This window comes from Pseudolactococcus piscium (assembly GCF_002441695.1).
Lineage (GTDB): Bacteria > Bacillota > Bacilli > Lactobacillales > Streptococcaceae > Pseudolactococcus > Pseudolactococcus piscium.
This window is the reverse complement of sequence record NZ_JXJW01000002.1, coordinates 1-115,343: the sequence shown is the minus strand read 5'-3', so window position 1 is coordinate 115,343 and position 115,343 is coordinate 1. Positions and strand designations below refer to the sequence as shown.

The 115,343-nt window shown below is 38.3% G+C and carries 108 protein-coding genes and 2 pseudogenes (1 of these 110 running past the window's edge); 17 read left to right on the top strand and 93 right to left on the bottom strand.

Going from position 1 to position 115,343, the window contains the following annotated elements; all coding sequences use genetic code 11:
• The 5 genes from RU86_RS01500 to RU86_RS01480 form a co-directional block, all read right to left on the bottom strand.
• Positions 1-907 carry the 5' portion of a type I-E CRISPR-associated protein Cse1/CasA gene (locus RU86_RS01500; RefSeq protein ID WP_179296169.1) on the bottom strand. It extends 785 nt beyond the left edge of the window, so the window shows 907 of its 1,692 coding nt (coding positions 1-907); its start codon is at positions 905-907; its stop codon lies off the left edge, out of view.
• Positions 900-3,617 carry a CRISPR-associated helicase/endonuclease Cas3 gene (locus RU86_RS01495; RefSeq protein ID WP_096813704.1) on the bottom strand — a complete coding sequence of 906 codons (2,718 nt, stop codon included), beginning with the start codon at positions 3,615-3,617 and terminating at the stop codon, positions 900-902. The genes RU86_RS01500 and RU86_RS01495 overlap by 8 nt, the downstream gene beginning before the upstream one ends.
• Before the next feature lie 306 nt (positions 3,618-3,923).
• Positions 3,924-6,260 (bottom strand): endonuclease MutS2, encoded by a 2,337-nt coding sequence (locus RU86_RS01490; RefSeq protein WP_096813703.1) that lies wholly within the window; start codon positions 6,258-6,260, stop codon positions 3,924-3,926.
• A gap of 6 nt (positions 6,261-6,266) precedes the next feature.
• Entirely contained in the window at positions 6,267-6,827 is a 561-nt protein-coding gene (locus tag RU86_RS01485) for a CvpA family protein (protein WP_096813770.1), read from the bottom strand.
• A gap of 376 nt (positions 6,828-7,203) precedes the next feature.
• Entirely contained in the window at positions 7,204-7,665 is a 462-nt protein-coding gene (locus RU86_RS01480; protein WP_096813702.1) for a DUF2798 domain-containing protein, read from the bottom strand.
• A gap of 424 nt (positions 7,666-8,089) precedes the next feature.
• Between RU86_RS01480 and RU86_RS01475 the strand changes: the two genes are divergently transcribed.
• On the top strand, positions 8,090-8,689 hold the full coding sequence (locus RU86_RS01475; RefSeq protein ID WP_096813701.1) for a pentapeptide repeat-containing protein: 600 nt from the start codon (positions 8,090-8,092) through the stop codon (positions 8,687-8,689).
• A gap of 71 nt (positions 8,690-8,760) precedes the next feature.
• On the opposite strand, the gene RU86_RS01470 is transcribed toward RU86_RS01475, so the two are convergent.
• From RU86_RS01470 to gdhA, 13 genes are all read right to left on the bottom strand, one after another.
• Positions 8,761-10,230, bottom strand: a complete 1,470-nt coding sequence (locus RU86_RS01470; protein WP_096813700.1) for a glycoside hydrolase family 32 protein — start codon at positions 10,228-10,230, stop codon at positions 8,761-8,763.
• A gap of 31 nt (positions 10,231-10,261) precedes the next feature.
• Positions 10,262-11,119 carry a carbohydrate ABC transporter permease gene (locus RU86_RS01465; RefSeq protein WP_096813699.1) on the bottom strand — a complete coding sequence of 286 codons (858 nt, stop codon included), beginning with the start codon at positions 11,117-11,119 and terminating at the stop codon, positions 10,262-10,264.
• 1 nt (position 11,120) lies between these two features.
• Positions 11,121-11,996, bottom strand: a complete 876-nt coding sequence (locus RU86_RS01460) for a carbohydrate ABC transporter permease (RefSeq protein ID WP_096813698.1) — start codon at positions 11,994-11,996, stop codon at positions 11,121-11,123.
• Positions 11,997-12,105: 109 nt separating this feature from the next.
• A complete protein-coding gene (locus RU86_RS01455; RefSeq protein WP_096813697.1) occupies positions 12,106-13,431 on the bottom strand; it encodes an ABC transporter substrate-binding protein in 1,326 nt (441 codons plus the stop codon).
• A gap of 177 nt (positions 13,432-13,608) precedes the next feature.
• Positions 13,609-14,583, bottom strand: coding sequence for a LacI family DNA-binding transcriptional regulator (locus RU86_RS01450; RefSeq protein ID WP_096813696.1), 975 nt, complete (start codon positions 14,581-14,583; stop codon positions 13,609-13,611).
• A 138-nt stretch (positions 14,584-14,721) separates the two neighbouring features.
• Positions 14,722-15,564 carry a DUF4097 family beta strand repeat-containing protein gene (locus RU86_RS01445; protein WP_096813695.1) on the bottom strand — a complete coding sequence of 281 codons (843 nt, stop codon included), beginning with the start codon at positions 15,562-15,564 and terminating at the stop codon, positions 14,722-14,724.
• On the bottom strand, positions 15,554-16,150 hold the full coding sequence (locus tag RU86_RS01440; protein WP_096813694.1) for a DUF1700 domain-containing protein: 597 nt from the start codon (positions 16,148-16,150) through the stop codon (positions 15,554-15,556). Before RU86_RS01440 ends, RU86_RS01445 begins: the two co-directional genes overlap by 11 nt.
• A complete protein-coding gene (locus RU86_RS01435) occupies positions 16,147-16,458 on the bottom strand; it encodes a PadR family transcriptional regulator (protein ID WP_096813693.1) in 312 nt (103 codons plus the stop codon). The genes RU86_RS01440 and RU86_RS01435 overlap by 4 nt, the downstream gene beginning before the upstream one ends.
• A gap of 176 nt (positions 16,459-16,634) precedes the next feature.
• Positions 16,635-17,267 (bottom strand): SdpI family protein, encoded by a 633-nt coding sequence (locus RU86_RS01430; RefSeq protein WP_096813692.1) that lies wholly within the window; start codon positions 17,265-17,267, stop codon positions 16,635-16,637.
• Complete coding sequence (locus tag RU86_RS01425; RefSeq protein ID WP_096813691.1) at positions 17,257-17,532, bottom strand: autorepressor SdpR family transcription factor; 276 nt, start codon at positions 17,530-17,532, stop codon at positions 17,257-17,259. Before RU86_RS01425 ends, RU86_RS01430 begins: the two co-directional genes overlap by 11 nt.
• Before the next feature lie 104 nt (positions 17,533-17,636).
• On the bottom strand, positions 17,637-18,803 hold the full coding sequence (locus RU86_RS01420; protein ID WP_096813690.1) for an MFS transporter: 1,167 nt from the start codon (positions 18,801-18,803) through the stop codon (positions 17,637-17,639).
• A gap of 102 nt (positions 18,804-18,905) precedes the next feature.
• Positions 18,906-19,904 carry a catabolite control protein A gene (gene ccpA, locus RU86_RS01415; protein ID WP_096813689.1) on the bottom strand — a complete coding sequence of 333 codons (999 nt, stop codon included), beginning with the start codon at positions 19,902-19,904 and terminating at the stop codon, positions 18,906-18,908.
• Between the two features lie 351 nt (positions 19,905-20,255).
• Complete coding sequence (gdhA, locus tag RU86_RS01410; protein WP_096813688.1) at positions 20,256-21,605, bottom strand: NADP-specific glutamate dehydrogenase; 1,350 nt, start codon at positions 21,603-21,605, stop codon at positions 20,256-20,258.
• Between the two features lie 178 nt (positions 21,606-21,783).
• Here gdhA and RU86_RS01405 point away from each other — a divergent pair, with 178 nt between their 5' ends.
• The 3 genes and pseudogenes from RU86_RS01405 (at position 21,784) to RU86_RS01395 (ending at position 25,229) form a co-directional block, all read left to right on the top strand.
• A complete protein-coding gene (locus tag RU86_RS01405; RefSeq protein ID WP_096813687.1) occupies positions 21,784-22,872 on the top strand; it encodes a M24 family metallopeptidase in 1,089 nt (362 codons plus the stop codon).
• A 228-nt stretch (positions 22,873-23,100) separates the two neighbouring features.
• Positions 23,101-24,489: pseudogene (locus RU86_RS01400) on the top strand (amino acid ABC transporter substrate-binding protein/permease); the annotation flags it as partial.
• Positions 24,489-25,229: an amino acid ABC transporter ATP-binding protein gene (locus RU86_RS01395; RefSeq protein WP_096813686.1), complete on the top strand. Its 741-nt coding sequence runs from the start codon at positions 24,489-24,491 to the stop codon at positions 25,227-25,229. The pseudogene RU86_RS01400 and the gene RU86_RS01395, both read left to right, overlap by 1 nt.
• Before the next feature lie 52 nt (positions 25,230-25,281).
• Here the strand turns inward: RU86_RS01395 and nagB are convergent, their stop codons facing one another.
• Positions 25,282-25,986 (bottom strand): glucosamine-6-phosphate deaminase, encoded by a 705-nt coding sequence (gene nagB / locus RU86_RS01390; protein ID WP_096813685.1) that lies wholly within the window; start codon positions 25,984-25,986, stop codon positions 25,282-25,284.
• A 113-nt stretch (positions 25,987-26,099) separates the two neighbouring features.
• Between nagB and queA the strand changes: the two genes are divergently transcribed.
• Entirely contained in the window at positions 26,100-27,131 is a 1,032-nt protein-coding gene (gene queA, locus RU86_RS01385; RefSeq protein ID WP_096813684.1) for a tRNA preQ1(34) S-adenosylmethionine ribosyltransferase-isomerase QueA, read from the top strand.
• Positions 27,132-27,230: 99 nt separating this feature from the next.
• Here queA and RU86_RS01380 read toward each other — a convergent pair whose 3' ends face one another.
• The 6 genes from RU86_RS01380 to RU86_RS01355 all read right to left on the bottom strand — a co-directional run bounded on the left by RU86_RS01380 (position 27,231) and on the right by RU86_RS01355 (position 34,162).
• A complete protein-coding gene (locus RU86_RS01380; protein WP_096813683.1) occupies positions 27,231-28,148 on the bottom strand; it encodes a DMT family transporter in 918 nt (305 codons plus the stop codon).
• A 4-nt stretch (positions 28,149-28,152) separates the two neighbouring features.
• The gene (locus RU86_RS01375) at positions 28,153-29,136 is read right to left on the bottom strand and encodes an aromatic acid exporter family protein (protein WP_096813682.1); all 984 of its coding nucleotides are present in this window, start codon (positions 29,134-29,136) and stop codon (positions 28,153-28,155) included.
• Positions 29,137-29,306: 170 nt separating this feature from the next.
• Entirely contained in the window at positions 29,307-30,734 is a 1,428-nt protein-coding gene (gene purF / locus RU86_RS01370; RefSeq protein ID WP_096813681.1) for an amidophosphoribosyltransferase, read from the bottom strand.
• Positions 30,735-31,215: 481 nt separating this feature from the next.
• Positions 31,216-32,238 carry a YdcF family protein gene (locus tag RU86_RS01365; protein WP_143468076.1) on the bottom strand — a complete coding sequence of 341 codons (1,023 nt, stop codon included), beginning with the start codon at positions 32,236-32,238 and terminating at the stop codon, positions 31,216-31,218.
• A 22-nt stretch (positions 32,239-32,260) separates the two neighbouring features.
• Positions 32,261-33,394, bottom strand: coding sequence for a flavodoxin-dependent (E)-4-hydroxy-3-methylbut-2-enyl-diphosphate synthase (gene ispG / locus RU86_RS01360; RefSeq protein WP_179296168.1), 1,134 nt, complete (start codon positions 33,392-33,394; stop codon positions 32,261-32,263).
• Between the two features lie 141 nt (positions 33,395-33,535).
• Positions 33,536-34,162 carry a DUF4230 domain-containing protein gene (locus RU86_RS01355; protein ID WP_096813678.1) on the bottom strand — a complete coding sequence of 209 codons (627 nt, stop codon included), beginning with the start codon at positions 34,160-34,162 and terminating at the stop codon, positions 33,536-33,538.
• A 1,132-nt stretch (positions 34,163-35,294) separates the two neighbouring features.
• On the opposite strand from RU86_RS01355, the pseudogene RU86_RS01340 reads away from it, so the two are divergent.
• Positions 35,295-36,406: pseudogene (locus tag RU86_RS01340) on the top strand (IS3 family transposase).
• 237 nt (positions 36,407-36,643) lie between these two features.
• On the opposite strand, the gene RU86_RS01335 reads toward RU86_RS01340, so the two are convergent.
• Entirely contained in the window at positions 36,644-36,976 is a 333-nt protein-coding gene (locus RU86_RS01335) for a hypothetical protein (RefSeq protein WP_096813676.1), read from the bottom strand.
• Positions 36,977-37,115: 139 nt separating this feature from the next.
• Here RU86_RS01335 and RU86_RS01330 point away from each other — a divergent pair, with 139 nt between their 5' ends.
• Positions 37,116-37,499 carry a hypothetical protein gene (locus RU86_RS01330; RefSeq protein WP_096813675.1) on the top strand — a complete coding sequence of 128 codons (384 nt, stop codon included), beginning with the start codon at positions 37,116-37,118 and terminating at the stop codon, positions 37,497-37,499.
• Positions 37,500-37,542: 43 nt separating this feature from the next.
• Here the strand turns inward: RU86_RS01330 and RU86_RS01325 are convergent, their stop codons facing one another.
• The 9 genes from RU86_RS01325 to RU86_RS01290 form a co-directional block, all read right to left on the bottom strand.
• Positions 37,543-37,734 (bottom strand): hypothetical protein, encoded by a 192-nt coding sequence (locus RU86_RS01325; protein ID WP_096813674.1) that lies wholly within the window; start codon positions 37,732-37,734, stop codon positions 37,543-37,545.
• Between the two features lie 182 nt (positions 37,735-37,916).
• A complete protein-coding gene (locus tag RU86_RS11985) occupies positions 37,917-38,081 on the bottom strand; it encodes a hypothetical protein (protein WP_179296167.1) in 165 nt (54 codons plus the stop codon).
• A 174-nt stretch (positions 38,082-38,255) separates the two neighbouring features.
• Complete coding sequence (locus RU86_RS01320) at positions 38,256-38,540, bottom strand: hypothetical protein (RefSeq protein ID WP_096813673.1); 285 nt, start codon at positions 38,538-38,540, stop codon at positions 38,256-38,258.
• 63 nt (positions 38,541-38,603) lie between these two features.
• Positions 38,604-38,828 carry a hypothetical protein gene (locus RU86_RS01315; RefSeq protein WP_096813672.1) on the bottom strand — a complete coding sequence of 75 codons (225 nt, stop codon included), beginning with the start codon at positions 38,826-38,828 and terminating at the stop codon, positions 38,604-38,606.
• Complete coding sequence (locus RU86_RS01310) at positions 38,825-39,160, bottom strand: hypothetical protein (protein ID WP_096813671.1); 336 nt, start codon at positions 39,158-39,160, stop codon at positions 38,825-38,827. Before RU86_RS01310 ends, RU86_RS01315 begins: the two co-directional genes overlap by 4 nt.
• Before the next feature lie 26 nt (positions 39,161-39,186).
• Positions 39,187-39,462 (bottom strand): hypothetical protein, encoded by a 276-nt coding sequence (locus RU86_RS01305; protein ID WP_096813670.1) that lies wholly within the window; start codon positions 39,460-39,462, stop codon positions 39,187-39,189.
• A gap of 711 nt (positions 39,463-40,173) precedes the next feature.
• A complete protein-coding gene (locus tag RU86_RS01300; protein ID WP_096813669.1) occupies positions 40,174-41,454 on the bottom strand; it encodes a KAP family P-loop NTPase fold protein in 1,281 nt (426 codons plus the stop codon).
• Between the two features lie 103 nt (positions 41,455-41,557).
• Complete coding sequence (locus RU86_RS01295) at positions 41,558-42,472, bottom strand: tyrosine-type recombinase/integrase (RefSeq protein ID WP_096813668.1); 915 nt, start codon at positions 42,470-42,472, stop codon at positions 41,558-41,560.
• A gap of 98 nt (positions 42,473-42,570) precedes the next feature.
• Complete coding sequence (locus RU86_RS01290; protein ID WP_096813667.1) at positions 42,571-44,013, bottom strand: NCS2 family permease; 1,443 nt, start codon at positions 44,011-44,013, stop codon at positions 42,571-42,573.
• 322 nt (positions 44,014-44,335) lie between these two features.
• Here RU86_RS01290 and RU86_RS01285 point away from each other — a divergent pair, with 322 nt between their 5' ends.
• Positions 44,336-45,148 carry a Cof-type HAD-IIB family hydrolase gene (locus RU86_RS01285; RefSeq protein WP_096813666.1) on the top strand — a complete coding sequence of 271 codons (813 nt, stop codon included), beginning with the start codon at positions 44,336-44,338 and terminating at the stop codon, positions 45,146-45,148.
• Positions 45,149-45,380: 232 nt separating this feature from the next.
• On the opposite strand, the gene RU86_RS01280 is transcribed toward RU86_RS01285, so the two are convergent.
• Positions 45,381-47,729, bottom strand: coding sequence for a YhgE/Pip domain-containing protein (locus RU86_RS01280; RefSeq protein WP_096813665.1), 2,349 nt, complete (start codon positions 47,727-47,729; stop codon positions 45,381-45,383).
• Positions 47,730-47,886: 157 nt separating this feature from the next.
• Between RU86_RS01280 and RU86_RS01275 the strand changes: the two genes are divergently transcribed.
• Positions 47,887-48,435 carry a TetR/AcrR family transcriptional regulator gene (locus tag RU86_RS01275; protein WP_245810452.1) on the top strand — a complete coding sequence of 183 codons (549 nt, stop codon included), beginning with the start codon at positions 47,887-47,889 and terminating at the stop codon, positions 48,433-48,435.
• A 64-nt stretch (positions 48,436-48,499) separates the two neighbouring features.
• Here RU86_RS01275 and RU86_RS01270 read toward each other — a convergent pair whose 3' ends face one another.
• From RU86_RS01270 to RU86_RS01260, 3 genes are all read right to left on the bottom strand, one after another.
• Complete coding sequence (locus tag RU86_RS01270; RefSeq protein ID WP_096813664.1) at positions 48,500-49,096, bottom strand: 3'-5' exonuclease; 597 nt, start codon at positions 49,094-49,096, stop codon at positions 48,500-48,502.
• 198 nt (positions 49,097-49,294) lie between these two features.
• Positions 49,295-50,455, bottom strand: a complete 1,161-nt coding sequence (nagA, locus tag RU86_RS01265) for an N-acetylglucosamine-6-phosphate deacetylase (protein ID WP_096813663.1) — start codon at positions 50,453-50,455, stop codon at positions 49,295-49,297.
• Positions 50,452-51,219, bottom strand: a complete 768-nt coding sequence (locus RU86_RS01260) for a DeoR/GlpR family DNA-binding transcription regulator (RefSeq protein WP_096813662.1) — start codon at positions 51,217-51,219, stop codon at positions 50,452-50,454. Before RU86_RS01260 ends, nagA begins: the two co-directional genes overlap by 4 nt.
• Positions 51,220-51,591: 372 nt before the next feature.
• On the opposite strand from RU86_RS01260, the gene RU86_RS01255 reads away from it, so the two are divergent.
• The 3 genes from RU86_RS01255 to RU86_RS01245 all read left to right on the top strand — a co-directional run bounded on the left by RU86_RS01255 (position 51,592) and on the right by RU86_RS01245 (position 54,610).
• Positions 51,592-52,437, top strand: coding sequence for an AraC family transcriptional regulator (locus RU86_RS01255; protein ID WP_096813661.1), 846 nt, complete (start codon positions 51,592-51,594; stop codon positions 52,435-52,437).
• A 171-nt stretch (positions 52,438-52,608) separates the two neighbouring features.
• Positions 52,609-53,784 carry an MFS transporter gene (locus RU86_RS01250; RefSeq protein ID WP_096813660.1) on the top strand — a complete coding sequence of 392 codons (1,176 nt, stop codon included), beginning with the start codon at positions 52,609-52,611 and terminating at the stop codon, positions 53,782-53,784.
• Positions 53,785-53,821: 37 nt separating this feature from the next.
• Positions 53,822-54,610: an alpha/beta hydrolase gene (locus RU86_RS01245; protein ID WP_096813659.1), complete on the top strand. Its 789-nt coding sequence runs from the start codon at positions 53,822-53,824 to the stop codon at positions 54,608-54,610.
• A 170-nt stretch (positions 54,611-54,780) separates the two neighbouring features.
• Here the strand turns inward: RU86_RS01245 and RU86_RS01240 are convergent, their stop codons facing one another.
• The 5 genes from RU86_RS01240 to wecB are packed head-to-tail and all read right to left on the bottom strand — an operon-like array spanning position 54,781 to position 59,415.
• Positions 54,781-55,890: a glycosyl hydrolase family 8 gene (locus RU86_RS01240; RefSeq protein ID WP_179296165.1), complete on the bottom strand. Its 1,110-nt coding sequence runs from the start codon at positions 55,888-55,890 to the stop codon at positions 54,781-54,783.
• Between the two features lie 19 nt (positions 55,891-55,909).
• Entirely contained in the window at positions 55,910-57,220 is a 1,311-nt protein-coding gene (locus RU86_RS01235) for a glycosyltransferase family 2 protein (protein ID WP_096813657.1), read from the bottom strand.
• Positions 57,213-57,359 (bottom strand): hypothetical protein, encoded by a 147-nt coding sequence (locus RU86_RS11980; protein WP_179296164.1) that lies wholly within the window; start codon positions 57,357-57,359, stop codon positions 57,213-57,215. The genes RU86_RS01235 and RU86_RS11980 overlap by 8 nt, the downstream gene beginning before the upstream one ends.
• Before the next feature lie 12 nt (positions 57,360-57,371).
• On the bottom strand, positions 57,372-58,253 hold the full coding sequence (locus tag RU86_RS01230; protein WP_096813656.1) for a hypothetical protein: 882 nt from the start codon (positions 58,251-58,253) through the stop codon (positions 57,372-57,374).
• Positions 58,231-59,415, bottom strand: coding sequence for a non-hydrolyzing UDP-N-acetylglucosamine 2-epimerase (wecB, locus tag RU86_RS01225; RefSeq protein WP_096813655.1), 1,185 nt, complete (start codon positions 59,413-59,415; stop codon positions 58,231-58,233). Before wecB ends, RU86_RS01230 begins: the two co-directional genes overlap by 23 nt.
• A gap of 389 nt (positions 59,416-59,804) precedes the next feature.
• Here wecB and RU86_RS01220 point away from each other — a divergent pair, with 389 nt between their 5' ends.
• A complete protein-coding gene (locus RU86_RS01220; protein WP_096813654.1) occupies positions 59,805-60,890 on the top strand; it encodes a helix-turn-helix domain-containing protein in 1,086 nt (361 codons plus the stop codon).
• Positions 60,891-60,981: 91 nt separating this feature from the next.
• On the opposite strand, the gene phoU is transcribed toward RU86_RS01220, so the two are convergent.
• The 21 genes from phoU to RU86_RS01115 all read right to left on the bottom strand — a co-directional run bounded on the left by phoU (position 60,982) and on the right by RU86_RS01115 (position 81,058).
• Positions 60,982-61,635: a phosphate signaling complex protein PhoU gene (gene phoU, locus RU86_RS01215; RefSeq protein WP_047915833.1), complete on the bottom strand. Its 654-nt coding sequence runs from the start codon at positions 61,633-61,635 to the stop codon at positions 60,982-60,984.
• A 54-nt stretch (positions 61,636-61,689) separates the two neighbouring features.
• Positions 61,690-62,448: a phosphate ABC transporter ATP-binding protein PstB gene (pstB, locus tag RU86_RS01210; RefSeq protein ID WP_047915834.1), complete on the bottom strand. Its 759-nt coding sequence runs from the start codon at positions 62,446-62,448 to the stop codon at positions 61,690-61,692.
• A 111-nt stretch (positions 62,449-62,559) separates the two neighbouring features.
• Entirely contained in the window at positions 62,560-63,363 is an 804-nt protein-coding gene (gene pstB, locus RU86_RS01205) for a phosphate ABC transporter ATP-binding protein PstB (protein WP_047915835.1), read from the bottom strand.
• A 119-nt stretch (positions 63,364-63,482) separates the two neighbouring features.
• Positions 63,483-64,370, bottom strand: a complete 888-nt coding sequence (pstA, locus tag RU86_RS01200) for a phosphate ABC transporter permease PstA (RefSeq protein ID WP_096813653.1) — start codon at positions 64,368-64,370, stop codon at positions 63,483-63,485.
• On the bottom strand, positions 64,370-65,293 hold the full coding sequence (gene pstC, locus RU86_RS01195; protein ID WP_096813652.1) for a phosphate ABC transporter permease subunit PstC: 924 nt from the start codon (positions 65,291-65,293) through the stop codon (positions 64,370-64,372). Before pstC ends, pstA begins: the two co-directional genes overlap by 1 nt.
• Before the next feature lie 149 nt (positions 65,294-65,442).
• Positions 65,443-66,303, bottom strand: a complete 861-nt coding sequence (locus RU86_RS01190; RefSeq protein WP_096813767.1) for a phosphate ABC transporter substrate-binding protein PstS family protein — start codon at positions 66,301-66,303, stop codon at positions 65,443-65,445.
• 236 nt (positions 66,304-66,539) lie between these two features.
• On the bottom strand, positions 66,540-67,412 hold the full coding sequence (locus tag RU86_RS01185) for a phosphate ABC transporter substrate-binding protein (RefSeq protein WP_096813651.1): 873 nt from the start codon (positions 67,410-67,412) through the stop codon (positions 66,540-66,542).
• Between the two features lie 232 nt (positions 67,413-67,644).
• Positions 67,645-68,664, bottom strand: a complete 1,020-nt coding sequence (locus RU86_RS01180) for an NAD(P)/FAD-dependent oxidoreductase (protein ID WP_096813650.1) — start codon at positions 68,662-68,664, stop codon at positions 67,645-67,647.
• 30 nt (positions 68,665-68,694) lie between these two features.
• Positions 68,695-69,732, bottom strand: coding sequence for an ABC transporter substrate-binding protein (locus tag RU86_RS01175; RefSeq protein ID WP_096813649.1), 1,038 nt, complete (start codon positions 69,730-69,732; stop codon positions 68,695-68,697).
• A gap of 72 nt (positions 69,733-69,804) precedes the next feature.
• Positions 69,805-70,566, bottom strand: coding sequence for an ABC transporter ATP-binding protein (locus RU86_RS01170; RefSeq protein ID WP_096813648.1), 762 nt, complete (start codon positions 70,564-70,566; stop codon positions 69,805-69,807).
• 2 nt (positions 70,567-70,568) lie between these two features.
• Complete coding sequence (locus RU86_RS01165) at positions 70,569-71,636, bottom strand: FecCD family ABC transporter permease (RefSeq protein WP_096813647.1); 1,068 nt, start codon at positions 71,634-71,636, stop codon at positions 70,569-70,571.
• A 183-nt stretch (positions 71,637-71,819) separates the two neighbouring features.
• A complete protein-coding gene (gene smpB, locus RU86_RS01160) occupies positions 71,820-72,290 on the bottom strand; it encodes an SsrA-binding protein SmpB (protein WP_047915843.1) in 471 nt (156 codons plus the stop codon).
• A gap of 101 nt (positions 72,291-72,391) precedes the next feature.
• Positions 72,392-74,689 carry a ribonuclease R gene (gene rnr, locus RU86_RS01155; protein WP_096813646.1) on the bottom strand — a complete coding sequence of 766 codons (2,298 nt, stop codon included), beginning with the start codon at positions 74,687-74,689 and terminating at the stop codon, positions 72,392-72,394.
• Positions 74,690-74,904: 215 nt separating this feature from the next.
• Positions 74,905-75,153, bottom strand: a complete 249-nt coding sequence (secG, locus tag RU86_RS01150; protein WP_079506756.1) for a preprotein translocase subunit SecG — start codon at positions 75,151-75,153, stop codon at positions 74,905-74,907.
• A 215-nt stretch (positions 75,154-75,368) separates the two neighbouring features.
• A complete protein-coding gene (gene trxB / locus RU86_RS01145) occupies positions 75,369-76,292 on the bottom strand; it encodes a thioredoxin-disulfide reductase (protein ID WP_096813645.1) in 924 nt (307 codons plus the stop codon).
• 161 nt (positions 76,293-76,453) lie between these two features.
• Positions 76,454-76,678, bottom strand: coding sequence for a DUF4059 family protein (locus RU86_RS01140; protein ID WP_096813644.1), 225 nt, complete (start codon positions 76,676-76,678; stop codon positions 76,454-76,456).
• Positions 76,678-77,439, bottom strand: coding sequence for an amino acid ABC transporter ATP-binding protein (locus RU86_RS01135; RefSeq protein ID WP_096813643.1), 762 nt, complete (start codon positions 77,437-77,439; stop codon positions 76,678-76,680). Before RU86_RS01135 ends, RU86_RS01140 begins: the two co-directional genes overlap by 1 nt.
• Positions 77,436-78,329, bottom strand: a complete 894-nt coding sequence (locus tag RU86_RS01130) for an amino acid ABC transporter permease (protein ID WP_096813642.1) — start codon at positions 78,327-78,329, stop codon at positions 77,436-77,438. Before RU86_RS01130 ends, RU86_RS01135 begins: the two co-directional genes overlap by 4 nt.
• A 95-nt stretch (positions 78,330-78,424) precedes the next feature.
• A complete protein-coding gene (locus RU86_RS01125) occupies positions 78,425-79,282 on the bottom strand; it encodes a transporter substrate-binding domain-containing protein (protein ID WP_096813641.1) in 858 nt (285 codons plus the stop codon).
• A 133-nt stretch (positions 79,283-79,415) separates the two neighbouring features.
• Positions 79,416-80,510, bottom strand: a complete 1,095-nt coding sequence (locus RU86_RS01120) for a DUF871 domain-containing protein (RefSeq protein ID WP_096813640.1) — start codon at positions 80,508-80,510, stop codon at positions 79,416-79,418.
• A gap of 305 nt (positions 80,511-80,815) precedes the next feature.
• The gene (locus RU86_RS01115; RefSeq protein ID WP_096813639.1) at positions 80,816-81,058 is read right to left on the bottom strand and encodes a hypothetical protein; all 243 of its coding nucleotides are present in this window, start codon (positions 81,056-81,058) and stop codon (positions 80,816-80,818) included.
• Between the two features lie 216 nt (positions 81,059-81,274).
• Here RU86_RS01115 and RU86_RS01110 point away from each other — a divergent pair, with 216 nt between their 5' ends.
• Positions 81,275-83,860 carry a YfhO family protein gene (locus RU86_RS01110; protein WP_096813766.1) on the top strand — a complete coding sequence of 862 codons (2,586 nt, stop codon included), beginning with the start codon at positions 81,275-81,277 and terminating at the stop codon, positions 83,858-83,860.
• Positions 83,861-83,874: 14 nt separating this feature from the next.
• Here the strand turns inward: RU86_RS01110 and RU86_RS01105 are convergent, their stop codons facing one another.
• The 7 genes from RU86_RS01105 to liaF form a co-directional block, all read right to left on the bottom strand.
• The gene (locus RU86_RS01105; RefSeq protein ID WP_096813638.1) at positions 83,875-84,483 is read right to left on the bottom strand and encodes a TVP38/TMEM64 family protein; all 609 of its coding nucleotides are present in this window, start codon (positions 84,481-84,483) and stop codon (positions 83,875-83,877) included.
• Between the two features lie 110 nt (positions 84,484-84,593).
• Positions 84,594-84,986: a CvfD/Ygs/GSP13 family RNA-binding post-transcriptional regulator gene (locus RU86_RS01100; RefSeq protein ID WP_096813637.1), complete on the bottom strand. Its 393-nt coding sequence runs from the start codon at positions 84,984-84,986 to the stop codon at positions 84,594-84,596.
• Positions 84,976-85,584 (bottom strand): peptidylprolyl isomerase, encoded by a 609-nt coding sequence (locus RU86_RS01095; protein WP_096813636.1) that lies wholly within the window; start codon positions 85,582-85,584, stop codon positions 84,976-84,978. The genes RU86_RS01100 and RU86_RS01095 overlap by 11 nt, the downstream gene beginning before the upstream one ends.
• Before the next feature lie 73 nt (positions 85,585-85,657).
• A complete protein-coding gene (locus RU86_RS01090) occupies positions 85,658-86,458 on the bottom strand; it encodes a Cof-type HAD-IIB family hydrolase (RefSeq protein WP_096813635.1) in 801 nt (266 codons plus the stop codon).
• Positions 86,459-86,476: 18 nt separating this feature from the next.
• A complete protein-coding gene (locus RU86_RS01085) occupies positions 86,477-87,106 on the bottom strand; it encodes a response regulator transcription factor (protein ID WP_047915856.1) in 630 nt (209 codons plus the stop codon).
• 83 nt (positions 87,107-87,189) lie between these two features.
• Positions 87,190-88,134, bottom strand: a complete 945-nt coding sequence (locus RU86_RS01080) for a sensor histidine kinase (protein WP_096813634.1) — start codon at positions 88,132-88,134, stop codon at positions 87,190-87,192.
• Between the two features lie 9 nt (positions 88,135-88,143).
• Complete coding sequence (gene liaF / locus RU86_RS01075) at positions 88,144-88,818, bottom strand: cell wall-active antibiotics response protein LiaF (RefSeq protein WP_079506776.1); 675 nt, start codon at positions 88,816-88,818, stop codon at positions 88,144-88,146.
• A 361-nt stretch (positions 88,819-89,179) separates the two neighbouring features.
• Between liaF and RU86_RS01070 the strand changes: the two genes are divergently transcribed.
• Complete coding sequence (locus tag RU86_RS01070; protein ID WP_096813633.1) at positions 89,180-89,893, top strand: LytR/AlgR family response regulator transcription factor; 714 nt, start codon at positions 89,180-89,182, stop codon at positions 89,891-89,893.
• A complete protein-coding gene (locus RU86_RS01065; RefSeq protein WP_096813632.1) occupies positions 89,893-90,750 on the top strand; it encodes a GHKL domain-containing protein in 858 nt (285 codons plus the stop codon). The genes RU86_RS01070 and RU86_RS01065 overlap by 1 nt, the downstream gene beginning before the upstream one ends.
• Here RU86_RS01065 and RU86_RS01060 read toward each other — a convergent pair.
• The 9 genes from RU86_RS01060 to gltB all read right to left on the bottom strand — a co-directional run bounded on the left by RU86_RS01060 (position 90,730) and on the right by gltB (position 102,384).
• Positions 90,730-91,413 (bottom strand): hypothetical protein, encoded by a 684-nt coding sequence (locus tag RU86_RS01060; RefSeq protein ID WP_096813631.1) that lies wholly within the window; start codon positions 91,411-91,413, stop codon positions 90,730-90,732. The two genes, RU86_RS01065 and RU86_RS01060, sit on opposite strands and share 21 nt — an antisense overlap.
• A gap of 17 nt (positions 91,414-91,430) precedes the next feature.
• Positions 91,431-92,219 (bottom strand): DUF2705 family protein, encoded by a 789-nt coding sequence (locus RU86_RS01055; RefSeq protein ID WP_096813630.1) that lies wholly within the window; start codon positions 92,217-92,219, stop codon positions 91,431-91,433.
• 1 nt (position 92,220) lies between these two features.
• Positions 92,221-92,928 carry an ABC transporter ATP-binding protein gene (locus tag RU86_RS01050; RefSeq protein ID WP_096813629.1) on the bottom strand — a complete coding sequence of 236 codons (708 nt, stop codon included), beginning with the start codon at positions 92,926-92,928 and terminating at the stop codon, positions 92,221-92,223.
• A 254-nt stretch (positions 92,929-93,182) separates the two neighbouring features.
• Positions 93,183-93,446: a hypothetical protein gene (locus RU86_RS01045; protein ID WP_096813628.1), complete on the bottom strand. Its 264-nt coding sequence runs from the start codon at positions 93,444-93,446 to the stop codon at positions 93,183-93,185.
• A 192-nt stretch (positions 93,447-93,638) separates the two neighbouring features.
• Positions 93,639-94,946, bottom strand: coding sequence for a hypothetical protein (locus RU86_RS01040; RefSeq protein ID WP_245810451.1), 1,308 nt, complete (start codon positions 94,944-94,946; stop codon positions 93,639-93,641).
• Positions 94,947-94,959: 13 nt separating this feature from the next.
• The gene (locus RU86_RS01035) at positions 94,960-95,499 is read right to left on the bottom strand and encodes a hypothetical protein (RefSeq protein ID WP_245810450.1); all 540 of its coding nucleotides are present in this window, start codon (positions 95,497-95,499) and stop codon (positions 94,960-94,962) included.
• A 479-nt stretch (positions 95,500-95,978) separates the two neighbouring features.
• Positions 95,979-96,308 carry a metal-sulfur cluster assembly factor gene (locus RU86_RS01030; RefSeq protein ID WP_047915858.1) on the bottom strand — a complete coding sequence of 110 codons (330 nt, stop codon included), beginning with the start codon at positions 96,306-96,308 and terminating at the stop codon, positions 95,979-95,981.
• Between the two features lie 132 nt (positions 96,309-96,440).
• Positions 96,441-97,880: a glutamate synthase subunit beta gene (locus RU86_RS01025; RefSeq protein ID WP_047915859.1), complete on the bottom strand. Its 1,440-nt coding sequence runs from the start codon at positions 97,878-97,880 to the stop codon at positions 96,441-96,443.
• 1 nt (position 97,881) lies between these two features.
• A complete protein-coding gene (gene gltB, locus RU86_RS01020; RefSeq protein ID WP_096813626.1) occupies positions 97,882-102,384 on the bottom strand; it encodes a glutamate synthase large subunit in 4,503 nt (1,500 codons plus the stop codon).
• Positions 102,385-102,804: 420 nt separating this feature from the next.
• On the opposite strand from gltB, the gene RU86_RS01015 reads away from it, so the two are divergent.
• The gene (locus RU86_RS01015) at positions 102,805-103,161 is read left to right on the top strand and encodes an iron-sulfur cluster biosynthesis family protein (RefSeq protein WP_079506782.1); all 357 of its coding nucleotides are present in this window, start codon (positions 102,805-102,807) and stop codon (positions 103,159-103,161) included.
• A gap of 105 nt (positions 103,162-103,266) precedes the next feature.
• On the opposite strand, the gene leuS is transcribed toward RU86_RS01015, so the two are convergent.
• The 12 genes from leuS to RU86_RS00955 form a co-directional block, all read right to left on the bottom strand.
• Positions 103,267-105,762 (bottom strand): leucine--tRNA ligase, encoded by a 2,496-nt coding sequence (gene leuS / locus RU86_RS01010; protein WP_096813625.1) that lies wholly within the window; start codon positions 105,760-105,762, stop codon positions 103,267-103,269.
• A 175-nt stretch (positions 105,763-105,937) separates the two neighbouring features.
• Complete coding sequence (locus RU86_RS01005) at positions 105,938-106,702, bottom strand: helix-turn-helix domain-containing protein (RefSeq protein WP_096813624.1); 765 nt, start codon at positions 106,700-106,702, stop codon at positions 105,938-105,940.
• Positions 106,703-106,730: 28 nt separating this feature from the next.
• Positions 106,731-107,714, bottom strand: a complete 984-nt coding sequence (locus RU86_RS01000) for a ribose-phosphate diphosphokinase (RefSeq protein ID WP_079506788.1) — start codon at positions 107,712-107,714, stop codon at positions 106,731-106,733.
• 138 nt (positions 107,715-107,852) lie between these two features.
• Positions 107,853-109,139: a signal recognition particle-docking protein FtsY gene (gene ftsY / locus RU86_RS00995; RefSeq protein WP_096813623.1), complete on the bottom strand. Its 1,287-nt coding sequence runs from the start codon at positions 109,137-109,139 to the stop codon at positions 107,853-107,855.
• On the bottom strand, positions 109,140-109,946 hold the full coding sequence (locus tag RU86_RS00990) for a Cof-type HAD-IIB family hydrolase (protein ID WP_096813622.1): 807 nt from the start codon (positions 109,944-109,946) through the stop codon (positions 109,140-109,142).
• 346 nt (positions 109,947-110,292) lie between these two features.
• Complete coding sequence (locus RU86_RS00985; RefSeq protein WP_096813621.1) at positions 110,293-110,748, bottom strand: hypothetical protein; 456 nt, start codon at positions 110,746-110,748, stop codon at positions 110,293-110,295.
• Positions 110,749-110,811: 63 nt separating this feature from the next.
• On the bottom strand, positions 110,812-111,096 hold the full coding sequence (locus RU86_RS00980; protein WP_245810449.1) for a hypothetical protein: 285 nt from the start codon (positions 111,094-111,096) through the stop codon (positions 110,812-110,814).
• Positions 111,097-111,513: 417 nt separating this feature from the next.
• Entirely contained in the window at positions 111,514-111,876 is a 363-nt protein-coding gene (locus RU86_RS00975) for an ATP synthase subunit B family protein (protein ID WP_096813619.1), read from the bottom strand.
• Positions 111,877-111,889: 13 nt separating this feature from the next.
• The gene (locus RU86_RS00970) at positions 111,890-112,465 is read right to left on the bottom strand and encodes a hypothetical protein (RefSeq protein WP_096813618.1); all 576 of its coding nucleotides are present in this window, start codon (positions 112,463-112,465) and stop codon (positions 111,890-111,892) included.
• A 120-nt stretch (positions 112,466-112,585) separates the two neighbouring features.
• Positions 112,586-112,774, bottom strand: a complete 189-nt coding sequence (locus tag RU86_RS00965) for a hypothetical protein (RefSeq protein ID WP_096813617.1) — start codon at positions 112,772-112,774, stop codon at positions 112,586-112,588.
• A 224-nt stretch (positions 112,775-112,998) separates the two neighbouring features.
• The gene (locus RU86_RS00960; RefSeq protein ID WP_096813616.1) at positions 112,999-114,624 is read right to left on the bottom strand and encodes a DNA primase family protein; all 1,626 of its coding nucleotides are present in this window, start codon (positions 114,622-114,624) and stop codon (positions 112,999-113,001) included.
• A gap of 10 nt (positions 114,625-114,634) precedes the next feature.
• On the bottom strand, positions 114,635-115,343 hold a 709-nt coding region (locus RU86_RS00955), incomplete at its 5' end, for a bifunctional DNA primase/polymerase (RefSeq protein WP_143468072.1).

Genomic DNA, 115,343 nt, shown 5'->3' with positions numbered 1-115,343 from the left:
CAGGCATCGTTATTGCACGACTCCAGTTAGTGTAGAGAAATGCCAGATTATTCACTTGGTTTAATTTCCTAAATTTATCTAGCTGAATTTCATTATTATCTTCTTCCCAAATCGGGGTCTGCATTTGAATGTATTCTTGTTTTGGATGTACTAAGGCCAAGTTTAATAAGATAGTATCAAATAAATTGTCACCTGACGGATAAACTCCGCCCAGATCATAAAGCCAGCCTTTGTTTAATTTTTGTTCCTCATTTTGATTTGCAAATTTAACCTTATCTCCTGTACCAGTTACCCCTTGGTAAAGTACAAGCCATCTAGCAATCTCTGATTGCTTTAACTTGTTTTTTATAGCATTATGCTGTGGAGAAAAAAGAATGACTTTATTCTCACTTTCAGAAAGCACTCGATTGATTGTTTTCCCAGCAACCTGATTAGGTTTGGCTTTATTTATTTGGTTTGAAGGTGAACTTAACGTTTCTTTGCTCACTTGGTAAAATGGAAATTCTCCTCCAAACAAATAGAAACGATCATGCCATTTATCTAAATAATCTCCAATAATATATGGAAATTCTTTATGCTGCCAAAGCTGTTGCCAAGTTTTTAATAATGCTTTTTTATAGGCTCGTCCATCATCATCCTGATTTATTGGTTGGATTTGCTTATATTTTTCATCAAGATCCACATAATCATACTGATTACCGTCTGCATCAAATCTTGAAAAAACTGTATGCAAAACTGCAAGCAATAAACGTAAAATCGCAAAATCCTGAGTTGGTGTTTCACCTGCTAGACATTTATATTCATGCGCATGTTCAAATAGCTCTTTGAGCGATACTTCCTTTATAGTCCCTTTATCATCCGTCATGACGACAAGCCAAGGCTCATCTAATAGATTAAATTCAGCCATTTGCCACCTCCTTTTCATACATTAAACCAAGCGCTTCATCATAAGTCAATAGATAACCATTAAGCACAAACTGTTTATTATTATCAAAGACAATACCTAGTGTTCCTTTTAACCACATTTGTTCTTGCCAATCAAAAAGATATTTTCTGTTATAGGTTTCTAAGTCCCTTATGGTATCATCTATCGACCACCTAGCCGTTAATGCCATCGGTAACCGTAGTGTATGAGTCGCCATTCTTTTCGCATCTTTAGACACGTCAAGTAATGCCTCATCACCAATCAAAGTAATGCCATCTTCACTTTTTGTAACAACGACAACTTCTATACTATCTGCCGAATCACGAACTTGTGCGTTACCTTTTTCTTCGCTATCATCTGGATTAGGATTGTTCAACCAACCGATTATATTGTCTTCATAAGGTTCGTTGGGTTCTTCTAGTCTAAATGTTTTTGCTCTACTTTCTTTTTTTAATAAGAATGAAGTTTGAGCCTCCTTAGCTTTTTGGTAGGCTTCCCCTAACGCTAGTTCATCCTCAGCGTAGACCTTTTGAACAAGGTTTGAGATATCGGATGGTATACTGATTTGCTTAGGCAGATAATACTGCGTTCTCATGAGCAGATAGTCTCCATAAACTACTTTTGACCCACTTTCAAACTCAAAATCATCACTTGTACCTAGCACATATACAGCTGGTTTTTCTAGTTTTTTCGGTCGAAGAATATCATGACGGTGCAGCCGACCAATCCTTTGAAGCAATAAATCCATAGGTGCTAAGTCGGTAACTAAGATATCGAAATCAATATCTAAAGACTGCTCGATAACTTGTGTCCCGATCACAATTTTTTTATCTGGCCTAGTCGCACCCCTACCTATATCAGCCATAAGTTGCTTTTCTTTTTTAATACGATGAGTAGCTATAAAACTGGAATGCAGTAATTCAACATTTTCTTCCCCGAATTTTTCACTCACTGTTTGATAGATTACTTGTGCTCGCTTAACAGTATTTATGATAATGCCAGCAACACCACCATCTGATAAAGATGACTCTAGTAAGTCTATTAATGCGTCATCATTAAGTTTGTTAATCGATACTTGCTTATTCTTTTCCTTTTTAAATACTGTAACCTGTTTCACCTCACTCCCATCACTATAAGTGATAAGTGGATAAGTCTCTTTCGTCGCTAAATCATCTGGTTTAACTGTATCACGCCATTTTTTTCCACTACCCAACATATAGTTTTTAACTAATGCTTCCCTGCGCGTACCAGGGAGTGTCGCAGATAAAATAATAACTGGTACACCATAGGCTCCCATCCACTTAATGGCTTGGTATAAAAATTGTCCCATATAGGCATCGTAAGCATGAACTTCATCAATTACGATAACTTTTTTACTCAATCCCAGATGACGTAAGGCTAGATGTTTTTGTTTCAAAGCACTTAACAAAAATTGATCTACTGTGCCAACGATAAAATCATCTAAGATGCCTGTTTTCCTACCTTGAAACCATTCATTTGTGACAACACTTCCGTCAATACCCTCGTCAATTTCTATCCCATGTGCTTTTGATATGTTATCAAATTCATCATTCAAGGTCGCTTTACCGTGTAGCAACTTCAACGACTGATTTTGATGGCTATCTTCTGTGATACTTGCTAACCACGTATTTACTCTAGAAAAAATACCATTTGAAGTTGCTTGGGTCGGTAACCCAAAGAACATACCAGAACGGCCTGTCTTGAAAGCCAGTTGTTCAACAGCAACTAAAGCTGCCTCTGTCTTACCAACTCCCATTGGCGCTTCAACGATTATAATACCTGGTTGACTACTATTTTCTATGGCAGTTGACAATTTTTCTTGAACATCTCTAGGAGCAAATGAAAATCTCTTCTGATATAATTCAGTCACATCAAGGGTGGGTTCAGGTTGCCATAACCGTGTTTTAAACCATGCTTTAAACCCGTTTTCAAGTCTAGCCTCTTGATTGATCGTACTCCCGTCATCGTCAAGGTCAATCAATGGGAAATATGCCTCATTACTAGCAATCCAGTCTGCCATAATCAGTAAACCTTCTAAAATAACACAAATACTTTGAGAAAACTCTGGTATAGCTTGCGTATCTTCAAATCCAAATTTTGCTAAACCTGTATCAAAAATTTCTTTTTGACATAACTCCCATTTTTGATGGATCGGATGGGTTTCTTTTTCTTCTTGAAAATAATTTGCTGGATAACTTTTAAGCTGAGTTCTCACAATTTGTCCATTATCAACTGGCTTACCGTGGTGCCCACCCACAATGGATGAAAAACTTTGATTAACGCCATAAGACTCAAGTAAAGCTTGACCCGCAAGCGCATGCAAAGAGCGATTAGCATTGGTTAGATTTAGTGATAAAATACCACTAAAATTAGCTTTTTCCAACTTCTCTAATAATCTAGCATCCAGATCATCTGATTGATGAAAACTTTTTTTTGTCTGAAAAGATGCTGTTAATTTTCCAATGTCATGATAGAATCCTAGGAGTTGCGTAAGGTTTTTAGCAAGTTCCTCATTACCAACTTCATCAATAATTAAGTCTTTTTGACCTTGACTCAGCCAATGCTCCCATAATAACCCAATAACATTAGCCGTATCCTCAAGATGCTGACTAAGTGGCAGCCAAAATAATCTGCCATTGTTCTCTGTTTTTTTAGCCCAGAAACTGTTCATAAATATCACTCCATTTTTGTATCACTATAATTATAGATACCTTGACCCCAGTAACTTGTTTTTTTACGATGGTCACTCAATAGAATTTGTCCCAATATCCAAACCAATCGTATACTCTTTACCCATCATCCAGCTCCTTCATGTATAGTTATTTTCAGAATAATTATAACACGTATTATCTAAAAATGCTTGAGTTTACTGTCATTTTTCACAATCATCTGATAACCTGATATTATCTAAGAAAGACATACAAAAAAACACCGAAATCTAGTTCGGTGTTGTCTATATTACTGTATACGTTTTGGCCTACTTCAAGGTCACGATCGTCGCTCCGCTACCGCCTGCATTTTGTGGGGCATAGGTGTAGGACTTGACGTGTCTCGACCGTTGGAGGTACTCTCGGACCATCTCACGTATGACGCCTGTACCGATACCATGAACGACGGTAATTTGGTGCAGATTAGCGAGTAAGGCTTGGTCTAGATAGTCGTCTAATTGCTTTTGGGCTTCTTCAAATCGTGTCCCACGTAAATCTAACTGAGCTTGGATATGAGCAGTCACTGTTTTTTTAACGGCTTTGGTCTTGACTTTTTTAGTGATTTCTTCACTCTCTATGGGGTCAAACTCGTCTTCTGATAGTTTTGTGGTGATCAAGCCCATCTGAACTTCCCAGCGCCCATCTTTAGCCAGTCTGATGAGATTACCACGCTGATTATAGGATAGGACGAGGACTTCTACGCCTGGTTTAAGGCCACGTTTTGCCTTGGCTTTTTTTAGGACTTTGTTCTTAGATAAATCAACAAGCTCAGGAGCTAGCTCACCTAGTTGATGTTTTGCTTCTATGATTTCGTGTGGTTTCAACAAGGACTTGTCTTGTAGGGTCTTGAGAATCGTATCTGCTTCATCGATCGCAACTTTGACGATATCTTGTGCTTCTTGTCGTGCTTCGTTTAAGGCTTTTTCACGGTCACGCTTAAAGGTCTCAACAGACTTGCTCAAGTCTTGGTGCAAGAGCTTATTCTCTTTTTCAAGTATCCTGATGTTAGCGACTGATGTTGTTAAATATTGATTTTTTTGCTCTAATGAGGCAATCATGACATTCACATCATGTTCATCTTCTGTCAGAAAGCCTGCAGCTTCAGCTAATATAGAGCTGTCCAAGCCTAACCGTCTTGAAATTTCCAAGGCGTTTGAGCGTCCTGGTACCCCTTGTACCAAACGATAAGTCGGCTTGAAATTATCCAAATCAAAGGCCATAGAGGCATTCTCGACACCTTCTGTCTCAACACCATACGCTTTTAGCTCAGGATAGTGTGTGGTCGCAAGTGTTTTAGCATGCCTCGCTTTTAGAAAATCGAGGATTGAAATCGCAAGGGCTGCCCCTTCTTTAGGGTCAGTACCCGCACCCAACTCATCAAACAAGACAAGACTTTTGTGGTCAACTTGTCCTAATATCTTAACGATATTGGTCATATGACTAGAAAAGGTTGATAGGCTTTGGGCGATGGATTGTTCATCACCTATGTCAGCAAAAATCTCTGTAAAGATGCCGACCTGACTACCGTGATCAGCTAAGATAGGTAGACCAGATTGTGCCATCAGCTGCGCCACACCAAGTGTTTTTAAGGTAATCGTCTTACCACCAGTATTTGGCCCAGTGATAACGATCGTTTCCAGTGTCTGATCAAAGAAAAAATCATTTGCGACAACTGTTTTTGGATCGATTAAAGGATGTCTGGCATCATAGAGCTTGATTGCTTTATGATCAGAAATAGTCGGTATCGTGGCTTTGTTAGCCAGTTGATAACGATATTTTGCGTTGATGAGGTCGATCTGTCCGATCAACCAGGTATTTTGTCGAATATCTGGTGTATGTGGCTTTATGGCCTCCGCAAGTTCTCGTAGTATCCGAGCTACTTCATTTTTTTCTTCTATCCTTTTTTGGGCGATGTCGTTGTTTAGTGTCACCACTCGATTTGGCTCGATATAGAAGGTCTGACCTGAGGCACTCATATCGTGGACAACACCAGGTATTTTATTCTTACTATCACTTCTGACAGCAAGCACTGGCCGTCCTTGACGGATGGTAATGATATTTTCGGTCAAATGATCTTGAGATTTGGACAAGATTTCAGCTAATATTTTTTTGACATCACTGTCACTTTTTTTGATTGTCTGACGTAGACTAAACAAATGACTTGAGGCGGTATCCGCAAGTGCACCCGCCGAATCGATGATTTGCAGGAGGCCTAGCAAATACCCCACATCGACAAATTTGTCGAGTGTTTGTGACAAAACAGGAAAGCTAACATTTACTGAGTGTTCAAAAAAACGCCGCGTTTCATTTACCAAACGCAGAACTTTTTTTATTTTTGCAAATTCTTGACTTGCCAAGCTCGCATCTAATTCGATACGACGCAAGATTTCCGTCAAGTCTGCTGTATTAGCTAGTGGTACCGGACCATTTTCTTGGACGATATTACCAAATTCTACTAATTCGGCAAACCATTTTTGGATACGATCTCGATCGGTAATAGGGGCCAAGTCTTGCATTTCTGCTTGACCCTGAGAAGTAGAGAGTGATTGACTAACTTGTGCTTTAATCTGATCAAACTCTAGGGTAACTAAAATTTTATTGTTCATAGGATTCTATAGGTTAATTTTTGTAATGTCTGTGATAAAGGTATGCTGCAACCAGCTAGAAAAGATAGGTGTCTGCTCTAGCATGAAGCGTGCAATGCCACTAGCGTATAGCTGGTTTTGAACCAAAGCAAGCGGGACAGTTGACAGCACCATCAGAGCTAGTGATAAGCCAAAAAAGACAGCACAGACTGATAAGATACCGGCAATCACGTTACCGATAGCGCCAAATATGATCATACTTTCAAAGGCACCTAAAAAGATACCAATAAGCCGTAAGCCAGCATAGACGGCAGCGTAAATGATCAAAAAGGCTACGAGTGCGTAGAAAACGTGATCAATTTCGAAAAGTAATTTAGCTGGATAAAAGGATAATTTACTATCGACTGTTGCAGATGCAAAAGGGACCCAAAGTGTTATTTTTTCAGCAAGCGTTTTATAATTTGCAAGTGCAATAAAAATAGCGATGAGCGAGCCAAATGTATAAAAAAGTTGCAATGCAAGACCACGTGACTGACCGACAAAGTATGCCCAAACTAAAAGGGCTAAAATGATAAGTGTAATAATCATAGACATATTATATCATAAATCCCATAGGAAAACGATGGACTAGTGATGGGATACCGATTCCAGCACCTACAGACAAGGCAACTGATCCTACTTAAATTTAAACATGTCCTTAGTTAAAACGTAACTTATTTTCCGTCAAGCAAAGTGCTGTAGGTTTATGATACACGGCTTTTTGGTACGCCATTGTTAGATCATCACTATGCTTTAGCCTTGGTCAAATACAATAATGGATAGCATCTATTTTGATCATCTACTTCTGTTTTCATCCCATGTTTAGCGTAATGCCTGAGAGGTTTAGCTAGCAGAGTCATGATATACAATCAATATGACATAAAAAAAACATTACCTTATCTTAGATAATGTTTTAGACAAGTCATTATACTTGTACTGACTTGCTTTGTTTTTGGATTACGCTTAAGACTTGTCTAGAAACGGGTCCCACTATGATTAATTGTAGAGGTAAAGCCAAAATGATGTTAGTTCCCCAAGCATGTAAGTAATCTAAAAAAGTTATACTGGAAACATTACCATTCATCAGCAAACCAAAAACAGACATGAATGTGACCATACCAATAACCATAAGTGTTGATATTGTAAGGATCAATTGAAATTTACTTGCTTTATTAATTGGTAATTTAAAAGCTAATTTTTTAGCAACAACACCAACGATAAAGACATCTAAAATAAATGCGACTATAAAACCTGGTATAAATCCTTTAGCGAGTGCAATTATATCCAAACTATTATGTACCCATAAATTATAAATACTCATGCCAATAACCATAAGTGAACACATCATCACTGTAAAAATGATTCCCTCTTTTTTGTTCGTAGGCAAAATAATGCCCTCCTTTTCTATGAAACAAAATCAGTATAGCATAATTAAATTTTTTTCGTAAGCGTTTTTTTCCTACAAATTGTGACTATCAGCTTACCTACTATCTTTTCAAGACTACATATTAAGCAAGACAATTTGGTCAAGTAATATGCTTACTTCGACACATCAGGATTGCTTAAAAATACTAAATCTTGACACTGATCAATACAAAGTTTTATAATATTACAGGAGGTACTTTTTTGAAATTCAGGCATGTGAGAGCTTAACTTAGGCTATGTATTAGCCATTTTTCAGCCTGATACTCGCTGTCTAAACAACATGACTTCCCAAATCAGGTTCAAAGGGAGTATACGCACTTTTGATACCTTTAGACATTAAAGCGCAACAACATAGGAAAGATAAATGATATAGACGAGGACGAGGAATGGCATTAAATAATTTACAGCAACAAAGGTTTAACGATATTCAGGATAATGAAATCTATCAAACTGAATTAGTGAATGAAGTTATCAACGTCACAGAAAATCTGTATTTCAGTCAGTCAAAGTTTAATAAAATAAGTTTTGAGCATGCAGAATTGGGCGAACTAGAATTTACAAAGTGTGTATTTATAGGTTGTGATTGGTCTAACCTTGACTTATCCAAAGCAAGGTTCTATGACTGTGACTTTACACAGTGTAAGTTTTTTGGAACAAATTTTATTGGCGCTTACTTTAAAACAACGCAATTTAATCATACTAATATGAACTACGCAAATTTTTCTGATAGTACTTTAAAACAAGTCACTTTTGAAAATTGCGAATTAACAGAGAGCCTCTTTCAAACCTGTACATTCTCTAAACTTGAGTTTAGGCATACAAATATTAATTTAGCCAACTTTTGGGGGACTAATCTTAAAGGTATAGATTTTTCAAATAGTGAATTTGATGCCATCGAGGTTACTTTAGACCAGCTCAATGGCATTAAGATAAATAATTTACAAGCAGGTTTTTTTGCGAGGTTACTAGGTATCAAAATCATTTGATTACACTGCTCTAAAGAACCAACAAACAAAAAAATACTTGACCTAGAAGCTGGTCAAGTATTTTTTGATGATCAAGAAATGACTGAATAAGCCAACTCTCCTGTTAGTTCTCCCACAGATGATAGTCCGATTATCTGACTTTTGTCTGTTTCGTAAAATGTGGCTGTTAAAGCCTGACCACTATCTGTAAAGACCTCTATAGAGGAGGTGTCTCTGACGATTTCGATGGTCAGTTTTTTTGACTTATCTAGCGTTAACGGGACTTGCCGGCTATTTAGGGGCACTGCTTCCTGTCCAACTAACGCTAGACCAAATCCTTCTCTATCTAGGGTGATACTTTGCTTATCTAGGTCAACTATAAGACGAATTGCCGATGATGCCGACAAGGCAAGATCAATGGCAACTTGACTTGTTTTAGATAAATCTAAGTCAAACTTTAGATAGCAACTATCTATAAAAATCTGGTCTAAAATCACGGTTTCTAGATGATTTTCAGAAATCTCTATTTTTTGTGTGACAGGCTTTAACTGACCTAAAACGGGCACTTGTCGCAGGGTTAAGTTTTCTATGCTTAAGCGTCTTGCTAGGGACATGGCCCCAGCCCATAAGTGTTTTTGATCATCTGTCGGCAGGGTGCGTTGCCACATCTGCATCCAAGCTATCACGATGCGCTCGCTATTCGGTCCCAGACAGGTTTGTGGTGCATAGAAATCCATACCACCATCTATCTCATGATAGTTATCTATCTTAAATGTCCCCGTTTTCCAGTCAACTTGTCCGATAAAAGCAACAGTAGAGTTAATATTCTCATAAGCATAGTCAGCAACTGGCATTCCGATTGGGGACATGATCAAGACGTCTTTGCCATCCAAGTGGAAGAGGTCGGGACATTCCCACATGGTCCCATGTTTTGGCTCACCGGTCAGCAGGACTGAGAAAAATGTCCAGGTCAGTAAATCGTCTGATTTAAACAGTAAAATCTGTCCAAGGTCATCGGATGTTTTAGAGGCGACGACACAGTAGTAACTGCCGTCACGCGCAAAGACTTTTGGATCCCGAAAATCAGCAATATCAGCATCGATGCCTAGCAGCTGCTCATCTCCTATAATCGGATTAGCCGCATTTTTTTCAAAGTGAATGCCATCCTCAGATACAGCCAAACACTGCACCTCACGTCTGATACCATCATGCTCGACGTGACCTGTATAGATCAGATAAAGTTTGCCATCTCGCTCGATAGCACTACCTGAATAACAGCCATCGGCATCATAGTCTTGATCAGGTGCTAATGCAACAGGCAGATGTTCCCAATGAATTAAGTCAACCGACTTCGCATGCCCCCAGTGCATCGGTCCCCACTTACTATCATAGGGATAGTGTTGATAAAACAGATGATAGGCACCTTGGAAATAGATAAAGCCATTTGGATCATTTATCCAACCAATAGGCGCCATTAAGTGAAAGTGATGCCGATAGTCTTGTACAACTTCTGTGACATGTTCAGCAATAAACTGATTCGCCAACGCAACTTTATTTGTCATGTCTCCCCTTTTTTAGGTTTTAAGTAATGCCTTATTTGATGCCTGTGCCTGACCCACCAAGGCCTTCTAAGATGTATTTTTGCGCCACAACATAGATGATAATGAGTGGGATCGTTGACATGGTCAAGACAGCCATCACCTGATTAATATAAACTGGTTGTGTTGAATTGATGGTCGTAATCGCCACTTGCATCGAAAATTTACTTTTGTCTGTCAAGACCATCAACGGCCAGATGTAGTCATTCCAACTGCCTATAAATGACAGTACGCCGACTGTCGCGATCGCAGGTTTAGACATGGGTAACATGATGCTAAAGAATATTTTGACAATACTTGCCCCATCAATTCTTGCAGATTCGATAATTTCTTCAGGTATGGCGATAAAGAAATTCCTAAACAGGTAAATATTAAAGACACTTGCGATTCCTGGTAGGATAACTGCCAGTCTTGTATTCACTAGCCCTAGTCCATTCATGATTGTAAATTGCGGGATTAGGACTGTTTCTACAGGCACGATTAGTAGGCCTAGCATCAAGCCAAAGATAAGTTTTTTTCCTGAAAAATTAATCTTTGCAAAGGCAAAACCTGCCAAAGCATTAATCAAGATAGAACAGAAGGAAAAGCTTAACCCATAGAAGATACTATTCAGGAGATAGGTCCCCACACTAAAGCGTTTGATGACTTCTGCATAGGTTTTAAACCAGTTGGCTGGATTCATACTTGGCAGAAAAGCGCGAAAACTGCTTAGGTCTTTAAAGACATTCGCTTCCGGTTTCATGGATGAAACAACCATCCATAACATCGGGAAAATAAAGAGGGCTGCCAGAAGTAAGAGTAAAATATACTCAAGTATTGTGATTGCTTTTAGTTTTTTAAGTATTTTTTTCATCTTAGTCCTCCTTCATCAGCTTGCGTTGACCGATTGAAATCATGCCGATCATCGTTGTGAAAATGAGGGCGATGGCACTTGAATAGCCGACCATTCTATCTGTAAATCCTGATTGGTAGATATAGTAGACCATGGTCATGGTCGAATTCATCGGTCCCCCTTGTGTCATGACCATCGGTTGAACGATCAGTTTAAAGGCTGAAATAAGGGTTGTTAAGAGGACAAACAAGGCTGTCGGTTTCAACAAGGGCATGGTAATATAGATAAATTGTTGAAACTTACTAAAGCCATCTATTTCAGCTGCCTCATAGACATCTTGCGGGATATTTTGCATCCCACCAAGTAGGAGCAACATCTGATAGCCAGCACCCTGCCATGCTGAAACGAAGACAATCGTGTACATGGCTTGCTTTGGACTGGTTAAAAAGGGTTGTGCGTTGATCCCGACTTTGGTCAAGATGGTATTAATCAAGCCATCATTTGGATTGAGTAGATAGAGCCAAAGAATCGAAATCACGACCAAGGACATGACAACTGGCGCAAAGAAGGCAACTTTAAACAAGAGATTCCCTTTTCTGGCTTTATTGACGATTAGAGCTAGGCCGAGCGCTGCACCAAGTTGAACTGGAATGATCCAGACCACAAATTTTAAAGTATTAAAGATCGATTTGATAAAAAACGGATCTTTAACAAGTTGGATGAAGTTTGCTAAGCCGACAAACTGTCGCTGATCGGGTGTTAGCAAATAGTAGTCAGTAAATGAATAGTAGACAACCATGAATACGGGAATGACCAGAAAAACACCTAGTAATACCAAGGCTGGTGACATAAAGCCGTACCCGATCAAATTATCTTTTAATGTCGGTTTTTTGTTCATAAAATTACTCCTAAACCAGTTTCCCCTTTGATCTGAGTCAGCAACAGACCAGTTATTTTCTGTCATGTAATGCAAACAAGGCGGCTATTCAAGTCATACTTTGCCCTATTTATTTTTTAGCTTTATCGATTGCTGCTTGCATTTCTGCTGCTCTGGTATCTGCAACTTTTTGCACATCTGGATTTTCTTTAAAGTAGCCTGCGTCAGCTGCCGCTTGTTGGAAGGCACGTGATACTTGTGGATAAGCGACAACGACAGGGCGTGATTTACCTGAAAGTTGATTTTGTTCCATCAAGAACTTCATCCCTTCTGGGATATCATTTTTAATCAATTCGGCTGTTGATTTACGAATTGGTAACACTTGATTGCCTAAGCTCATAATCTTGCTTGATTCTGTATTGGTTGCATAGACGATAAAGGCTGCAGCGGCATCTTTTTTCTTAGTTGCACTTGACATGGCAAGTTCCCAACTACCTGTTGGTGAGACAAGTTTTTTCGTTGTATCTGACACTGGGTAAGGTAGGATACCATAGTCGATATCTTTATAGTTAGCTGCAAGATCTGCCATCGTCCATGAGCCACTTAAGAGCATGGCATACTTGCCTGTTTCAAATCCTTTTTTTACAGGCGTATTTGTCGTATAGCCTTTTTTAACTAAGTCCTGAATAAATTGTAGGCCTTCAACACTTTTTTTATCATTAAAGTAGCCTTCTGCTTTTTTACCATCTTCACTGACAACATCTCCACCGTTAGACCAGATAAATGGGGTGTAAGCATAAGTCAGCATCTCATCAGCATTTGCTAGTTGGATATCGATAGCTGGGCTATTGAACTTCTCTTTAATTTTGGCAGATACAGCTTGAAACTCTTGCCATGTCCAAGGTTTTTGGAGGGTTGGTATCGTCGTCGGGTCAATCCCTGCTTCTTTGAACATCTTCTTATTGTAGTAAACCCCAACGCCCGACTCTGAAAAGCCAAAGGCATAGAATTTACCATTATAGGTGCCTTGTTTCTTGATGGAGTCTAGGACATCATCCATTTTTGCATCCTTCAAGTAATCATCTAAAGGTGCGATGACTTTAGATGACGCATAGGCTGCCGTATTAGGCCCATCTAAGGAGACAATATCAGGTAAGGTATTTGTCGTAATGGCTGCGTTTACTTTATCTTCATAACCGCCACCTGAGCCACTACGGGGAATATATTCAACTTTGACTTTATAGCCTTTGCCATTATCAGTATTAAATTTTTCACTGATTTTTTCCCATGCTTTGCCTTCAGGTGTTTCATCTGAAGTATTGACCCATACAGTGACGTCTTTGTCACTCCCTTTACTCGCCTTGCTAGTTGATTTCCCACACCCTGTCAGTGCAGTTCCAGCAATCACTGCAACTGTAAGCAGACCAACTGCTTTGATGACTGTACTTTTTTTCATTTGACATCCTCCGTTTTTGGAAACGTTTCCGTTTTAGTGTAATGTTGTAACTGATCCATCCCCAACCCATGACTCGTTATTTTGGAAACGTTTCAATTTCTAAGATTAGTTTAACATTGAAAGCGTTTTCTTTCAAGTGCTAAATGTACGTTTTTGACAGAAAATAAAAAAGACGCCTTAAACGTCTTTGGTAGTGCCTGCTGACACAAAGGTAACGGGTAAGATGACACGATTTTTAGTCTGCTCGCCTGCGACTTTTTTTAGGATTAAATCAACTGCAGCTGCTGCCATCTCTTGTTTAGGTTGAACGATCGTAGAGACCATATAATCTCTTGAGCTCTCCATTTTGTTGCCATCAAACCCAATCAACTGATAGTCACGCAAGACTGCTTTGTCAAGCGTTCTCAGTGCTGTCATCACTTCTATTGCCATTGTGTCATTGACACAAAAAATCCCATCAAATGCCTTAATTTGGTTAAAAAATGCCTTGATTGGTGTGGCAAAATCTGCTATTGGTTCCGGAATTTTCAAGCTATCAAACGCGATATGATGTGCCTTGCAGTAGGCTTCAAATCCATCTGCCCGTAAAGTCGTTTCATTAGGATATTGGTTAATCCCACCAATATAAACTAGGTTTTGGCAGCCTCTTTTATTCAATTCTTCAGCCGCTAGTTTACCGCCACCAAAATTATCCGCAGTCACATAAGTCACTGCTTCCGAAAAATGTCTATCGATGCTGACAAAAGGTAAGTTGGTGGATACAAATTTATCAATATCTGAATAAGTGATGCCGATAATGCCATCGACTTTGCTTTGCTTGACCATCTGGATATAGTCATACTCTTTTTGAGGATCACCATCTGCATTACACAGATAGAGTTTATAGCCATGTTTACTGAGACTCTCCTCGACATGATAGGCAAATTCTGAAAAGAAGGGATGCCAAATCGTTGGTAAAATCAAGGCAATCGTTTGACTACGCTTGGTCTTAAGCGCTCTAGCTGATGCATCAGGCTCAAAATTTAGTTCTTTGATAGCGGCTTCCACTTTTTTGCGTGTAGATGCCTTGACCGGCACATCATTTATCATTCTTGACACTGTTCCGACGCCGACACCCGCAAGCGCCGCAACATCTTTCATCGTCACACCCATCTTATCTCCTTTCGACAAACGACCACATCGTCTTATAGCTAATCAATCTTTTAATTTAACCATACCATAGCATGCCCTATTTTTCAAGACATAGAACACGCTAAAAAACATGACTGAAGGTGAGTCATGTTTTTGTACTTAATCTATCTCAATATCACCATTATGGTTCAAGATGCGTAATGCTGCAGCTGCCTTACTGGTTTCTTGACTTGCTTGGCTACGCTTAATTTCTTTATCACCATTCTGTGTTGCTGCGTAAAAGGTTGGAAATGCTGTCTTATCAAGTTCGATATCCCCATTTTGATTACTGATATCACCACCATCAGAAATGTGACTCTTCTTGAGCTCAATATTACCATTTTGATTATTAGCACTTAGACTGTCAAAACTACTATATTTGATGGTAATATCGCCATTTTCACTACTTAGTTTAGCATACTTCGTCGCGATATTTTCAAATTTAATAGCACCATTATCACTTGACATAACTAGCCTGTCTATCTGTTTCAAATTTGTGACTTTCAAGTCACCGCTCTTGTTTTTTGCCTCTACACTTGCTAACTGACTACCCTCAGGAATTTCTATGTTGATCTTTTGGGTGAAGTTATTAACGCCAAAGACCACGCTACCTTCTTGATCACGATTTTCTTCAATGGATAATGTTCCATCCGTAAAGGTAACAGATACTAATTTATCTAATACTTTTGATGCATATTTCGTTGCCGTTACCCTAAATTTTGACCCTTTTGTGATGATAACATCACAATTTTCAACCCTAATATTTAGGTTTTTAATGGTTGTGCGATCAGCTGGTAGCTGAGATGAATAATCATACTGACTGATTTTTCCTAGCCGTTTATATTTAAAGCCATCTTGCCAAACTAGACCACCTGGTTTTTCTACCTGCCAAATGCCATAAGCAGCTGTCCCACCTACTATCAATAAGATAGCACCGATTATCATCATTCTTTTATGATTCATGTCTCACTCCTTTTTTACCCACAGTCTGTTTACCAACCCACTTAATCATCAGCATTAAGATCGTTTTTAACCACCTAACCATTAGGATAGCAAGGGGCAAACCTAGCATAACTAAACCGATAAGGGCAAGACCAGATGCCACATAAAATAAGCCACCTAAGACCGACTGGCTGATGATGATCACACCACCTATGATACTTACGATAGCAGCCACAAGAAAACTTAAGAGCACAGCAAATATCGAAAATACAAGTGCTGCAAAAGTAATTATCAGTGAGAAGATAATAGCCAAAGCCGCAATCAAAACGGGAATTAAGATAGGTGATGCAAATAAGGCAAGAATGACAACTCTAGCCAAGGTAAAAGGGGACTGCGCTTTTTTTTCTGGGAGCTGTGGTGCGTCACCCATGTAGTAATCGGCAACTAATCGTCTGGCAAGCTGCTTGGGTGTGCCAAACTCAGAAACTGCTTGACCATCAGTCAGCTTACCCTCATAGATATACTGTTCATAATAAAACAGGGCATCTTCACGCTCTTCCTGCGGTAGATTAGTTAAATAACTTGCTAGATCCTGGATATAACTCATGACATACCTCCTAAAATATCATTGACTCCAACTGAAAATGTTTGCCAATCTTGTTTAATCTCACTTAAACGCCTTTGACCTAGTGGCGTAATTTGATAATACCGTCTCATTCTGCCTTCAAATGCCTCATCATAGGTCACTAATTCACCACTTTTTTGCAAACGTCTTAAGACTGGATACATGGTTGATTCTGAGACATTAATATATTTTTGTATTTCTTTAGTCAACAGGTAGCCATACATATCCTGATTTTCAAGAATGGCAAGCACACTACCATCCAGTAAAACAGTTGGCATTTGGATTGTCATACGATTTACCTCTCAATACTATTTTGTATATAATATAATACTATATGAAAAATAGTATGATGTCAAGGATAAACTCAGTCATGCCCTTAATTGCTTATTAAACTAAAAAGAACCTACCAGCACACAACAAAAAAAGCACAACCTGATTGGTTGTGCTTTAGACTATCACTTGCTACTTATTTTCTAGCCAATTTCATCGAGTAAATCAAAGGGATGAGCACAACTGTGACCATCATAAAAATAAAAACGGGGAAGATAATGATAGGATACCACAGACTAATCACCCCACCTATGATAAATAAGAGACCAGACAAAACAAGCATGATCCCACCCAGACGATTTGTCTTCTGCCAATTATCTGGATTGTTTAAGGTACTTGGCAATCTAAAGCCGATAGCTCTATTGATCGTTGTTTTAGGAATATAGTTACCCAGTACCATAAATAAGATACCGATGATACACATGACAAACAGACTAATCGATAGATGATAACCAAGTGCTTCACTAAAGGATAACGATTGAATCACAATCGCCATGATCGGCAACACCCACATCAATAGCTTTTCAATTTTGGGATTAGATGACTTACCCAAGTTAAGGACAAATGCAATATGTAAGACCACATTCAGTGCAAGCATCAGCCCTGGCATGAGTAAGATTGCGAGTAGTTTACCCATATAAGCATTTGCTTGACCGTTTAACCCCCAGTGAATCGGTAATTGTTCTGGTAACTGGCGATAGAGGACTAAGCCAATCACAATCGGTAGTAGACCTAACAAGATAGGCCACGTCATTTCTTTAATTTTCATCTTTTTCACCTAAAAATCCTTTCAACCAAAACATGGTTTCTTCAAATACACTGAGATTCAGTTCATAGTATATAAAATTCTTATACTTACTCTCCCGAATCAAGTCCGCTTCTTTAAGTAGCTTTAAATGACTTGAAACAGTCGCATGACTTAGCGCAAAGTTATCACTAATTTCTCCAGCTGATAGTCGACCCGCTTTCAAAATCGTTAGGATTTCCCGTCTAACCGGGTTAGCGATTGCTTTTAATGTTTGTTGTACACTCATCAGGTCCTCTTTTCTATTTAGTTTTATCCCTAAATAGATTATAGCACTATTTAGATAAAAGTCAAAATAGAAAGTGACATAAATAAAAAACAATCAAGTTGTGACTAGATTGTTTGATACTTTTTAAAAATATAGCCTGCGATCATGAATAAGACGAGCGTCAAGCCACAAATCAGATAAGGAAAGATACCAAATCCTAGACTTTTAAATAAACCACTAAAAATCAGGGGAAAAATGAGGGTTCCTAACATACAAGAGCCGACATTATAAGAAATCACTTGTTTGGCAATTGGTTCTGAGTAAATGCGATTTGGCACCATCATCATCAAGGGATACAGTGAAGACATGGCAAGCCCTAACATGAAGGCAGTCAAAACAGTATAAACACCAGGTGGTAGTAATAGCGTCAAAGACATGGCGACAAGAAGTAACAAGTGGCCAAATAAAATCGCTCTGTCACTAAAAAAACGCGTTAAGGCACCTGTTAAAAATCTGCCAAACATCAAGCCCAGCCAGAATAGCGTTGTGAAAAAAGCAGCCTCTGCACTGCTCACCTGAAATGCTTCGACATAGTAGGTTGCTAGAAAGACCCCGACTACCCCTTCTATCGCATAAAAGAAATAAAATAGGGGATTGATCAGGTAGCTGAGCTTAAATTTTTGACTAACTGGGCGGCTAGTATCATTATGATGATCTAGTGTCTGATCGTTTGGCTCAGAGAAATGCCTGCGGTAGATAAAAACCAAGCCCAATATCAAGATCTCAAGTATGGCAATCGTTATGATAGCTAAGCGCCAACTCGCAAAATTAGCTAAGAAAAAAGTCAAGATGGCTGCACTCATACTGACGCCTACCCCATAAAACCCATGCAAGAGACTCATGAGAGAGCTTGGCAGATGCTTAGCCGCAAAATGATTAACGGTGACGTCGATAGCACCTTGTCCAATCCCCATAAATGGTGTTGAAATAAATAGGACCCAAGGATTTGACGTCATCATCATTAAACCTAGCCCAATGATGACCAATATCATGCTGGTAAAAATAACTTGCGACGTCGTAAAATAGCGCGCAATTTTTGTATAGAGTAAACTCGATAACACTGAAAATAGTAGGATAATGGTTGTCAAATAACTGATTTGACTAGCACCCATCCCATAGGTCTCACGCATACTTGGCCAAGCACTACCCAGTATAGAATCCGGTAAACCGAGTGAAATGTAAATGATAAAATTTATGATAACAAGTGCCGACAGGATAGGTTTTCTAGTCATCTTAACCTCGCAAAGGGAGATAGGTAATGAAATGCACCTATCATGATAAAAATAAAAACTGCCCGCTTTCGCTCGCAATTTATATAGGATGTATTCGCTACCTTATTTTGTAGAACCGCGTTTGACGATACCGTGAGGTAGAATCACGCGTTTCTCATCTACTTCTTCTTTATGCATCATCTTAGTCAATAGACGCATCGATACAGCACCTAAATCATATAAAGGCTGTTCAATAGATGATAAAGTTGGTCGCGTAAATTCAGTGATGACTGAGTTATTGGCTGTAATAATTTCAAAGTCTTCCGGTACATTAACACCGTTATTGACTAAACCGTTTAATAAGCCAACAGCAACTTCATCATCTGTTACGACAGCAGCAGTTGCGCCTGATGCTTTAACACGTTCAGCTAGTTTCATGCCATCATTGAAACTATAATTTGTTTCAAAGACAAGCCCTTCAGAGAAGGGTTGACCGCTTTCTGACAAGGCAGCTTGATAGCCAATCAGACGTTCTTTACCATTAATTGCATTGACCATAGGTCCTGCAACAAGGGCAATTTTTTGATTATTTTTTGCAAGTTCAAGCGTCACATCTTTAGTCGCTTGCTTATAGTCGATATTAACTGAAGGAATTTGACTTTCGTGATCTACTGCACCAGCTAAGACAATCGGTGTTCTTGTACGCGAAAATTCAGCACGTATCTTGTCAGATAAATCATGTGCTAGGAAGACAAGGCCATCGACCTGCTTAGCAAGAAGCGTGTTCACAACATTAATCTCTTTATCATCATCTCCATCTGAATTTGCGATGACAATATTATACTTATACATCGTTGCGATGTCATCAATGCCTCGGGCCAGACTTGCAAAATAACTATTTGAGATATCAGGTATGACAACACCAACTGTTGTTGTTTTTTTAGATGCAAGCCCACGCGCCACAGCGTTCGGGCGATAATCTAGGCGTTCAATGACGTCTAATACCTTACGACGTGTTGCTTCCTTAACGTTTTGGTTGCCATTCACAACGCGGCTGACTGTCGCCATCGACACTGCTGCTTCACGCGCGACGTCATATATTGTAATTGTTTCATTATCCATTTTTATTCTACTCCTCATTTACACCTTTTTCATGAAAATAATATTTTCATTTCATTTATATATTTTATCATTTTATGAAAAGGTTTTCAAGATATATTGCCTAAAATTTACATAAAAAATGACAGTCGGTCAAAAAATGCCCATTAAGTAAGGCTAAACAGCTGATATAGCTTGCCCTTAACTTGTTTGACTTCTGGGATTTTTCAATTAAAAGACGACTAGCTAATCCTTTAGCAACATTATTTTTGCCATCAAAAAAAGTCAATTGCTTGACTTTTTTGATCGTTTTAAACCGATAACAATGCCTGACAACGCCTACCGTATATTAGAGGAGTTGACTGTAACGGTTACTTAAACTAAACCTTGTGCTAACATCGCCTCGGCTACTTTTTTAAAGCCTGCGATATTGGCACCGGCTAGTAAATTATTTTCCAAGCCGAATTCTGCTGCCGTATCACGACAGTTTTCATAAATCATCTGCATAATTTTGTCTAACTCTTGATCCACATAATCAAAAGTCCAGGACAGTCTTGCTGAGTTTTGGCTCATCTCTAATGCTGAAACAGCAACCCCACCAGCATTTGCTGCCTTACCTGGACAATACGTTACCTGCTCAGCATGTAAGATATCCACCGCTGCAAGGGTCGTCGGCATATTCGCCCCTTCAGCAACGATTTTAACACCATTTTCGATCAGGCGTTTAGCCCCTTCGGTATCAATTTCATTTTGTGTCGCACATGGTAGTGCAATATCTGCCTTGACTTGATGTTGCCAAACTGACTCTCCTGCAACATAAGTTGCTGACGGTCTTGCTTTGACGTATTCAGTTAGGCGTTCACGTTTCACTTCTTTTATGTCTTTTAATAAGTCAAGATCGATCCCTTCTGGATCATAAATATAACCAGACGAGTCCGATGCAGTGACCACAAGGCCACCTAGGGCATGTACTTTTTCGATCGCATAAATCGCCACATTACCACTACCTGAAACCAGTACTGTCTTGCCCTTAAAACTATCGTCATTGTTTGCTAAGAGGTGCTTAACAAAGTAGACGAGGCCATAACCTGTTGCTTCTGTCCGAGCTAATGACCCACCAAAGGTAAGACCTTTGCCTGTTAGGACGCCTTGGTCATTGCCGCGTAAGCGTTTATACTGACCATAAAGGTAGCCAATTTCACGACCACCTACTCCGATATCACCTGCTGGTACATCTAAGTTTGGCCCAATATGACGATGTAATTCAGTCATAAAGCTCTGACAGAAGCGCATAATTTCACTATCAGACTTCCCTTTAGGATCAAAATCTGACCCACCTTTACCACCACCGATAGGTAGACCAGTCAAGGCATTTTTGAAAATTTGTTCAAATCCTAAAAACTTAAGGATAGACAGATTCACTGATGGATGGAAGCGTAAGCCACCTTTATAAGGCCCGATAGCTGAGTTAAACTGCACACGGAAGCCTCTGTTAATCCGCCATTCGCCTTGGTCATCCTGCCATGGCACACGAAACTGGAGCACACGCTCAGGTTCAGTTATCATATCTAAAATATGTTTTTCTGAAATTTCAGGATGCTTATCTAAAAAAGGCGTTAGATTTGCAAAAAACTCATCAATTGCTTGTAAAAATTCAACTTGACCTGGGTCTTTTTCATGAATTTTTGCTTGTAACTCAGTAATAAGGCTATGAGATTGTGACATGACAGTTCCTCTTTTTCTAAAGTATAAAGTAGCAGATAGGTCAATATTCAGTTAACAAATGCCTGACTGAATAAGATGACTATTTAATTATAGCACACTTGTCAAACATCTTATACATTTTTATCATTTATAATCGTTAGACATAGCAATTTTAGTCATAAAGTGGCAAAATAGAGGTATGACTAAACTACAAAAAATTACTGATTATCTCAATCAACAAGAATGGGATATGACCTTCATTACGAATCCAACTACTGTTAACTATCTAACAGGTTTTGCCATGGATCCACACGAACGTATCTTAGGCTTGATGGTATTCCCTGATCGGGAGCCAATCATGCTGACGCCCGAGCTTGAAGTCGAAAAAGCTAAAACTCATGTGAGCTTTGATGTCATCGGATATGCTGATAGCGAAAATCCGTGGGAAAAAATCGCGACTAAATTAAAGGGCTACCGGGTTAAGACAATCGCTGTTGAATTTGACCATCTTATTCTCAGTAAAAGTGATGGCCTCAAATCAGTCTTTAATGAAGTAACCTTTAAAAATTTAACACCATTGATCAATCAAATGCGCCTATTTAAGACAGCTGATGAGATTCAAAAGATGGTTGTTGCTGGTGATTACGCTGATAAATGCTTTGATATCGGCTTCAAGTTTGCGGCATCAGAAAAAGGTCTGACTGAGATGGATGTTGTGGCCAAAATCGAATTTGAAATGAAACGACAAGGTATTTCGGAGATGAGCTTTGATACCATGGTCTTGACAGGTGCCAGAGCAGCCAATCCTCATGGTGTCCCCGAAGCTGTTGCTATCCAAGAAAATAAATTATTACTTTTTGATTTAGGTGTCATGTCAAATGGCTATGCTTCAGATGCCTCTCGGACAATCGCAATCGGTCAACCTACTGACTTTGATCGTAAGATCTATGAGATTACACGTCAAGCACAGCAAGCAGCCTTAGACTTTGTCAAACCTGGTGTGACTGCCTTTGAAGTTGACAAGGTGGCACGTGATATCATTACAAAAGCGGGATACGGTGACTACTTTACGCATCGTACAGGACACGGTATCGGCATGGATGTCCATGAATACCCCTCTATCGGTGGCAGTGAAGATATTACGATAGAAACTGGCATGTGTTTCTCTGTTGAACCCGGTATTTATATCCCCAATCAAGTGGGTGTGCGCATAGAGGATTGTCTCTACGTGACCGCTACTGGGGCTGAAAGTTTGACCCATACGTCTAAGGATTTATTGGTATTTTAATGACTTGCCTTGTCACCACTGATAAAGTAGAGAAATAAAATCAGTATGGTAAAATTACTGAACAACCAGAAGATGTCAGAAATGATGACATCTTTTTTCATTGTCTTTATTTTGCGTCAATTTTATGCTAAAATAAGAAAGAATATACTTGAAAGGGAACAACTTATGAAAAAGAAATTATTGATGCTACTCACCTTGTTCATCACCTTATTGTCGATAACGAGTGTGAAAGCTGATGATAAACCAGTAAAAGATACCTATAAAATCGCCTCTGATTCGCTATTTGCACCATTTGAATTTCAAAACTCAGATAAACAGTATGTCGGCATAGATGTTGATTTACTCAAAGCAATCGCTAAAACCGAGAACTTTAAGATAACGATGGACTTCGTTGGCTTCCAAACTGCTGTTGACCAAACACAAGCAGGACATGCCGATGGCATGATCGCTGGGATGTCGATTACGGCTGAACGTAAAAATGTCTTTGACTTTTCAGATCCATACTTCACAGCCAATGCTAGTCTTGCTGTCAAAAAGACAACAACTGACATCAAATCTTACAAAGATTTAAAAGGAAAAACAGTTGGTGTCAAAAATGGAACGGCATCTCAAGCATTTATCGATAAAAATAAAGATAAATATGGCTATAAGGTCAAAGTCTTCGATGCTGCTGATACCATGTATCAAAGCTTAAACACAGGTTCAATCAATGCATTTATGGATGATGAACCTGTGGTCAAATATGCCATTATTCAAGGTCAAGAATTTGCAACACCCATCACACCTGAAAAAATAGGGGAGTATGGGTTTGCCGTTAAAAAAGGCGAGAATCCTGAGCTTATCTCGATGTTCAATGCTGGCTTAAAGAAAATTAAAGCCAATGGCCAGTATGATAAAATTGTTGCAAAATACATGGGAAATGACGCATCTGACGATAAAAAAGTAGATGAGTCAACGATGATTGGGATCATCAAAAACAACTGGCAACAACTGGCATCTGGACTTGGCTATACACTTGCGCTAACTTTGGTCTCATTTGTTCTTGCCTTGATCGTTGGGATTATCTTTGGGCTATTCAGTGTGTCACCTAGCAAATTCTTACGCGGCTTCACTAAAGTTTATGTTGACCTCGTACGTGGTGTGCCTTTGATGGTACTTGCCATCTTTATCTTCTATGGTATCCCTAACCTGTTTGAATCTATCACTGGTCAACCTAGTCCACTTAATGACTTTGCGGCTGGTATCATCGCACTGACCTTAAATGCATCAGCTTACATCGCTGAAATCGTACGTGGTGGTGTTAATTCTGTTGCGACTGGACAGATGGAAGCCTCACGTTCACTTGGTGTGCCTTATGTCAAAACAATGCAACGTGTCATCCTACCTCAAGCAGTTAAAATTACGATTCCAAGTTTGGTCAATCAATTTATCATTTCATTGAAAGACACGACAATCATTTCAGCTATCGGCTTAATTGAGCTCCTACAAACTGGTAAAATTATTGTTGCTCGAAACTTCCAATCATTTAAAGTCTATGGCTTGATTGCAATCATCTATCTCATTGTTATTCTCGCTTTGACAATCTTTGCGCGTCGACTTGAAAGGAATATGAAATAATGGCAAAACTAAAAATTGATATTACTGATTTACATAAATCTTTTGGCACTAACGAAGTCTTAAAAGGTATCTCAACTAAGTTTAACGAAGGCGACGTTGTGTGTATTATTGGCCCTTCTGGGTCTGGTAAGTCAACTTTTCTTAGAACGCTTAACGGCTTAGAAGAGATTACCTCTGGTAGTGTTATCGTTGACGGCTATGATTTATCTAATAAAAAGACCAACCTTAACCAAGTACGTCAAGAGGTTGGCATGGTTTTCCAACAGTTCAATCTATTTCCAAATATGACGGTGATTGATAACATCACTTATGCCCCACTTGAACTTAAAAAAATGACTAAATCTGAAGCCCATACCAAAGCGCTTGATTTGCTGGAAAAAGTGGGCTTGTCTGATAAGGCTGATGCCATGCCTGAAAGCTTGTCTGGTGGTCAAAAACAACGTGTTGCCATTGCTCGCGCACTGGCTATGGACCCTGATCTCATGTTGTTTGATGAACCAACATCAGCACTTGACCCAGAAATGGTAGGCGATGTCTTAGAAGTCATGCAAGATTTAGCTAAAGATGGTATGACCATGTTGATCGTTACCCACGAGATGGGATTTGCTCGTAAAGTGGCCAACCGCGTCATCTTTACAGATGGTGGCCAGATTTTAGAAGATAGTACACCTGATCAATTATTTGATAATCCGCAACATCCACGTTTGAAAGATTTCCTAAACAAAGTCTTGAACGTTTAAGCGATGCAACACTAAAAAAGTCCTTGATGATCGTTATCATCAAGGACTTTTTTTAGTTCAATAGACTAGCAGCAGCTTCATCAATGATGACAATCACATCATCATGTTGTTGTAAGACTGAAGCAGGTAGGCTTTCGGTAACTTCCCCTTCAATCATGCCTTTTACTGCTTCGGCTTTTTCATGACCCCAAGCCATCAAAATCAAAGTTTTAGATTTTAGAATACTTGCAATTCCCATAGACACAGCTTGTTTTGGTACATCTGCTTCATTAGCAAAATAACGTGAATTAGCTTTGATTGTACTTTGCGTTAAGTCTACAACGTGCGTTGTCACATCAAATGATGTACCTGGTTCGTTAAAGCCGATATGACCATTTTGACCAATACCCAGGATTTGCAAGTCGATGGGATGGGCATCGATAATTTCGTCGTATGCTTTCACTTCTTTATCTAAATCAGCAGCCTTACCATTTGGTAAGAAGTTTGCTTTAAAAGGTTTTTCATTAAAGAGATGTTGACTCATGAAATAGCGATAAGATTGTTCATCTGATCCGTCAAGGCCAACATACTCATCTAAGTTGATAGATGTTTTATCTGTAAAATCAAGATCACTATTAATAATTTGATTATAAAATTCAACTGGTGTTGAGCCTGTAGCTAAGCCAAATGTTTTAGCACCTGCTGCCATTTTTTCTGATACTATATCCAGGCCGATTTTAGCACCTTCAAGTTGATTTTTAACTGTTATGACTTTCATTATTTTCTCCTCTAAATAAATGAATGAATATGCTTTATTGGTATAGACCAATTGTATTCCTTTTCTGTCCATTTGTCAAGCATTAACCTCCCAAAAATGTTATAATTTTAACTATGAATATTGAAGACTTTAATTTTGATTTACCAGAAACACTCATCGCTCAGACACCACTTGAACATCGTTCTGAAAGCCGTTTATTAGTTATTGATAAGACAAAACAGACGATGGCAGATAAACATTTTTTTGATATTATCGACGAATTAAACAGTGGCGATACACTCGTCCTAAATAATACACGTGTCTTACCTGCCCGCCTCCATGGTCAAAAAGCTGATACAGGTGGCCATATCGAGCTATTGCTCTTAAAGAACACTGTCGATGATACTTGGGAAGTCCTTGCAAAACCTGCTAAAAAGCTTAAAAATGGAACTATGATCACCTTTGGTGATGGCCGCTTAACAGCTACAGTAGTCGATGACTCCTTAGATCATGGTGGCCGGATCGTCACCTTTACTTATGATGGTATCTTTTTAGAAGTACTTGAGAGCCTAGGTGAGATGCCACTTCCCCCTTATATCCATGAAAAATTAGCCGATCAAGGTCGCTATCAGACTGTCTACGCCAAAGAAAACGGCTCTGCTGCTGCACCAACTGCTGGCTTACATTTCACAGACGACTTACTTGCGCAAATCAAAGCCAAGGGGGTTAATATCGCTTGGGTTACCTTGCATGTCGGCCTGGGAACTTTCCGTCCTGTCAGCGTCGATAACATAGAAGAACACGATATGCACAGTGAATTTTATATTCTACCCCAAGAAACAGCTGAAATCATTAATGAGACAAAAGCTGCTGGAAAACGTGTTATCGCAGTTGGTACAACATCTATTCGGACACTGGAGTCTGTCGCAAAGAAATTCGATGGACAAGTTCAGGCAGATAGTGACTGGACAAATATCTTCATCAAACCAGGCTATCAGTTCCAAGTGGTTGATGCCTTCTCTACTAACTTCCATCTACCGAAATCAACTCTGGTCATGCTAGTTTCTGCCTTTGCTGGCCGCGAGTTTGTCTTATCAGCCTACCAGCACGCAATAGATGAGCATTATCGCTTCTTCAGTTTTGGGGATGCCATGTTTGTCAAATAAGCAAAAAGAAAAAGCAACAGACGATCATCAATCGTCTGTTGCTTTTTGAGTTACCAGTTAGGGATCGTCTCATAGTGGTATCTTGCTAGTCTAGCATGACTAGTCAAATCGACCTACCAAATTTCGCTTACCGATTTTTTGCTTTATTTTGTCGATCGGTAATTGGGCAAAGATGATGGCCATAAATACCAGGAGACAGCCCAGTAGTTCTCGGATAGTTAATCGGTCTCCTAAAATCAGAAATCCTGCCAGTAGCGAGAAGACAGCTTCCAGACTCATAATCATAGAGGCAAGAACTGGTTGTACGTGTTTTTGCGCGATGATTTGCATGGTATAGCCGATACCAGCTGAGATGACACCAGCGTATAGAATAGAGACTTTAGCTGACATGATGCCTGAGAAATCTAGCGGTTCAAAGAAAGGCAGGAAAATCAGTGCGATCAGACCCGCTACAAAAAACTGCGTAATGGCAAAATAAATAGGATCTACCTTGGGTAGGAAATAATCGATAATCAGGATTTGACAGGCAAAGCCAATCGCGCAAAAAAAGACATAGACATCACCAGATTGGATGCTGAATCTACCATCTGTCAAACAAAGCAGATACATACCAACTAGCGCTAACAGCACACTAAACCAGACGTGCTTGGCAACTTGTTGCTTAAATAGCAAGCCAATCAAGGGAATGATGATGATGTAAAGCGTTGTGATAAAGCCTGCCTTACCAACAGTTGTCTGCTGGATACCGATCTGCTGTAAGAAACTAGCGACAAATAACAGGGCACCACAAAGGCTACCAGCTAATAAAGAGAGGCGTCGTTTTGCAGTCGGCATCTTTTTCTCACTGAAAAAATAGGCACACGGTAAGATAGCGATGGCACCCAAAAAGTAACGACTTGCGCTAAAGGTGAGCGGGCCTACATCACGCGCACCTGATTTCTGAGCAACAAAGGCAATCCCCCAAATGAAGGCTGTTAGCCCTAATAATAAGCTCGACTCAAGTTGTTTTTTTGTCATTATCTTAAGCTCTACTTTCTATTACATAATCATGCTTGATTTGGATAAAGGTTTGAATTAACTGGAGTATTTGGAATAGCCTAGCACGGACTTCAAATTCTTCCCTTGTTTTTGGTAGCTCACTGGCACGATAGTGCCTTAATATCTCTTCAGTTTGTGCCATCAGTGCCTTACCATTATTATCACGCGCATAGGTGTCACTAATGGCCTTAAAAAGCTGTTCTAGTGATTGAAACTGTTGGTCTTGACCGGTCATATCGATCTGAATCAAAATTTCAGTTATTTCCCGAAAGAGTTCAACCTGTGTCGCTCTCATGGTCAAATAATCATAACTACCACTGGTATTCCCACTCAGTTTATTATCCATATGTCTTCTAGCGATCACCAAACTATCCAGGATATAGCCTTCTAAATCTTCGACCTTATGTAAAAAATGTGTCTGCTCTATTTTTTTATCCATGATAAAACTTAAGCGCTTAAAGAGATCCCGAAAATGGTGCTCAACGCGTTTTTCTCGTGCAGTCAATTCATCCTGAAAATTAGGCATCTTCCAGTTGACGATAAAAGCAAGCGATATGGCGATAAAGTTCAGTAAAAATTCATTTAACAAAAGGGATGTCGTAATCTGAGGTGCAACTAATAGGTGCGTCACCAAAACAGCGTTTGGTGCGATTGCCTCAGACATACCCCAGGCAGCGGAACACGGAATAAAAACTAACAAAAAGAGACTAAAGATAAGGACGTGATGACCGAGTAGATTAAACAGTATCGTTGACAGCAGCATGGCAAACAAAAAATTTAAGAGGCGATTTTTACCGCTCTTAAACGTTGATTTCTTTGTATTCGTGACACTCAAAATGGCGATAACACCTGCTGCCGTCGCGTATTCTAAACCAAGCAGATCTGCTATAAAAATCGCTAAGCTGGCTGCAATAACTGTTTTAACCGTCCTAGCACCTATCTTAAATCCTTTAGGAAAAATTATCATAGTTTATTATAACATACTGAGCTTACTTGCTCAGTCAAAGCGGACCCGTTTGACTTACAGCTGATAGGATAGCCAATCAAGCTTTTTATCTGCTGACGCCTGACAATAAAAAAGACAAGCCTTTCCTCGTTTATGAGGCGCTTGTCTATTATCTTTAGTTACGCACTTGCTTAATAGAAGGACACTTTTTCTTTTAAGCCAAGATTATAGTCATGTTCATAATCATAGAGCGGGGTCGGGAAAATCCCATCAAAGTAAGAGGTACAGATTTGATCTCCCAAGCCAATACCAGCTTTAAGACCGTCTATTGATAAGAAATGTAGGGTATCTGACCCTATAATCTCATTGATCTCTGCTACAGAATGATTGGCAGCGATTAACTCCTGACGTGTTTGAATATCAATCCCGTAGAAACAAGGATAGGCAAGCGGTGGACTGGCAATCACAACATGGACTTCTGCTGCCCCCGCTGCTTTAAGTAAGGCAACGATTCGCTTCGATGTCGTTCCCCTAACGATCGAATCATCCACCATAACTACGCGTTTGCCTTCAACAACACTACGAACACCTGATAGTTTCATCCGAACCCCTTGCTCACGAAGTTCTTGGGTTGGCTGAATAAAAGTGCGCTGGATATATTGGTTTTTGACCAAGCCCATCTCATAAGGCAAGCCTGATTCTTCTGCAAAACCTGACGCTGCTGATAGTGACGAGTTAGGTACCCCCACGACGATATCCGCTTCGATATGTGGATTCTCTTTGGCTAACAGTCTACCCATATTTTTTCGGGCAGTGTGAACATTCACCCCATAGATATTACTATCCGGACGGGCAAAATAAATAAATTCCATGCTACAAATTTTAAGATCAACTTCATTTGTGTAGGTATCGATATGAACACCGGCATCATCGATTGTCACAACTTGACCTGGCAAGACGTCTTGCACAAATGTCGCACCTACGACGTCCAAACCACACGTTTCACTGGCAATGACATAAGCCCCATTGGCCAACTTGCCGATAGCCAGTGGTCTAAAGCCATTTGGATCAAGTGCAGCAATAATTCGATCCTCAGTGATCAGTAGGTAGGCAAAGCCACCCTTAACTGTGTTAAGCGCTGACTTGACATTATCCATTAGATTCGGTGACAAGCCACGACGAATTAAATGCATCAAGATTTCAGTATCTGAGTTACTGTGAAAAATAGCCCCTTTTGACTCCAAATCCCGCTTTAAAGTGCGTGTATTTGTCAGATTACCATTATGGCAAAGTCCCAGCTGAGCATCATGGAAATTAAAGAGAAAGGGTTGTACATTATCGATAGAGGCAGATCCTGCTGTCGCATAGCGAACATGACCAATGGCCGCATTTCCTGCTAATCGGTCAAAGTTTTTCTCATCTTTGAACACATCTGACAGCAATCCCAAGTCTCGGTGTCCCTTAAGGTGACCGTTATTATTTGCGATAATCCCTGCACCCTCTTGCCCTCTATGCTGTAAGGCATGTAAACCAAAATAAGTCAATTTTGCTGCATCAGGGTGGCCCCATACACCAAATAAGCCACATTCTTCATTAAGTGATTTTACTTCGTAAGTCATTTTACACCATTCTTTTAATTTTCTGGCACTTCAGGGTACTTTTTTTGACTGGGTCAATCAAAGCTTTAGAAATATCTCATGTATCTTATTCTACACTTATCATTTGGTGAAAAATAGTAAATTCCACTACTTTTAGTAATAACAAGTAGCTATCGTTCGGTTTTTGTGACACTTTAATCCTTTTTCCAAGCTACTTATTCGTTTAGGCGCACGACTTTTCTTATTTGATCAGGGTATGACTGCACTGCGCTTCATTAATCGACACCCTTAGATAACTGATAATCGTCCCAAAACGTCGGTTTTTGCTACTGATTAAATCAAAAAAAGAGCCCTTAGACTCTTATATCAGGATAATAAGCAACAGGCGGTATAGGTTTTTTCCCTTTGCTATGAATTAGTAACTTGCAGGATAGCTGTCAGTGCACTTCTATAAAAAAAAGTATGGGTCTATATTTCCCATACGATTTATTATAGCGTTTTATTACACAGCAAAGAGAAGCAGGAAAATAAGAGGTAAGATGAGCATCAAGACAATCAGAATGGCATATGTCTTTTTCTTTGCATTAACGATGGCGATGAATTCCCTGATAAAGGCAGGAATTCGATAATAAAGGGCAGTCTTACCACCATACCCTTGTGCATCTAAGCCTAACGATTTAGCAAAAATAGCTGCACGTAAGACATGATAATCAGAGGTAAAGAAAGAAAAGGGGTTTTCCTGGATGAGTGCCGATGAGAAGACGAGATTTTCATAAGTCGTACGACTTTTATCTTCTAACAGCGTCCGATGCTCTGGAAAATGCAATTCTGATACCGCATAGGCTCGCATGGCGCTTGCTTCTGATTGTTTCTCATCAGCCCCTTGTCCTCCAGAAAAAATGATGATTGTTTCTGCTTGCGCTAACCTGACTGCTTTTTCAATTCGAGCAGCCAATAGTTTACCAACCTGATCACCATTTACCAAGCCAGCACCTAATACGACAAAATACTGTTTGTTCTTGCTTTGTAATGGGGCTTGCTTCGCATAAATTAGACTAGACACTAGAAATACCACAAAATTCCAAATCATGAAGGGTAAAAACAAGCCATAAAAGACGCTAAAATATTTGAGCCAATCATATTCCTCTGGGAGTACAACTAATGCATTCGTTAGTCTACCGATTAGGAAAAACGCAATTACTGATAAGGGCAGGAGTAAATTCCCTAGACTATGATTTTCCAAACGCCATACTTTGATACTTTCAACAATCAGTAAAATAAATAAGACGATCCCGCCAACAAACAATAGGATAAGCCCGAGGATAGCTTCGGTGATTAATACTTTATCCCATCTCAATAATAAAAACAGGAGATTAATCGTGATGAATGACATGACTAGTAACAAAATAAAACGTGAGCCCGTTTTTAAAGTACGTAACTCCGTTTTAAGTTGCCTAACATATAAAAATCCAGTAATTAGTGTGATCGTCGTACTGATCCCCAATATACTCAATAAAATTGACACGCGCTAACTACCCACTTCTTTCCTAAACTTCAGCAGTCTCAGAATCCTCATCTAAATGTAACTTACCTGTTTCCTGGAACAGTTTGTACATGGCATCTATCTCTGCTTTAAACTCGGTTAGCATGACAGCTTCATCAACTGTTTTGATAATCTTGCCTTTTTTAAAGAGCATACCTTTACCTGCACCACCTGCAAGACCGATATCTGCCTCACGCGCTTCACCAGGACCATTTACACCACAACCCAGAATGGCAACCGTTATCGGTGCTTTAATATTATCGATATAAGCTTCTAACTCTTCTGCTATCGGGATTAAATCAATTTCAATACGACCACAGGTTGGACATGAGACAAGCGTCGCTGCATTATCGATCAAACCAAATGATTTCAAAACTTCACGGCCGACTTTGATTTCTTCACGCGGATCTGCAGATAATGAAATACGCATGGTATCACCGATACCTAATGAGAGTAATGCCCCCATGCCTGCTGCTGATTTTACGGAGCCAGAGAACAAGGGACCTGCTTCTGTAATCCCAAGATGAAGCGGATAGTCAAAGCGTTCTGCGGCTAATCTATAGGCTTCTAGTGCCAATTCAACATTTGATGCCTTCATAGAGATGATAATATCGTGAAAATCTAGTTCTTCTAATATTTCCACATGTTCAATCGCTGATTCCAACATACCTTGAGCTGTTGGATAGCCATATTTTTGCAAGAATTTTTTTTCTAAAGATCCCGCATTAACCCCAATACGAATCGGAATGTTACGTGCTTTACAAGCTTCTACAACCTTTGCCACACGGTCTTTACGACCAATGTTACCAGGATTAATCCGAATCTTATCAACACCAGATTCGATCGCTTGAAGGGCCAGACGGTAATCAAAATGAATATCTGCCACTAAAGGGATATTAATCTGAGCTTTAATCTCTTTAATCGCTAGGGCAGCTTCCATATCTGGTACAGCAACACGTACCAGTTGGCAACCACTTTCCTCTAGCTGATGAATCTGTTCGACAGTTGCTGCCACGTCCTGTGTTTTCGTCGTACACATGGACTGTAAGATGACCTTGTTACGGCCACCAATGACAACTGCGTTCTCGCCACTGCCTACCATGACAGCGCGCGTTTTTCTTCTATGTGTTAAAGTCAAAACTCGACCTACTTTCTTTATTTGACAACTACTAGTCGTACCTCTTAAATTATATCAAAAAAACACCTGTTAAAGTTTACAAGTGCCTTACTATTTGATGAGAAAAACTAGAAAATTCACTTAAACTCATGCTAATATGTCTTACTCTGCAAAGGAAAATGTTAACCTAATATTTTTATCAATTGCGCTAAATAGTGCTTGATAGTAGGCCTTTGCCGCATTATTCATTTGATCCTTATACTGCTTCAAATAGTCTTTTTGCTTAGCATTAGACAATTTTTTTGTGACCAGTTCCCCTGTATCAATATCAGAAGTAGAGTAGCTCAACAACTCACCACTCGCATCATATAGCTGATAAGGCGCTGTTTTATCTAAAGCGATACCAATCACGTCATACTTTGGTACTGTAATCTTGTAGCTGTTCTCACTTAATTTAGCCACGTCAACTGCTTTTTTGATCCCTAACTTTGCCTCAAAATTCAGGATGATGACTGCTTTTTTCTCAGTAAGTGGAATGCCGATTTTAGTCCAAGGAATCGTTGTGTTGTTTGCTTTCGTCTCGATCGATTGCACACCAACATTTAAAAAGACGGTCTCATTGGCTTGCTTAATATATTTAACTAGAGAATATGATTGCTTATTCTCTTTCTGCTTATAAGCACCGGCATTAATCACTGAGAACACAAGGAAGCCAACCGCCACTAAAATTAACCAGCCTAAGGCAACCTTTAGCGTTAACATTTTTTTAAACCCCTTTAATAAAAACATCTGTTCAATCCCCTTTGACTACCTTAAAAATAATAACGCCTGCTGCTATCAGTGCAAGTAAAGGATTAAGAAATCCTAGTCCTATTGTTAATATAATTGCTAAAATCAGAATGCCCTTGTTCATCCTCGTCCTTTCTTGTCCTTAGAAATAGTGTCATGATACACTGAGATATCGATGAATAGACTTCATATCTGTTATCCTTAAAAAAACTAACAGCTCTATTATATCATGATTAACTTGATTTCAAAATCAAGTCGTTTTCAGCACCTTTTCTGGAGCAGTATGATAGTCAGCTAATGACTGCTACAAAATAAAAAAAAGCGACTTTACTTAACCTAAGTTAAACAAAATAGCGCTTTTAATATCTGTTATTGAATGGTTGCTAAGATAACAAAGTTTAAAATGAATAACACATCGATGACCCAGATAACTGGACTCACTTCTTTTGCTTTACCTTTAGCTACTTTGATGATTGTGTAGAAGATAAACCCTGCGGCGATACCGTAAGATTAGAACTTAAAAAATTATATTTTTGTTTTGATTATACCGCTATTATAGCATATATAAAAGCAAAAATCTATCAAAATAGGTGTTGGAAAGCCGTAAGTTTGCTTAAATTTGAAACAAAAAAACATCTCAATTCACATCAAGATGTTTTTTTAAAGGAGTTTGTAATTATGAAAAAAGTATGTTACTAATTTTGGGGTAAGTACAGTATACAAATAATGGCTTAATGTAAGCTTAAATTTCATTTACTCTTTATATCAGACAAATAACTAGAATTATCAATTAAATACTGTCTTGTCATAGGCTGCAAGCCATAAGAAAGTCCTGTAGTCAATCCACCTAATCTATTTGAATATATTACACCGAGTTTAGTTAATTTTGTTAAGGATGCATCTCCCCAGACATTGAAATTGTACGTATCATTATCAAAAATTAAGTAAACTATCCTTTTCTCAGAATCTGTTAAAGTCATCATTATATTATTAAAACCCTTTTTTACTCTTTTATTTTCTAAATATATTTTTAACCTCTCAAGTATTTTCTCTAAAAAATTTATAAGTACAATTGATGCTATCCTAAAATCTTAGAGTCGATATTGTATAATTTATACAGAAGGAAGAAACTATGCAAAAACGATACTCAAAAGATTTTAAAGAAACAATTGTTGACTTATATCAAACAGGTCAATCGGTAGCTCATCTAGCTAAAGAATATGGTATATCTCCTGCAACCATCTATAAATGGATTGACCTCTATTCAAAGCCTAATGACAACTCAATATCAAAATCTGACTATCTTGAACTAAAAAGACAGCTAACACAGGTTAAAGAGGAACGAGATATCTTAAAAAAAGTATTGACCATATTCGCAGAGAAAATGAATTGAGTGCTGTGGATATGACGCAAACAATACAAATTTTAGCACTCAATATCAGATTAAGTTGTCAATTACTTGGTGTTCCAGAGTCAAGTTATTATAAACGAATCAATCATCTCCCGTCCAAAACCCAATTAAGACGTCAAGAGTTATCCTTGAAGATTGGTCAGCTATTCAAATAGAATCGAGCTATCTATGGTGCACCTAAAGTTCATCAACTGTTACTTAAGCAGGGAGAAAAAATTGGCATAAAACTTGTTCAAAAATTGATGAAGGAGCTCTCTTTGAAGTCCCTCGTCACTAAAAACTTCAAACCAGCACACACTTCAGTTAACACCATTGACCGTCAAAATATGGTGTTAACTGAACCTATAGCGAAGAACAAGGTCTGGTCAACTGACATTACTTATATCTCAACTAGCAAAGGCTGGTGCTACCTCTCAACCATTATGGACCGCTATACTAAACAAATTATTGCTTGGGATTTAGATAAACATATGACTGTTAAGTTATTCCAACGTACCTTGAAGAAAGCTATTGTGTCTCAAGGAGAGACGAGCTCAATTATCTTGCATTCTGATCAGGGAAGTCAATATACAAGCAATGAATATCAAACGTTAGTTGAGGATCATGGCATGGCTCACTCATTTAGCAGAAAAGGCTATCCTTATCATAATGCTACCCTTGAATCGTGGCATGGACATTTAAAGAGAGAATGGACTTACCAATTTAAGTACAGAAATTTTGAAGAAGCCTATCAAAGCATTTTTTGGTATATTGAAGCTTTTTACAATTCAAAACGCATTCATCAAAGTTTAGGATATTTAACTCCTAATCAGTTTGAAAAGATGACTGCTTAATTTAAGAGAATTTATACTATTTCTACTCTAAGAACTTGACATAATGTCAGAGTCTTTAAATTTACTTTCATTGTCTTCATATAATTTCTCTATCAAGTACGAATAATTGTACACATACTCTTCAAAAGAAAGTTCTTTTCTTCTAAACTGCCATTATATCTTGCTCTCTCTGAATCACTCTCATCAGCTTTTAAAAGGTATCTTTCCATGTTCTATTCTCTTTTAGATATTTCAAAATTAAATACTAATCTTATATTTAAATACAATATATCTTGTATTATTCTTTATCCAATCAACTTTATTTATTTTATCTGTTTCTTTACAATTTATTAGCTCTTGTTCACAATCTTCACTTTGAAAATATACATTAATATCATTAAAATTCATCATGGATTTAGTAAAATTATAATAAACTACCTTATGTTTTCCACCAAATCCTTTATGTACCTTTTTATATACTCGTCTAACTATTTCACAGTTTTGAATTTCTAGAAAAAACATGCACTCATCATTTTCAAGTTCTTTAATAATATCTTCATAATATAAAATTCTATATTTTTCTATTGTCATTGCATCACCGCTTTCTAATTTAATTATAATACAATAAAAAAGCTAAAGCAATTAACCTTTAGTAATAACATATAATCAGTCTGTTTGATCTTAATTATATGCTATAATATACTTAAATAAAATAGATAGAAGAATAACAATGACTGATAATGACTATAATGTTGCTATTACCGAATTAACCACATTGCTAAAAAAATCTAATCTTGTTACCCTAAAAGAATACAATGAACTAGATAATAAAGAAAATTTAATTCTGTTTAAAGAAATAGAAAAAAATACTTTTAGATTCCTCTTAGAAGAAAACAAAATAAATTCTAATTTAAACGCACTTTTTAAAAAAAATGATGAAAAAGGCAGAATTTTATATAGTGGTTTTGATGTATTTCGTGAAATTTTTAAAATACCAAAAGAGGATATAATAAATCATATCCTTATAAAAACAACTAATTATAAAGGTATTCATAACTATCGCTATGACTATGATATTACTATTGCCATATCTGATTACAAACTAATTTTTTAATTAAATAAAACTCCTTACCATTTTTTTAGGGTAAAGAGTTTTATTATGCCACCAACTTCATTTCCAACAATTCTTTTTCATCGTATAATACATTTACTAACATATAAGCAAACTGTTTGACTTGATTTTCTTTAAAACTTTGCAATGCAATTCCTTTGTCAACATGACTAAACGCTTTGCTAAATAAGTAACTTAGCATGCTGTCATACATGTCAGCTAAAACTTTAAATATCATCACAACTTGTTTGAGCGCTATATACTCGTTCTTCTATTCCATCTTTTGCAACCATTCCAGCTATTTGTACTGTGTCTTTTTCTAATTCTGTCTTGTTCATTCTTTAGTTTTCCTTCAACTAAAGAACCCCACTTATATTTTTTAATCTCCCATTTAAAAACATTTACAACATATGTTACTATTTATTTTATTGCTTCGTTCATATCATCGTCTAGTTTAGTCATTTTCTTATCTAATTCACTCATGTTGCTTTCTAGCAAATCAGCTTGAATATTTGAAATTTGTAGACCCATTTTCAAAGTCTTTAAAAATTCTTCGTTTAGTAGTTCTTTTTCTGTTTTAGTCATATTTATATTATCCTTTTTTCTATTATATTAGTTAAACAACTTATCAACTATTAATTAAGCTGCTTTTTTATCCAATTTTTCTTTATCAACATTTAGAACTTTAACTTTGCTATCAGCTGTTTTTGTCATGTGTTGTTTAAGTGTAATCATTTCCATTTTCTTATATTCCTTTTTCTATTTAAACAATTTGTCTAATTCATTATTTGTTTTCGTATGTGTATGCAAGTAAATGATATTATTTTGCTTGCAATCATCTACAAGTTTAATCGCTTCATTGTCTTCAACTGTTGCTTTATATTCTTTTTCCATTTTGGAATACTCAGTCACATCAGCTTCAGCAAATCCGATTTGTTGATCAAGCACAGTCATAAACTTGAAATAGGTTCTATTTTCCATCTGTAAATAAGGCGAAAAGTTCGATGGTTGTTCTTGTAACCCTGTTTCATAACGCCAGAACATTTCTTTTTTGCCTTTAATTTTCCTTTTAAATTCTCGTCTTATATAGGTGCTATTACGATATTTCTAAAACTCAAGCATGAATTGTGATCTTAGTTCATCACTTGCTAATTCAGCATCACTAATATCATTTTTTAGTTTAGAAATATCTAATTCTATTTCAATCCAAATTGATTCAGATCTAAGATTATTTCTATAGTTGTCTCGTAGCTCATTTTTGAATTCACTTGTCGCTAACATGAATTTTGTAACATTATGTTTAGCCTTCAAAACATCCACAAAACTTTTCATTTTCTTAACTTCGATGTCATCCAGCAATCTTTTCTTATTACCATTTCATCACTATCTGCTTGATCATCATTAGCTGCATCGCAATAATAATCTGGTGCATCAACTTCTTTTACTTTTAATTGCTTTAAGCAAAAACTAAACACATTTTTCAAACTTGATGCAACATCATCTTTATAGTAGCTTCTGAAAGTTGAATCAATATTTTTCATTTCATCCACTTCATTTAAGTTTTTGATGTTGCTAGTGATCCCAGCTGCTTTAAGCCAATTTAAGCGTGTAAATGACATGACTTTCACATCATCATCTAAACCAACAATATATTTTTTTAACATTTTCAAGGCAATGATGTTATGAATTTTTATGTTATTAGCGTTAGCTTTGTAGTAACCTTTTCAATCATATCAGCTTGACTTATTTCTTGTGATCGCTTGCTACCAATTTGAAAGTGTGCTTTGTTGCTTCTATTACCTTTAACATATTCAACTGATTGATATTGCTTAAGCAATTCTGTAATTATTCCATTTTTAGTATTGCTCTGTAACTTACCTAATTTCTGAAGTTGTACTATCCATTTTTCTTTAATGATGTCTTTAAACTCATCATCATAAAATAATTCTTCTAATGTAATTTGCATATTTCGTTTTTCCTTATTTGTTTATTTTTATTTTTATTTTTTAAAAATTGTCGAGTGTTTTTTAAATATAATTAACTTTTTAATTAATACCTAATCTAATATACCATTTCATAATAATTTGTCAACTCACTCAAATATATATTGTGGTTTGGAAATTATAAGGCACAATATATAGTGTTAATTATTTTAAATTAAATTGTATATCTATCTACTTATATTGCCAAAAAGTTTTCAAAATGGCCAATTTTTTGGGGGTAAATTTACAAATTAATTTAAATATTTATTCTCCTAATAATAAACCCAGAGCGACATGCCCAATGGCCCTCAAAAATAGCTTTTTTGTAAATTAATTTTAATTGTTGTGATTGAAAATAGGTGTACATCAGTATTGTATATAGATAACTATAAGTATAATTTACTTGTATATATATATAAAATTATAGGTGTACATTGGTTTGGTATAAGAATAAATATATACTAAACTGATATAAAGATATAATTCAAGATCCAAAAACCCACAAAATAATACTTGATATTATATATTCGCTATAGAGTTTTCGATAGAAAAGCTCGTTATAGCACCAATCACCGTAAGGTGTGCGGTAGGCATTTGAACTGTTTAATAGATAGTATGATTGATAGTTGAATTTGAATATAAAAAAACCAAAAATATCAGTTACGATAATTTGGTCTTCTTGCTATTTAACTATATTATATACTTAACATCGTAAGTAATTTCATTGAGTTTTTTAAATATTCAGATGCCCTATCTCTTCCATAAAGACCATCATAAGAAAAGTTAGGAAACATACTATAAAAATTGTTGATTTTTTCCATAATTTCATCTTTTTCTTTTCGATAATATATCTCATTAATTGTTTGAAAAGAATCATCACAAAATAGTAAAAAATCATCTCTACCTTGTCCATCCATAAATTTTTTATAGCCATTTCCGTTGTCGATTTTAAGACATATAGCATATACTACAATTACAAAATCAATAAAGATATAATCTTGATTATTCTGATAATTCTTTTTAGTTCCTATAACATTAATTAACGCATATAATCTTTCAATATCACGCATACTAAGATTAAAATAGTCAATAGAATACTTAGTAAAATCATGTAATAATAAATTGGAATCATCACTATATTTTCTATCGATATATTTATCTTTATCAATATTTGGTAATGAAAATTCAAAATCAAAAAACCTATTTAAGTATTTATAGCCATTAAATCCTTGTCCGTATAATGATTTAATAGTATGCTCAAGTTCATTCTTGTTAGTACCAAATAAAAATACGACATCATCATGAGTGAAAAAGTGCTTAACAACCTCTAATAATTCAACTGCATAGGATGGCTTACATCTATCTAGTTCATCAACTATAATTAGTATTCTTTTTTCTGTAATACTTGACAATAATTGTAATAAACTATTTACTGCTTCTTTTTGAGAACCTACTGAAGTTATTTCAAGTGTATCATCTACTTTTTTATCATTTAAATCTATAAAACCACCCGAAATTATTTTTATTCCTCTTCTTAATCCATCACCAGTAAATTTCTTGAATTTATTATTTATCTCATCTTTAACATCATTTATTTTATCTTCATAGTCCTTTTCAGATGCTATCTTCATCAATAATTCACTAATCAGTGATTCCATTGGATTGTTGTATAAATCATGTTCCCATGAATTAAAATAAAATAAAAAATATTCTTTCTTAAAAGTATCTACCATATTTTGATATGAAGTTCCTCTATAATCAATATATTCTTTTGTACTAGAGATATACTCTAACTGCCTTAAAAAAACTGACTTCCCAGTCCCCCAAGCACCATCTATGTTTAATATCATTTGCCCTTCAATACCATTAATGAAATTAATGAGTGCATACAAGTTTTCATTTCGGTTTAGTAAATCTTTCTTAAATAGGTCTGATATTTGACCATCATCAGCTGTGTTTGTATCTTGTCTCTTCATTTTTTCACCTCATATAATTATGTCTATTTAAATAATTATACCATTTTTGAACCTAGTAATTTACTACATTTAAAACTGCAAAATACCTGATAAAACTTGAATTTTACAAGTGAGATAATGGTGAAATAGTTTTCTGAATTTGCTCATTAACGACTTGCTCATTTGTTATCTGTTTAAGGTATATCTCAGTTGTCTTAATTGATTCATGCCCAATATTTTTTGAAACTTGATAAATAGGAGTACCTAGACTTAGGCTTTTGATAACATAATAATGTCTAAAAGTATGCGGTGATGCCCTCACACTATCCCTAACACCTGCTTTAATTGCTGTGTATTTTATCATTTTTTGAAAAGATGATACTGCATCTATCTTATTCTTATACTGATTAATGAAATAATAATCAGACTCCTTGCTATTTTTTGCTAGGATTTCTTTTCTTTTTCGTTCATATTTCAGCATCAGTTTTCTTAATTGGGGTGATATAGGCACTATACGCCATTTGTTGCCCTTACCATGAACCTTTATACAATTATCTTGAACATCATCAAACAACAAGCTTGTAAGCTCCCCTATCCTTATCCCTGTATCAACTAACATTGAGATGACAAGTTTATTTTTAATTGCTGTGTATGATGCACCTTTCCAATAGCCTATCATTTTCAAAACCTCGTTGTCATTAAAGACTGTAAAAACTGCTTTTTCATTTTTTAATAGTTTAATACTTCGAGATGGATTTACTTTTATATAACCTTCGTCAAGCGCATAATCAAAAAATGGTTTTAATGTTTTCAATTTAGTGTTAACGGTCGATGATTTTCTACCCCTGTCGATTTCAAAAATAATGTAAGATTGAATATGTACCTTTTTTATTTTTTCAAGATCATTGATTCCAAATTCACTATATAAATAATTAATTAACACATTTAGAATTATTGATTTTGCTTTGATTGTTTGAGCGCTGTAATTTCTTATTTTGCATTCTAGTAAGTACTCTTTTAGATATTCATTTATTTCCATGAAAAAAACACACCTTTGTTTTAAATTTAATCAAAACAAAAATATGCTTTTTTAAGTATCGCATGTATCGCTGTAAGTTTATGCGCTTTTAGTATCTGTTATTGAATGGTTGCTAATATAACAAAGTTTAAAATGAATAACACATCGATGACCCAGATAACTGGACTCACTTCTTTTGCTTTACCTTTAGCTACTTTGATGATTGTGTAGAAGATAAACCCTGCGGCGATACCGTAAGAAATACTGTAGGCAAAGCCCATGAAGATTGAGGCGAAGAAAGCAGGGATTGCTTCTTCTAGGTCAGACCAATTCACTTCTTTAAATGAGCCTAGCATCATCACACCAACGACGATTAAAACTGGCGCTGTTGCTGCACTAGGGACAACTGAGATAAATGGGAGTAAGAAAGATGAGAAAAGGAAACAAATCGCTGTAACGACTGATGTCAAACCAGTACGACCGCCAGCTCCGATACCTGCTGCAGACTCCACATAAGTTGTTGTATTTGATGTCCCAAAGATTGCACCGATAGAAGTTGCGACTGCATCCGCAAACAAGGCTTTATCCATCTTAGATGAGAAACCTGACCCATTTTCAAGAGATTTTTCATCTTCTTTAGAGAAAATGCCTGTCCGACGACCTGTTCCGATGAAAGTACCGATCGTATCAAAGGTATCTGATAATGAAAAGGCTAAAATCGTCATCAAGACCTGTGGAATTTTAGAAGAGTCAGAGAATAAAGTCCCCATCCCTTTGTGACCAAAGGCTGCACCAAAGGTATCACCAAGATGACCGATTGCAGAGCCTAAAGAGTTAGCCTTAAAGTCGATTGAGCCAAGGTCAACTACACCAAAAATAATGGCTAAGATTGTTGTTGTGATGATCGAGATTAAAATCGCACCTTTGAAGTTTTTAACAACTAATACAGCTGTCAACACAATACCAACAATAGCGATTAGGACTGCTGGGCTGTTAAAGTTAACTAAGGCAGGAATCGCTGCGGCACTGGCATCTATCGTCGCCTTACCTTTATCAGCACCTTCACCAACGACTTTATAAGTCCCTGGATCGATTGTAAAATGAAGTAGGCCTGCTGATTTGATACCGATATAGGCGATAAAGACACCGATACCACCACCGATAGCATGTTGCAAGCTTTCTGGAATTGATTTGATGATTAATTTACGTATTTTTGTGACCGTAATAATGATATTAATGATACCACAGATGAAGACCATGGCAAGGGCCTGTTGCCATGAATAACCTAGGCCAAAGACAACTGTGAAGGTAAAGAAGGCATTTAAGCCCATACCTGGTGCTTGTGCATAGGGTACATTAGCAAAAAGTCCCATGATGAGCGTACCGATGATTGATGCGATGATTGTTGCTAGAAAAACTGCTTGATAGTTCATCCCTGTTTGCGATAAAATCGCAGGGTTGACAAACAAGATATAGCTCATTGCAAAAAATGTTGTTAAACCAGCCACAATCTCGCGACTGACTGTTGTACCGTTTTCCTTAAGTTTGAAAAACTTATCCATAATGATTCCTCTTCTATAAATACAATAATTGATTACTTAACTATTCTAAAGTATCTCCCCCTGACTTGCAACGTATTCCCCTTTTTTTACATCACTTTCGATTTAAACGTTCGGTTTTTTCTCTATAATTCTGAGAGTTCGCTAGGTTACTTGCTGAAGATACGGCATAAACATGTTATAATAATTAGGACTCCCTCTTATCGGAGGTGAACAAACTAAGTAAGTTATCACTTAAACTAGCCATAACTGGCTAGTAAACAAACACCTATCGGTGTAGAAAGGCTTGAATCATCCACTACTTTGATTCATTTAGCATGCAACTATGACAGACAAAAAAATAATTGCCATTGACCTTGATGGGACAACCTTGTATTCTGATGGCGTAACCGTTTCAGACTACACGAAACACATTTTTAAATCAGTCCAGGATCAAGGACATCACATCATCATCGCGACAGGCCGGCCTTATCGGATGGCGCTACAAATTTATCAAGAGCTTGCGTTAGACACGCCGATGATTAACTTTAATGGGGCCATGATTTCCATCCCTGGCCAACATTGGCCGCATGCCCTATCTAAGCATGTCGATAAGGCAATGGTCTTCGAGTTAATCAAAGAAGAAGAAAGATTCGAACTGGACTTTTTAGCTGCCGAATTCAGACGTAAATTTTTTATTAATGCCTTTGATAAAGCAAATCCGCAAATTTTTGGTATCGACAGTTTCGAGGCCTATCATCAAATGCGGATGGACAAACTAGATGATGATCCTAATGCCATCCTACTCCAAACGCGGATCACTGATAAACTGCTACTTGCTAGCCAAATCAATGACCATTTTGACAATCAAGTCAACATCAGTGCTTGGGGTGGCCAAAATGGCATATTAGAAATTGTACCAAAAGGCATCAGTAAAGCATCCGCACTTGCCCACTACCTTGATGTGACGGGTCAAGATGTATCAAATCTGATTGCATTTGGTGACGAGCATAACGATGTCGAAATGCTTGAATTTGCTGGTACTGGCTATGCCATGCAAAATGCCAGTGATGTGTTACTTGCCCATGCTGATCACCAAATTGCTTATACAAATGATGAAGATGGTGTCGCAAAAACACTAGAAAGGTTATTCCTATAAGCATGCTACCTAGCATGTAAAGGTTAACCGATGAAACGCAAGTCTTAGTGATGTGAACCCTTAAATATAAACTTTTGAAATCAAGTATTGACTGCTTGATTTTTTTTGTTAGGCGTTAAAGTCAACTCATCCTTACCCTCTCGACTTACAGGTAGTCATCGCAAGTGATAAGTTGGACACATAAAAAAGACCTTCCTATTTGGAAAGTCTCTCTTGATATGTCATCGTATGATTAAGCCTTTGCTTTTCTATAGCCGACAAACGATAGTAAGATGAAGCAAACGACTGTTATAGCAAGTAAAATACCAGTTTCTTGACCAATCTGTCCTGTCAAAGAAATCACTTGTCTAAAGCCTTTTACAGCATAAGTCATTGGCATCCAAGGATTTAATTTTTGGAAGAAATTGCTGGTCAAGGCGAGTGGGTAAGTCCCTGCACTAGCGCCGAGTTGTAACAGGAGTAAAATCAGCATCAGGAAGGCGCCTGGTTTGCCTAACCAGGTGTTGAAGAAGGTGACGATGAACATGAAGCACACCGCAACTAATACAGTAAAGCCAAACATAGCCAATTCATGATTGGCAGACAAGCCAAGCAGATGAACTGCTAGATAGACTAGCACGCCTTCTCCCAGACCAATCAAGCCATTCACACCGATTCTAGCAAGTAGATAATCACGACGACTCTTAGGACTTTCTCCTGATAAAGTGCCTGAAATGATCATATTGGTTGCAACAGCACCAACAAATAGGGCAACAGAGATCATGTAAGGTGCCATACCAACACCATTTTCTGGTGAATTATCCTTGTCTTGATGCGTGATATTAAGCGGACTTGCTATTTTTTTAGCGTTTAATTCAGCCGTTGCATTTTCAGCAAGTTTAGTTTTAGCATCTGTTAGGCCAGTGTTAAGTGTTGTCGCACCAGCTGTTAGCGTCCCGATCCCACTTGTTAAGGTGTTACTACCATTTGCAAGTTTTCCTGACCCATCTGTAATTTGTGCCGCACCACTTGCTAACTGAGCTGACCCATCTAATAACTTAGGTGAATTCTGTGTCAGTTGCGCAGCACCAGTCGCAAGTTTACTACTACCTGCGTTAAGCGCCGCATTTTTACTAACAAGTGTTTGCGCACCCGTGTTTAATTGCGCTGTTGATTGGTTGAGTTTGTTAGCGCCATCTGATAATTGTGAGGCACCATCAACTAAACCGCTTTGCAGTTGAGTAAGCCCAGCATTCAGCTGAATAGCACCCGGTTGAAGTTTACTATCAACACCTGTTTTAATTCCTGTTAAGCCATCAATAGCAACATTTGCACCTGGTAAGGCTTTAGCACTTATAGCAGAAATAGTCCCTAAATGTGTACTCAATGAAGTGATCTGTGCTTGGATATCAGTCGCTGTATCCTTAATATTTTTAACTAGTGATGGGGAAGGGCTCATTAAACTCTCCAGTGTTGCTTGTTCCTCCGGATGTGATTTATAAGCTTCTGTATCTTTAAGTGTTGCAAGATTTTTTTCTTGATCAGTTTTTAAAGTATCAATCGCTGTATTCAAATAAGCTAGATCCGTAGTCAAACTTGCTGGTATTTTAGCCAGTTCAACACTATTAATTTCATTTTGTAGACTAGCTATTCCTGTTTTCAAGCCTGACAGATTTGGTATAGAAATGCCAGCTGATATATCTCCTATCCCCTCACTAAGGGCTGCACTACCATCAAGTAATTTTTGTACGTTATCATTACTATTTGATAATTGAGAGACACCAGCTGCTAGACTAGCTGTTCCTGTTGCGAGTTGGTTTGTACCATTAGCAATTTGTGCTGCACCATCAGTATATTTCATTACGGCTTGTGATAAATCGGCTGAGCCATCTTTTACAGTCGATACACCAGCCATATACTGGCCAAGGCCGACATTTAGGGTATCTGCACCATCTTTAAAGGTCAGGCTAGATGTCGCTAATTTATCTAAGTTGCTAGAAATTTCACTAGAACCTGATTTTAAAGTTTGACTACCGTCGACTAATTGATTACTACCGTCTGCTGCTTTGGTCACGCCACTAGCTAAGGTCGTCAGATTTTCAAAAATCGTTTTTGTATAGGTTTCTGTAATATTTTTAGAGACCTTCTCTTTAAGTTTCTCCATCGCCGAATCACTCATCTTACTGGCGATAAAGTTATGTCCTTTAGAGGTTTGATAATGAATCGTAGACGATGTTGGCTTATCACTGACCAGACTACCTGCATTTTTTGAGAAATCGCTTGGAATCTTGATCTCCATAAAATAGGTCTCATCTTTCAATCCTTTTTGTGCCGTACTATCACTGACAAAATGATAATCTAGATCATTTCCCTTAGCCATCTCATCTGCTAGGTCTTTTCCGAGATTGACCGACTTGCCGTTAATTTCTGCTGACTGGTCTTGGTTAACCACAGCAACAGGTAAATCAGATATTTTACCGTATGGATCCCACATCGAACTGAGGAATATCAGATTATATAGGGCTGGAATTGTCATCAACGCGATGATAATGACAATAAAAAATTTATTTTTACGTATTGCTTGCCACTCTTTTTTTAACATTACTAACTCCTTTTTAATCGTTTTATTTTTTGGACACCTTGTCTTTATTTACCTTTTTTATTATAATACTTGTATGAGATATAGCAAGAATTATATAGGCTAAACTGGACAGTATGCACCTTATTGTTCAAAAAAACAGATAGAAAAGGCTTTCATTATGACTGACATTCGCATCCTAAAGACACATCAAGCTATCGAACATGCCATGAGCGACTTGCTCAAAGAAAAATCATTTGACCATATCACGACGACGGAATTGGTCAAACGTGCAGGCATTAGTCGGTCGAGTTTCTACACCCACTATCAAGATAAGTATGAAATGATCGACAAATATCAGAGCGCCTTTTTTTTAAGACTAGCCGCCATATTTAGCGAAAATGATACAGATTTAGGCGCTGCCATCTATGAACTGTTTAAGTTTCTTGACACGGACTGTCCTGTTGAGTCAGCCTTACTTTCTGAAAATGGAACGCGTGAAATTCATATGTACTTGATACAACAAATTAAAAATTTTTTAGCTGATGTTATCTTCCCAAACTTCGGTCAAAAATCGCTTGATCAAGTTAATCTTGATTACCGGACGACTTACCTATCTCAGGCGATATTTGGTATCCTACAGCTCTGGATTAAAAGAGGCAAGCAAGAAAGCCCACAGGAAATTAGAGACATCCTCATGCTAATGCTTGCATCTCAAGGGCATGTCTAATCAAAAAGACTATCTACTCACAGATAGTCTTTTTTGATGGTCCTGCCTCATTAAAAGATTAACTCTAAAATAAGCCCGCTAACCCTGCAAAAGGATTCGTATCATCAGTAACTGATTTTTCATTTTGCTTTTCTAATAACTTCTCAGCATCTTGCGTATCTTTCATGGCCTCATAGATACGTGCAGTCATCCTAGCATCTGCTAGGGCATTATGCGCGTTCTTTTCAGCGACACCAAAAAATTCAGCTAAAGACTTTAATTGAAAGTTTTTGATACCATGGAGTTTATTGTCCCGCATACTATCAGCTGTTTCATAGACATCTAAAGCATACAGCGGAGTTAAATCAAGACCATTTTCAAGTAAAATAGGCAGGTCTGACTTGTGTGCATTATAGCCAATGACAGGTAAGTCGGCAACAAAACTTTTTAACTTGCTAAGTGCCTCACTCGCTTTAGGCGCGGTTAGCACTTTTTCTTGGGTAATACCAGTTAGGCCAACGACAAAGGAATTAACAGGCACATCCGAGTAGACATATGAATCGAAGGCCGCAATTTCTTGACCATTTTCAAAGCTAACAGCCGATACTTGAATCAGATGTTCAATCTCATCTACTGTGTTAAATTCAACATCAAACGCAACATATTTTTCTAAGGTTTTCATAGGTTAATTATAACACACTTACTATCTCTATACGACGTTCTAATGTACTATAAAGCCATTATATAGGGAGTTATAGACCATTTACAATCACGGTACTACAATCATCTACGCTATGCTAACCAATCTCTTAGGCTAGTTTTTGTTGCTATCAAATAATTAAATGATTCAGTTTTTCAATTGCATCATCTATTCAAAAAATCAATTATTCTTGTTTTTTGAGTAAATTTCTCCAGAAATCCATGTCCTTAAAACATTAAACTCTTTATCAAGTAAGACTAAATCAGCAGTGTACCCTTCTCTAATTTCTCCAACAGACGCTAGATTTAATAGTTTTGCTGGTGTTGTAGATGCCATCTGAATGCCATTTGCTAACGGAATGCCAAACGCAACACTATTTTCTAGCGACTTGTTCATTGTAACCGTACTGGACGCTAGCGTCCCATCTTTTAAACGTGCCACCCCATTTTTAACAGTGACTTGGTGACCACCAAATAGATAATTGCCATCACCTACACCCATTGCTTGAAGTGCATCAGTTGTCAAAACCATCTTGTCTGCACCCTTTACCTTAAAGAGTAAGCGAACAATTCCAGGATGAAGATGTATACCGTCTACAATTGCTTGCACACTGACATCATCATTCTCCAATGCTGCCGTCACCAACCCAGGTGAGCGATGATGTATGACAGGCATCGCATTAAAGCAATGTGTAATATGGCTAGCACCACTCTCAAAGGCTTTTTGAGCTTCTTCATAGCTGGCATTAGAATGTGCTATTGCAACAATAACACCATTCTCTTTTAAATAGTTGATTAGGTCAATACCACCAGGGAGTTCTGGCGCAATGGTCATCATCTTAATTAGGCCATCAGCTTCTTCAAAAATTTTCGCCATTTCATTCAAATCCGGATGTCTCAAATATTTAGCATTTTGCATCCCTTTTTTCTCAATATTTAGATATGGTCCCTCCAAATGAATACCAGCAATTTTTGCACCTTCTTCCTTACCAATGACCTGTTTTGTTTGTTTAATCATTTGCAGTAACTCTTCTAAAGTAGCACTCACTGAGGTGACTAGAAAATGCGTACAACCTGTTTCAGCACAAGCTCTTGAAACTGCTTGAATACTTTCTGTCGTACCATCCATCATATTAAAATTTTTAGCACCATGAATATGAACATCAATCATACCAGGTATCAGTAAACAGCCTTTACCATCAATCACTTGTTCATTACGTTCATCTAAAGTCCGTAAGTCATACTGATCAACAATACGGTTAATTTTATTTCCTTCAACAAAGATAGATGCCTCCACCTTTTGATTGTCTTGATAAAACTTTACATTTTTAATAAGTGTCATGCTATCCCCTCACCAATATTAATCACCTCAATGCCAAGTGACATCAATTTACTCGATATATCACCTGGAAATATCCGGTTAGTAATAATTATATCAATACCCGAGAAATCTAGTTTATATCCTGTTACCTTATTTATTTTTGTGCCGTCAACCAACAAGCATACCTTTTGGGAATTACTGATAATTTCTTCTTTTAAACTGATATCTGTTAACTCTGAATAAAATACCCCCTGCTCAGTTATACCGCCACCTCCTATAAAGGCATAATCAAAGTTAAATCTTTGTAGTTGCTGTAAAACTGAGGCACCTGATATGAGATGTGAATCAGAATTTAGAAAACCACCTAATAAATAGACTTGCTTGGAGACTTTTCTATTCACTGACATGGCATTATCAATAGAATTCGTAACGACTGCCACTTCTTTTTTATCAATAGCAGAGGCCAAAAAGTTTACTGTAGTGGAAACGTCTAAATATATGGTCATATTTGACTCTAGTAGACTAGAAGCTTTTTCAGCAATCCTTTTTTTATCTCCTGCATTTTTTATCAATCTATTGGCATAATCTTCAATTTTTGCCTTTAGAACTGGTAGCGATACGCCACCTGGATATCGCTCTACCAGCCCACTATCTACTAACTTGACAATATCTCTTCTCGCTGTATCTTTTGATATGGCAAAAATCGATACCATTTCTTCCTGAGAAATTGTTTGTTGCTTTTCTAATATCTTTAATATCTGTTCCAAACGTTCTTTTTGATTCATACTCGCTCCTCATAGTTAACTTATATATACTTAAATAATTAAGTTTGTGTAAGTTACTTGTACTACTATTTATCGTATTGTCAATAAATAGTATAAAATCATCTCTGATGATCACAACAACTTCTTAGCCGATACACCCTATTTTCAAGGCTTGAATACGTATCTGTTTTCATTATGCCAGACCTTATTAACTCAGGATAGCAAGAAATTGATGGACAGCTCGCTTGCTGTCCACCAATTTGTTTCATCACTTTGATTTCTTATTCACCTGCTAGTTAAATTCGATAAGCTTTTATATATTTCGCTACTAATTAAAGCGTGTTCTGCTATACTATAGTCATATGACTAATCAAAAAGCAAAGGAACCAGACAGTGAAACATGAATTAATTGCATATACCAATCCAACTATCCCAGTTAATTGGATTACACATGATACTCTGAATGCTGTAGGGGTCGTGCCACCTCATTGGCATACATCGGTTGAAATCACCTATATTTATGCTGGTGAAGTGACTAGTTTTACCATAAACAATCTGACACATCACTGTGAACCAGGGAGTATTTTTGTGGTTAATTCAGCCGAAATTCATAGCTCAATTGCTAATCCTTGCCCTGAATTGAAAGCGTTACCAATTCAATTTCCTTATCATTTTCTAAATCAATTGATTCCAGATTTTGACAAGAAAAAATTTATCAATTTAACTGATAAAGCGTCTCCTGGGGCAATAGCGCTTAGAAAAATACTGGATGATTTCTATCAGCTAGCAGTGGCTGAACCAACTGACTTATTTGTTATCCAAATTAATCAATTGATTTATACAATCGTTTTACTCCTATCTCAATCCTGGTTAGTTGAAAAAGGACAATTAGCAAATTCCAACATCTACAACCGAAATTTAGGGAGAATTCAACCGATTTTATCTTTTATTCAGGAACATTATGCTGATTCCTTATCGATTGACCTCATTGCTAAGCAATTTCATCTGAGTACAAACTATCTCAGTAAATTCTTCAAGAAAACACTTGGTATGTCTGTTTTAAAGTATCTGCAACTTGTCCGTGTCAGTCAGGCACAACGCTTATTACTGTTTACGGATAAACCGACACACATCATATCTGAAGATGTTGGCTTTCCCAATGAAAAATCTTTTAGAAAGGCTTTTGAGACAGTATTTGAAACGACGCCTAAAAAATATCAAATAGAGAATAAAAGATAATCAAAAAAGGCCAAAAATGACTTCTTTATCAACTCATAGCGCTAATGTTTTACTCAAACGAGGGAATAGAGGGTCAAAAATGCCTCTTTTTTGGATTAAAAAACGCCTCTTTTAAATTTGAATCAGTGATAAACTTATCTTGTAACCGATTACAATTACTGGAGGGAAATCATGAATAAAAAAAGTTTCATTTTTAAAGTATCACTTTTATCAATATCAATGGTCATTGCAGGAGGACCAGCTGCGTCTTCTTTAATCCCATTGATACACGCGTCATTTGCCAACCAAAGTACATCAGCGATTGAATTAATTGCAACAATTCCAAACTTTGGGATTTTACTATTTGTGCTATTAAGTAACGTCGTTTTAAAAATGATTGGCAGAAGAAATACTGTTTTACTTGGCCTAAGTATCGCATTAATATCTGGTCTCATTCCAGTATTTGTTGATAATTATTACTTAATTTTAATGGCCCGTTTCTTTTTTGGTGTCGGTATCGGCATGTATAATGCTTTGGCTGTCAGCTTGATTACACAACTTTATAGTGGTGATGAGCAAGCTAGCCTAATGGGCTTTCAATCAGCACTGAGTTTTATTGGGAGTACGACTATGACCTTGATCGTCGGTCATCTGACAAAATTTGGTTGGCATACCTCATTTTTAGCCTATTTGCTCACCTTATTACCCCTTGTTTTATTTGCACTCTTTGTGAAAATTCCCGAAAGCGAATTTGAAACAACTGAAAAAGTTGAAGAAAAGAAACATGCTAAAGAATCAATCAATCTAGCAACAATAGGTATGTTGGCCTTTGCATTTATCATCTTTTCTCTATTCTTTGTCATCATGCTAAAATCAGCCACATTTTTAGTAGAGACTGGCATTGGTAAACCAGAAGATGCTGCTAAAACGCTAAGTACGATCACGATGGTCGGTATTGGCGTCGGGTTATTATATGGTAAGATTTATAAACTGTTAAAACAATGGGTTTTGCCAATTGGCTTAACTGGCATGGGTTTAGGCTTTATCATCATCCTTTTCTCACACTCAGTTACAATGGTCATGCTGGGCACGATTGCCTCTGGCTTATTTTATAGTATGGCTGCACCATTTCTCTTCATGCTAGTCGGGAAGGTTGCGCCTAAAAATTCCATTACCCTTGCAACTTCACTTTACTTGGTGGGTGTAAACTTAGGCGTCTTTCTATCACCTATCATCAACAATGGCTTATCTAAAATGTTCCACAATCAACAAGCTGCAAACACCCAATGCAATCAATGGTATTGCATTAATTGCATTGGGTGTCATTTCGTTCATTGTATTAGTGATTTTGAAACAAAGAGAAGCTAAACTTACAAGCAACTAATCGGATAAGAAAGGGGTAATTATGGCATTAATAGAAGTTAACTTTGTATCGAAACAGTTATTACGGACAGTAACCTTTACAGCGGTTATACCACTTGACGGCTTGGCTAAAACGACCAGCCCAAGCGACAACAAATTTAAAACATTATATTTACTACATGGTTCTTTCGGAAATCATACTGATTTTATTTCAGGTACACGTATTCAAAAATGGGCAGATGAACATCAGTTAGCTGTTATCATGCCTGCGGGAGAAAATCAATTTTATATTGATAAGCCAAAATTTAGTGAATACTATGGTGCTTTTGTTGCAAAAGAATTAGTCGAATTTACAAGGGATTTATTTCCTTTGTCAACTAAAAAAGAAGATACTTATATCGCCGGATTATCTATGGGAGAGTATGGGGCAATTGTTAATGGTCTTAAATATCATGATACATTTGGTGCCATCGGGGCACTCTCGCCAGGATTAATACTTGATGATGTCTTAAATCAAACTGCATTATTTGATGATATCGGTATTGCACTCCCGCTATGTGATTATTACTTAGATGGTTTAGACTCTGTTAGAGGAAGTGATAAAGACTACTATTATCTAGTTGATCAACTTCAACAATCCGGGGCTGAATTTCCTAAACTCTATATGGCGATTGGCAAAAATGATTTCCTTATTGAGCCCGTAAGAACATTCAATTCTTACCTTAACAAGCATCAGATTGAGGTGACTTATGTTGAAGGAGAAGGGCAGCATGATTGGGATTTCTGGGATACTTACCTCCAAAAATTTATTGAATGGCTCGCATTAAAATAAATAATGCTTAGTGATGTAACATCACTTAAACGTGAGCAGAACTCAGAGAAATAGATAAACCCACCAATAAAACTTGGTGGGTTTATCTATTTCTCAATTTTTCTTCAGTTTACTATGACTTAGCGCCATTAGCATCTATACTAATCTGATTTATTTGACGATGAGCTACCTTAATAAAGGTTCAATAAAACCAATGTTTTCAAGGTATCTCCATAGTAATCTTTACCTTTAATTTGGCCATTAAAAATCCATCTTTGTGATGCGTATAAATTAGAATAATTCTTATCATCTTTAGTCGCATAGAGTATCGGTGCTGAAAAACTGCTGGATTGATTGTCGACTAATGCTTTACCTTTCAATGTATAACCACCATAGACAACGGGCTGTTTTTCAAGAAACACAAACATCTTATCCAGAACTTCTTTGACTTGATAGTCATCAGAATGGGCCAGTCGATAAGGTACTCTAGCAGAATTATAGGCATAATCTCCATCGTTTTTTCCTGAAATTTCATTTGGCTTCACAGGCGTTATCTCTTTTGACTCCACCCAAGCAAAATCAGGTAGCAAACCCGTTTCGGTCTGCTGACTCATTTCAACCAGCGCCTTGACCGAATTCGTTTCCAAATCTGTCCAAAAAGCATCCTTAGTATAAGCTGCAAATGCTTTAAAATAAGATGGACTGATGTCAGAAAATCGGATCAAGGTCTCTGATTTTGGATCAACCGTTGCCCAATTACCCACCGTTAGTAGACCTGTTTTTTCACTATAATTATAGGCTTTGATTGATGTTATGAGTTGATGGGCAGCCTCACCGTAATGCTCAAATGAGTTAGGCCATAGTTTTTCTGCCTGCATCAAGGCATAGGCAATATCTAAATCTCCATCCGTTGCATTATTTTGATCAACCGAAGACCAGCTATCTTTGATTTTTTCTTGTTTCCATTTCATCAGGGTATTAGTTTTACTAATCCGATTGGCTTGATAATAATGAAACAGTCGCATGAACTGATCTTCCTGGATATACCCTTTTTGTGCTGCTAAAACGGTGATCAGCATGCCGTATCCTTGACTCTCAGACAGGGCAACTGGGTCTTCTTTTGTCCCAGTATTAACAAACGCCCCTTTTTTTGATTGACTGACATAGCTTCGATACCAATCCCAGTAAGTATCTTTTTGCAATGCTTCTTTATTAGATGAAATACTGAAAATCACTAGACCGGCATAAGATACTAAAATGACGATAATAAAAAAATATTTCAATAATCTATATTTTGACAAGTTTAAACTCCTTTTTGACTTAGAATCGTTGTGTTTTATACCACTTAGACCCATCACGATGTAACACTTTATCTAATATGAGTGAGAATAAAGCACTCGTTGCGACAAGAATGAACAGTTGCGAATAAGTGAAATATGAGGCAATCGAATATAACAAATTCCGTGTTGTTGACTGACCATATTGACTGACTAACCCGATATTGATTTGCAGTAAATAGATAAAGAACATCAAAACCCAGTTTACCAATAAAAGCGCTGCTATTTGACGATTAGAACTCGCAAAAGTAAAAGGGATCACGAGTTGATCATTGAACAAGCGAATGATCATGGCAAATAGATTGATAATAAATAAAAAATTTGACATGATGATAGCCAGATTAAACCAGAAGAAAGTACTTGTATAGTAAAGCACTTCCAGTTTAATGCGCCAGTTACTTTTTCTCTTGAAGAGGTGATGGAAATTATCTAAAATAACTTCATAATTCCCTTTAGCCCAGCGCTTACGCTGATAGTAGTAAGCCTGAATCGTTTCTGGTTCTTGTTGAAAGGCTTCAGAGTTTGGTGCCAAGGCAATCAATTTATTCTGCTGCATAATTTTGAAAGAAATCGCCGTATCCTCAGTAAGTGCACCGTTATCCCAGCCACCAATTGACCTTACAAAATCGGTTTTGATTATAAAATTTGTTCCAGGAATTCGACCAATTTTGAACAAATGCCATAGGCCGATATGATGAATTTTTTGTGTCGTAATAATTTCTAAGTTAATACAACGCGTCAAAAAATTTTGACTATAATTTCTCGTCTTGTTTCTGCCAAAAACAGCTGCATAATTGACTTCATCTTCAAGCGATTTTTTAATCAAAAAATAAAGTGCACTTTCCTGTGGCATGGCATCTGCATCATAGACACAAATCCACTCTCCAGTCGCAACTGCTAACATATCATTAAGGACACCAGCTTTACCACCCGTACCTGTTCGCTCAATGATTTCAATATCAAAGTCTTTATACTCAGGGCGATCAATTAATGCTTTAGCAACCTCAAAGGTATTATCAGTACAGTTATCAGCAACGACGCGAATCTCCATAGCTTCTTTAGGGTATTCTAAGTGTAGCAAAGCATATACTGTATCTTGGATAACGATTTCCTCATTGTGGGCTGGGACAATGATTGTGACCTTAGGATATCTACTTAAGACCATATTCTTTTCAGGGGCACCTCTCAAAAAGGTTTTGATCAAGGCATGAACAGCACCAAAGAGCACGACCAATGTCATCAGGATAGAAAGCCATATGGTTAATAGTGCAAAAATCATAAATAGTTCATTCATTGTCACGCCTCTTTTTATAGTTTTGCCAGACCAAGGCATTAATTAGGACAGAACAAATCAACAGCACGCCTACGGCCACTGCAAATAAAATCGTAATCACATGACTAACATAGATAAATGTCTTCAGAATATCTGTCATTTTTTCTCCATTCTAAATATACTCAATAGCTAAATCCGTCTCAGAACGACGACTTAAGTAATCCAATACTTGATCGGCCGTGTAAGTTGTCTTTCTAGTAATGTAACAATCACTTCTTCGAATCGTTATATTTTGAACTTGATTTGTTTGAAAAATGATCTCACCCAATTTGGTTTTTGTCAACTCGTTAAGCGTTTCAAATTTTTCTCTTTCCACGTCATTATCATAAATAGCTGATAAGATAATAAACGTCCCTTTTTTTAAGTAAAAAAATAACTCTTCTGGATTTCTCATGGTGAGTAAACTTTGCGCCATATCTCGAATCATTTGATCTGTTGCTTCCGGATTACGATCAAAATACTGGTCATAAAAGTCCACATAGAATAAACTGACCACAATCGCTCTTGAACCCGTATCTTTTGACTTAGGTAGACTATCAATAAATTGCTGATATTTACTGACAAATGACTCCAGTGTTCTATAGCCTGTCAAAGGATCCCTAAATCTCAAGTAACTGTAGATATCTTCTTCTCTAAAAACGATCAGCCTTCTGATATAGAGCGTTCTTTTAACTAAAAAAGAAAGTGAACTGTAGACGGGTACGACAAAAATCAGCAAAAGTTTAATACTTGCTTGCATAATCACCGGGTCAAAATAAAGCAAAAAACCACCGATAAATACAAGTAACAAATTCACACTTAACAACGTCAAGGAGGTGCTTAAAAGACCTAAGATGATCCCTAAAAAGGTTAGCAAGGCTGAAACAATAAATACTTTCTCACTTAATAGTTCATAAAATCCAATTTGTTGTAGCAAATAAAGTGCCAGTGTTAGCCCCACCATAGCCTCTAAAGAAATACGATAATCCAATTTAGTCAACCGATTTTTTTTCATGTTGAGTTCCTTTTCTCTTTTTGTCAATCTCATCATCAAACTCTGGTAAAACCGTATTTGACAACCCAAAATACTGCGCAATGATCGAGACGATTCTATCGCTCGTTTTACCATCACCATAAGGATTTTTTGCACTTGCCATTTTCTCATAGGCTACTGGATCTGTCAGCAAGGCATCCACTGCTTGAACAACTGCTGCCTGCTCTGTACCGACAACTTTTAAAGTCCCCGCAGCAACCCCTTCTGGACGTTCTGTTGTTTCCCTTAATACGAATACTGGTACACCTAAAGAGGGGGCTTCTTCCTGAATACCCCCAGAATCTGTCAAAATAAGGTAGCATCTTTTAGCAAGGTTATGGAAGGCAAAAACGTCTAATGGCTCGATTAAGTGTAACCGGTCAGACGGTGTAAGATAGCTATGAACTAACTCCCGAATTTTTGGATTTTTATGCATGGGAAAAATAAGCTCGATATCCTGATGCTTATCTAAAATTTCATTCATAGCCTGAAACACTTGCACCATGTTCTGTCCCAAATTTTCCCGTCGATGCATGGTGATCAGTATCTTTTTAGTATCTGATTTTGTTAAGGCATCATGACTAAAGTCTGTCGTCACAGTATAAGCTAGGGCATCAATAACAGAATTCCCCGTCACGTAAATATGTGCAGGATCATGATGTGCTTTCAGCAAATTATCTCGGCTCAAACTTGTGGGTGCGAAATAAAGATCTGCTAAGGCATCTGTCATCTGACGATTCATCTCTTCTGGAAATGGAGAATACTTGTCATAGGTTCTTAGACCTGCTTCGACATGACCGACTGGCACTTGATGATAAAAAGCAGTCAATGCTGCAGCAAATGTTGTTGTCGTATCTCCGTGAACTAGCACCATATCGGGTTTTACCTGATCAAATACATCATCTAATAAAGCGATGGAACGACTGGTAATCGTAGCTAGTGTTTGATTTGGCGTCATGATATTCAGATCATAATCTGCTTTGATTGCAAAAGTTTTTAAGACTTGATCTAGCATTTCTCTGTGTTGCGCGGTTACAACAATACAAGACTCAAGTCTAGCATCTTTTTCAATTGCCTTAATAATGGGTGCCATTTTTATAGCTTCTGGCCGTGTCCCAAATATTATCATCATTTTTTTATTCATATTTTTTCCTAGTATCTCTATTTTCCAAACTACACTATCAAGTATTTCATTGTAAATTAAAAATAAATTAAATTATATTCAATATATTTTAATTTATTCGTTATAAAATGTCAAGGAGTTATCTCAAATAAATTGCTTGATACCTTTCTATGTGACAAAAAAATATCAATTCAGTTTCATACCGCCACTAGCTTGAGAGAGTCTTGAAAAAAATTAAATCCGATGATAAACAAAATAATTGTGCTTAATTTACTGCAATAGAAAAAAAACTGTTTTCCCATATCCTAATCTCTCATGTCTTGCGTATCGTCATATATAGCACAGTTGTGAAAGCGCTTTATTTGTATTATACTTAAGATAACTTATTTTTTTGTATAGAGGATGAATAAATGGAAACAAGTCTCACTTTAGTGTCAAAACTACTACTTTACCCTTACGCGCTATTTAAGGATGATGCTTGTATTTTTGAATCTGAAATTGACGATGCATATAGTTTAAAATCATTGATGAAGCATGTAGGTCGCCAGGCAACAGTTGATACTATCGCTGTCAAATACTTTAGAGGATTTTTATTTTTTTCGATTAAGGTACCACACCAAACAACTGACTATACACTCATTACAATCTTAAGAGAAAAGAAAACAAAGACATGGGGCGACGATGACTGGCAAGCATTTTATAAGCTATTACAAACTGCTGCTTATCTTATCAGTATAGAACAGCATTTTCCCATACAGATAATCAGTGATGAGCCCGACACAGACAAGCGACCTACTTTCACAAATCATTCCTTTATTAACCATGATATCAACACTGATTTTCAAGATAACTACCAATTAGAGCTTAGTCTAATTGCCCTCTTAAAAAAAGGAAACTTACAGGCAATTAAGCCGCTACTCAGAAAACTGATTTCGATTAACCAAAGTAAACTTTCTGATGACCCATTAACAAATAAAAAATATAAGTTGGTTGCCTTTTTAACGATTTTAACACGTACTTCTATCAAACAAGGCTGTTCTGCTAACCTAGCCTATAGGTTATCTGATTCACTCATTCAAGAACTAGATAAACTCGTAAAACAAGAAGATATTACTTTGTTTACTGATCACATGTTGATTGAGTTTTCAAATTTAAATAGCAGTATGCCAAATAATTATACATCTGAGCTTGTCAATTCAGCTATCGTCTTTATTCATGCCAACCTATATGAACGACTCTCAAATCATGAAATTGCTAATTGTCTGTCTGTTCATCCAGCCTATCTCTCCTCACTGTTTAAAAAAGTAACCGGTAGGTCACTTAAGCACTATATTATCAGTGAAAAAATTGCAGAGGCCCAGTATCTACTCGCCAATACTGATTTCCCATTTTCTATTATTTCCGAACGTCTACATTTTAGTAATCAAAGCCACTTCTGTAAACTATTTAAAGCACATACGAGTTACACACCAAGAGAATTTCGACTTTGGTTCTAGATAGCATAGACTGCTAATCAGCTTCTATCTAGAAAACATATAAAACGCAAACCAAAAAACGACCAGCACATACTGATCGTTTTTTATCATGTTATAATTCAACAATTTTCCCAGTTTTAAGATAGACAATCCATTCGCATAGGTTTTTAGCATAGTCGCCAATACGTTCTAGGTAAATGATCGTCATCAGGTAATCTTTTCCTGTTGTGATCGTTTCTTTATTTTCTTCCATAGCTGTTAGGGTCTTGTTTTGAATCTCACCATACATTTGGTTGACCGTATCATCCCAGCTGGCAATCTCTCTTGCCCGATCAGCATCACCTTGAATATAGGCATTAAGAGATGCATCGACAATCGATTTTACACGTTCACCCATTAATGAGATATCAGCCTCAACAATGTGTATCCGCTCTTCACCTTTTAAGTTAATGGTGGCTTTTGCGATAGAAACAGCATGGTCACCCATCCGTTCTAAATCAGATGACGCCTTCAGAACAGTGATAATCGTTCGTAAGTCATGACTTACTGGCTGCTGTAAAGCAATCATTTCAAGAGATTTTTTTTCTAACTTTGTTTCTTGATCATTGACCTGTTGGTCTTCTTCTATTACTTCCTCAGCTAAGTCTCGGTCATGACTGACGAAGGCACGAACTGCTTTGTTAACTTGCGCTGAAACTTGTGTACCCATCGAGTAAAACTGATTATGTAGTTTATTTAACTCTTCTTCAAATTGTGTTCTAAGCATAAAATTCCTTTCTAAAATATATCTGTTAGCCTTTTTTCCTAATCAGATAGATGACTAGCCAAACTTACCTGTGACATAGTCTGAAGTTGATTTTTCTTTTGGATCTAAGAAAATTTTCTTAGTTTTATCATACTCAATGAGTTCGCCATTTAGGAAGAAAGCTGTTCTGTCAGAAATACGACTCGCTTGTTGCATGGAATGCGTCACGATTAGGATCGTATATTTTTCTTTCAAATCCAATAGCATCGCTTCTATTTTCCCAGCAGAAATCGGATCGAGTGCTGAGGTAGGCTCATCTAATAACAAGATTTTAGGGTTGACAGCTAAGACACGTGCAATACAGACACGTTGTTGTTGTCCACCAGAGAGGCCTAAGGCTGAACTATGTAGTTTATCCTTAACCTCATCCCAGATGTTGGCAGCTTTAAGTGATTCTTCCACCGCTTCATCTAAAACGGCCTTATCTTTAATGCCTTTAAGCCGTAAACCATAGATGACATTTTCATAAATAGAGAAAGGAAAGGGATTCGGTTGTTGGAAAACCATGCCAATCTCTTTTCTCAGTTCAACCATGTCAGTTTTCGAACTATAGATATCTTGCTCTTTATACATAATTTTGCCTGTCACTTTAGCAGATGAGACTAAATCATTCATTCGATTAATCGAGCGTACCAAGGTTGATTTCCCTGACCCTGATGGGCCAATCAAAGCAGTTATCTCTCCTGGATAAAAATCCATATTAATATTAAATAATGATTGTTTCTTGCCATAGAACAATGACAAATCTTTAACTTCTAAAATAGGTTCTGTCATATCATTTCCTTCATTTTTTGACGCCAACTCGCTACCATATTCAGCTACATATTCGTGACTTTTTAATGACATAATCATAGGCCTACGTCAAATCAACCACTAAATACCCAGTTACCCAAAATGTCCTGATACGTAATCACCAGTAGATTTTAGTTCGGGAAGCGTGAATACTTTTTTGGTTTTATCATACTCGATCAAATCTCCTGAGTAGAAGAAACCTGTGTAGTCGCTAGCCCTTGCTGCCTGTTGCATATTATGGGTCACGATAATGATGGTATAGTCTTTTTTCAAGGTCATCATCGTTTCTTCTAATTGCATGGTAGAGATAGGGTCAAGTGCTGATGCCGGTTCATCCATCAATAAGATATCTGGCTTAACCGCAATGGCACGTGCAATACACAGACGTTGTTGCTGACCACCAGATAGGGCTAAGGCCGACTTATTCAAATCATCCTTAACTTGATCCCACAATGCAGCTTGTCTCAGTGACGTCTCTACAGCTTCGTCTAAAACTTTTTTATCTTTAATCCCCTGACGCTCTAAAGCAAAGGTGATATTGCGATAAATTGATTTTGAAAATGGATTGGGTCTTTGGAAAACCATGCCGATGTGCTTGCGCATTTCATAGACATTAACATTTTGTTTATTAACGTCAACACCCTGGTAGTTAATCTCACCTGTTACTTTTGCAATCGGAATCGTATCATTCATCCGATTCAAACTCCGCAGATAAGTTGACTTACCAGAACCGGATGGGCCGATAAGCGCTGTAATCTTGTTTTTCTCAAACTTCATGTCGATGCCCTTGATTGACTCATTAGTCCCGTAGTAAACATGTAAGTCTTTTGTTTCAAGTGCTATTTCCTTGCCTGCAAGGTCAATGATGTGACGTTCTTGCCAGTCATAAGTTGCCATAGTATCTCTTTGTTCCTTTCTGTTTTAAGAGGATATCGATTAAGGTTTAGGTTTTATAGTAAAACTAATTCTGACAAATAGGGATCGGGTTAATAAAACCTAACTTACTCGTGCTAGCCTTATGATGCTGTCAACTTGCTATGAATTTTTTTGCCAATAAACCGTGCGCCAAAATTAAATAGGAGGACAAAGATGATGAGGACAGCACTTGCACCTGCAGAAACAGCTGCACCATCTGGTACTGTACCTTCTCCATTTACTTTCCAGATATGAACGGCCAATGTTTCAGCTTGTCGGAAAATAGAAATGGGTGAGCTGACAGACATAGGATTCCAGTTTGACCAGTTAAGGGCCGGAGCGGATTGACCTGCTGTATAGATCAGCGCAGCAGCTTCACCGAAGATACGGCCAGAAGATAAGACAACACCTGTAATGATCCCAGGTAGTGCTTCAGGCACGATAACGTGTAAAACAGTTTCCCAGCGTGATAAACCTAAGGCTAAGCCACCCTCACGTTGTGTGTGATGGACCGCTTTTAAAGACTCCTCTACATTACGTGTCATCAAAGGTAGATTAAAGACGGTTAAAGCAAGCGCCCCTGAAATGATTGAGAAGCCGTAACCTAGTTGGACAACAAAGATTAAGAAACCAAATAGCCCGACAACAACTGAAGGCAGTGAACTTAATATTTCAATCGCTGTTCTAACCAAGTTAGTTAACCAAGAATTTTGGTTAGCATACTCGGAAAGATAAATCCCAGCACCAAGTGATAGTGGAAAAGAGATGATCATCGTAATAATTAATAGAAAAATACTATTAAAGAGTTGAATACCGATACCACCGCCGACTTCATAAGCTTTAGACGGACTCGTCAAGAAATGCCAAGAAATATGGGGTAAGCCTCTAACTAAAATATAGAGTAGTAAAGAAGCAAGAATAACGACAATAATGCCTGATATAGCATAGAGGACATTTGTTGCAATTTTATCAACTTTCTTAGGGTTCATTATAATCTTCCTCTCTTAGCAATTGCGCGCATACCGATGTTAAATAGTAGTGACATCAGTAATAGAATAAGCGCTAACGACCATAAGACATTATTTTGAACTGTCCCCATGATGGTATTACCGATACCTTGTGTCAAAACTGATGTTAATGTTGATGCTGGAGATGTTAAGCTGGTAGGTAAAATCGCAGCATTACCAACCACCATCTGAATCGCTAAGGCTTCACCAAATGCTCTCGCCATCCCAAAGACAACTGCTGTTAAGATACCATGTGTTGCAGCGCGAAGTAAGACACGCGAGATCGTTTGCCATCTTGTTGCACCCAAACCAAGTGATGCTTCCTTGTAAAATCCAGGAACGGCGCGCAAGGCATCTACTGTCATCGATGTTACTGTTGGTAAAATCATGACAAATAGGACGAAGACCCCTGATAGTAGACCAAAACCAGTACCACCAAAAATACCTCGGATGACTGGCACAACGACTGTCAAACCAATAAACCCATAGACAACTGATGGGATACCGACAAGTAATTCGATAACTGGTTGTAGTAATTTGGCACCACGATTTGGTGAGATTTCAGTCATAAAGACTGCTGCACCGATTGCAAAGGGCGTTGCTAAAATCGCTGATAGCAATGTCACAATCAATGACCCTGCAATCATAGGTAAGGCTCCAACTAAAGGCTTACCATCCGGACCAAGTGCAGAAGGATTCCAGGACGTACCAAACAAAAATTTGAAAGGATTGATCTTGTCAACAAAGAAAGTCGATAGACCTTTTTGTGCAACAAAGAAGAAAATCATCGCAACGACAAAGACAATGAGGGCGATACAGAGAAAGGTAATTGTTTTGCCAAATTTTTCTAGTTGAGAGTTCTTTGATTTAGACAGTAACTTTTCTTGAATAGTTTGTTTTTCCATAAGGTTTCTATTTCTATTTGTAATGTTTCAGCATCTATTTGGCAAAGGCGTTGCGTCAGCACCATAAGACAAACTGGATTTATCAGCTATAAATCCAATCTGATTTTTAGGAGATACCGACTTCCTTTTAAAAACAGCTAAAACTCAGGTTATTTGTTTGTCACACGACCACTAGCATCTCGGTCAATTTTCATCTCATTAATGGAAATGTAACCCATTTTTTTAACAAGTGTTTTCTGTACAGTGTCAGACAAGACATCATCTATAAATGCCTTAGTCAAACTTTCTGGTTGGCCCTTGGTATACATGTGTTCATACGCCCAAATTGGCCATTTGTTGCTTGCAACATTAGCAGTCGTTGGGGCGTAGCCATCAAGTGATACTTTGGTTACAGACGTATCCACATTTGAGAAAGCGAGGTAACTAATGGCACCTGGTGTTTGCGCAACGATAGATTTAACCATACCAGACGAATCTTGTTCTTGTGAGTTCTTAGATTCTTTCCCGTTCATAATCCACCGCTCAAAAGTCGTCCGTGTTCCTGAACCACTTGCACGGTTGATCAAAACGATTTTCTGATTTTGACCACCAAGCGCCTGCCAGTTGCTAATTTCGCCTGTGAAAATTTGACGCAATTGATCTGTTGTTAGGGCTTTTATCCCAACATTTTTATTGACGATTGGCGTAATCCCAACAACTGCAACTTTATGATCCACTAATTTTTTAGCATCAATACCAGATTTTTCTTCGGCAAATAAATCAGAATTGCCGATTTGAACAGCACCAGACTGGACTTGTGACAAACCAGTTCCGGAACCACCACCTTGAACGTTGATAAATTTACCTGGGTTCTTTTGGGCAAATGTTTCAGCAGCAGACTCAACTAAAGGCTGCAAGGCACTAGAACCTACAGCCGTAATTGATTCCCCTTTTTCTATCCACTTGGCACAACCAGATCCTATGGCAACAAAAGCCAAGAGTGATACCAAAAGTAGTATTTTTTTCCTCATAATCCCTCCAAAATCATTCATTACTCCTATTTTAACATTTAAACGTCCCTTAAATGTAAATATTGTGTAAAAATTTTTACGGATTATAGGCCTTTAGTTACCCTAACTTTTATAAAAGAGATACCTGAGTTTAGCTTCTTTAGCAGACTTAGGTATCTCTTTTATGTCGCATCAATAGCTTGTTCAACAGTTAACTTTGATCAAAGGTTATCAATGACAGATTATTTAGTAGCTAATTATTTAACTTTACCATCTTGATCACGAGATACTTTCATATCATCGATTGCAAGGTAGCCAAGTTTTTCAAGTAATTTTTTATTGCTAGTGACTGCTTTAATGAATTTTTCTTGACCTTCAGTTGTATTTTCTTTTTGTGTATACATGTGCTCGTATGACCAGATTTTCCAATCATTTGTCGCCACATTTTTCTCAGTTGGTTTCACTTTGTCAATTTCAAGCGCTTTTACCGTATCCTTGATATTTGAGAAGGCAACATAGCTGATTGCACCTGGTGTTTGAGAGACCATTTGGACAACTGCTCCAGATGAATCTTGTTCGCTTGCTTTGACAACTTGCGTATTATCAAGGCCATATTTTTCGAAGTTAAAACGTGTACCAGATCCTTCAGCACGGTTAATGATTGTAATTTTTTGATCTTGTCCGCCAACTTCTTTCCAGTTTGTTACTTTGCCTGAGAAGATATCTTTGAGTTGTGCAGTTGTCAGACCATCAGTTTTAATGTCTTTATTAACAATTGGCGCAAACCCAACAACGGCTACTTTATGGTCTTTCACTTTAGTTGCCAAGTCTTTATTCTTTTCTTCAGCGAAGAGATCAGAGTTACCAATTTGGATAGCACCAGTTGATACTTGTGATAAACCAAGACCAGATCCGCCACCTTGTACAGTGATTTGTAAGTTTGTATTTTCTTGTGTAAAGCCTTCAACGTTAGCTTCAACCAATGGTTGCAATGCAGTTGAACCAGCGACAGTTATTTTTTCAGTCTTTGCTTCTGATGACTTTCCAGTAGCGTCAGATGATTTTTGACCACATGCTGCAAGAGCTAACAAAGATACGGCTGCTACTGTTACCAAAAGTGTTTTTTTCATAAAGTTTTCCTTATATGATACCTTATTTACTATACGCTTAAAGTATTTCCCTAAAATAATGCGAATACTTTTATATCAAGCGCTATAGCTGTTCAGTATGATTTGTTTTGCAGGCACAATTACCTTACAAAATAATTATACCGCTGAATCTTCAAATTACATGTAAAAGTTATGTGTATTTTATGTAAAAATAATGTAAAGAAAATAAAAAAACACGTCCTGCTATCGTGTTTTAGTTAAAATAGGTTAAGCGTCGTGCATCATTCTTCTCTTTAAAGATAGCGTTATGCGTAGACACAATCAGTTGTCTTTGTGCTGTCTCATCCAAATGGATTGCGACCTGTGCAGCTGCTTCAGCTCCTTCAGCTAGGCAGGCAGCAAGCATGTAATTTTTACCTGAATAGCCACCCAAATCCCCGACGACAAATAATCCTGGTATATCAGTTGTTGTATCTGGCTGATTCTGAATAAAGGCATGACCGTGTTGATCAACCGTTGCCAGCTCAAAATTGTCAAAAGTTATGGCACTTGCCTCACGCTTCATCCCTAGATGAACAAAGACATGCGAAACCAGCACCTCTTGACCATCAGACAAGGTAACGCTCGAGATAACGTGTTCATCAGCTTTAAAGCTCGTCAGTTCAGTATTAGTAAAGATGCTGACGTTATCCAAAAACTGCTCTGAGTTTGGCAGTTCAGATTTTTTAGTCACAAGGATGACTGATTTTGCCACGTTTTGTAAGAGGATGGCATAGTCTGAAATACTGTCAGGATTGCCATAGAGTAGGACTATTTGATTGGCATACGCTCTAAACTTAATCACGTCAACAACTAAGTAATGTAAATTTGAATAGCTATCTGATCCATCAATTTTCAGTTTTCTAGGCTGAATGATCCCGAGCGAGCTCGCCAAAATAACCGTCTTAGCATAAGTCGTCAGATTATCTTGTGTCGTTAAACTGAATCCCGTCTCTTCTTTTCTGATAGTCGCTACTTTTTGATCAAGGACGATTTCTGTCGGAAACTGCTTGGCACCAGCTATCAAATTAGCTGCGATATCACTTGCTAATTGACCTTGTGCGCCACCTAAATCCCAGATAAACTGTTCTTGATAAAGTGGTAGTCGACCGCCTAATGTTGCACTTGCTTCTATCAGTTTCACATTCAGCTGTCGCATCCCACATGAAAAACTGCTATAAAGGCCCGCTGGCCCACCACCGACAATGACAACATCGTACATTTCTTTGGTCATTTCATGCCCTCATTTCCTATTTTTTTGTGCTTACTTGCTTAATTCAGGATAAACTTGCTTAGCAAATGCATCAAAACCTGCTAGAGATTGGTAGCCATAACCAAACATGTAGTTATAGTTTAGGATATAGACTTTCTTATTTTTGATTGCTTTTAGATTTGATACCTTGTCACTCTTATATAGACCCTTAACTGTTTTTTCAGCATTATCCGTATCATCCCATTTAGGAATAATGATAATATCAGGATCAGATTCGATGATTTTTTCAAGGCTTACCGTACCTGTGGGCACATCATAGGCTTGTTTTAGTTTCAACATTTTAAAGAGACTGACTGAGAAGGTGTCCCCTGTTAAAGAATAGCCATTGATATCTGCAGGATCATTAGAATGAATATAGGCAAAGGTTTGCGTTTTTTTCACGGGTTTCAAGCGTTCTTTTAAATTAGCTTCCTGCGTTTTCAACTCACCTTTAAACTTGTCAGCTGCAGGCTTTACATCGAAAATCTTACCTAAATTATCAATATCGCCATAGATAGAATCAAAAGTGCCACCTGTAATCGATGTTTTCGTGATATAGGTCGGAATTTGCATCTCATTAAGCGATTCTACCGTCCCAACACCCCATTCAGATTTTTCAAACAGGCCACCACGACCAAATACAAAGTCTGGGTTAACTGATAAGGCGGTTTCTTGCGTGATATAGTTATTTCCTAAGTCTTTTAATTTATCAAATTCTTTTTCAACGCTAGTATCTTTTTCACCAAATACAGCACCCACACCGGCAATCGACTTCTCTAGACCAAGATGGAGGAGTAATTCAGCCATAGGTCTGGTATTGGCAACAACTTTTTTAGGCGCTTGTTTAAAAGTTTGGGTACTTTCTGGCCAGCTTGCATCACCAGTTGAACTATTGCCCACAACTTTCTTATAGTTCTTGATGGTTAGCGGGTAGGCTGTTTTTGCAGACTGGCTGGTATTTTCAGTCGTACTATCCGACTTTTTTTCACCACAGGCTGCTAGTGTAAGTGCTGATAAACCTAACATGGCTATAATCATCATTTTTTTCATCTTGTATTCTCCCTTTTACGATTCATTATCGTATTTCTTTGTCATTTTTTTATTCAGTCATTTTATAATGACTTATATTGAATAATGGAAACCGAGTTTCTTTGTGATCGGATTCTCATATATTTGGCATTTGACTTGAAAAATGTCAGTAATCAAGGATTCTGTGAGGACTTCCTCGGGTGTCCCTTGGGCAATCAGTTCCCCATCTTTTAAGGCATAGATATAGTCACAATAAGAGGCCGTCAACTCTAAATCATGTAAAGCGACAAAGGTTGTGATATTCAGATCCTTTACCGCAGTCAAAATCTCTAACTGATAGCGAATATCTAGATGGTTAGTCGGCTCATCTAAAATCATCACTTGCGGCTCTTGGGCAATGGTCCTAGCCAAGATGACACGTTGTTTTTCCCCACCCGAGAGTGAGATAAAACTCCTGTTTTTGTAGTTCATCAGATTCGTTCTTAGGAGTGCTTCTTGTACCCGTTGATGGTCATAGAGATTGTCAGACTCCATCATCTTTTTATGCGGCGTTCTACCTAATAAGACCATCTGCTCAACAGTCAGATCAAAATTTAACTCATTAAACTGCCCGACAACACCGAGATGTTTGGCTACCTCTTTCGTTGGTGATTTTAAGACATTTAAATCATCTAAAAAGATGGTTCCCTTTGTTGGTGAAATGCTTCTATAAATACTTTTTAGTAAGGTTGATTTACCAGACCCATTTGCCCCTATCAAACCTACGGTCTGCTTATCAGGAACTTTCAAGGTCACATTTTTGACAATCGTCTGATGCGCCACCTCTACCTCAATATTTTCAATCGTTAATTCCATCTCTAACTCCCAAAGCTATAGCCTTTTTTGACAATGATATAAATGAACAATGGTGCCCCAATCATCGCGGTGATAATCCCAATAGGCAACTCTACACTTTTAATCAAAACGCGAGAAATCAAATCTGCCCAAATCATGAATAAAGCGCCTGATACTGCTGTCATCGGTAAGGTCACTTTATGGTCACTACCAAATAAAGCGCGAACAATATGTGGAATGATCAAGCCGACAAAGCCAATCATACCAGAGTTTGCGACGATCAAGCCTGTGATTAATGCAGTTAAAGACATATATAATCTTCTATACTTAACAAGAGAAACACCCAGGGTAATTGCAGCCTCATCCCCTAACAGCATGACATTTAACACTCTTGATTGGGTCGTAAAAAAGATAAATACGGCGAGAACCGGTAGGATCACCATCCCTAACTTAGACCAACTAGCTGATGCTAGACTGCCCATCAACCAAAACTGAATCGTTTTAATCCCTTCTGAATTACCGGCTAAGTAAACGACGAGGTTGGATATAGCACCCAGTAGACTACTGATCACTGAGCCAGATAGGACCAGTTTGACACTGGTCATACGCCCACCGATACTAGACAGCAGTAACACTGATAGGGTAGCAATCATGGCACCTGCAAAGGCACCTAATCCGACACCAAACTGAGAAAAGATAGAGCTTGACCCAAAGCCAATCAAGATGGCAAAGGTGGCACCTAGTGATGAGCCAGATGATATCCCTAAGATATAGGGATCAGCCAGCGGATTTTGTACTACTGCCTGCATGACCATACCACATAAGGCAAGGCCCAGACCAACAAAGATTGCCAGACAAATCCTTGGCATTCTGATGAACCAAATAATATTAACAGATGAAACTGGTAAGTCTTTTATATCACCTATGGCGCCATGACTTATCTTATTGACCAAAATCTGTACGACATCCCAAAATGATATATCAGCTTGACCATGACTGACAGATACAATGATAGATAGGCCAATAATGATCAAAAAAAAGATGATCCATATCGCGATTGGGATGTTGCGTCTATTAGTTATGGCAAACATATCTCTCCTCAGTTCATAATCTGTATGATGTAACTATTTAAGTATAACCAATTTTCCAATAAATGTAAATAGTTTTTTACATTTACGAAGTCTTACATTGACAATTACAGCAAAAACTAGACAAAAAAACCACTAGTCAGTCACTACTAGTGGTTGTAAATCTCATTTGCACCTGTATATCGATTAGCGATTAAAGGCTTTTAATTGCTTGGCAATATCACGATTTTGTTCTTTACGTTTGATTGTTTCACGCTTGTCGTAATTTTTCTTACCTTTGGCAAGGCCCATCAAAACTTTTGCAAAGCCATCTTTAATGTAGACGCGTAAGGGTACAAAACTCATACCAGCCTGTGATATCTCTGCATCTATTTTGCTGATTTGCTTCTTATGTAATAAGAGTTTTCGACTTCTCGTTGGGTCAGCATTCCAAATATTACCTTCATCAAATGGCGAGATGTGCACATTACTGAGCCAGACTTCCCCATTTCGGACACGGGCAAAGCCATCACGGATGTTAATTCTTGCTCGTCTAACTGATTTGATTTCTGTACCAGTTAAGACGATTCCCGCCTCAAACGTTTCAATTATTTCATAATCATAGTGTGCTTTTTTATTTTGCGCCACAACATTATCCTGGATCACATTTTTCACCATCTATGGCCACTCCTTATTTTACTGTCATCTGTATAACTCATAAACGCTCTGATAAGAAAGATTAACCCTATGGCAGGTGTGCGCAACCTGTAGCAGCTTGCTTATTTCTTACCGTCAGATTTTCTACCTTGCTTATAAAAAGGTTTCTTATCTTTATTTTTCTTCCAGTCTGGACGTTTGTCCCGAGAATCACGTCCACCACGATCGCCTCTACTGCCTTTTTCAACAGCTTCTACAACATCTAACTCACTGTTAACATGTTCAAAGTCAATATCGCCGGTAATTTTATCTGATTTAATCAGTTTAACCTTAATCGGTTGACCCATACGGAAGACTTTTCCTGTCCGTTCGCCTTTGAGTGTTAAATCACGTTCATTGAAGTTATAGAAATCATCACCAAGCGTAGACATGTGAACGAGACCTTCGATCGTGTTAGGTAGGGATACGAAGAAGCCAAAACGCGTGATGGATGAGATCGTCACCTCATATTCAGTACCGACATAGCTTTCCATGTATTCCGCTTTTTTCATCGCTTCAACAGCACGTTCAGCATCTATTGCACGACGTTCACGTGATGATGTTTGTTGTGCCACTTCTGGAATAATCGCTTCAAAGTGGTCAATGACTTCACTTGTTGGTTTGCTCTCAGCACGAATTAACCGATGCACGAGTAAATCTGGATAACGTCGAATCGGTGATGTAAAATGTGTGTAGTATTCTGCAGCTAGGCCAAAATGGCCTAAGTTATCTTCATCATAACGTGCTTGTTGCATCGAACGTAATAACATCGTCGCAAGGACTAATTCACCAGGTTGACCTTTGATTTTCAACATGAAATCTTGTAGATCTTTAGAAGCCATCTTCTCTGGTGTCCCTTGTAGTGGGATACCAAAAACTGAAGCAAAATCAATGAAGCGTGTTAATTTATCTGCCTTTGGATGTTCGTGGACACGATAGATAAACGGTAACTCGCGTGTTGCAAAGCTTCTAGCGACTGTTTCATTGGCAATCAGCATAAACGACTCGATCATCATCTCAGCAATACCACGTTTGCGGACTAAGATATCGATTGGTTTACCTAATTTGTCAACAATGATCTTCGATTCTTGTGTATCAAAGTCGATAGACCCACGACGGGCTCTCATCGCTAATAGATTAGCATGCAGTTTAGCCATTTGCGTCACTGATTCAGAAATGTTAGCAAATTTTTCTAAAAATTCTGGGTTGCCTGCAATCATTTCATTGACATCAGAATAGGTCATACGTTCAGTTGTTTTGATGACAGATTGGGAAATTTTATAGTTGACCACATGGCCATCGGCGTTAATTTCCATGACACATGACTGTGTAAAACGGTTAACGCGTGGATTTAGTGAACAAATACCATTTGATAAACGCTCAGGTAGCATCGGTACGACACGGTCTGTCACATACGTTGATGTTCCACGATTTAAGGCTTCCTTATCAAGCGCTGAGCCTTCTGGTACATAGTAACTGACGTCAGCGATATGCACACCAAGCTCAATGTTGCCATTAGCCAAAGCTTTAATATGCACAGCATCATCTAGGTCCTTAGCATCTGCCCCATCGATCGTAAAGGTAATTTCATTACGGTAATCAACGCGATCGATAATATCTTTTTCAGCGATTTCTTCTGGTACAGCATTTGCTTCCGCAATCACATCCTCTGGAAATTCTGATGGAATGCCCATCGATTCAAGGACTTCTAATACATCAATCCCCGTATCCGTCGATTTACCGATAATCTCGACAACTAAGCCTTGTAAGACATCTGGGAAATCACGCTCAGGATAGTGGGTAATATCAACACGTACGATATCCCCAACTTCTGGATGCAAGCCTTTTTTAGAGATGTTTGTTCTAAAGGGAATTTTTTTGTTTTTATTGACAACATAGCCTAACAAAGAGCCGCTATCTTGTTTCTCTGCTTCATTAAAGGCATAAAATTCACCAACCAAGCCTGTCACTGCTCGTGTTTTGATGGCAACTACTTTACCTTCTGCTTCATTCCCTTTAAGCGGATTAGCAGGGGATGTGACCTTAACTTCTACCACATCTTCGTTCATGGCAAATTTTGTATTACCACGTTTTACGAATACATCTGGTTCATTTTCGCCAACTCTTACAAAGCCAAAGCCACGAGGATTGGCCGAAAAAGTGCCTTCAATTACTGCTGCTTCTGGTTGTGGTAGGGCGATGTTGCCGCCAGCAGTCACTTCGATTGCCTTACTTTCTTCTAGGTGGGCAATCGTCTTCAACAAATTTTTATAGGTTTCTGCATCATCTGCCAAGCCTAAATTCGTCGCCAACATTTTTGGTGAAATCGATTTTGATGGCATATTTGCCAAAAACTGTGTTACTTTTTGATTTAAATTCATATATACTTTCTATTTTTTAACTGATTATTTACTTAGGATGCTATACAAAAGCATAAAAAGCTGAGATAGATTATCCCAGCTTTTATTTAGGATAACCGCCTATCCACTTTTACCTTCAAAACGTGCTATAAACAGGATGATGCTAATGGCAATGCCCTAGACACTCCTATTATGCCTCACTAAACGTTATCAAGTAAAACTTGCGGCACCTGCTATCATCTGGTAGATAATACAACGAGTGCAAACCCAACGAGTAACCAAAGACCAATCATGACACCAGTAAAGCGTTGCATAACCGCTTCAAAACCACGTGCTTTTCTACGCTCAAATAATTCATCTCCACCACCAGTAAAGGCACTTGCTGCCGTGTCTTGCTTAGAGGGTTGAATCATAATCGCCACAATCAAGATCGCTGACAATACGAGCAAAACTGCGATTAAAATATCATAAATAACTTTTATCATCTTTTCCGACTTTCTACAGTATCTGTTTAGGTATGTTTCATTTGGTATACGGGATACCGTAAGGCTGCTTAAGCATATCTATAGCATGCACCAAAAGCATTTTTATAGACGGTCTAACAATTAATCTTAAAAACAACCATTGTCCTTTGATTATATCATAAAAATCAAAATTTTGCTAAATATAAGAAAAAGAACCTCTCGGTTCTTTTGAAAAATTAGGCATGATCAACGATATATTGATAAACACCTTGACCAGCAATCGCACCATCTCCAACAGCAGTAGTAATTTGACGCAAGTCTTTTTGACGAACATCACCTATAGCAAAGACGCCTGGTACTTTGGTTGCCATCTCGTGATCTGTTACGATCCAGCCAGCGTCATCTGTAATCCCTAAATCTTTAACCGTTTCAGTCATTGGATCAAGACCAACATAGATAAATAGGCCACCAAATGCTTGAGTCGTGATTTCACCTGTTTTCAGGTTTTTGATTTTAACGCCTGTAATTTTAATGTCATTGCCTAAAACTTCTTCAACAGCTGAATCCCAGATGAAAGAAATTTTATCATTTGCAAAGGCACGTTCTTGAATAATTTTTTGAGCACGTAGTTCGTCACGACGATGTAAAATCGTGACTGATTTACCAAATCGTGTTAAGAATAAAGCTTCTTCTACAGCTGAATCTCCACCACCGACAACTAAAATATCCTGGTCTCGGAAGAAAGCACCATCGCAGACAGCACAGTAAGAGACACCACGTGAGCCATAGGCCTCTTCACCAGGTACATCTAGATGACGATGGTTAGCACCTGTGGCGATGATGACTGTCTTGGCATCAAACTCGCCATCTTCTACCGTCACTTTTTTTGTGCCATCTGCATTAACAGTGACAGTTTGAACGATACCATAGGCATTCTCAACACCTAGTCCATCAAGTGGTTCATACATTTTCATGGACAAGTCCGGTCCCATGATAGACGTGAACCCTGGATAATTTTCGATTTCAGCGGTGTTGTTCATTTGCCCACCGGGCGCACCACGTTCTAGTAACAATACTTTAAGTTCGCTACGTGCAGCGTACATAGCTGCAGTCATGCCGCCAGGGCCAGCACCGATGACGATTGTATCATATAAACTCATTTCATTTCCTCGCTTTTTGTTTTACAGCTAATGAATTATATCATCAACTAAATAAAAGAATAGTTCCATTATAACTGAAACTATCTTTTTTTTCTTAAATAAGGCTTACCATCTTTTTTTGTCTTATATATGAGGGTTTTTAAGGTCGTAACTTGCTAAGATCATCGAGATTTTAAAATAATCAATATGGCTAAGACAGCAAAACTTAAGACAGGTATTGTCAAAATATCGATCAGCAAAATATCAAATACTTTATTTTGACGTACCGTTCTAGGTTTATCATAATTTCGTGAAATGACACCCATCAGATATAAGCCACTGGTGATACCAACGATAATGGCTGATATCAAGAGTGACTCCAGATAAAAGGCTAGAATAACTTGCATTAAAGAAAACTCCCCATTTCGAGATTTTTTGTATGTCTTGCTAAGAAAGCTTTTGTTCTTACCTGCTTAGGCGCATAGAAAACATCTTCTGGTGTCCCTGATTCTATAATTTTCCCCTGTTCAAGAAAAATAACCTTTGTCGCGACATTATAAACAAAATCCATCTCGTGGCTAACGATAATCATCGTCTGTCCTGATTTTGCTGCATCGACGATAGATGCCTGCACTTCTCCGACAAGTTCTGGATCAAGTGCTGATGTTGGCTCATCAAGTAATAATAGTTCGGGATTCATAGCAAGTGCACGAGCAATACCGACACGTTGTTTTTGACCACCTGATAAAAACTTAGGGTAGTAATCCATGCGATCTGATAGTCCTACATTATGTAAGGCTTGAGTTGCGACTTTAATTGCGGATGGCTTATCCATTTTTTTAACCTGGATCAGCCCTTCCATCACATTTTCAAGCGCTGTTCGCCGCTCAAAGAGATTAAACTGCTGAAAGACCATGGCTGTCTTGCGGCGCAGTGCCAAAACATCATTTTTGCTGATTGTCGCATAGTCCAGATCCAAATCATCTATCTGAATACGGCCTGAATCTGGTGCTTCAAGATAGTTGATCGATCTTAGAAAAGTTGATTTACCTGCACCAGATGCACCGATTAGCGCTACCACATCACCAGGATTAACAGTTAAGGATACATCATCCAACACAACCGTATCACCAAATTTTTTCGATAAATTTGAAAGTTTGATTGTCATACGTTACCTCCTGTAGACATCCCGTGGTCAAAAGGATTGCCTGTCTGAATCAAGTCATTTTTGCGTTTTTTCTTCGGTGTGATTTGTAATTTTTTCTCTAAAAGTCTAATTAGATTTTCAAAAACAAAGTTAATTGCCCAGTAGACCAAGGCTACTGCTAGGTAACTCTCAAAGATACGAAAGTTTGACCCACCAAATATCTTGGCTTCTGCTGTCATTTCGATCACCCCAGCTACGAAGGCAAGTGATGTCCCCTTCAAAAGACCCATCAAGGAATTTCCCAGAGGTGCAACTGCGACGGTTGCGGCTTCTGGCAGTGTCACGCGCCAAAAGACCTGGCTATTTGTCATCCCTAAAGATTTAGCCGCCTCAATCTGTCCAACATCTACTGACTCGATCGCAGCACGAATTGTTTCAGAATTATAGGCCGCTTCATTAAAAGCAAAAGTTAAAATAACAAAAAGCATGGGCGAGATGTCATTGATAGTATAGGTCGTCCCATAGTTGAGGTTTACAGCCTTAAGGATCAATGGAATACCTGTATAAGTCAGCAAGAGTTGCACATAAATAGGCGTCCCACGAATAAAACTGACGAAGACAAGTCTGATTTGATTTAATACTGGGATTTTATTGATCTTAATCAGTGCTAAAAATAGCCCTAGCACTAAGCCAATGATCATAGCAACCAAGGTGATGATAAATGACGTCGGCACGCGCCCAATAATCGGTTTAAAGGCTTGAACAAAGGCTTGCCAATTAAAAATTTTATCAAAGAACATGGTCCAAAAATCGGTAAAGGTATAAGCTCCCTTTACTGTGAAACTGACAAAAGCAATCACAATAATAATGATTGCTAATATGGCTAATGCAATTTTTGTCGCTTTTTTCATGATGATATCAAAACTTTCTATTCTGCTGTGACGGATTAACTGCTAACTATAGCTTACAAATCTGATAGGACAGCATCCTGTCCCCAGCATAAAGGTTATTTATAATAGTCCGCTGATGGTACAAAGTCTCCACCAAAATATTTTTCTGATAGTTCTTTGAGTTTACCATTTGCTTGCAATTTTTTCAATACTTTATCAACTTTTCCTTGTAATTTCTTACCTGCTTCATCTTTAGTAAAGATGAAATATTCCAGGCCATCATGCGCATCTACTGTATCTGATTTAATATTAACGACCTTAAGATCAGACAAGCCCTTATCTTTTAAAATTGTTTTGAGTGAGATAGCATCGTATAAGATGAAATCAATTTTTCCAGAATCAACATCCGATAACCTACTCGCAATTGGATAGTTCCCATCTACATAGTTTAACTGACTTGCTTTATCTGGATTTGCATCATTATAGGCCTTTAAGGTCGTCGTAAAGTTTGCTGATGGTAACACTTCTGTTGACTTACCTGCTAAATCTTTGAATCCATTAACTTTTAAAGCTGATTTAACTGCGACCGCGTTATTTGATTTTGATAGCGGCGCAGAGAAATAATATTTTTCAGCACGTTCTTTTTTCCAGCCCACATCATTTGCCCCCAGTTGATAGCGGCCAGAGTCAACGCCTGCAACCACACTGTCAAAATCCGTGATCTCTACTTTAAGCTTGTATTCAGGCAGCTCTTTAAAAACAGCTCTTGCCACCTCTACATCGTATCCTGTTGCCTTGCCATCTTCTGAATAAGTAAAAGGTTTTGTATCCGCATCAGTCGCTACTGTTATCGTCGTTTGTTCTGACTTTGATGCTGTATCAGTCGATTTAGTAGCAGACTGCCCACAAGCTTGTAAGGCGATGATCGTGCTCAATGCTAAAACTGACAAGCCAATTTTTTTATATGTTTTCATTATGATTAGCGCTCCTTTTTGATGTTATCTCATTCTATCATAGTAAATGGCACATCATCTTCACAAAAGATTATGACGGTAATCAAAAAAATAAAACCCATCAGGATTTTATTCATTAGGTAATGCTCACCCCTTATTTTGTAACTGATTCAAAAGTAAACCCACTCCATGGCTTGATATAGTCTAACAATAAAAGTTCAGCATCAGAGATACGGCCGACCACATTAATTTGACCCTGATTTGGCATATCCTTAAGGGCAATCTGTGTTTCCCCTTTATATTGACCAAAATTAACATTCCCAATTAGGATATCACCACGGTGAATATCTTTTGTATCATGTGCTGGAAACGCCTTATCTTTATGCCAGACACGTGTCATTGTAGAACGCAAGATGTACGCACTGCGATCGCCTCTGTAACTGTGTGCACTTTCAAATAAAACGAGTCGTTCGTTTTCTGTTATCGTCTCACTAGGTACGATCTTAATCACTGGCTCAGGTGCGAAAAAGGCTAGACTCATGGCACGAAGTTCGTCCTCACTAGCATAGGCATTCCCAATCGTGATGTCATTAATGCCACCTAGTAATTTCATATGTTTGACTTGTGTCTCGATTGATAGGTCGCGATGCAATTCTAGACTCGCAAGACCATCATTATAAGGCCAAGGACCAAACGTTGCATCGTGGGAATTAACAAAGGCCATGGTGTTCAAGTTGTATTTATTGAACTTCTTCGTACAGCTGATAAAATGATCTAGCGCTAAACCTGAGTAACGCATGGGATAAAAGTTATGACTGCCAAGTAGATTATCTGGATTGGGTGAGTAGCTCATGATATTATCAACATAATCAGTCCCCTGACTCATGTTAATTTCAACTTTAATGCCATAAGCATTTCGTGTCATTTTAGCTTCCTCAGCACCAGTGAACCCTAAGTCTAGCCGAATACCATCTGCGCCCATATCATGGAAAAATGATAAGTCATCATAAGACACACCAAGCTGTTTGAAAAGGCCTGGATTAATATCCACCATGACCTCCATGCCAAGTGAATTGGCGTAGTCCACCGGTTTTTTAAAACCAGCAATCACTTCATCTTTATCACCATTAATCTCTAATAGGCTTGTAAACACACGTTTAAAGCCATATTGATGTGCCAAGTCAAGATAAGCCTTATCTGCTTCAAATGTACTACGTTCTGGATAAATAGAAATACCAAGTTTTCCCATGTTTGTGCTCCTGTCAGGCGATGGTCGCCACATTACTTTAGTTTCATTTGCTATAAAACGAATCAATCCCCTGCTGCATAAGATCAAACCATTAGCTTATCGATGACCTTACGCAGTTAAGTAGCTTGATTGTAACCGCTTTAGTCTCATTATAACAAAATAATTGGTCTATGCCAATTATTTGTAAAAGAAATCAAAAAAAGACTAATTTGCAAACTAGCCTGTCAATTCATATTATTCATGATATGTTGGTAATCTATTCCATACAAGCAGTAGCGGATACTTTCTTATAGTAAGGATACCCTCTAGCCAAAATACCTAAATAGGAAGAAGCCCACGATGATAAAAATAAGCATCCAAACAATGGAGATCACTGTGCCAAGTTTAGCTAATCTTTGACCTTTCAAGTCATAGGCAGCGATATGTTCAAAAGCAGTCAAGCTAAAAATCAGTCCTGGTAGGGCTGTAATCGGAATTATCGCCAAAATAAGACCTATAATTGCGGCCTTACTCGTGGGTTGATTTTGACTTGATTTAGTTTTTCTCATATGGTTTAATTCTATCAAAAATACGCAAAAATAACAAGATTCCATATCCTAAGGCTCAGACATGCCTCTTGAGTATCTCTGGGCCCGCAGCAATCAGCTCAAGCCACTTCATACGTCTATTTCATTTACCAACATTGATGGCATCAGTAACCCCAAAATCAGGCAATCAATTTGATAGGGGGGCATAGTGTTAAAAAAAGATGGTACAATATGCTTATGCGATTGTTTATCAAAAAAAATAAAATAGCCCTTATCTCAAGTTTCTTATTACCTCTAGGAATTATGGCAATCAGTTTTGCTATCCTTGGGATCTATTGGGGCAGTCACAAAACCGTTTTAGCTGGCGATGCTTATCATCAATATGTCAGCTTTCATAGTTTATTTTCAAGTATGCTCCATACTGGTTCAGGCTTTCTCTATACCTTTACCAGTGGACTTGGCCTTAACTTCCTAAGCTTTTCCTCCTATTATTTGGGGAGTTTTCTGATGCCCCTAACCTACTTCTTTAATGCAAGTAATATGCCAGATGGCCTATATCTCATGACCTTATTGAAGTTTGGTTTTATTGGCATGTCTGCCTTTATTGCCTTTAAGCGCATGTACCAGACCTTGTCGAACTGGTTGCTTGTTTGTCTAGCAACAGCTTATGCACTGATGAGTTTTATCGTCAACCAATCTGAAATTATCATGTGGCTTGATGTCTTTATCTGGCTACCACTCATCATCTGCGGCTTACATGAGCTGATGGACAAAGGTAGTCGTAAGCTTTATTTCATTACACTAACGATCTTATTTATTCAGAATTACTATTTTGGCTTCATGATGGCCTTGTTCTTAATCGGCTACTTTTTTGCCAGACTAACCTTTGACGGCTGGTCAACCCGTAAGCTGGTAGATTTTTGTCTGACGTCTTGCCTATCAGGTATGGCAAGTTTAATCATGATTTTGCCCATGTATCTTGACTTGAAATCAAATGGGGAGTCATTTACCAAAATAACATCACTCTTTACAGAAAAATCTTGGTACTTTGATCTATTTGCTAAAAATTTTGTTGCCAGTTATGACACCACACAGTATGGTGCTGTCCCAACGATTTACATCGGCTTGTTCACCTTAATCCTTGCCAGCCTCTTCTTCACTATCCACTCAATTCGCTTACGAACTAAACTAGCCTATCTGGCCCTTATTGCCTTTATTACCACCTCATTTTATCTACGTGCACTTGACCTCTTCTGGCAGGGTATGCATACGCCTAATATGTTCTTGCATCGCTATAGTTTTGTTTTCAGTCTCTTAATTGTCATCCTGGCAGCTGAAACACTCACACGATTATCAGCCATTCGCGTGCGCTATATTTGCCTAATCATTATATTATTAGGTCTCGGCTTCTCAGCTACTATCATTAGTCAACATTATGCCTATGTTCAATTTATCAACATCGCCTTAACAGTATTATTTGCAGTTGCGTATTTAGTTTTACTCATCAGCCATCAAAAAAAATGGTTACTCCCCCGACAATTTTATATGTTTATTGCTATCTTTATGATTGCTGAACTCGGCATCAATGCCTATTATCAATTGAATGGTATTTCTGAAGAGTGGCACTACGCTGCTCGTCAGAATTATGATACCAACACTAAAAAAATTCAGCCTGCAGCAAAAGCGATCGCCGTAGATAAAGACTTTTATCGCATGGATCAAACAGCTCCCGACACAGCAAATGACGGTATGAAGTACAATTTTAAATCGCTCAGCCAATTTTCATCCGTCAGAAATCGTAAGTCATCATCAACACTTGATTTTCTTGGTTTTAAATCCACAGGGACTAATCTTAACTTACGCTACCCCCTCAACACAATTTTAATGGATGCCATCTTTAACATCCGCTACAACCTGAATGCAAGGGAACCCGATAAATTTGGTTTCCAGCAACTTAAAACTGGCATCCAAAATTTGACAGAAAATGCTTATGCCTTGCCACCAGCGATTTTCGTCAAAAATGGGTACTCAGATGTCGTGTTCTCAAAAAACCAGATTATTGCTAACCAAACCAAGTTTGTTAATGCCTTATCAGGTAACAAGTCAACCTTTTTTTCACAATTCTATGTCGATAAAGAAACAACGACTGCAAGAGTTACCGGAAATGATGGCCGAGTCACCTTAACCAAGAAAGGGACTGATGACCTATCAGTCCACTATAGCGTGACAACACCTGCTGGTGGACAAAACTATCTCAAGTTTGCAAATGCATCTTATCAAAATACGGATGCTGAATATGTCAAAGCAAGCGTCAACGGTAAAATAAGTTATATCCATACAGATGACACTGGCTCCCTGCTTAATCTAGGTTATTTTGAACAGCCCACAAAAGTCGATATTATCCTTACTTTTCCTGAAAATAAATATGTTAACTTCGATACCACTGAATTTTGGTCCTTGCATACACAGGCCTTTATGTCAGTCATACATCAGCTAAAAGAAAATAAAGTGAGCGTAAATGCCATCAAAAATGGCCTATCAGCTACTGTATCCGCAAAAAGTAAGGGTGACTTATTTTTCACCATTCCTTACGATAAAGGCTGGTCAGCCAAAGTTGATGGCAAAGTCGTCCCAGTTAAACAAGCACAAACAGGTTTTATGACTGTTCCAATATCAGAAGGGTCACATACTGTTCAATTACGGTTTGTACCACAAGGCCTTAAAATCGGGATTGTCTGTTTCTTATCAGCTATTTTCATCTTCATCGGCTATGATTTATGGGTAACTAGACAAACAAAAAAAGACAGTCATGCTAACGATTAGCACGGATGTCTTTTTTAATTTAATAAGTTAGATAAGAAACTGCCACCATGAATTAAGAGGTAAGAATAGAGGAAAATAGACCATGGTTTACCAAACAAAATCGTGAATAAAAAGAACCGCCAAGTCATTTTTGTCTGGCTAGACACGAGTACTAAGGCATCATCAGGTGCAATAGGTAACAAAATTGCGATGACAAAAATCCAATCATAGGTTTTTTGACCTTTGTGTACCCAGGACATATATTTGTCATAACTTTTTTCTTTAATAAAGGTTTTGGCAAGTGCAGCCCCATAGACCCGGCCAAGATGAAAGAGAATGATGGAGCCGATGACAATCCCAATATAATTATAGAGGAAGCCTTTATAAGGTCCGAAGATCATGACCCCTGCTGCTGTTGTAATCCCGCCAGGAATGATCGGAATGACAACCTGAATGATCTGTAAACCGATAAATATAAACGGACCAAGTAAATAATGTGCCATGACGAGTTCTGAAAGTGCTTTTGGATCTTGCAAAATACCAATTCGATAAAGAAAATAACCACCAACCACACAGGCAATCATCCCAAGAATAGATATGATATTAAATATTTTCTGGATGATTTTTAAAACCTTGTCATTCATCTGATTATTTTCCTATTTTATGACATCACTGGATTCACGATGCGCCCCTAGCCTATAGCTTATCAGCTAACCCTCTGATACACGCACAGCGCATACGAAAATAAGCCCAACTATCTAGCAATACCTTTAACCGTTTTCAAATAGCTGACCTGTTCTTTTGTCCAGCTAACTAAGTGCTCATTAAAAGGCCTAAAGCCAATCTTATTGGTTGGATTGTTGAAGTGAAATTTTCGTTGCATGTGATGCGTCTGAGGATGTGCTTCTAATGTTCTAAAGCTCAGAGAAATTTTGCTATTGTATTCGTCAATATCAATGACCTGAGCTTGACATCTTTGTCCAACCTCAACGACTTCATGAATATCTGCAACATAACTTGATTTGATTTCAGAAATATGAATCAAACCACGATACTTACCAAACTTGACAAATGCACCATATTTTTGCAAGCCAGTAATCTCGACTTCCATGATGTCACCTATCTTGATTAATTTATCATGCTTCATCTGACTTTTTCTCTAACTCAATACTGATCATTTCGATCGCATCTTTTGGTTTATCTTGCGCGCCTGTTGGTGCTTTTGCAATGCGATCCAAAGTCTCAAAACTTGCCGCATCTACTAATTGACCAAACACAGTATGACGGCCATCTAAATGCGGTGTGCCGCCTTCTAGATAAAGCTCAGCGATTTCTTCTGGCCAACCACCTTTTACAAGTGCAGATTTATCATAAGGTAAGTTTTGATTTTCAACGATGAAAAATTGGCTACCATTTGTATTAGGACCCGCATTTGCCATCGATAACGCACCTCTGATGTTGAATGCTTTATCAGAGAACTCATCTTCAAATTTTTCACCATAGATAGATGCACCACCCATACCTGTACCAGTTGGGTCGCCACCTTGAATCATAAAGTCACGGATAATACGGTGGAAAATAACACCATCGTAGTAGCCAGTTTCAGCTAGTTCTATAAAGTTTTTAACTGTTTTCGGTGCGACATCATCAAATAGTTTAACTGTCAAATCACCTAGATTTGTATGAATTGTTGCAATCGTACCATTGTAGTTTGCTAAATCTGTTTGTGGGTATGTAAGTGTCATTTTTATTTTTTCCTTTTTCTATTGATACAAGTTGTAATTGATACATGCGTTATACGACTAATAAAACCAACGATTATAAAATCCCTAAGGTTTTCAGTGCCTTCTCGATGCCATCATTCTCAACCGTATCTGTCACGTAATCAGCTACTGCTAATATGTCGGGATGGGATACTTTCATGGCAACAGAAATGCCACCAAATTTGAAAAGCTCAAGATCATTTAACTCATCACCAAAGTTCATGACCTGTTCAGGGCTTAAACCAAGTGACGCTAAGACACGGCTGACACCATCAGCCTTGCTGCCATTTAGGGCAACAATATCACATGAATTTGGATGCCAGCGGACCATACGTACCTTGTCTGCTAAGTCATCTGGCAGCACAAGTGTGTCATCATGATCTGATATGGATAGCATCTGATAGATGTCATGCGTTTGATGATAATCAGGTATAACATCTAGTTTACCATAAACTGGTGCCATTGCAGCCTGAATCACCTCGGACCATTTTGATGCAACCACATTATCCGAGCCATAAAAAATATAATCACTATCAACAGTGCTGAGCCAAGCTAATAGGCTGTCAACCGTCTGCTTAGGTAGCGGATTATTATAGATGACGTCATGGTCCTTATCGATCACATAGGCCCCATTAGCTGTGACAAAAAAATCAGGTTTGAGTGCCTTTATTTCTGGTATAACCCCATAATAATTTCTACCTGTTGCGATGCCGGTCAAAATCCCCTTTTGGCGAAGGGCCTCAAAGACGCGATTAACAGATTCAGGCATGTATCCCGTATCTTTAACGCGTAAGGTGTCGTCAATATCAAAGAAAATAATCTTGATATCTTGAGCGCTACTTAGTAAATTTTCCATAATTATAGTATACCATGTTCAGGCAATTTTGTGCTTGATCGCATAAATTGCTGCCTGCGTTCTATCCTCTACTTGTAATTTAGCTAAGATATTAGAGACATGTGTCTTGACCGTTTTCAAAGAGATAAATAAGGTATCTCCTATTTCTTGGTTGGACAAGCCTTTTGCGATTTCTTTTAGTACTTCTACTTCTCTTGCAGTTAGACTATCGTGTAAGGTTGGTTTGGCATGTTGTTTTTCATAGATTTTGACCCGAACACTCTCAGAAATAACGTCTTGACCCATGGCAATCTTACGGACTGATTCTGCAATCTCATGCGCCTGAGAGGTTTTCAAAATATATCCCTTAACCCCCGCTTCAAGCGCTGGAAATATTTTTTCATCATCTAGAAAACTCGTTAATATCAGAATCTTCATCTCTGGATTATCTTGTAAGATGGCTTTTGATGACGCGATGCCGTCCATCTTATCCATGACAAGGTCCATCAGAATCACATCTGGCTTATACTGTTTTGCTTTTCTAACGCCATCTAATCCATCGACAGCTTCGGCAACGACTTCTAAATCTTCTTGCATATTCAGGTAGCTAGATAAGCCCAAGCGAACCATCTCATGGTCATCTACTAACATCAGTGAAATTTTTTTCATATTTATTCCTAACTTTAAATCATAACCCCGCCATCAGTCAATTTCCGTCTCAACGATTAGGCTTAGTAAGCAACTAGACAGTCTCACTTCATCTTTGGAATCATGATTTTGACTGTCGTACCAGATCCTGGTGCTGATTGCCACTCGACTGTCCCACCTAGTGAGAGCGTCCGCTCTTTGATATTTTTCAAGCCTTGGCTTGCTGTTTTTTCTATCGTCGTATCAAATCCAACACCATCATCTTTGACGATTAAAACTAATGTCCCCACTGTTTGACTAAAAGAAATATCAATATGTTGCGCCTTGGCATGTCTCAGTGTATTAGATAACAGTTCTTGCGTCATTCTAAAAATATTATTTTCAATATTTTTATCTGCCTTTATTTCGGCAACACTGGCTGATATCTTGGCTGATATTTTGGCTTGCAGTTCATCAACTAACATATTTAACCCCTCAGTTAAGGACTTATCAGCTAATTCTGATGGTCTTAAGTGAAGTAAAAGCGCTCGCATTTCGTCCTGTGCCTCATGCAGTATCTTCAAAGTTAGTGTGGTTTGACTGGTAATTTGTTTAGCTGTAAGACTAGGATTATCAACGACGGAAGATAAAATCATGGTTGCAGCAAATAACTCCTGGCTGACAGAATCATGTAACTCCCTTGATATTCTAATCCGTTCTGCTTCTATGATTGCTTCTTGTTCCGCATTCTTAGCTACTGAGAGTGTCTGTAATTCTGATGACATCTCTTCTTGCCGTTTGGCTAAGGCTTGCAGCTGCTCATAGTCAGGTGTTTCATTGTTTAAAATCTTCTCAATATCTTGTGTCAAGCCTTTTTTTTGCTCATCATACTGTATCCAAAAAAACACGATATAAAGTAAGGTTAGCATGGCGGAAACCGTCAGTATCACCCATGTCGTCTTAAAATCAAAGAGATTAATATTGAGCAAACTAACGAGTGCGATGAGCGCACCAAGATTGATTAAAAAACAACTTGAAAACGTGGTGAGCATACTTCGTTTTATGATCATGTTAATCGCCTACCCTTTAATGACTTCTACACTACCTCTGCCGACATGGATCATAATTCTAATCCGTTTTTCAGATGCACCGAAGTCAGGCGTCATATATCTGACATGCTCAGCATTAACCTGTGTGATCTCGTCGAAAATCTTGACAACACCAGAAAGTGCTGTCACATCAAGGACAACGGCAACATCATCTGGCACGATGATTTTGGTATTACCAGAGGCTTTTCTGATTGTTAAGTCATTCCCATCGGCTTGAAAAGTCGTTGTCGCGAGATCGATGACATCATTGCCAGATAGTCTTGAAACCGTGTTATCGGCTTGATTATCAAAAATGCGCCTGCGCTCAAAGTTATTATCATCAGACTCAAATGGATTATGGCCTTTTACAGAGGTATAATTTATGCCCGATGATTTCCAAAAGATAATTGCCAAAATGACAGGGAACAATAAGGCAATCCAAGTATAGCCATTAGCAACAAAAATAATCAGGGCCACCACACCAAAGGCAATCCCAATCTGTTTGAGTATCATTTGCGCCTTATAAGACCCAACACGGGTCGATAAAAAGCCTAGTAATAGTCCAACACCTACGACAATTAAGAACAAGGGATTCCTAAGCAAAGAGACGCCTAGCAAGACCAATATAATCACTTCTATAATCATAAAAAACTTAAATTTATTCATGATTCTATTTTACCATTTTGCAGGAGAAAAAAATCAGTCTTATGGCTGATTTGACGGTTATGAGGGGGAGATAGCGATAGTATGCTATAGGGCTCCCTTTTTTACATCTACCGTATCCTAGTAATAGAGGGCTAGTTAGGCACTAGATAAGGCCATACTTTAAAAATTAAAATATCAGTTATTAATTTACTTTATAAGAAAAAACAGCTAAACTATAAGTAGACGTATCTCTTAAAACGCCCGCTAATTCCATTTCTGTGATTAGCAGAGTGCAGTACACACCGATTTTAGCCTGATTAACTCCTGATAAGGCTATGTTTTTAGAGGTCTCCATAAGCAGTCTATAGAAAAGGTAGCATGAATGATATTAAAAGTTGCAATTTGTGATGATGATAATGCAGTATCAAGTCAGATAGAACAGATATTACAAAGCTATGGTAAAGTCATTTTTGAAATTGACGTTTACTACACGCCTGAAAAATTGATGCATGCACTTGCCTATGAAACCTATGACTTTTATATACTAGATATTGTGTTTCCAACTTCATCTGGACTAGAGATTGCGACGACGATTCGCACCATAAATCAAACAGTACCCATTATTTTTTTGACAACCTATTCAGCCTATATGGAACAAGTATTCAAAGTTAATACGTTCGATTACTTGTTAAAGCCAGTTTTAGCGTCAGATTTAACGGCGACCTTGGATCGTCTGACACATTATCTACAGCTTAGTGATGCAACCTTTCAATTTCAATTTAATAAAATCGTCTATCGTATCCCTTTACGTCATATCTGCTACTTTGAAAAGTGCCGACGTACTGTCTTTATTCATCTAGCCAATGGGGAAGAATTTGAAACGATTTTGACAACGAAAAGCTTACTTGAAAAACTTAGTGCTGATTTTGTGCAAATCCACCATTCCTATATTATCAATGTTACCTATATACAAAAATTGAGTCAAAAAAGTATGCTACTTACTAGTCATAAACAACAAATTAGTCTGCCGATAAGCCGAAAATTTAAAACTATTGCAAAGGAACAAATCCTCATCCGACTCAGGGAGACGATCTAATGTTTAAAAAAACACATTTTTTCTTTATCATTAGCATCATCTCGATACCTTGTATCAGTACCTTTATCCTAACCTTGGCAATCATGTCCGAAGTAAGCTTATTTAACTATAAGTACTTTATGCCCATCTTTATCACTATCTGTATTGTCTACATGAATATCTGCATCTGTTATCTATACTTTTTGTTGAAAAGTTATTTTAAAAAACTAGCTTCTGCGACGACTCAAAATAAAGTGTTTAAATCAGAACTCTATTTTTACAAACAGCTCAATCAATCACAAACAGAATTATCGGCAATCAAACATGATTTAAAAAATCAATATCTGTTGCTATTAGGATTCACCTGTCATGATGATACGGTTAGTATCAAACGCTATTTAGAAAATGCTTTAGACAGCCTTAAGCATACTGATAACTACTACACTGAAGATTACCTACTTAATTTTCTAATCAACGACAAAAAAAATCTTGCTGAGCAACATGATATTACCTTTCAAGCTAAAGTTTTTTTATCAAAACACAGTCGGCTTGATAGTGACATATTAGCCATACTTATTGGAAATTTAATCGATAATGCAATTAATGCTTTAAACCGCCTACCAGCTGATCAAGAAAAGAAGATCAACATCTTGATCAAACAGGCGAATCATAACCTATTGATTGAACTAACGAACCGATTTGATATTAGGGAAGTCACAACTCGTAAACATAGAGAATCAGCAGGTATTGGCATCAAAAATATCAAAAAAATTGTTCATGACCACAATGGGATTTATAGACAATGGGTTACGTCAGATATTTTTCATACCAGTATTTTACTATTCGATATTTATGCGTCATCTGACATCTCGGCATAAAAAACGTTTACTTGCTAATATGGCTAGTGGCAATAACCAAATCAAACCTACTATCAAACCACACATCCGTGATAGAAACAAGGGACTAGTCGGGTATGAAAAATAGTTCATCAAGGCTAAATCTGGTAAGTATATGGCATACTTTGTAATCACTAACATGAGTTGACTCATGCCTAGGATCAATGATGCAAAAATCGCAAGTGGGACGATACCAGATTTAAACAAAATTGAAGCAAAAAAACTTAAGTATGTTAAAATCAACCAACTCAATACTGCAGTCAGCATAACGCTATTCTCAAAAATGACAGCCCAGGATACCTGATGATTTAGCTTGACAACAAGCATGGCTAGACTCATACTGAGGATAAAACTTGCTCCCGTTATTAAGGTGAGTACAGCTAATTTTGACATAAGCAACTGGCCTCTTTTAGGGGTCGCAAGTAGCGTTGCCCTCAACCTACTTGTTGCGTATTCTTGCCCAATATAGTTGGTACTATATAGGATCACACCAACCTGAGCTAAAAAAAGCACTTTCCCTAAACTATAGGTCGTGTCTTGCATGTCATTTTTGATGATACATAAGCCAGCTGATGGCAAAATGACGACAAGTATCACCCCAATCCAACACCAATAGTCAGAAAAAAACGTGATGATTTCACACATCAGTCTGGATTTCCTCATCAATAAGCACCTCCAACATCTCGTTTAATGAATCTGACACAGGCGATGATCATCATTAAAAATGGCCAAGCAATCAGGACAATAACCCCTTCAGAAATTGTTTGAGGGATTAAATCAGTAGGTGTTGCTAAGAGGCCATTTCCAGCTGCCACAGGTAAATAAGTTGCCCAGTCCCATCTCTCAGCTAAAAAAGCACCCAAATTATAGATTTGTGGTATTAACACAAACAAAGGTAGTATCACATTTTTTGATAGCATAGCTAAACCAAAAGATAATACGGTCAACATCAACCAATAAAATCCAGTATAGCCAATATATTGCCAAGCGATTGGGCTAAGCCTAATCAAATTTAATCCCAACGATCCTAACCCAACATGCGTTGTCAAAATAGTCAGGTAAATCGATACAAGTGACAGTCCTAAACTCGTCACAATAAGGGCAATCGTTTTTACCATAAATACTTGAGAACGATTACTTTGTGTCAAGAATAGATTTCTTAACCGATGGTTTTGATAATCATTGGCACCAAGTATTGCACCCAAAACTACCATCGGGACTAGGCCTAGAAATGTTGCATCAAAGCCTAAATAGTCAACAGGTGGAATGGCTTGAGCAAGTTCGGGATATAGTTCTGGTGTTGCATCTAAGCCTAAACTTGCGATTTGTTGAGCAGAAATATAGGCTAAAAAAGGTTGTAGTACAGTGGTCAAAATAGCAACTATACACCAAGTACTACTTGATATAATCTGACCTATCGTATTAGTTAATCTGTTTAAAACTAGTAGCATGCTAGTCACCACCTTCAGTCAGTGAGAAGAAAATCTCTTCTAAGGACTCACCTTCCCTTAAAATCATGTTTAATTCACCAGTCATCCTAATCTCACCTTTATGAATGATCACAATATCGTCAGCCATAGCTGCCACTTCGGAAATCAAATGCGATGATAAGAGAATCGTTTTGCCCTGCTTTTTCTGTTGTATTAAAAAGTCCCTAAACCAGCGCATGCCAGCTGGATCTAAGCCATTCGTTGGTTCATCAAAAACAAGGTATTGTGGATTGCCTAATATAGCGACTGCAATACCTAACCTTTGTCCCTCTCCTAAGGAAAGGGATCTTATTTTCGAACGTATTTTGTCTGTCAATCCAACCAGTTTAATCACCTCTTTTACCCGATCAATCGCTATCCCGTTACTTCTAGCAATCAGGTTTAAATGCCTATTTACTGTGTATGTCGGCACGCCCGCTACACCATCAAACGCTGCACCAACTAGTTTCAAAGGACAAGCCATTTCTGCATATTTTTTATGATCAAATGTTGCGCTACCAGTTGTTGCGAAATCTAGCCCTAATAAAATCCTCAGCATTGAGCTCTTACCTGCACCATTTTGCCCTAAAAATGCTGTAATCCTACCTGATTTTGCTGTAAAATTAATCGACTTAATCGTCTGGTTTTGACCATACCTTTTGGTAAGATCTTCTATTTTAATTGTATACATGACAACTCCCTTCATATTACTTTGTCTATAAATTGTTCTTTAACCAGTTCATGCATCACCTCTAAATTCTATCAGTTAAACTAGCTAATATCATTCTGATGCGTCAAACGACAAGGTATATGTCATCTTTGGTTACTACCAAACATGGAAAGTCTACTTATTTTATTCAGACGAAACAAAAAAAGCTGTCCAAGGACAACTTTTTATTACTATTATTTAACTACTTCCCATTCATATCCTCTTAAGCAACCTGCTTAATCTGGATCTAGTAGTTGTTTTTGCTTAGTCATGAGGGCTTTAACTTGCTTACCAAACTCTCCTTTTATCACTTGTTTGACTTGGTTTGTTGACTGGCTTAGCCCAGTTTTTGTATCGTTTGAGACTACACTTATTTTTTCACTCACTAGCTTTCTCTGTTTTACTGACTTGCCCTTGCTAGTTGCCCCAATTGCCATCACAGAAACTTTTGCTAGTCGTTTTAACAAATCGTTATATGGTTCTGATAAATTATCTATCATCTCTTTCCTTTCTATAAGTTACCTAAATACTTATCACTTGTTGTAGATAAGTTAGCACTTAATAAGCATGCTCTATCGCTGACTGACTTTTATAGCGGTAAGCTCACAAAATTTCTGCCATATCCTCTAGCTGATACTTCCTATTTTGATACCCGCAATAAGCTGTGTTCTATCATACATGTTAATCCCTCCTTAAAAAAGTTGTCGTGCAAGATCCCAGTCTCTTTGGACAATATCGTTGATTTTCACTTTAATTTCCGCCACTAAGTCCTCGTAGTCTGCTGCTACTTGTTTGATTTTATTAATTTTCTCTTCATAGTATTGACATGGCTCGTAAACCATCGTTCTTTCGCTACAATCTACCATTTGCAAAGCATCAAAAATCTCCCAATCCGCTAATGGTACTGCTTTCCATCTTGATTCCGTTACCGTTTCTCCCCAAAGTGATCGGGCTTGATAGATCGCAGTTTGATAGATTTGGATCATCTCATCACTCCCTTCACTGTATTGAGTCAAAGAGTGTTCCACGACGAGTAATGCTGCTTGACTATCAAGATAAATCGCCTCATTCGTGGTCAGCGTTCTACCACTGGATAAAAACCGGCGTCTTAGGGTGCTTAATCTACCCAATTTTTCACTATATTCTTTTGTTGCATACCCCCCGTACTCCCTCAAATAACAATTAATTCTTGCCATAACTTGCAAGTTGATATCCATAGTCCCATCATGCTGACCATATTTTTTTACCCATTTTTTAGCAGCTTGTGCAACTTGTGCCTGCGTCATATTTGGTGCAAAAATACCGGCCTTAGCTAGATTAGTTAGGGTTAAAGAATCCCCATCGAAATAGCCTGACAAGGTATTGTGTGCTTTAATCCCTATAATAGGATAGATTTCTCCCAATTCATGATCTCGTCCGAATAGATTAGCCCATGAATCATTTTGATATCTTAATAGCATCCAAGGATTTTCTTCAAGCCATTGCTGCTGTGACCGTGTTAACGTAGCGACTTGGTTCTTCCCCCAATCATCAAAACTTGTCGTTTTAAACCCCATCTTTTGCCCATATTCAGCTGCCATTTTCATCATATAGCCACCCGCCTGACTAAAACCTGCAACATCTGTAATCATCCCATTTTTTTCACTCACTCGAGTCTGAGTTTGACTCAAGAAGGCAGTAGCCTGTTGATACTCATCAGATAGCTGCCCTAGCACTGCCTGACCAGCAGTTGCAAACCCATCTTTTCCTTTATCAGTAGGCATATTAGTCCCTGCATACACAACGGCGACATGCGTATAATCAGGCTGTCCTGCTACAATAGGTGCAATTGCCATCGCATTAAGCTGGTTATCCTTTTTACTGGCTGATTTGTTTATTATTCTAAACATCACATCTTCATTTTTAATATCTAATGAAAGGGTCTTATCATCTGTTTGAACTTTCTTTTTTATTCTATCTATCGCTTTAGCTAAAATTTCTGTTGTCATTTCATCATGCATAAACTTCCCCCTTTTAGTATGTTAACTCTTTAATTTTAAGACTGTAAATTATTTCTACTTCTTTGCTACCAACTGGTGCTTTTTTAACAGTCTGAAGTTCTTCTTTTTCTGATTGACTAACACTAAGAACGTTATTGTCAGGATCATCATTGTACTTATATAGCGTATTGTCAATACCTTCCTTTATGTAGCTATCAACAGTATGTGTTCTAATGGTATCCTTAAATACATAATCATTCAGGTTCTCATCCCACTCTCTATATGCATATTTACCTTTCTCATCATCAAACGACATTTGTCCATTTAAGGTAAAATTCATCGTGAAATAATTATCTTTAGACACATAGATCCTAACATCACTATCCACATAATTCCCAAGCAAGGATGACCCATAGATATCAGAATTCCGATATTCTATGCCGATACCTTGCCATGCTATTTTTTCGATTCCCTGATAGTTTTTCACCAAATAATCTGTCACATCTTTTTGAATTTGCGTAAACGCATCTTGATATAGCTTTTCATCACTATTTTTTTCTACTGTTTTATTCATAAAAATTTTACCTCCAATAAGGATACCTATGATCACCAGACCTAATAAGATAAGCCAGTTGCTTTTCTTTTTCATTCAGATTTACCACTTTCTATTAGCTATACTTTCGCATCTGATATTTAGTATAGTTGAGGTGATATATGCTCTACCACTATTTTTATCCACTAGCTGTTTGCTCATCTAAATGATTCGAGTAAATACTGGTTATATGCACTAGTCTTTGCTTTGAAAAATTTGTCAATTAACACAAATGGATGCTAATTATTCACTCTTTATCATTAAATCACTTCCAAACAAGTATACTAAAGCGCTTACATTATGTCAAGTGCTTACGATTCCTGACGGTAGCAGAATCTAGAAAAATTTAGTTTGTATCTTCATTTACAAAAGACATCACAAAGCTTATACACATTTTTTCAAGCGAAACAAAAAAAGCTGTCCAAGGACAACTTTCTCTAGTCTATAACTATCTGTTAAACTTATCTAATCCCTAAAGCGATCCGCGCATAGCGGCTCATTTTATCAACGCTCCATGCAGGGTACCAAACCAGTTTCACTTCAACTTCAGAGACTTCTGGTACTTCTTTTAGGGCGTCGTGGATTTGATCAGTCAAGAGGTCTGCAAGTGGGCAGCCCATCGTAGTCAGCGTCATTTGGATTTCTGTTCTACCAGAATCTTCAAACTCAATCGCATATACCAGACCGAGGTTGATAATATCAACCCCTAATTCTGGGTCGATTACGCCTTCTAATGCTGACAGAATTCTGTCTTTAATTTTTTCAACTTCTTCTGTTGTATAATTTGCCATAGATTGATTTATCTACCTTTCATTACGTCATCGGTTAATAGCCTTATTCTATCAAAAAAACGCATTTTTGACAAACTTATTTGACTTATCAAGTAAAAATGACATCTCATCGATGCCATTTTTTACCATATCTTATTGGGTCACTAACACGCGCAACGTATCATCGATTTTTTCAGCTGTTTTACGGCCTTCACGAATGCCCCAGATAACAAGAGAGGGACCACGTTTTGCATCGCCAGAGACATATACTTTTTCATTATTTGTTGTATTGTCATCAAAGATTTGCGTAATGCCAAAGCCTTGGAAGACTGATTGCTCTGCACCAGTAAAGCCCATGGCAAGTAAAACAAGATCTGCTTTAAGCGTTTCTTCAGTCCCTGCAAGTGGTTTAAAGTCTGGTCCGACTTTAACGGTGTTGATGGCGATCAATTGGCCACGTTCTGCACCGACAAATTCAGTCGTCGATGTCGCATAACGTGTCAAATTGATGTTACCTGCAGCAATGGCTTCTTCTTGACCGTAGCCTTTGCGTCCAACCATAGGATATTCTGGCCATGGATTTGATGCTGTACGCTCACCAGGTAACTCTGGTGTAATCTCAAGCTGTGTCACACTAGCAGCACCAAGTCGCACAGCAGTTCCGATACAGTCATTACCTGTATCCCCACCACCGATAACAACCACGTGTTTACCTTTGAGTGATTGGCGCATTTTTTTGTCGCCATTTGACAAGACAATTTTTGTGATATCTGTTAAGAAATCAACCGCCAACTTGACACCACTTAGTTCACGACCTGGAATAGTCAAATCACGTGGTACACTTGCACCTGTTGCGATGATGACACGATCATAATTTGATGTCAATGTATCATAGGCGATATCACGACCAATTTCAGTATTGGCAATAAATTCGATGCCAACTTCTTTCATGACATCAATCCGACGTTGAACGATATCTTTATCCAGTTTCATATTCGGGATACCGTACATGAGCAAGCCACCAAAGCGGTCAGCACGTTCATAAATCGTCACGTTATGACCTAATTGATTAAGGCGCCATGCTGCAGAAAGACCAGCAGGGCCAGAGCCAACGATTGCGATGGTAAAGTCAGTCCGTTCTTTAGGCCGACCACTATCAGCTACCCACCCTTGTTCAAAGGCATTGTCGATGATAAAGCGTTCATTATCATGGATGGTAACCCCTTCACCGTTTAAGGATTCGGTACAACTTTTTTCACATGGTGCAGGACATACGCGTCCTGTCATCTCAGGAATAGGATTTGTCCGTGACAAGCGTTCGAATGCTTTCTTAAACTCATTACGGTAAACTAAGTCATTCCATTCAGGAATAAGATTATCGTTAGGACAGCCTGATACTGCACGACCGCCACCATAAAAGTCACCTTCATGACAGAAAGGAATCCCACAGCCCATACAGCGTGCTGCTTGTTCTTTTCGCTCTTCAACGTCAAGGGGGATTTGCAACTCCTTAAAGTCTAACACACGTTCAGAAACCGAACGATAAGGATTGTCCTTACGTTTGTACTTCATAAAGCCAAATGGATCTGCCATATTACTGTCCTCCTACTTTTATTAATTCAGCCTTTTCTTCAGCAGGTGTACTCATTGCTTTTTCAAATGTTGCCATTTCAAGCTCTGCCCCTGTAAGACCATCTTCTATGAGATGATGCTCGATTTCTTTAATTTCATGGTACTCAGTCGGATAAACTTTGACAAATTTATCAAGGGCATTATCCCAATCAGCAAGTAAGGCTTTGGCCTTTTCTGATCCTGTATAGCTTGCATGGTTTTCAACCATTTCCTTGAGGACATCGTCACCACGGGTTTGGCCTACTTTATAGAGGTCAACCATCTCCATGTTGACTTTAGAGGCGAAGTCACCCTTGCTATCATAGACATAAGCCACACCACCACTCATACCAGCAGCGAAGTTTTGACCTGTACTACCAAGGATAACAGCTAGACCACCTGTCATATACTCACAACCGTGTTCGCCAACGCCTTCAACAACGACTTTTGCACCCGAGTTACGGACACAGAAGCGTTCTCCAGCACGACCGCGGAAGTAAGCTTCCCCGCGAACTGCGCCAAATAGCGATACGTTACCAACGATTGGAGAGGCTTCGACATTAAAGCCGGCATCTACTGGTGGTTTAACAATAATACGACCACCTGATAAGGCTTTACCAATATAGTCATTGGCTTCACCAATCAAGGTAAGCTCCATCCCTTGCGTCGCAAATGAGGCAAAGGATTGACCAGCGATACCTGTGTATTCGTATTTGATCAAACCTGGTGTCAGCGCATAGTTACCGTAACGTTCGGCAATCCAACCAGCCATTCGCGCACCAGCGGTACGTGTGACATTATTGATTGGTTCTTTGATCGTCACACCAGTGCCACTATCGATAGCTGCTTTAGCAAAGCCATCTAATTCTTTCCATTGACGTTCTTCGATAAACGGATCGACAACTTTACGTTCGATCGGCATCGTTGTCCCGATAATGCGACTGAAATCAAGTGATTTTGATTTGCCTTTGGCGATAAACTTAGGTTTCAAGACTTCAGCATGACCAATCATTTCATCCACTGAACGGAAGCCAAGATCAGCCATGATTTCTCTGAGATCCTGCGCTAAGAAGTTCATAGCATTGACAACATGCTCAGGTTTCCCTGCAAAGTGGGCACGGAGTTCTGGATTTTGTGTTGCCACACCAACTGGACACGTATTTAATGAACAAACGCGCATCATGACACAGCCTACAGCGACTAGAGCAAGTGAGGCAAATGAATATTCCTCAGCGCCGAGTAGTGCTGCGACAGCGATATCACGGCCTGTCATTAATTTACCATCTGTTTCAAGTGTCATCCGTTGACGCAAGTTATTCATGGTTAAGGTTTGATGGGCTTCTGCAAGTCCCATCTCCCACGGCAAGCCAGCATCACGTGCTGAGTTACGAGGTGACGCTCCTGTACCACCATCATAACCGGCGATCACAACCTTGTCTGCACCAGCTTTAACACAACCAGTAGCAATGGTACCAACACCAGTAGAAGACACGAGTTTCACGTTAATCTTAGCATAAGGATTAACTGCTTTAAGGTCATAAATCAACTGTGCCAAATCTTCGATAGAATAAATATCATGATGTGGTGGTGGTGAAATCAAGGTAACACCTGGTGTTGAGCCACGGATTTCAGCAACCCATGGGAAGGCTTTCCCACCTGGTAGTTGTCCACCTTCACCTGGTTTAGCACCTTGGGCAAGTTTAATTTGTAATTCTTCTGCACTCATGACGTATTCGGCGTTAACACCAAAACGACCTGATGCAATTTGTTTGATCTTAGAGTTTAGATTCGTGCCATCTGCTTTTTTATAGTAACGTGCACGATTTTCGCCGCCTTCACCAGAGTTTGATTTGGCGCCAATCGAGTTCATAGCTTCTGCAATCGTCTCATGTGCTTCTTTAGAAAGCGACCCAAAACTCATGGCACCGACTTTGAAGCGGGTCACGATATTTTCAACTGGCTCGACTTCTGACAGAGCAACAGGCGTGCGTTTTTGGTTAAATTCCCAAATATGACGGAGGTTTGACGGTGTTTCATCTGCCTCAACATGTAGTTCTTCAGCGTAGGCCTTATATAGCGCATAGTCGCCTTGACGAACCGCTTTTTGGAAGTTGTAAATCGTCAGTGGGTTAAAGATATGGTGTTCACCGTCAGTTTTAAACTGATAAGACCCACCTGATGGTAACGTCTCCTGGCTACGAGGCCCGTAAGCAAAGGCATAACGTTCCAGGTATTCTGTTTCGATCTGATCCAGTGACAAGCCACCAATACGTGTAACCGTCCCACGGAAATAGTTATCGACAACAGCAGATGACAGACCAACAGCTTCAAAGAGTTGCGCTCCTTTGTAACCTGAGATGGTCGAAATCCCCATCCGACTCATGACCTTAATGATGCCTTTTTCGGCAGCATGACGGAAAGATTCAACCTTATCAGCCATATGGTAATCAACGAGTGTTTGATAAGCACCATAAGGATGGATTGCACTCGCGCCATAACCAATGATCGTCGCAAAGTGATGCACTTCATTAACCTCTGCCGTATCCACAACGATAGAGAACTGGCTACCTTTACCTTTTTCAACCATGTAGTTATACAAGCCAGATGTGGCAAGTAAGATTGGCATCGGCATACGGCCTTCTGCCTGGTCACGGTCACTTAGGATGATAATGCTAGCGCCGTTGTCTACAGCTGCTTCAACTGCTTTAAACATGTCAACTAGCGCATTTTCCAATCGATTCTGTGTTTCCTTCGTCACATCATAAAGTGTCGAAATCAGTTTAGATTTGTGCTTCTTATCTTGACTAAAGGCAATTTTTTCAAAGTCTAATGTAGACAAGACTGGACTATCTAGTTTGAGCTTAACGCAGTTTGCGGCATCATCTGAGCGCAAATCACCGTCACGGCCAAGATAGACTTCTGTCCCAACCACAATCTTTTCCCGAATGGCATCAATTGGCGGGTTGGTTACTTGGGCAAACTGTTGCTTAAAGTAAGTAAAGAGGGATTGATTTTTCTGAGATAAGACGGCAAGTGGACTGTCATACCCCATCGAGATAACAGGTTCTTGACCATATTCAGCCATCGGTACGATCACTGTTCTGATGACCTCATCCGTGTAGCCGAATAACTTATGCATGGTTTGCAGACTCGCTTCAGACATCTCTGGAAACTCACCTTGTGACGCTAGCTCATCGATATGACGGAGATTTTTTGTCAACCATTTTTCATACGGATATTGCGCTGCATAATGCTTTTTAACTTCTTCATTACGCAAGATTTTACCATTCACTGTATCCACAAGCATCATGTTACCAGGGCCAAGCACCCCTTTTTCGACAACACGGCTAGGCGCAAAGTCAACGACACCTGATTCTGATGAACAGACGATAAAGTTATCCTCAGTAATGCTATAACGGCTAGGACGAAGCCCATTCCGGTCAAGACGTGCCCCAACTGTGTCACCATCAGTAAAGACTAGCGCAGCGGGACCATCCCAAGGTGCCATGAATGAAGACGTATATTCATAAAATGACGTCAACTCTGGTGATAAACCAGCCTCTTCACCCCAAGCTTCTGGAATCATCATCAAGAGGGCGTGTGGCATATCGCGACCATTGCGGTAGAGATACTCCATACAGTTTTCGAGTTTAGCTGAGTCAGAGTTTTCCTCGTTATAAATTTCGATTTTGTGCGACGTCATCCAGTTTTCAGCACCACGAAGGGTATTGATCTCACCATTATGGGCAAGATAACGAAAAGGTTGCGCACGATCCCATGATGGGAAGGTATTTGTAGAAAAACGTGAGTGTGTCAGCGCAATCGTTGACTTGAAGTCAGGGTCTGATAAGTCAGGATAGAAGGTGCGCACTTGAAAGGCATGTAGCATTCCTTTATAAACGATCGTTTTACTAGATAATGAACAGATAAATAATTCTGAAGTCGCAAATGTTTTTTCAAGTTTGCGGCGCAAGCGATATAATCTATCTTCGAAATCACGACCACTCTTACTATCGCTAGGTTTTGAGATAATAAACTGAACAAATGCTGGCATGATATCTTGTGCAGCTGGTCCACAGTTATCAAAATTAAAGGGAACATCACGCGTTAAGATGATTTGGTAACCATCTGCTTGCAATTCAGCTGTAATTGATTTACAAAGCGCTACTTTTTTATCTGCTTCTTTAGGCAAGAAAAATTGACCAACTGCATAGTCACCTGCTTGAGGCAAATCGATCAATTTTTCTGATGTCACTTTATCAAAAAAGGCGTGTGGCATGGCAAAAAGTGCACCTGCACCATCACCTGTATCAGGTTCGGCACCCGTACCACCACGATGGTTCATGCGTTCCAAAATCGTCATCGCATAATCCACTAGTTCATGAGTTGGTTTACCATCTATTTGGGCAATAAAGCCCATACCGCAGGCATCAGACTCAAAAGTCTGGTCCCACAAAGTTTGCTGTCTAGCTTGTAATTTATCCATTAATTCATCCTCTCACAGATAATGTCAAACACCTTTTACTTTTATGAGGTTATCTGACAAAAGATATAGGATAATTCTACCAAAAAAAAGCGAAATTAACAAGCAAGTTTTCTGAAAATTCATTATTTTTGACACCTATTCCTATCTTGTCATATTTATAACATCATATCATATAGAAAACAGTGACAAAGGATGGTATACCTTGCTCCATTAATCACAAACTAGCGCCTAATTTATTTCCTTATGTTATTTTTAAGTCTTATTTCATCATGATATACAGACCTTATCTTGATGATAATCAGCTAACAATAGGTCTCGTTTTAATACTGAAACGTCTATTTATATGTAGCTGAATGCTACCAATCCAGTATTTTGTAAAATGGGTCAGCAAAGCGTATACTAGGTGTAGGAGGTAATCTCATGAAACTTACACTTGATGATGCAGTACTGAGCCGTTTAAGTCATTGGACTACGGCAGATGTCGTCTTAGACTATGACCAAACGATTGGTGAAACTGGTAGACCTGTAGATGGCTGTGCAATCGGCACACGATTTCGCTTGATTGCGATCGATAAGGGCACTTTGCCACCTCAATTTGATGTTGTTATCGACTCAAATTTAGCACCCATCTATTTTAAAAAGGATGGCGAGCTATTTCTGACAAAAGATATGACTCTAACACAAAACGCTGATTTTCGTGTCCAGCTTAAAGATGCTGGGTCTCTAATCGATAGTAATGTTCAAGTCTTGGACTTAAGAAGCAAAGTAGCTGACTAAGACAAGGCATCACGCAAAACATAACGATAAAAAAATCAAGTTCTGAGCTATCAGAACTTGATTTTTTTGATTAAGACTTATCATAAATCGGTTTTAACTATCGCCTTAGTTTGCGACGATATTAACTAATTTATCTGGTACAGCGATCACTTTTCTGACTGTTTTACCAGCGATTAGGGATTGAATCACGTCATTTTCTAGTGCTAATTTTTCAAGATCAGCTTTACTTGATCCAGTTGGCACCATTAATTTTGCCTTATTCTTGCCTAACACTTGTAGCACGATTTCTACTTCATCATCCACAAGTTTGCTGTCGTCAAATGTTGGCCAGGCAACGTAAGAAATACCTGTTTCACCTGTCAGATTTTCCCAAAGCTCTTCTCCCAAATGCGGTGCAAAGGGTGCTAGCAGTTGGATAAAGCCTTTGGCATAGTCAGCTGGGATCTCATCTTGTTTATTGGCAGCATTAACAAAGATCATCAATTGCGAGATTGCCGTATTAAACTTGAGGGCATCTAAATGCTCTGTCACAAATTTAACAGTCTCATGATAGACACGACTCAGCTTGCCATCATTTTCTTGGGTGATCGTTTTTTCCGTTAATAAACGATAGACACGATCCAAGAATTTACGTGAGCCTTCAAGACCTTCAGCAGACCAGGCGATACTGGCATCTAGTGGTCCCATGAACATCTCGTATAGACGCAAGGTATCTGCACCATACTGATCGACCACGTCATCTGGATTGATGACATTTTTCAAGGATTTAGACATTTTAGCTGGTCCTTGGTCAAGTGCCTCGCCATTTTCTAGGTTATAGAACTTGCCATCACGTTCCTCAACCTTATCTGAGGCAACAAGGGCCCCACGGCTATCGCGATAGCTTGTCCCTAAAATCATCCCTTGGTTATAGAGTTTTTGGAATGGTTCTTTGGTTGGCACTACACCGATATCAAACAAGAATTTATGCCAGAAACGGGCATAAAGTAAATGTAACACCGCATGCTCAGCCCCACCAATATAAATATCAACTGGTAACCACTCTTTTAAGAGCTCAGGATCAGCTAATTGTTGGTCATTTTTCGGATCGATATATCGTAAGAAATACCAGCTAGATCCAGCCCATTGAGGCATCGTATTTGTCTCACGACGTCCTTTAACACCATCTTCTCTAACCACTGACAACCAGTCAGTCAAGTTAGCAAGTGGTGATTCCCCATTACCAGATGGTTTAATATCTGTTGTTTTAGGTAAAATAAGTGGTAATTCTGATTCTGGAAGTGCAGTAGATGTCCCATCTTCCCAATGAATGATCGGAATAGGTTCTCCCCAATAGCGTTGGCGACTGAACAACCAGTCTCTCAAACGATAGGTCACTTTTTCTTGACCAAAGTTATTCTCAGTCAACCAGTCGACCATCTTAGCAATACCGCTTGCTTTATCAAGGCCGTCTAGGAAGTCAGAATTAATGTGTAAGCCATCTTCTGTATAAGCTGCTTCTGAGACATCACCACCGTCTATAACTGGGATAATCGGTAGATCAAACGTTTTGGCAAAATCCCAGTCACGTTGGTCATGGGCTGGAACGGCCATAATCGCACCGGTGCCATAAGTCGCAAGTACATAGTCAGAAATCCAGATTGGGATTTCACGTCCATTAACTGGGTTAACAGCATAAGCACCTGCCCAAACACCTGTTTTATCTTTAGCTAAATCAGTTCTAGCAAGATCAGACTTGAGACTCGCTTGATGTTGATAGGCTTTTACAGCCTCTGCTTGATCAGCACTAGTAATTTGTGCGACCAAGTCATGCTCAGGTGCTAAAACAGCATAGGTAGCCCCAAAAAGCGTATCAGGACGCGTTGTAAATACCGTAAATGACTGGTCTGTATCTTTGATTTTAAATTCGACATTGGCCCCGACAGATTTACCAATCCAGTTGCGTTGCATGTCCTTAACTGACTCAGGCCATTCTACGTCTTCTAAATCATTGAGTAAGCGCTCTGCATAGGCTGTGATTTTAAGCATCCACTGACGCATCGGTTTACGAACGACAGGGTAGCCGCCACGTTCTGATGTCCCATCAGGTAGTACTTCTTCATTTGAAATCGCAGTCCCAAGCTCTTCAACCCAGTTTACTGCAACTTCAGCTTCATAGGCCAAGCCTTTTTCATAAAGTTTTGTGAAAATCCACTGTGTCCATTTGTAATAGTCTGGATCAGTTGTATTAATCTCACGCTCCCAGTCATATGAGAAGCCAAGTGCATTGATTTGACGCTTAAACGTCGCGATATTTTCTGCTGTAAATTCAGCAGGATCATTTCCTGTATCCATGGCATATTGTTCCGCGGGTAAGCCAAAGGCATCCCATCCCATGGGATGTAAAACATTAAAGCCTTGCGAACGGCGCATACGACTCAAAATATCTGTCGCTGTATAGCCTTCTGGATGCCCAACGTGTAAGCCGGCACCACTCGGGTAAGGAAACATATCTAAGGCATAAAACTTAGGTTTATTTTTATCAGTCCCTGTTTTGAAGGTCTGATTATCTTGCCAAAATAATTGCCATTTTTTTTCAATTGCTTGATGATTAAAAGTCATAGTACTCTTTCTTTTTGATTAGTCTAGACAACTAACTTGTTTTTTAAATGTATCTTAAATAGGCTGATAGGACATCGCATACTTGCTAGCCTAGTAAGCCTGCTATCGGCTGATCAGCCTTTTAAAGTTATTCTTTATTTTACGATATTTTTGCTATTTTTTCAAATCAGCTAGGTCACTTATCAGCTATATTAATCAAGCTATAAAGTAAGACCAGATCACTTCCCGTCAAGGTTAACCCGTATTGTCTTTCAAACTTTTTCATTTTTTGGGTTAGGGTGTTGCGATGAATAAACATCGCCTTTGCCGTTTTTAGTTGATTGCTATCATTTTGGTAAAGTTTTTTAATCAACTCTTGCGCCTCTGAATCCGTTAACAGCCTCTGCTTGATGATTGATAAGGGATGACTGCTTACTTGTTTGATCCCTGCTTTAATCAAAGCTTCTGAAAACGTTAATCCTTGTTCGAAATTACTTTTTTCAAGTTGGTACCGATCAGCTAATACAGCCTGATCATAAAACATGCCCAGATAGTAGGTACCGTCGACACCCAAGTCTTGAAATAAGGTAGCGAGTGTCTGCTTCATCTCTGACTCATATAAGCAATCCGATGATAGTTTTTCGATTGCGACACCATAGTCTGATGCTTGTTTCTCAACCGTGATGAGCGTTGGGAAAATCAAGGATAGATGTTCAGCAATCTCATCAAAACTATCAGATTTAAGTTGAATCAGACGGTAAACACCTGGAGAGAGCTGATCAAACTTCATCTCTTTTGTTGCAAATAGGACAGTACTAAATAAGCTGATTTCACGAGGCGTCAAGTCACTTTTATTCATGTAATACTGCTCACCGTCGTTTGTAAATGTGATAGCTGATTCTGGCTGGTCGCTAAGGCCTTTTTTTACTGGAAATATTTTTTCAAGTGCTGCTATTTTCATGATTTTACCAAAAAACGCCCAATGGCGTTTAAACGAGATCTTCTGATTTGACACGCATTTGGAATAATGGTGACAAGGGACGGTTTTCGTGAATGCGGATTATCGCATCTGCAATTAATGCCGAAATCGAAATCTCGGTAATTTTTTCAGAATCACGAATACTTTGTGGCAATTCAATCGTGTCTGTCACCACAAGTTTTGTAATCGATGAACTTTCAATTCTCTCAAGTGCTGGTCCTGATAAGACACCGTGTGTACATGAGGCATAGATATCAGTTGCACCAAGTGCTTTTAAAGCATTTGCAGCAAGGGTAATCGTTCCAGCTGTATCGATCATGTCATCAATCAAGACACATTTTTTACCTTTAACGTCACCGATAATATTCATGATCTCAGCAACATTTGCACGTGGCCGACGTTTATCGATGATCGCAATCGGTGTTTTTAGGAAATCAGCCAATTTACGGGCACGCGTTACACCACCATGGTCAGGTGATACAACAACGACATCGCCATTTTCACCTGTCAAGCCAATACGCTCAAAGTAATCGGCAATCAGTGGCGCACCCATCAAGTGGTCTACTGGAATATCAAAGAAGCCTTGAATTTGTGAAGCATGGAGGTCAATCGTAACTAGACGATCAACACCAGCCATCTGAATCATATTTGCGACCAACTTAGATGTGATTGGTTCACGTGGTCTTGCTTTACGATCTTGACGTGCGTAGCCATAATAAGGCATCACAACGTTAATCGTACCAACTGAAGCTCTTCTTAAAGCATCAACCATAATTAAAAGTTCCATCAAGTTTTCATTAACCGGACTAGATGAAGACTGGATTAGAAACACATGACTCCCACGAACTGATTCTTCGATGTTAATCTGAATTTCCCCATCACTAAATGTTTTCACTGAACATTTTCCGAGGTCTAACCCCATATTTTTGGCAATTTTTTTAGCCAATTCTTGGTTTGAGCTAAGTGCAAATAACTTCAGGTTTGCGTACGACATGTCATCCTCCGAGATTTTCTAACTCTTATTTTACTATTTTTTAGCCTTTTTGTAAATGACTGGGTCATATACAGCCGAAAAAGGGGTAAGGCTTATCACTAAAGCCCTGATAAAAAAGGTAAGGCCTCAATTTCCGAATTAAAGCAGATCTTGGAATAGGCCTTTTACAAAGAGTGCTTCATCAAAGTTCTCTAAGTCCGTTAGGCCTTCACCCAGTCCAACTAGTTTGACTGGGATTTTTAAAATCTGTTGGATGGTTAAAATAATCCCCCCCTTAGCAGACCCATCTAATTTTGTTAAGACAATACCTGTTAATGGCGTCACTTTTGAAAATTCTTTTGCTTGAGAAATCGCATTTTGCCCAGTTGTCGCATCCAATGCTAACAAGGTTTCGTGTGGCGCGTCTGGTAGTTCACGTTTGATGATCTTGCCCATTTTTTCAAGCTCTTTCATCAGGTTATCCTTGTTTTGCAAGCGCCCAGCTGTATCGATTAACAGCACATCGAACTGCTCTGCTTGTGCACGCTTAACCGCATCAAAGACAACCGAAGCAGGATCAGATTTTTCTTTACCGACGACGATATCAACGCCACTACGGCGTGACCACTCGACGAGTTGATCAGTCGCACCAGCTCTAAAAGTATCTGCTGCTGCTAGTAAGACCTTCTTACCTTCATTTTTAAAGCGATTGGCTAATTTACCGATGGTCGTCGTTTTACCGACACCGTTTACCCCGACAAATAGCATAACCGTCAGTGGCTCGCGGATGATTAAGCGAGTTTCTAATCCAGACTCACCAAAATTATCGACCATTTTTTCGATGATGACGCGTTTCACATCATCTTTTGACTTGGCATTTTGCAATTTAACTTCATGACGCAAATCATCTGTCAACTGTGTCGCGACATCTACACCAACATCACTCATGATCAAGGTATCTTCTAATTCTTCAAAGAAGGCTTCGTCAACAGATCTAAAGTTAGATAAAAATGCATTAAAACGGGCCCCAAATGACTTACTCGTTTTTTTCAATGATTTTTCATACTTGTCTTCAATTTCCTGAGGTGTCTCAACTACTGGAGTCGTTACCTCGGGTATTGATTCTGATATCGATTCTGATATCGATTCTGGTACTGATTCTGGTGCAGATTCTGGTAAAGCTTCAATCGGTATCACAACTGGTTCGATCGGCATGTCTATTGCGGCATCTGCAAACGGTTCTGACACCGCTGTTATCGGTGGTTGTTGCGCCGCTTCAACAGGTGTCTCGGTAGCTACAGATACCAAATCATCTGCTTGTACATCACTATCGGCCTCAGCTACTGTATCTAAGTCTGACAGGTCAAACTTAAAGATATCCGCCGTTTGATTATCTTCAATCTGTTCTTCTATTTTTTTACCAAAAATTTTATCAAATAAGCCCATTTAATCCTCCAAAATATAGGTTTTTATCGCCCATGCAACACCATGCTCATCATTTGTCAGTGGTGCTGTCACATCTGCTATGGCCTTGACTTCTGCGGTTGCATTTTTCATGGCAATCCCAAGTCCAGCCCAGCTTAGCATGGTAATATCGTTTTCTTCATCACCCATGGCCATGACACTTGCTTGTTCAATCCCTAAAATCGCAATCAGCTGCTCAAGACCAAATGACTTAACGACACCCTTGGGCATGATTTCAAGTAAAATATCACGTGATTTAAAAATCTCGTATTTACTTTTTAAGCTAGCAGGAATTTTTTTTATTTGTTGATCTAAAAAGTCGTCATCTATTGCACTGACTGCCTTGTTTAAAATGATATCCTTGGGGATCGTATCAAAGTCTCCCATGGTAAAATCTAGAAATGGACTAAAGCCCTGATACAGTGACTTAGGATTTGTCTCATAACACTTGCCTTCGGAAATCACATCAAAGGGAAGATCTAGTTGCTCAAATGCCTCATGGAGTTCAACTAGATCCTCATAGGAAAAGGTCTTTTGAGATAAAATCTCACCATTATTGCGTTGGACTAGACCACCATTAAAGGTAATCGAATATTCACTTGCAACTAATAGGTCTAACTCACTTAAGATATGTTCAATCGCTTTTAACGGTCTACCTGTCGTGATGACCACATGCACACCCTGTGCTTGCGCAGCTTTTATGGCTGCTTTATTTTCATCCGAAATTTTTTTATCGTGTGTCAGTAGTGTCCCGTCTAAATCAAGTGCTAATAAGTTTATTTTCGTCATGCTCTCATTATAACACGCACCCCCACCAGACCGCAACAGGTCTCACGAAACGCAGTATATAGCGATTTCTTAAAAAACGACCCCCACCAGACCGCATCAGATTTAAACACGAACGTAGTTAAAAGCGTAGTTAAAACGTAACTCATTTTTTGTCAGGCAAGGTGCTGTGTGTCTATGATACACGGCTTTTTTTATGTCAGTATTTATCAGTGTGAATGGTTGCATGAACGTAGTTAAACGATTGCCCACAAACACTGTAATAACAAGGTTTTTAGCCATTATTGATGATAGAAAACGTAGTAAATTAACGTAGTTAAGTTGCATATACTGCATATATTGATGTTTTTTATTGTGCGCGTGATACGCGAACAGTTTCAACTTTAAAATCATACTTAGAGAAATCTACAATCCCATAGGCTACAGCAAAATCAAATAAAATAACTTTCAAACGTATACCGTATTGCGTTTTACCGTAACCTGATAATTCAACAAGTTTCCACGAACTTAGTTCATTTGATTTCATATATTTATTTTTCAAGTATTCATTGTTCTCTACCCTCTCAACTGCCTGCTCTATCTTTTTAACCTTTTCGCCTAGTTCTAAGTATCTGATAAGCTCTGGGCTTTCGTTACTTGTCCGACTTGTCTTAGATTTTGACACACCGCCATACTGCTGTGTATGGGCTTGTGGCATTGATAGTGTATAGGCTTTTTTTAACTGTCTATAACCGCTTAATAATCGCCTAGCTTGCTTTAAAATGCTCTCTTGCTCCTCTTTAGTGATATCAAATAGCTCAAACATAATTTTACTCCATTCTCTTCAAACATTTTTATGGTATTATATTTCGTTTTATTTAGAGTTTTTTTATATCTTCCTTTTCTTTTCAATTAACTTCCAGTTTTCAGATATCCACTTGACTATTGGATCACGAGGATAAGCTTTCTCTACCTCTCCGTTTTTTACTATAGGAAAGCTTCTGTGTATAGAATATAGTTTATCGAAAGTAACTGGACTCACACCGATAAACTCAGAAGCAAGCTCACGCGTCAATATAAGTGGGTAATCTGTGTCATTTTTCGTGTTTTTTCTTTGCATTGTTACTCCTCTAACTTTCTTAATTAATTCTAAAAATATTAATTCGTCAAACATACGCTAATTGCACTAAAAGCCCTGTCATTGACTGACAGAACTTTTATACCTACTCGTTGCGATATTCTCGCATATAATTTTTCATGTATTCGGGGTTATTTTCTTGCCATTCCTTACGCTCAGATTTACGCTTTTCTTTGCGACACTCAGGGCTACAATACCGTGAGTTGGCGGTCTTAGGATTGAATAACTTCCCACATATCCGACAATTTTTAGCTTTCATTTTTTTTAACTTCTCCTGTTAAACGCATAGGCACACAAAAATATGTGCAGTGACTGCTGAACGACGTAGCACACGCGGGGTGGGGTGGGTATGCCCCCTTATCCAAAAGCTTTGCGTACCCATTCAGATTCACTATAAAATATTTACATCATAAAAATAAATTTTAACAATATTTTTTTATTTATTTTTATTCATTATAAATCTTTTAGCAAGTTGCTCCATGCTTGATCGATTCCGTTTGTCTTGTCGGAGTTGATTCCGTACTTCCTTTCATATTCAGATTCAATCTGTTGCATAGCTTTTTGTTTAGCGGATTCAATTTCTTTTTCACGCTTTAATTTACTTTCATTGTAATTCATTTCAGCGACTTGCTTCGTAAGTCTTTTTATTTCATCAGCTTCAGCGTTCGCTTTATCTCGCATTTTGTCAAAGAACTCTTTACTCTGCTGTTTGTTTGCTTCCTCTCGCTCCTTACGTTCAGTCTCAGCACGTTTATAGGTTTCAGTAACCCAGTTGCCTGTAAACTGTTGTCCATTGTCCTTGCTTGTTTCTGTCATAATATTCCCCTTTTTATTCTACTGTCATCTCATCAAGAAATGTGTTGCCTAGATATTTACCAAGATAAACAGTTCTTACTGTATTGTTATTGCGATATTCCTTAGTTTGAGTTACAACAAAACCATTAGATGCTTTTAAGCAGTCAGCGTCTTTATAGATGTCATACTGAGCGATATTTAATAACTCATCCGCTTTGATGAATACTGCATTTGATTCCTCTGACAATGCTTTTAACTCGGCTAATAGTTTCGCACCTTTGATGTTTAACTCATCTTGTGCCATATCGGCAGCCTTTTCAATCTCTGAAATAAGTTGATTATACTCAACCTTAGGCAGTAATGGCGTATTTTTTAGTTTATCCAATTGCTTTTGATACAACTCAATAGCGTGTTTAGATGCCCAAATATCATCTTTAGCTTTGTTGAATACGTCAAGGTTTGCAGTCTCCTCAGCAGTCATTAAGTTCTCGTCAGCAATTTTTAACGCTCGTTCAGCTTCTAAAATATTATCCTCGTACTTATCAATGCCTGCTGAGTTATCATCTTTCATTGCTAATAGTTTAGTTTCAATTTCTTCAAATGCTTTCATTGTGGTTTCTCCTTTTAAATTTAGTCAGTATCAGTTTATATGGTGCAGGGTTGTCGGTTCATGGTGGTCTGCTCCATGCTGAGCGATCTGCTCTGATATAGTCATTTGTCATCTAGCACCTCAATCAATGTAAGTTACATTATTTAAAATGATAATCTTACCTGTTTCTGTAATCAGTGGCTCAGGTTCATTGTCTGGTTCTGTTGAGTTGATGTCTCGCAAAGCATTATTTAAAGTTTGCACATTGACACTCTCATGTAAGGTATCGCTATTGATGAAGTGAAATGTATAAGTTTTAGTTTGATTCATTTTATTTACTCCAGTATTTTGTATCTTAAATTTCGTTAGGTTATCGTACCTAATACTTAGGTCAGACAACGTGATTTTATTGTCATATTTCTATTTCTCTGATAATTCCTAGCCGTATAGCACTGTGACGGTAACAAGGTAACATTACCTACAAGCCCAATCATACCAATGCTCTATGCGTTACCGCATACGGTTTCAAAATGGTAACAGTAACGGTAACACGGCTATTTTTTATTACGTAAATACCCTTTAGTAACATTCTTTTGTTTCTCGTCATTCCAATAGAAATGCTTTCTAAAGGCATCTAGTTCCTCGGCTTTACGTAAATCAACTGCTCGATTAAAGCCTGCGCTACTTGGTCGACGTGATGTTTTCTGCCAGCCATCTTTGATGTGATCAGGTAGTTTATTCTCAAACTCTCGCTTAGTAAATGGTTTGACCCCTTCTGCTTCACACCAAGCATGATAGTAAGCACTGATAAAGGCCGACGGTAGAAATTCACTGACAAACTCGCCAAAGTTATCAGATACAAAGGCTAACACTGTATCGTTAATCATTTTAAACTCATCTAACAGCTTTTTAGTTGCCCTAGGCTCGATAAATCGCTCAAAGTTTAAGGATAAAGCAGTTTTTAACACATACTCCAGTACTTCAGGTCGCTTGATATAATCATCTTTGATTTTCCAATTGTCATTATCTGCGGTAAATGACTTCTCAAAAGGCACAATAAGCAACCGTCTATAAGTACCGTTTGACTTGTTCCTAAACTTAGGCAGGAAATTGGTAGACTGTATGACCAACTTGTTAAAAACTGCTAGTGTAGGTTGTTTACCTTTGGCCTCAATCGGTACTGGATCGCCTGTCACAACACTAAAGTAATTGCCTGCGTTGTCTAAGTAGCTGACTTGGCTATCATCTCCGATAATACACGTCTTGCCAACGACTTGGGATAGTGCAAACCGTTCTGAGAATTGTTCAGCTTTGACACTGGCCACGTTCTCACGACCGATTAAGTTCATGATCAAGCTTTGGACTGTACCTTTACCGTCATTACCTTTACCAACTAGCCAAGCCCCTTTACGATAAGAGTAATTACCGTTGGTACTTGCTGAAATAATTTGCCACAGTAATTGCACCAGCTCAGCATCTCCACTCATTAAATCAAGTAGCCAGCTATCAACTTGCCACCCTTTTATGTTAGGTGCTTTAGCTTGTGCATCATACTTAGTTGCTATAGTCGATGTAAAGATATATTTAGGGTTAAACAGCTCTAATTTTTGCGTTTTCTTGTTAAAGATACCGTTAGCTACTGGTATAAGATGCGCTTCTGTTGTCTGCTGTTTAACCTTAGCTAAGGTCTCTAGCTTAAATAAGACCTCTTTTGACCTTGCTAGGCTATAGGTAGGCTCTAACCAATATATTAACCGATGGAAAAAGGGCTCATTGGTTTCATATATGCCAAGCTCAGGGTTATAAATACCTAATAAGCCATTTTGACTGTCCAGCTTGATCACTTGCAACACACTATAGATAATCTTAGCCGTTTCAAGTGGTGGGATAGACTTAGGCGGTTCAGCACCCTTGCCACTCATAAATAAGTTGCGGTGTTCATGGAACAACTCACGTACACCCTTTAGCGTTCCCGTTTTCTCTTTGATATATTTAGGGTCTCTGATAAATTCTTGCTCTTTATCTGCCCAATCAGCTAAGGCTTGTTTAAACTCGTCTGTATTGACCGTCTTAGCCCCGTCCTCATCAACCTGTGTAAAATCATCTACCTTAGGTTTCTTGGCTCTAATCAGCTCTTGTGGTGTCTCTGCGACGAGGTCACTTAATTGTTTTGATGTCATTAAATCCTTTCTATACCATCTTAAATACACTTTTCCATATTGTGGTTAGCTCCTTATCATCTAAAGGAGGACTAGTTTTATTATTGAAAGCCTGTAATAAGTCCATGCAAGCACTAGGTGTTATGCCGATCTTGCGCCAATAATGTAATACCTTGTTAGTATCGATGTTACGTCTACCCTCACTTGCGCCACTATTAAACAACTCCCACATTTCAGCACTATAGGTACGCTGTCCTACTTTTGATGCTACCTGCCGTTTAGGTGGCTTGTGGATCATATCAAGTAACCAGCTTGGACAATCCGCAACATTTGCTAGGGTGTCATCACTATTAAAAGGCTGGTAATCGCCGTCTAGTCGCTTACTTGGGTAAATAGGTGTAAAGTGTGTTTTAATCTCCACACCGTCCATCAACTCGCTTACAATCGGTCTAGTAAATGTCTCAGTCGGTACTTTAAAGAAAATATGTACTCCAGCACCCGTTGGTGTCTTTTCAACATAAGTGTCTAACGGTTTACCTTGATTATGTTCTTGCCATATCAGATTGAAGGCTTTGATACCGTTTTGACCGTCCTTGTGTTCGTCTAAGTCAATACAGATTAGACCGCTATTTCTAAGATTAATCAATATGTTACGGTCGGGGATCTCATCAAACCAGCTACAAGCTAGGTCACTGCTTAATGTACCCTCTGCCGTTCCTTTTAAAATAGCCCGTTCGCTC

Coding starts and splice junctions, on each gene's coding strand:
- RU86_RS01290 (WP_096813667.1), bottom strand. CDS start 44,013: ATGGATAAGTTTTTCAAACTTAAGGAAAACGGTACAACAGTCAGTCGC.
- RU86_RS01025 (WP_047915859.1), bottom strand. CDS start 97,880: ATGGCAGATCCATTTGGCTTTATGAAGTACAAACGTAAGGACAATCCT.
- RU86_RS01455 (WP_096813697.1), bottom strand. CDS start 13,431: ATGAAAAAAAGTACAGTCATCAAAGCAGTTGGTCTGCTTACAGTTGCA.
- RU86_RS01190 (WP_096813767.1), bottom strand. CDS start 66,303: ATGAGGAAAAAAATACTACTTTTGGTATCACTCTTGGCTTTTGTTGCC.
- RU86_RS01320 (WP_096813673.1), bottom strand. CDS start 38,540: ATGTTCTGGCGTTATGAAACAGGGTTACAAGAACAACCATCGAACTTT.
- RU86_RS01250 (WP_096813660.1), top strand. CDS start 52,609: ATGAATAAAAAAAGTTTCATTTTTAAAGTATCACTTTTATCAATATCA.
- trxB (WP_096813645.1), bottom strand. CDS start 76,292: ATGAGTTTATATGATACAATCGTCATCGGTGCTGGCCCTGGCGGCATG.
- RU86_RS01355 (WP_096813678.1), bottom strand. CDS start 34,162: ATGTTTTTATTAAAGGGGTTTAAAAAAATGTTAACGCTAAAGGTTGCC.
- secG (WP_079506756.1), bottom strand. CDS start 75,153: ATGATAAAAGTTATTTATGATATTTTAATCGCAGTTTTGCTCGTATTG.
- RU86_RS01275 (WP_245810452.1), top strand. CDS start 47,887: ATGACTGACATTCGCATCCTAAAGACACATCAAGCTATCGAACATGCC.
- RU86_RS00990 (WP_096813622.1), bottom strand. CDS start 109,946: ATGACGAAAATAAACTTATTAGCACTTGATTTAGACGGGACACTACTG.
- RU86_RS01005 (WP_096813624.1), bottom strand. CDS start 106,702: ATGAAAATAGCAGCACTTGAAAAAATATTTCCAGTAAAAAAAGGCCTT.
- RU86_RS01040 (WP_245810451.1), bottom strand. CDS start 94,946: ATGCATGATGAAATGACAACAGAAATTTTAGCTAAAGCGATAGATAGA.
- RU86_RS01230 (WP_096813656.1), bottom strand. CDS start 58,253: ATGAAAAAAAATCGGTTGACTAAATTGGATTATCGTATTTCTTTAGAG.
- RU86_RS01100 (WP_096813637.1), bottom strand. CDS start 84,986: ATGAAGCATGATAAATTAATCAAGATAGGTGACATCATGGAAGTCGAG.
- RU86_RS01460 (WP_096813698.1), bottom strand. CDS start 11,996: ATGAACAAAAAACCGACATTAAAAGATAATTTGATCGGGTACGGCTTT.
- RU86_RS01375 (WP_096813682.1), bottom strand. CDS start 29,136: ATGATAATTTTTCCTAAAGGATTTAAGATAGGTGCTAGGACGGTTAAA.
- RU86_RS01015 (WP_079506782.1), top strand. CDS start 102,805: ATGAAACTTACACTTGATGATGCAGTACTGAGCCGTTTAAGTCATTGG.
- RU86_RS01035 (WP_245810450.1), bottom strand. CDS start 95,499: ATGAATAAAACAGTAGAAAAAAATAGTGATGAAAAGCTATATCAAGAT.
- RU86_RS01140 (WP_096813644.1), bottom strand. CDS start 76,678: ATGCAAGTTATTCTAGCCTTTTATCTGGAGTCACTCTTGATATCAGCC.
- RU86_RS01440 (WP_096813694.1), bottom strand. CDS start 16,150: ATGAGTTATATCCAGGATCTAGCAAGTTATTTAACTAATCTACCGCAG.
- RU86_RS01270 (WP_096813664.1), bottom strand. CDS start 49,096: ATGAAAACCTTAGAAAAATATGTTGCGTTTGATGTTGAATTTAACACA.
- pstC (WP_096813652.1), bottom strand. CDS start 65,293: ATGGAAAAACAAACTATTCAAGAAAAGTTACTGTCTAAATCAAAGAAC.
- RU86_RS01115 (WP_096813639.1), bottom strand. CDS start 81,058: ATGAGAAAAACTAAATCAAGTCAAAATCAACCCACGAGTAAGGCCGCA.
- rnr (WP_096813646.1), bottom strand. CDS start 74,689: ATGAATTTAAATCAAAAAGTAACACAGTTTTTGGCAAATATGCCATCA.
- RU86_RS01295 (WP_096813668.1), bottom strand. CDS start 42,472: ATGGAAATAAATGAATATCTAAAAGAGTACTTACTAGAATGCAAAATA.
- leuS (WP_096813625.1), bottom strand. CDS start 105,762: ATGACTTTTAATCATCAAGCAATTGAAAAAAAATGGCAATTATTTTGG.
- RU86_RS01050 (WP_096813629.1), bottom strand. CDS start 92,928: ATGTATACAATTAAAATAGAAGATCTTACCAAAAGGTATGGTCAAAAC.
- RU86_RS11980 (WP_179296164.1), bottom strand. CDS start 57,359: ATGACAGATATTCTGAAGACATTTATCTATGTTAGTCATGTGATTACG.
- RU86_RS01105 (WP_096813638.1), bottom strand. CDS start 84,483: ATGAATGACAAGGTTTTAAAAATCATCCAGAAAATATTTAATATCATA.
- RU86_RS01315 (WP_096813672.1), bottom strand. CDS start 38,828: ATGAAAAGTTTTGTGGATGTTTTGAAGGCTAAACATAATGTTACAAAA.
- RU86_RS01425 (WP_096813691.1), bottom strand. CDS start 17,532: ATGAGTGTACAACAAACATTAAAAGCAATCGCTAACCCGGTTAGACGG.
- RU86_RS01495 (WP_096813704.1), bottom strand. CDS start 3,617: ATGAACAGTTTCTGGGCTAAAAAAACAGAGAACAATGGCAGATTATTT.
- RU86_RS11985 (WP_179296167.1), bottom strand. CDS start 38,081: ATGACTAAAACAGAAAAAGAACTACTAAACGAAGAATTTTTAAAGACT.
- RU86_RS01165 (WP_096813647.1), bottom strand. CDS start 71,636: ATGTTTGCCATAACTAATAGACGCAACATCCCAATCGCGATATGGATC.
- RU86_RS01030 (WP_047915858.1), bottom strand. CDS start 96,308: ATGGCAAATTATACAACAGAAGAAGTTGAAAAAATTAAAGACAGAATT.
- RU86_RS01185 (WP_096813651.1), bottom strand. CDS start 67,412: ATGAAAAAAACACTTTTGGTAACAGTAGCAGCCGTATCTTTGTTAGCT.
- pstA (WP_096813653.1), bottom strand. CDS start 64,370: ATGAACCCTAAGAAAGTTGATAAAATTGCAACAAATGTCCTCTATGCT.
- queA (WP_096813684.1), top strand. CDS start 26,100: ATGAATATTGAAGACTTTAATTTTGATTTACCAGAAACACTCATCGCT.
- RU86_RS01120 (WP_096813640.1), bottom strand. CDS start 80,510: ATGGGAAAACTTGGTATTTCTATTTATCCAGAACGTAGTACATTTGAA.
- pstB (WP_047915834.1), bottom strand. CDS start 62,448: ATGACAGAACCTATTTTAGAAGTTAAAGATTTGTCATTGTTCTATGGC.
- RU86_RS01045 (WP_096813628.1), bottom strand. CDS start 93,446: ATGATAGATAATTTATCAGAACCATATAACGATTTGTTAAAACGACTA.
- RU86_RS01175 (WP_096813649.1), bottom strand. CDS start 69,732: ATGAAAAAAATGATGATTATAGCCATGTTAGGTTTATCAGCACTTACA.
- RU86_RS00985 (WP_096813621.1), bottom strand. CDS start 110,748: ATGTTTGAGCTATTTGATATCACTAAAGAGGAGCAAGAGAGCATTTTA.
- RU86_RS01490 (WP_096813703.1), bottom strand. CDS start 6,260: ATGAACAATAAAATTTTAGTTACCCTAGAGTTTGATCAGATTAAAGCA.
- RU86_RS01125 (WP_096813641.1), bottom strand. CDS start 79,282: ATGAAAACATATAAAAAAATTGGCTTGTCAGTTTTAGCATTGAGCACG.
- RU86_RS01300 (WP_096813669.1), bottom strand. CDS start 41,454: ATGAAGAGACAAGATACAAACACAGCTGATGATGGTCAAATATCAGAC.
- RU86_RS01055 (WP_096813630.1), bottom strand. CDS start 92,219: ATGCTACTAGTTTTAAACAGATTAACTAATACGATAGGTCAGATTATA.
- RU86_RS01310 (WP_096813671.1), bottom strand. CDS start 39,160: ATGTTAAAAAAATATATTGTTGGTTTAGATGATGATGTGAAAGTCATG.
- RU86_RS01130 (WP_096813642.1), bottom strand. CDS start 78,329: ATGAAAAAAGCGACAAAAATTGCATTAGCCATATTAGCAATCATTATT.
- RU86_RS01285 (WP_096813666.1), top strand. CDS start 44,336: ATGACAGACAAAAAAATAATTGCCATTGACCTTGATGGGACAACCTTG.
- RU86_RS01095 (WP_096813636.1), bottom strand. CDS start 85,584: ATGACACTTACATACCCACAAACAGATTTAGCAAACTACAATGGTACG.
- RU86_RS01395 (WP_096813686.1), top strand. CDS start 24,489: ATGGCAAAACTAAAAATTGATATTACTGATTTACATAAATCTTTTGGC.
- RU86_RS01445 (WP_096813695.1), bottom strand. CDS start 15,564: ATGAATCATAAAAGAATGATGATAATCGGTGCTATCTTATTGATAGTA.
- RU86_RS01380 (WP_096813683.1), bottom strand. CDS start 28,148: ATGACAAAAAAACAACTTGAGTCGAGCTTATTATTAGGGCTAACAGCC.
- RU86_RS01475 (WP_096813701.1), top strand. CDS start 8,090: ATGGCATTAAATAATTTACAGCAACAAAGGTTTAACGATATTCAGGAT.
- RU86_RS01330 (WP_096813675.1), top strand. CDS start 37,116: ATGACTGATAATGACTATAATGTTGCTATTACCGAATTAACCACATTG.
- RU86_RS01090 (WP_096813635.1), bottom strand. CDS start 86,458: ATGGAAAATTTACTAAGTAGCGCTCAAGATATCAAGATTATTTTCTTT.
- RU86_RS01335 (WP_096813676.1), bottom strand. CDS start 36,976: ATGACAATAGAAAAATATAGAATTTTATATTATGAAGATATTATTAAA.
- RU86_RS01180 (WP_096813650.1), bottom strand. CDS start 68,664: ATGACCAAAGAAATGTACGATGTTGTCATTGTCGGTGGTGGGCCAGCG.
- RU86_RS01485 (WP_096813770.1), bottom strand. CDS start 6,827: ATGATTATTACACTTATCATTTTAGCCCTTTTAGTTTGGGCATACTTT.
- RU86_RS00960 (WP_096813616.1), bottom strand. CDS start 114,624: ATGACATCAAAACAATTAAGTGACCTCGTCGCAGAGACACCACAAGAG.
- nagB (WP_096813685.1), bottom strand. CDS start 25,986: ATGAAAGTCATAACAGTTAAAAATCAACTTGAAGGTGCTAAAATCGGC.
- phoU (WP_047915833.1), bottom strand. CDS start 61,635: ATGCTTAGAACACAATTTGAAGAAGAGTTAAATAAACTACATAATCAG.
- RU86_RS01260 (WP_096813662.1), bottom strand. CDS start 51,219: ATGAATCAAAAAGAACGTTTGGAACAGATATTAAAGATATTAGAAAAG.
- RU86_RS01430 (WP_096813692.1), bottom strand. CDS start 17,267: ATGAAAATTAAAGAAATGACGTGGCCTATCTTGTTAGGTCTACTACCG.
- RU86_RS00970 (WP_096813618.1), bottom strand. CDS start 112,465: ATGAAAGCATTTGAAGAAATTGAAACTAAACTATTAGCAATGAAAGAT.
- purF (WP_096813681.1), bottom strand. CDS start 30,734: ATGACTTACGAAGTAAAATCACTTAATGAAGAATGTGGCTTATTTGGT.
- RU86_RS01070 (WP_096813633.1), top strand. CDS start 89,180: ATGATATTAAAAGTTGCAATTTGTGATGATGATAATGCAGTATCAAGT.
- ftsY (WP_096813623.1), bottom strand. CDS start 109,139: ATGGGCTTATTTGATAAAATTTTTGGTAAAAAAATAGAAGAACAGATT.
- wecB (WP_096813655.1), bottom strand. CDS start 59,415: ATGAATAAAAAAATGATGATAATATTTGGGACACGGCCAGAAGCTATA.
- RU86_RS01405 (WP_096813687.1), top strand. CDS start 21,784: ATGACTAAACTACAAAAAATTACTGATTATCTCAATCAACAAGAATGG.
- RU86_RS01435 (WP_096813693.1), bottom strand. CDS start 16,458: ATGACAATCCAAATGCCAACTGTTTTACTGGATGGTAGTGTGCTTGCC.
- RU86_RS01305 (WP_096813670.1), bottom strand. CDS start 39,462: ATGCAAATTACATTAGAAGAATTATTTTATGATGATGAGTTTAAAGAC.
- RU86_RS01465 (WP_096813699.1), bottom strand. CDS start 11,119: ATGAAAAAAATACTTAAAAAACTAAAAGCAATCACAATACTTGAGTAT.
- RU86_RS01450 (WP_096813696.1), bottom strand. CDS start 14,583: ATGGGTGTGACGATGAAAGATGTTGCGGCGCTTGCGGGTGTCGGCGTC.
- ccpA (WP_096813689.1), bottom strand. CDS start 19,904: ATGGATAATGAAACAATTACAATATATGACGTCGCGCGTGAAGCAGCA.
- RU86_RS01110 (WP_096813766.1), top strand. CDS start 81,275: ATGCGATTGTTTATCAAAAAAAATAAAATAGCCCTTATCTCAAGTTTC.
- RU86_RS01135 (WP_096813643.1), bottom strand. CDS start 77,439: ATGACAATCAAACTTTCAAATTTATCGAAAAAATTTGGTGATACGGTT.
- RU86_RS01245 (WP_096813659.1), top strand. CDS start 53,822: ATGGCATTAATAGAAGTTAACTTTGTATCGAAACAGTTATTACGGACA.
- RU86_RS00965 (WP_096813617.1), bottom strand. CDS start 112,774: ATGAATCAAACTAAAACTTATACATTTCACTTCATCAATAGCGATACC.
- smpB (WP_047915843.1), bottom strand. CDS start 72,290: ATGGTGAAAAATGTGATCCAGGATAATGTTGTGGCGCAAAATAAAAAA.
- gltB (WP_096813626.1), bottom strand. CDS start 102,384: ATGGATAAATTACAAGCTAGACAGCAAACTTTGTGGGACCAGACTTTT.
- liaF (WP_079506776.1), bottom strand. CDS start 88,818: ATGAATAAATTTAAGTTTTTTATGATTATAGAAGTGATTATATTGGTC.
- RU86_RS01420 (WP_096813690.1), bottom strand. CDS start 18,803: ATGACTAGAAAACCTATCCTGTCGGCACTTGTTATCATAAATTTTATC.
- RU86_RS01085 (WP_047915856.1), bottom strand. CDS start 87,106: ATGAAAAAAATTTCACTGATGTTAGTAGATGACCATGAGATGGTTCGC.
- nagA (WP_096813663.1), bottom strand. CDS start 50,455: ATGACACTTATTAAAAATGTAAAGTTTTATCAAGACAATCAAAAGGTG.
- RU86_RS01060 (WP_096813631.1), bottom strand. CDS start 91,413: ATGTGTGAAATCATCACGTTTTTTTCTGACTATTGGTGTTGGATTGGG.
- RU86_RS01280 (WP_096813665.1), bottom strand. CDS start 47,729: ATGTTAAAAAAAGAGTGGCAAGCAATACGTAAAAATAAATTTTTTATT.
- RU86_RS00980 (WP_245810449.1), bottom strand. CDS start 111,096: ATGTTTGACGAATTAATATTTTTAGAATTAATTAAGAAAGTTAGAGGA.
- RU86_RS01170 (WP_096813648.1), bottom strand. CDS start 70,566: ATGGAATTAACGATTGAAAATATTGAGGTAGAGGTGGCGCATCAGACG.
- RU86_RS01065 (WP_096813632.1), top strand. CDS start 89,893: ATGTTTAAAAAAACACATTTTTTCTTTATCATTAGCATCATCTCGATA.
- RU86_RS01080 (WP_096813634.1), bottom strand. CDS start 88,134: ATGATCATAAAACGAAGTATGCTCACCACGTTTTCAAGTTGTTTTTTA.
- RU86_RS01235 (WP_096813657.1), bottom strand. CDS start 57,220: ATGAATGAACTATTTATGATTTTTGCACTATTAACCATATGGCTTTCT.
- RU86_RS00975 (WP_096813619.1), bottom strand. CDS start 111,876: ATGACAGAAACAAGCAAGGACAATGGACAACAGTTTACAGGCAACTGG.
- RU86_RS01325 (WP_096813674.1), bottom strand. CDS start 37,734: ATGATATTTAAAGTTTTAGCTGACATGTATGACAGCATGCTAAGTTAC.
- RU86_RS01470 (WP_096813700.1), bottom strand. CDS start 10,230: ATGACAAATAAAGTTGCGTTGGCGAATCAGTTTATTGCTGAACATGTC.
- RU86_RS01220 (WP_096813654.1), top strand. CDS start 59,805: ATGGAAACAAGTCTCACTTTAGTGTCAAAACTACTACTTTACCCTTAC.
- pstB (WP_047915835.1), bottom strand. CDS start 63,363: ATGGCAACTTATGACTGGCAAGAACGTCACATCATTGACCTTGCAGGC.
- RU86_RS01000 (WP_079506788.1), bottom strand. CDS start 107,714: ATGTCGTACGCAAACCTGAAGTTATTTGCACTTAGCTCAAACCAAGAA.
- gdhA (WP_096813688.1), bottom strand. CDS start 21,605: ATGTCACAATCTCATAGCCTTATTACTGAGTTACAAGCAAAAATTCAT.